Annotated in this window: 78 protein-coding genes and 3 pseudogenes (1 of these 81 cut by a window edge); 26 read left to right on the top strand and 55 right to left on the bottom strand. The window is 69.0% G+C overall.

Features of this window, described 5'->3' with window-relative positions; translation table 11 throughout:
- From FEK34_RS31125 to FEK34_RS09900, 3 genes are all read left to right on the top strand, one after another.
- Positions 1–979 (top strand): RHS repeat-associated core domain-containing protein (locus FEK34_RS31125; RefSeq protein ID WP_138447489.1); only part of this gene is annotated, 979 nt, incomplete at its 5' end.
- Complete coding sequence (locus FEK34_RS09905; RefSeq protein ID WP_138447488.1) at positions 980–1,453, top strand: hypothetical protein; 474 nt, start codon at positions 980–982, stop codon at positions 1,451–1,453.
- Positions 1,454–1,518: 65 nt separating this feature from the next.
- Positions 1,519–1,908, top strand: coding sequence for an ADP-ribosylation/crystallin J1 (locus FEK34_RS09900; RefSeq protein WP_138447487.1), 390 nt, complete (start codon positions 1,519–1,521; stop codon positions 1,906–1,908).
- Between the two features lie 188 nt (positions 1,909–2,096).
- Here FEK34_RS09900 and FEK34_RS09895 read toward each other — a convergent pair whose 3' ends face one another.
- Positions 2,097–3,323, bottom strand: coding sequence for an FAD-dependent oxidoreductase (locus tag FEK34_RS09895; protein WP_138447486.1), 1,227 nt, complete (start codon positions 3,321–3,323; stop codon positions 2,097–2,099).
- A 62-nt stretch (positions 3,324–3,385) separates the two neighbouring features.
- Here FEK34_RS09895 and FEK34_RS09890 point away from each other — a divergent pair, with 62 nt between their 5' ends.
- Positions 3,386–4,003 (top strand): TetR/AcrR family transcriptional regulator, encoded by a 618-nt coding sequence (locus FEK34_RS09890; RefSeq protein WP_138447485.1) that lies wholly within the window; start codon positions 3,386–3,388, stop codon positions 4,001–4,003.
- A gap of 125 nt (positions 4,004–4,128) precedes the next feature.
- On the opposite strand, the gene FEK34_RS09885 is transcribed toward FEK34_RS09890, so the two are convergent.
- Complete coding sequence (locus FEK34_RS09885) at positions 4,129–4,797, bottom strand: molybdopterin-dependent oxidoreductase (protein ID WP_138447484.1); 669 nt, start codon at positions 4,795–4,797, stop codon at positions 4,129–4,131.
- Between the two features lie 90 nt (positions 4,798–4,887).
- A complete protein-coding gene (locus tag FEK34_RS09880; protein ID WP_138447483.1) occupies positions 4,888–5,493 on the bottom strand; it encodes a TetR/AcrR family transcriptional regulator in 606 nt (201 codons plus the stop codon).
- 60 nt (positions 5,494–5,553) lie between these two features.
- Here FEK34_RS09880 and FEK34_RS09875 point away from each other — a divergent pair, with 60 nt between their 5' ends.
- Positions 5,554–6,378, top strand: a complete 825-nt coding sequence (locus FEK34_RS09875) for a class I SAM-dependent methyltransferase (RefSeq protein ID WP_138447482.1) — start codon at positions 5,554–5,556, stop codon at positions 6,376–6,378.
- A gap of 33 nt (positions 6,379–6,411) precedes the next feature.
- Here the strand turns inward: FEK34_RS09875 and FEK34_RS09870 are convergent, their stop codons facing one another.
- Complete coding sequence (locus FEK34_RS09870) at positions 6,412–7,392, bottom strand: alpha/beta fold hydrolase (RefSeq protein ID WP_138447481.1); 981 nt, start codon at positions 7,390–7,392, stop codon at positions 6,412–6,414.
- 76 nt (positions 7,393–7,468) lie between these two features.
- Between FEK34_RS09870 and FEK34_RS09865 the strand changes: the two genes are divergently transcribed.
- Positions 7,469–8,317 carry an SDR family NAD(P)-dependent oxidoreductase gene (locus tag FEK34_RS09865; protein WP_138447480.1) on the top strand — a complete coding sequence of 283 codons (849 nt, stop codon included), beginning with the start codon at positions 7,469–7,471 and terminating at the stop codon, positions 8,315–8,317.
- Between the two features lie 12 nt (positions 8,318–8,329).
- Here FEK34_RS09865 and FEK34_RS09860 read toward each other — a convergent pair whose 3' ends face one another.
- Positions 8,330–9,157, bottom strand: a complete 828-nt coding sequence (locus FEK34_RS09860) for a LysR family transcriptional regulator (protein ID WP_138447479.1) — start codon at positions 9,155–9,157, stop codon at positions 8,330–8,332.
- A 70-nt stretch (positions 9,158–9,227) separates the two neighbouring features.
- Between FEK34_RS09860 and FEK34_RS09855 the strand changes: the two genes are divergently transcribed.
- Positions 9,228–10,388 (top strand): YbfB/YjiJ family MFS transporter, encoded by a 1,161-nt coding sequence (locus FEK34_RS09855; protein ID WP_349292420.1) that lies wholly within the window; start codon positions 9,228–9,230, stop codon positions 10,386–10,388.
- A gap of 97 nt (positions 10,389–10,485) precedes the next feature.
- Here FEK34_RS09855 and secG read toward each other — a convergent pair whose 3' ends face one another.
- The 3 genes from secG to FEK34_RS09840 all read right to left on the bottom strand — a co-directional run bounded on the left by secG (position 10,486) and on the right by FEK34_RS09840 (position 13,351).
- The gene (gene secG, locus FEK34_RS09850; RefSeq protein ID WP_036537777.1) at positions 10,486–10,719 is read right to left on the bottom strand and encodes a preprotein translocase subunit SecG; all 234 of its coding nucleotides are present in this window, start codon (positions 10,717–10,719) and stop codon (positions 10,486–10,488) included.
- A gap of 43 nt (positions 10,720–10,762) precedes the next feature.
- Entirely contained in the window at positions 10,763–12,361 is a 1,599-nt protein-coding gene (locus FEK34_RS09845) for an MFS transporter (RefSeq protein ID WP_138447478.1), read from the bottom strand.
- 396 nt (positions 12,362–12,757) lie between these two features.
- On the bottom strand, positions 12,758–13,351 hold the full coding sequence (locus FEK34_RS09840; protein WP_138447477.1) for a DUF3841 domain-containing protein: 594 nt from the start codon (positions 13,349–13,351) through the stop codon (positions 12,758–12,760).
- Positions 13,352–13,889: 538 nt separating this feature from the next.
- Here FEK34_RS09840 and FEK34_RS09835 point away from each other — a divergent pair.
- Positions 13,890–14,687, top strand: a complete 798-nt coding sequence (locus FEK34_RS09835; protein WP_138447476.1) for an META domain-containing protein — start codon at positions 13,890–13,892, stop codon at positions 14,685–14,687.
- Positions 14,688–14,771: 84 nt separating this feature from the next.
- Here FEK34_RS09835 and tpiA read toward each other — a convergent pair whose 3' ends face one another.
- The 7 genes from tpiA to uvrC form a co-directional block, all read right to left on the bottom strand.
- Positions 14,772–15,557, bottom strand: coding sequence for a triose-phosphate isomerase (tpiA, locus tag FEK34_RS09830; RefSeq protein ID WP_138447475.1), 786 nt, complete (start codon positions 15,555–15,557; stop codon positions 14,772–14,774).
- Positions 15,557–16,777 carry a phosphoglycerate kinase gene (locus FEK34_RS09825; protein WP_138447474.1) on the bottom strand — a complete coding sequence of 407 codons (1,221 nt, stop codon included), beginning with the start codon at positions 16,775–16,777 and terminating at the stop codon, positions 15,557–15,559. The genes tpiA and FEK34_RS09825 overlap by 1 nt, the downstream gene beginning before the upstream one ends.
- Positions 16,778–16,782: 5 nt before the next feature.
- A complete protein-coding gene (gene gap, locus FEK34_RS09820) occupies positions 16,783–17,799 on the bottom strand; it encodes a type I glyceraldehyde-3-phosphate dehydrogenase (protein WP_138447473.1) in 1,017 nt (338 codons plus the stop codon).
- Between the two features lie 154 nt (positions 17,800–17,953).
- Positions 17,954–18,937, bottom strand: coding sequence for a DNA-binding protein WhiA (whiA, locus tag FEK34_RS09815; RefSeq protein WP_138447472.1), 984 nt, complete (start codon positions 18,935–18,937; stop codon positions 17,954–17,956).
- Positions 18,928–19,974, bottom strand: a complete 1,047-nt coding sequence (locus FEK34_RS09810) for a gluconeogenesis factor YvcK family protein (RefSeq protein WP_138447471.1) — start codon at positions 19,972–19,974, stop codon at positions 18,928–18,930. The genes whiA and FEK34_RS09810 overlap by 10 nt, the downstream gene beginning before the upstream one ends.
- Positions 19,971–20,924, bottom strand: coding sequence for an RNase adapter RapZ (gene rapZ, locus FEK34_RS09805; protein WP_036537792.1), 954 nt, complete (start codon positions 20,922–20,924; stop codon positions 19,971–19,973). Before rapZ ends, FEK34_RS09810 begins: the two co-directional genes overlap by 4 nt.
- Positions 20,925–21,013: 89 nt before the next feature.
- Positions 21,014–23,038, bottom strand: coding sequence for an excinuclease ABC subunit UvrC (gene uvrC / locus FEK34_RS09800; protein ID WP_138447470.1), 2,025 nt, complete (start codon positions 23,036–23,038; stop codon positions 21,014–21,016).
- Positions 23,039–23,280: 242 nt separating this feature from the next.
- On the opposite strand from uvrC, the gene FEK34_RS09795 reads away from it, so the two are divergent.
- Positions 23,281–25,230 carry a gamma-glutamyltransferase family protein gene (locus FEK34_RS09795; protein ID WP_138447469.1) on the top strand — a complete coding sequence of 650 codons (1,950 nt, stop codon included), beginning with the start codon at positions 23,281–23,283 and terminating at the stop codon, positions 25,228–25,230.
- A gap of 273 nt (positions 25,231–25,503) precedes the next feature.
- Here FEK34_RS09795 and FEK34_RS09790 read toward each other — a convergent pair whose 3' ends face one another.
- From FEK34_RS09790 to FEK34_RS09775, 4 genes are all read right to left on the bottom strand, one after another.
- The gene (locus FEK34_RS09790) at positions 25,504–26,013 is read right to left on the bottom strand and encodes a PH domain-containing protein (RefSeq protein WP_249358912.1); all 510 of its coding nucleotides are present in this window, start codon (positions 26,011–26,013) and stop codon (positions 25,504–25,506) included.
- Between the two features lie 3 nt (positions 26,014–26,016).
- Positions 26,017–26,496, bottom strand: coding sequence for a 6,7-dimethyl-8-ribityllumazine synthase (gene ribH, locus FEK34_RS09785; RefSeq protein WP_014351705.1), 480 nt, complete (start codon positions 26,494–26,496; stop codon positions 26,017–26,019).
- Positions 26,497–26,524: 28 nt separating this feature from the next.
- Complete coding sequence (locus FEK34_RS09780) at positions 26,525–27,769, bottom strand: bifunctional 3,4-dihydroxy-2-butanone-4-phosphate synthase/GTP cyclohydrolase II (protein ID WP_130917023.1); 1,245 nt, start codon at positions 27,767–27,769, stop codon at positions 26,525–26,527.
- 95 nt (positions 27,770–27,864) lie between these two features.
- Positions 27,865–28,488, bottom strand: a complete 624-nt coding sequence (locus FEK34_RS09775; RefSeq protein ID WP_138447468.1) for a riboflavin synthase — start codon at positions 28,486–28,488, stop codon at positions 27,865–27,867.
- Positions 28,489–29,339: 851 nt separating this feature from the next.
- On the opposite strand from FEK34_RS09775, the gene FEK34_RS09770 reads away from it, so the two are divergent.
- Positions 29,340–29,810: a hypothetical protein gene (locus tag FEK34_RS09770; protein WP_138447467.1), complete on the top strand. Its 471-nt coding sequence runs from the start codon at positions 29,340–29,342 to the stop codon at positions 29,808–29,810.
- A gap of 12 nt (positions 29,811–29,822) precedes the next feature.
- Here FEK34_RS09770 and rpe read toward each other — a convergent pair whose 3' ends face one another.
- On the bottom strand, positions 29,823–30,479 hold the full coding sequence (gene rpe, locus FEK34_RS09765) for a ribulose-phosphate 3-epimerase (protein ID WP_138447591.1): 657 nt from the start codon (positions 30,477–30,479) through the stop codon (positions 29,823–29,825).
- A gap of 128 nt (positions 30,480–30,607) precedes the next feature.
- On the opposite strand from rpe, the gene FEK34_RS09760 reads away from it, so the two are divergent.
- Together FEK34_RS09760 and FEK34_RS09755 are read left to right on the top strand one after the other, a co-directional pair.
- Positions 30,608–31,030: an ATP-binding protein gene (locus FEK34_RS09760; RefSeq protein WP_138447466.1), complete on the top strand. Its 423-nt coding sequence runs from the start codon at positions 30,608–30,610 to the stop codon at positions 31,028–31,030.
- Complete coding sequence (locus FEK34_RS09755; protein ID WP_138447465.1) at positions 31,030–31,941, top strand: RNA polymerase sigma factor SigF; 912 nt, start codon at positions 31,030–31,032, stop codon at positions 31,939–31,941. Before FEK34_RS09760 ends, FEK34_RS09755 begins: the two co-directional genes overlap by 1 nt.
- Before the next feature lie 7 nt (positions 31,942–31,948).
- Here FEK34_RS09755 and FEK34_RS09750 read toward each other — a convergent pair whose 3' ends face one another.
- The 7 genes from FEK34_RS09750 to FEK34_RS09720 all read right to left on the bottom strand — a co-directional run bounded on the left by FEK34_RS09750 (position 31,949) and on the right by FEK34_RS09720 (position 38,775).
- On the bottom strand, positions 31,949–32,296 hold the full coding sequence (locus FEK34_RS09750) for an MmcQ/YjbR family DNA-binding protein (protein WP_138447464.1): 348 nt from the start codon (positions 32,294–32,296) through the stop codon (positions 31,949–31,951).
- A gap of 113 nt (positions 32,297–32,409) precedes the next feature.
- Positions 32,410–33,816, bottom strand: coding sequence for an RsmB/NOP family class I SAM-dependent RNA methyltransferase (locus FEK34_RS09745; RefSeq protein WP_138447590.1), 1,407 nt, complete (start codon positions 33,814–33,816; stop codon positions 32,410–32,412).
- An 863-nt stretch (positions 33,817–34,679) separates the two neighbouring features.
- On the bottom strand, positions 34,680–35,603 hold the full coding sequence (fmt, locus tag FEK34_RS09740; protein WP_138447463.1) for a methionyl-tRNA formyltransferase: 924 nt from the start codon (positions 35,601–35,603) through the stop codon (positions 34,680–34,682).
- On the bottom strand, positions 35,603–36,145 hold the full coding sequence (def, locus tag FEK34_RS09735) for a peptide deformylase (protein WP_138447462.1): 543 nt from the start codon (positions 36,143–36,145) through the stop codon (positions 35,603–35,605). The genes fmt and def overlap by 1 nt, the downstream gene beginning before the upstream one ends.
- 157 nt (positions 36,146–36,302) lie before the next feature.
- Positions 36,303–37,295, bottom strand: a complete 993-nt coding sequence (locus FEK34_RS09730; protein ID WP_138447461.1) for an esterase/lipase family protein — start codon at positions 37,293–37,295, stop codon at positions 36,303–36,305.
- 95 nt (positions 37,296–37,390) lie between these two features.
- Complete coding sequence (locus FEK34_RS09725; protein WP_138447460.1) at positions 37,391–38,050, bottom strand: PadR family transcriptional regulator; 660 nt, start codon at positions 38,048–38,050, stop codon at positions 37,391–37,393.
- Between the two features lie 146 nt (positions 38,051–38,196).
- A complete protein-coding gene (locus FEK34_RS09720) occupies positions 38,197–38,775 on the bottom strand; it encodes a TetR/AcrR family transcriptional regulator (RefSeq protein ID WP_138447459.1) in 579 nt (192 codons plus the stop codon).
- A gap of 71 nt (positions 38,776–38,846) precedes the next feature.
- Here FEK34_RS09720 and FEK34_RS09715 point away from each other — a divergent pair, with 71 nt between their 5' ends.
- Positions 38,847–39,695 (top strand): NAD(P)H-binding protein, encoded by an 849-nt coding sequence (locus tag FEK34_RS09715; RefSeq protein WP_249358910.1) that lies wholly within the window; start codon positions 38,847–38,849, stop codon positions 39,693–39,695.
- A gap of 352 nt (positions 39,696–40,047) precedes the next feature.
- On the opposite strand, the gene FEK34_RS30710 is transcribed toward FEK34_RS09715, so the two are convergent.
- The 14 genes from FEK34_RS30710 to cycA form a co-directional block, all read right to left on the bottom strand.
- Positions 40,048–42,678, bottom strand: a complete 2,631-nt coding sequence (locus FEK34_RS30710; RefSeq protein WP_432760941.1) for a hypothetical protein — start codon at positions 42,676–42,678, stop codon at positions 40,048–40,050.
- Positions 42,679–42,751: 73 nt separating this feature from the next.
- Positions 42,752–43,963 (bottom strand): methionine adenosyltransferase, encoded by a 1,212-nt coding sequence (gene metK / locus FEK34_RS09700; protein WP_138447458.1) that lies wholly within the window; start codon positions 43,961–43,963, stop codon positions 42,752–42,754.
- A 328-nt stretch (positions 43,964–44,291) separates the two neighbouring features.
- Positions 44,292–45,515 carry a bifunctional phosphopantothenoylcysteine decarboxylase/phosphopantothenate--cysteine ligase CoaBC gene (gene coaBC, locus FEK34_RS09695; RefSeq protein ID WP_138447457.1) on the bottom strand — a complete coding sequence of 408 codons (1,224 nt, stop codon included), beginning with the start codon at positions 45,513–45,515 and terminating at the stop codon, positions 44,292–44,294.
- An 84-nt stretch (positions 45,516–45,599) separates the two neighbouring features.
- On the bottom strand, positions 45,600–45,881 hold the full coding sequence (rpoZ, locus tag FEK34_RS09690) for a DNA-directed RNA polymerase subunit omega (RefSeq protein WP_036537817.1): 282 nt from the start codon (positions 45,879–45,881) through the stop codon (positions 45,600–45,602).
- Between the two features lie 47 nt (positions 45,882–45,928).
- Complete coding sequence (gmk, locus tag FEK34_RS09685) at positions 45,929–46,501, bottom strand: guanylate kinase (protein WP_171048114.1); 573 nt, start codon at positions 46,499–46,501, stop codon at positions 45,929–45,931.
- A gap of 21 nt (positions 46,502–46,522) precedes the next feature.
- Positions 46,523–46,843: an integration host factor, actinobacterial type gene (mihF, locus tag FEK34_RS09680; RefSeq protein ID WP_014351725.1), complete on the bottom strand. Its 321-nt coding sequence runs from the start codon at positions 46,841–46,843 to the stop codon at positions 46,523–46,525.
- Between the two features lie 864 nt (positions 46,844–47,707).
- The gene (gene pyrF, locus FEK34_RS09675; RefSeq protein WP_138447588.1) at positions 47,708–48,532 is read right to left on the bottom strand and encodes an orotidine-5'-phosphate decarboxylase; all 825 of its coding nucleotides are present in this window, start codon (positions 48,530–48,532) and stop codon (positions 47,708–47,710) included.
- A 29-nt stretch (positions 48,533–48,561) separates the two neighbouring features.
- The gene (carB, locus tag FEK34_RS09670; RefSeq protein WP_138447455.1) at positions 48,562–51,903 is read right to left on the bottom strand and encodes a carbamoyl-phosphate synthase large subunit; all 3,342 of its coding nucleotides are present in this window, start codon (positions 51,901–51,903) and stop codon (positions 48,562–48,564) included.
- Positions 51,903–53,024 carry a glutamine-hydrolyzing carbamoyl-phosphate synthase small subunit gene (carA, locus tag FEK34_RS09665; RefSeq protein ID WP_138447454.1) on the bottom strand — a complete coding sequence of 374 codons (1,122 nt, stop codon included), beginning with the start codon at positions 53,022–53,024 and terminating at the stop codon, positions 51,903–51,905. Before carA ends, carB begins: the two co-directional genes overlap by 1 nt.
- A complete protein-coding gene (locus tag FEK34_RS09660) occupies positions 53,021–53,515 on the bottom strand; it encodes a transporter (RefSeq protein ID WP_138447453.1) in 495 nt (164 codons plus the stop codon). The genes carA and FEK34_RS09660 overlap by 4 nt, the downstream gene beginning before the upstream one ends.
- Complete coding sequence (locus FEK34_RS09655) at positions 53,515–54,837, bottom strand: dihydroorotase (protein WP_138447452.1); 1,323 nt, start codon at positions 54,835–54,837, stop codon at positions 53,515–53,517. The genes FEK34_RS09660 and FEK34_RS09655 overlap by 1 nt, the downstream gene beginning before the upstream one ends.
- Entirely contained in the window at positions 54,834–55,790 is a 957-nt protein-coding gene (locus FEK34_RS09650; protein ID WP_138447451.1) for an aspartate carbamoyltransferase catalytic subunit, read from the bottom strand. Before FEK34_RS09650 ends, FEK34_RS09655 begins: the two co-directional genes overlap by 4 nt.
- A complete protein-coding gene (pyrR, locus tag FEK34_RS09645; RefSeq protein WP_138447450.1) occupies positions 55,787–56,461 on the bottom strand; it encodes a bifunctional pyr operon transcriptional regulator/uracil phosphoribosyltransferase PyrR in 675 nt (224 codons plus the stop codon). The genes FEK34_RS09650 and pyrR overlap by 4 nt, the downstream gene beginning before the upstream one ends.
- Before the next feature lie 342 nt (positions 56,462–56,803).
- Complete coding sequence (cycA, locus tag FEK34_RS09640; protein WP_171048113.1) at positions 56,804–58,282, bottom strand: D-serine/D-alanine/glycine transporter; 1,479 nt, start codon at positions 58,280–58,282, stop codon at positions 56,804–56,806.
- Positions 58,283–58,407: 125 nt separating this feature from the next.
- Between cycA and FEK34_RS09635 the strand changes: the two genes are divergently transcribed.
- Together FEK34_RS09635 and FEK34_RS09630 are read left to right on the top strand one after the other, a co-directional pair.
- Positions 58,408–59,034 (top strand): alpha-ketoglutarate-dependent dioxygenase AlkB, encoded by a 627-nt coding sequence (locus FEK34_RS09635; protein WP_138447449.1) that lies wholly within the window; start codon positions 58,408–58,410, stop codon positions 59,032–59,034.
- Between the two features lie 106 nt (positions 59,035–59,140).
- Entirely contained in the window at positions 59,141–59,854 is a 714-nt protein-coding gene (locus FEK34_RS09630) for an HD domain-containing protein (protein WP_138447448.1), read from the top strand.
- 198 nt (positions 59,855–60,052) lie between these two features.
- On the opposite strand, the gene FEK34_RS09625 is transcribed toward FEK34_RS09630, so the two are convergent.
- Entirely contained in the window at positions 60,053–60,628 is a 576-nt protein-coding gene (locus FEK34_RS09625; RefSeq protein ID WP_138447447.1) for a TetR/AcrR family transcriptional regulator, read from the bottom strand.
- An 83-nt stretch (positions 60,629–60,711) separates the two neighbouring features.
- On the opposite strand from FEK34_RS09625, the gene FEK34_RS09620 reads away from it, so the two are divergent.
- Entirely contained in the window at positions 60,712–61,686 is a 975-nt protein-coding gene (locus tag FEK34_RS09620; protein WP_249358909.1) for a quinone oxidoreductase family protein, read from the top strand.
- A gap of 129 nt (positions 61,687–61,815) precedes the next feature.
- On the opposite strand, the gene FEK34_RS09615 is transcribed toward FEK34_RS09620, so the two are convergent.
- Positions 61,816–62,346 carry a DUF4334 domain-containing protein gene (locus FEK34_RS09615; protein WP_138447446.1) on the bottom strand — a complete coding sequence of 177 codons (531 nt, stop codon included), beginning with the start codon at positions 62,344–62,346 and terminating at the stop codon, positions 61,816–61,818.
- 456 nt (positions 62,347–62,802) lie between these two features.
- Here FEK34_RS09615 and FEK34_RS09610 point away from each other — a divergent pair, with 456 nt between their 5' ends.
- Complete coding sequence (locus FEK34_RS09610; RefSeq protein ID WP_138447445.1) at positions 62,803–64,314, top strand: serpin family protein; 1,512 nt, start codon at positions 62,803–62,805, stop codon at positions 64,312–64,314.
- A gap of 276 nt (positions 64,315–64,590) precedes the next feature.
- On the opposite strand, the gene FEK34_RS09605 is transcribed toward FEK34_RS09610, so the two are convergent.
- From FEK34_RS09605 to FEK34_RS09590, 4 genes are read right to left on the bottom strand one after another with little or no spacing between them, the layout of a single operon-like run.
- Positions 64,591–64,848 carry a YciI family protein gene (locus tag FEK34_RS09605; RefSeq protein WP_138447444.1) on the bottom strand — a complete coding sequence of 86 codons (258 nt, stop codon included), beginning with the start codon at positions 64,846–64,848 and terminating at the stop codon, positions 64,591–64,593.
- Positions 64,848–65,357: a transcription antitermination factor NusB gene (gene nusB, locus FEK34_RS09600; RefSeq protein ID WP_130917049.1), complete on the bottom strand. Its 510-nt coding sequence runs from the start codon at positions 65,355–65,357 to the stop codon at positions 64,848–64,850. Before nusB ends, FEK34_RS09605 begins: the two co-directional genes overlap by 1 nt.
- A 6-nt stretch (positions 65,358–65,363) precedes the next feature.
- Positions 65,364–65,927: an elongation factor P gene (gene efp, locus FEK34_RS09595; RefSeq protein WP_138447443.1), complete on the bottom strand. Its 564-nt coding sequence runs from the start codon at positions 65,925–65,927 to the stop codon at positions 65,364–65,366.
- 35 nt (positions 65,928–65,962) lie between these two features.
- The gene (locus FEK34_RS09590; protein WP_171048112.1) at positions 65,963–67,090 is read right to left on the bottom strand and encodes a M24 family metallopeptidase; all 1,128 of its coding nucleotides are present in this window, start codon (positions 67,088–67,090) and stop codon (positions 65,963–65,965) included.
- Between the two features lie 100 nt (positions 67,091–67,190).
- On the opposite strand from FEK34_RS09590, the gene FEK34_RS09585 reads away from it, so the two are divergent.
- The 3 genes and pseudogenes from FEK34_RS09585 to FEK34_RS31260 form a co-directional block, all read left to right on the top strand.
- Complete coding sequence (locus tag FEK34_RS09585; protein ID WP_138447442.1) at positions 67,191–69,422, top strand: MMPL family transporter; 2,232 nt, start codon at positions 67,191–67,193, stop codon at positions 69,420–69,422.
- Between the two features lie 21 nt (positions 69,423–69,443).
- Entirely contained in the window at positions 69,444–70,124 is a 681-nt protein-coding gene (locus tag FEK34_RS09580; RefSeq protein ID WP_138447441.1) for a TetR family transcriptional regulator, read from the top strand.
- 3 nt (positions 70,125–70,127) lie between these two features.
- Positions 70,128–70,508: pseudogene (locus FEK34_RS31260) on the top strand (prepilin peptidase); the annotation flags it as partial.
- 45 nt (positions 70,509–70,553) lie between these two features.
- Here FEK34_RS31260 and FEK34_RS31370 read toward each other — a convergent pair.
- Positions 70,554–70,694: pseudogene (locus FEK34_RS31370) on the bottom strand (ATP phosphoribosyltransferase); the annotation flags it as partial.
- 285 nt (positions 70,695–70,979) lie between these two features.
- Between FEK34_RS31370 and aroC the strand changes: the two are divergent.
- The 3 genes and pseudogenes from aroC to aroB all read left to right on the top strand — a co-directional run bounded on the left by aroC (position 70,980) and on the right by aroB (position 74,169).
- Positions 70,980–72,197: a chorismate synthase gene (aroC, locus tag FEK34_RS09560; protein ID WP_138447584.1), complete on the top strand. Its 1,218-nt coding sequence runs from the start codon at positions 70,980–70,982 to the stop codon at positions 72,195–72,197.
- Positions 72,194–72,715: pseudogene (locus FEK34_RS31365) on the top strand (shikimate kinase); the annotation flags it as partial. The gene aroC and the pseudogene FEK34_RS31365, both read left to right, overlap by 4 nt.
- Before the next feature lie 329 nt (positions 72,716–73,044).
- Positions 73,045–74,169, top strand: coding sequence for a 3-dehydroquinate synthase (gene aroB, locus FEK34_RS09550; protein WP_138447439.1), 1,125 nt, complete (start codon positions 73,045–73,047; stop codon positions 74,167–74,169).
- 42 nt (positions 74,170–74,211) lie between these two features.
- Here aroB and FEK34_RS09545 read toward each other — a convergent pair whose 3' ends face one another.
- A complete protein-coding gene (locus FEK34_RS09545) occupies positions 74,212–74,679 on the bottom strand; it encodes a B-4DMT family transporter (RefSeq protein WP_249358484.1) in 468 nt (155 codons plus the stop codon).
- 180 nt (positions 74,680–74,859) lie between these two features.
- Here FEK34_RS09545 and trpB point away from each other — a divergent pair, with 180 nt between their 5' ends.
- Positions 74,860–76,095 (top strand): tryptophan synthase subunit beta, encoded by a 1,236-nt coding sequence (gene trpB / locus FEK34_RS09540; RefSeq protein ID WP_138447437.1) that lies wholly within the window; start codon positions 74,860–74,862, stop codon positions 76,093–76,095.
- Between the two features lie 7 nt (positions 76,096–76,102).
- Here trpB and FEK34_RS09535 read toward each other — a convergent pair whose 3' ends face one another.
- The 5 genes from FEK34_RS09535 to FEK34_RS09515 form a co-directional block, all read right to left on the bottom strand.
- Positions 76,103–76,936: a shikimate dehydrogenase gene (locus tag FEK34_RS09535; RefSeq protein WP_138447436.1), complete on the bottom strand. Its 834-nt coding sequence runs from the start codon at positions 76,934–76,936 to the stop codon at positions 76,103–76,105.
- Positions 76,926–78,446 carry an endolytic transglycosylase MltG gene (locus FEK34_RS09530; RefSeq protein WP_138447435.1) on the bottom strand — a complete coding sequence of 507 codons (1,521 nt, stop codon included), beginning with the start codon at positions 78,444–78,446 and terminating at the stop codon, positions 76,926–76,928. Before FEK34_RS09530 ends, FEK34_RS09535 begins: the two co-directional genes overlap by 11 nt.
- On the bottom strand, positions 78,443–79,000 hold the full coding sequence (gene ruvX / locus FEK34_RS09525) for a Holliday junction resolvase RuvX (RefSeq protein WP_138447434.1): 558 nt from the start codon (positions 78,998–79,000) through the stop codon (positions 78,443–78,445). Before ruvX ends, FEK34_RS09530 begins: the two co-directional genes overlap by 4 nt.
- Entirely contained in the window at positions 79,000–81,666 is a 2,667-nt protein-coding gene (gene alaS, locus FEK34_RS09520) for an alanine--tRNA ligase (RefSeq protein WP_138447433.1), read from the bottom strand. The genes ruvX and alaS overlap by 1 nt, the downstream gene beginning before the upstream one ends.
- A 78-nt stretch (positions 81,667–81,744) precedes the next feature.
- The gene (locus FEK34_RS09515) at positions 81,745–83,091 is read right to left on the bottom strand and encodes a replication-associated recombination protein A (protein WP_138447432.1); all 1,347 of its coding nucleotides are present in this window, start codon (positions 83,089–83,091) and stop codon (positions 81,745–81,747) included.
- A 172-nt stretch (positions 83,092–83,263) separates the two neighbouring features.
- On the opposite strand from FEK34_RS09515, the gene FEK34_RS09510 reads away from it, so the two are divergent.
- The gene (locus tag FEK34_RS09510) at positions 83,264–84,925 is read left to right on the top strand and encodes an alkaline phosphatase D family protein (RefSeq protein ID WP_138447431.1); all 1,662 of its coding nucleotides are present in this window, start codon (positions 83,264–83,266) and stop codon (positions 84,923–84,925) included.
- 155 nt (positions 84,926–85,080) lie between these two features.
- On the opposite strand, the gene FEK34_RS09505 is transcribed toward FEK34_RS09510, so the two are convergent.
- Positions 85,081–86,250, bottom strand: a complete 1,170-nt coding sequence (locus tag FEK34_RS09505; protein WP_138447430.1) for a phosphotransferase family protein — start codon at positions 86,248–86,250, stop codon at positions 85,081–85,083.
- A gap of 192 nt (positions 86,251–86,442) precedes the next feature.
- Here FEK34_RS09505 and FEK34_RS09500 point away from each other — a divergent pair, with 192 nt between their 5' ends.
- On the top strand, positions 86,443–86,943 hold the 5' portion of the coding sequence (locus FEK34_RS09500; protein ID WP_138447429.1) for a hypothetical protein. The gene runs 435 nt beyond the window's last position; the window shows 501 of its 936 coding nt (coding positions 1–501); the start codon lies at positions 86,443–86,445; its stop codon lies beyond the right edge, outside the window.

Below are 86,943 nucleotides of genomic sequence, written 5' to 3'. Positions count from 1 at the left end.
CCGCCTCATCCGCAAGACCACCACACGGATCTCGCGTAAACCCGACGTCTGGCACTACCGATACAACGCCTTCGACCAACTCACCGACGTATACACGCCCGACGGGCAGTGGTGGCACTACACCTACGACTCCCTCGGCCGCCGAACAACCAAGCAACGTCTGTCGAATGGTCGGAGAGTCCTCGGAAGAACCGAATACACCTGGGACGAGTCCCGGCTCATCGAGCAAAGCGACTCATCAACCAGAACTCGATGGCAGTATCATCCCGGTACTTTTGTTCCGATCACCCAGTCTTCGTTGGAGCCGGGCGCAAATCAGGAAACCCAGGCCGTACTGACAGATTTAATCGGCACCCCCACTCAGCTTGTCGATCCCATTTCGACGACGACATTGGCGATATCCTCGAGCGATCTCTGGGGCCAAGTAGTCTGGCGTGGTAGCATAAGCATCCCTCTTCGATTCCCAGGCCAGTACTACGATTATGAGTCCGGCCTTGCTTACAACCACTACCGCACGTACGAGCCTTCCACAGGAAGGTACCTCACCCAAGACCCCTTAGGTCTCGCGCCCGCCTCGAATCCGAACGTCTACCCACACAATCCACTTACCTGGATGGATCCGCTTGGACTTCAGTGCCTGAAAGACAATGAGGTCTATCTGTACCGAGCGGTCCAGCAGCGAGAACTCGAACAGATTCTCGAAAACCGCGCGTTCACGAACCCGGCCGGAATTGAAACAAAATACTTTGCCTTCACCGAGGCCGCGGCCAATTCCTACGCAAGAGAAGCGTACAGAAACTGGCCCGATGAGGGTCCATACACCATTGTGCGAACAACAATAGACAGAAGCCTCATTCCTGATATCAGCCGGGTAGACTTGGCCGACAGAGGCGTCGGCGAAGCCGTCGCACTGCCAACCGAGTTGCTTTCCAGACTTGGTAGACCGAGGATCCTCCCGCATTGCATGATGGAAAGTTGAATGAACCTGACACTAGTGATCGCAGCACCATCGGATTCAGCGATATCGGCATGGCGCACGGCACTCGATGGAATCCCGGACGTACGCTTTCGAATCGGCAAGATGCCTGCGATCGCCGACGGCTGCGACGCCGCGATAGTTCCCGCCTACCTGGCGCTCGATCGGTACGGCGGAACGCCGAGTCGAGAGGCAAGAGTTGCAGAGAATCGGCGCAATGACGGCCTGCCGAGCCGCATCGTGGTTACCCCGGGCTACGGCCCCGTTGCCGAAAAGGTCGAAAGCAGCAATCTCAGTGGACCCATACAGAGCATGTTCACGTCGTGCCTGAGAGCGGTAGAAGAATTCAATCACCTCGCGGTAGCCCAACCGATCCGGACGCTCCTTATCCATGTTGTCGCCATCGGATTTCCAGCGGTCGATGACATCGTGATCGCCTCCGCATTTCGAAATGCCTATATCGAGACGCAGGTATGAACTAGCAAAATTGCAATTTGCCAGTTCCAGAGCGTCCAGTATTGACTCGTTCATGGAGATATCACTTGAACTCGAAACCGAATCCAAGAACAACGACTCTCTGGCGCCCTACGGGTCCAGAAGAGCTGGAGCTGGTCGCTGGCTCCGGCTGGCGTGAATGGCCGCCACGCCTTCCTGATCAGCCGATCTTCTATCCGGTGCTGACTGAGGAATATGCAATACTTATCGCCAGAGATTGGAATGTCGCCGCCTCCGGCGCTGGTTACGTTACGAGGTTTTCCGTTGAGAGCGAGTTCCTAGCCAGATACCCGGTCCAGCAAGTCGGAGGTCGCGAAATTCTCGAATACTGGATCCCAGCAGAGGATCTGCCGGAGTTCAATCGTCATATCGTCGGCAAGATCCGAGTAGTCCACCGGTTTCCGCCTGATGCAGTAATTCCAGCGGCATCGGAGTAATCAAAGATGGCCGGCGGCGCCGCCAGGACAGGTCGGCGATATCGATGCCGCCGTGGCCGAATTCGAGACCCTCCACGCGCTGAGGCTTCGGCTCCTCAGCCCGAACCAACCGGATACCCGTCGGGCCGAGCGTGGCCTCATATTCTGGCAGGCCGCAGTACCTACCCGCATAACCGGGAATTCGACGCTCAGCGCCGCGCGAACACAGGTGCACGTTCGGGTCGGATACCGATCCCTCCGATGTAGGCGGACAACCCGCGCAATGCCGGGGATTTCCGCAACGCACGCACGGGAGCCGGGAGACGGTGTTCGTCCAGCGTGCCCGCGAGCGCGGGGCCCAGGAGCATGTCGTGTTCGCCGCGCTGAGACCGTTGCGCGACCACTGTGGGTAGCAAGCGACGCCGTTGGACCCGAGCCAAGTCGCGCCTGGTGACCTGCCCACGCAATAGCGGTTCGGCGAGGATCCGCGCGGCGGCGACCGCGTCCTGAATCGCGAGGTTGACGCCCATCCCGCCCACCGGCGACATGGTGTGGGCAGCGTCGCCGAGGCAGAGCACGCCGTCGCCGTACCAGCGGCGCAGCCGGTTCATATCGGTCCGCAGCAGTTTCACATCATCCCAGCAACGCACGGAGGCCACCTGCTCCTGCGACCAGCCGAACATGCTGGCGAGCCGTGCGCGGAAGGCTGCGACGTCCTCCGCGCGCATGCTCTCGTCCGAACCCTTCGCGATCAGGTAGGAAGTCTGAAAATAGTCCCCGCGGTCCATGGTGACCGCGACCTGTCGATCGCCGAACCAGCCGAAGACTTCGCCGTCACGACTGTTGTCGCCTTTGGGGATTCGCACCTGCCAGACGTCCATCGGAACGTCGAAGTCTATGGCGCGTAGCCCGGCTTCGCGGCGAACCATCGACCGGCGACCGTCGCAGCCGACGGTCAGCGCGGCCGAAAGCTGGTGCACACCGCCGTCGGCGTCACGGTATTCGACGCCGACGACACGCCCGCTGTCATCCCGGAGCAATCCGGTGACCGCGCAGTTCATGCGCAGTGTGAATGCCGGCTCTTCGGCCGCGGCTGCGGCGAGCAGGTCGAGAAAATCCCATTGGGGAACCATCGCGATGTACTTGTGCCGGCCCGGGATTCGGCGGAAGTCCGCCATCACCACCGTGCTGGCACCGATCTGAATGCGCATCTGTTCGAGCCTGCCGGCGGGCAGCTGCGCGAAACGCTCACCCAGCCCGAGCTCGTCGAGTAGTCGCAAGGTCGATGGATGGACGGTGTCGCCCCGGAAGTCGCGCAGGAAATCACGATGCTTCTCGAGCACCGTGACCTGAACGCCCGCGCGGGCCAGCAATAAGCCGAGCATCATCCCGGCCGGTCCACCGCCGACGACTACACACTGCGCTCGTTCGATCATGCCGCCACGCTAGCAGAAACTTAGATAGTGTCTAACTTTAGAGTGTGTGCAACAATCGCTGCGTGGTCGAGAGCCTCGGATTGCGCGAACAGAAGAAACGCCGCACCAAGCAGGCGTTGATCGAAGCCGCCCTACGGCTGTTCAGCGAGAAGGGCTACGACCACACGACGGTCGCCGAGATCGCCTCCGCGGCGCAGGTGTCGTACGCGACCTTCTTCAACTACTTCGCCGCCAAGGACGAGGTGGTCTTCGCCGACGACGACCTGTACGAGGAATTGCTGCACCAGGCGTTCGACAGCCGAGAACCCGGTGAACGTCCCGCCGATCTCCTCCTCAGGGCGATCCGGCACCTGAGCACGGCGACGTCGTGGAGTTTCCCGCTGGACCACGAACTCACCACCGTGCGAGCCCGTTTGATCACAGAAGTACCCGCGTTGCGCGCAGGCGCACTGCTTCGGAACGCGGCATTGCAACAGCGGATGGCCGAGGCGCTACTCACCACGTATGCGGATGAGATCGACGTCGTCCACGCCGCGGCGCTGACCGGGGCGCTCGTCGGCGCCGTCGATGCCGTCGCGAACTCGAGCGCGGGACACGAGGCATCGCCGGAAGCGATTCCGGCGCTGATCGATACGGCCGCCAGGATCGCGCTCGCCGGTCATCTGTCGACGGCAGAGTAGTCCACAGCCCGCGGCGTGGAACGTCGAATACAGGGCTGATCAGCGCCGCAGTTCACCGGCATAGTTTTCATCAGATCGGCACGGTCTGGTATCGACGACGGAATCGGCCGTGACCATGGCGACGATCACCGCGGTACGCGACTCCCCCGCGCACTGAGCCTGCGGATCGGCCCGATCAGCGATCGGTACACGGGCCGCACGAGACGTCCGGACAGATGCCGGTGGCGCTCCTCTTCCCACACTCGCGCACGCGGGTGCGAGGCGAGGGGTGACCAGCGGTCCGGGATCGGCGGTTCGGAGGTGTGGAATGTGATGTGGCACAGGTGCTTTGTGTTGATGAAGCCATACTGGCGCGGACTGACCAGCCGCACCGGGGCGCCGTGGTCGCTGTTGAGCGGTTGCCCGTCGAGATGGTCGGCGATGAGGACATCGTCAGCGAGGACGTCGCCGAGCTGCACGATCGACTCGAAACCGTCCAGACCACGGAAGACCACGTGGGTGATCGATGCGCCCGGCTCGAGGAGCGGCACGACCTTCGTGCGGTAGAGAGTCTCGAACGGCACACCCTCCCAGAGCAGATCGGTGGCGGACCAGCCGGCCACGCAATGGAAATCGGCGCGCTGCTCGCGGCGCGGCATCGTCGCCAGATCGGCGACAGGCACCGTGACGGTCCCAGTGAGCGGTCCGGCGATCTCGATGGCGGGGTCGGCGGGAATGGGTGGCGGTGGGTGATGCAAGTGGGTGCCGAAGCGCGGGAAACCGTCGACGGCGCGCTGGCCGGGTGGGAGTGCCATACCGATCCTCCATCTATACGGTTGCGTATAGATGGCAGCGTATCGCGCAGGAAGCCCGGCGTCGAGAGTCGGCATCGCCACCGCACCCGGCTACCGCTGGGGACGCCGTTGCACAGCGTCGGCGAGCACAGTCGCGACGAGATTGCCGATCGCCGCATCGCCGGGCGCGCCGGCATCGCGGTCGGCGAAGACGAGATGCCCGCCGCCGACCAGCGACAGGGTGAGCGAATCAATATCGGCGTCGGCGGCGATCCGGCCGAGGGCACGCTCCTCGGCGAGATACGCCGCGACCGCCTGCGTCATCTCACCGAGAATCGCCATCCCACCACCCGGCCGTGCCGTGCGCAGCCTGGCGCGGAGTTCGTCGCGGAAGGTGATGAGGGGAATGATGGCCACCGGGACCGGGCCGAACAGGGCGGTGAGCGCGTGTGCGAGATTGTCGACGACGCTGCCGCTACCTGCCGATTCACGCAGTAGGTCGGCCTGCGCCGCGAGCTGCGTCGCGCGATCGAGGACCAACTCGGCCAGGAACGCGTCGAAATCGGCGAAGTGCCGATGCAGGACACCCTTGGCACAACCGGCCTCGTCCGTGACGGCCCGACTCGTCAGTCCACTCGGACCATCCCGCAGCAGCACCCGTTCGGCCGCGTCGAACAGTTGCTGCCGGGCGTCTTGCAGATGCACACCGGTCGGCACGCAGCGCTCCTTTCGCACGATTCCATTGCCAGGTGGGCAAGCGCCCATTAATGTGGGCGCATGCCCACTTTATCGCAGCAACCGGAGCCGCCGGCGCGGCAGCCACATCGAGCACGCACCATCGCCGAGTCATTCGGCGTCGACGCACAAGGCTACGACCGGGCCCGGCCGCGCTACCCCGACGCACTGATCGCCCGCATCGTCGCGAGCAGCCCCGGGCCCGAGGTGCTCGACGTCGGCTGCGGCACCGGCATCGCCGGGCGGCAATTGCAGGCCGCCGGCTGCCGGGTCCTCGGCATCGAACCGGATGTCAGAATGGCCGAATTCGCCGGTGCCCGTGGACTTCCAGTCGAGGTCGCGACCTTCGAGGCGTGGGCGCCGCGAGGGCGTAGCTTCGATGCCGTCGTCGCCGCACAGTCCTGGCATTGGGTGGATCCCGCGGCGGGTTCGGCCAAGGCGGCGCGGGTCCTGCGCCCACGCGGGCGGATCGCCATTTTCGGGCACGTCTTCGAACCGCCGGCCGAGGTGGCCGAACCGTTCGCCGACGCCTACCGCCGCGCGGCGCCGGACTCCCCGTTCGCCGAACAACCGGCCCGCCGGCCGCTGGAGCTGTACGAGGCGACCTACACCAAAGTCGGCGAATCATTCACCGCGACCGACGCTTTCACCAGCCCAGAACTATGGCGCTACGACTGGGACCGGACCTACACGCGCGAGGAATGGCTGACCCTTCTGCCCACCACCGGCGGCCTCACCTCCCTCACTCCCGGCCAACAGGCCGAGATCACAGAGGCGGTCGGTTCCGCCATAGACGATCTGGGTGGCAGATTCACCATGCACTACACCACCCTGGCGATCTCCGCAGTTCGCGACTCGTCCGCCTGAACCACCAGTCGCACCAACCGCGACGATCAGTCGCTAACCGGCCCCTCCGCGTGTCGCCGCTTCTTCGGGCGCGCTCACCAGATCACCCAGACTCCTGATGAGGAAGGCGTTCACCGCATCGGACTGTTCGAGTTGAACCAGATGGCCTGCACCGGGCACCTTTTCGGTCGCGCGCAGGTCGGAGACATGAGCGCGCATGGTGTCGAGGGGGTCGCGGCCGCTGAAACCCTCCATATCGGGGTCGTTCTCGCCGTAGACGAAATACACCGGGACGCGCACCGAGGCGCCTGCGTAGTCGGCGGTCAGTTCCCAGTTGCGGTCGATGGCGCGGTACCAGCTGAGGCCGCCGGTGAACCCGGTGCGCTCGAAATCAGCTGCGAGAGTCTCGAATTCTTCAGATGAGAGCCACTTCCATGGCAATGACGGTGCTTGTGGGAGGGCCTCGAGGTAGCTGATGCCGGGTGGGTTCTGCCAGGTGTCGAGGTAGTGGTAGTCGCCGCTGAGGGCGTAGTACACGCGGGACAGGAACTCGCGCGGCGCCGCGGCCAGCGCGGCGTCGGCGACGCCGGGTTCGCGGAAGTACTCGAGATGCAGGAAGTGTTTCTCGGCCATCTTCGACCAGTAGCTCGACGGTACCCGCGGGGCGCGCGGAGTGAACGGATTGTTCAGCACCACCAGGCCGCGCACGCGCTCGGGCGCACGCAACGCCAGCTCCCACAGCAACGCCGCACCGAAATCCAGGCCGACGAAGACGGCCTGTTCGGCGCCGATGTCGTCGAGCAGAGCGAGCAGGTCCCCGATGACAGCCTCGTTGGTGTAGGCGTCCACGCCGTCGGGGATGTCGCTGCGGCCGTATCCGCGCATGTCAGGGGCGATGGCGCGGAAACCCGCGGCGGCCACCGCAGCCATCTGGCGATGCCAGACGAACCAGGTGTGCGGGAAGCCGTGGCAGAACACCACCGGATAGCCCGCACCCTGCTCCGCCACGTGCAACCGCACGCCATTGCCCGTCACAAACCGATGAGCTACTTCCACGACAACCTCCCGAACACTAGAACGCGTTTCAGTTTCACGGTAATGTCCCCGGACCGTGAGCGGAATACCTGCACAACTGAGCGGCCGGGTCGCGGTGGTCACCGGGGCCAGCCGCGGCATCGGCAAGGGCATCGCCCTCGAGCTGGGCGCGGCCGGCGCGACGGTCTACGTCACCGGACGGTCGACCACACCGGGGCGGCTGCCCGGCACCGTGAACGAAACCGCCAGCGAGATCGACGCCTTCGGCGGCACCGGTATCCCCTACATCTGCGATCACCGTGACGACGACGCGGTGCAGCGGCTGTTCGAGATGGTCCGCGGCGAGCAGGGCCGTCTCGACGTGCTGGTGAACAACGTCTACAACTCCCCCGCCGCGGCACGCTGGCTGGGCAAACCGTTCTGGGAGGTGCCGCCCACGGCCTGGGACGAGACCTTCGACGTCGGTGTGCGCTCGCATTACGCGGCCGCCTTCTATGCGGCGCCACTGCTGCGTGAATCGGGCGGGTTGATCGTCAACATCTCCTCCCCCGGCGCGGAACGGCATATGCACAATGCCGTCTACGGCGTCGCCAAGACCGCCCTGGACCGGCTCACCGCCGATATGGCACATGAGCTGGCCGCGGACGGCGTCACCGTGGTGTCGCTGTGGCCGGGCATCGTGAATACCGAACTGTTGCAGATGATTCCGCGTGACGCCGAGGGCAAGCGGCAGGTGACGCTGCCCGGTGAGGGCAGTTTCGACCTGGATGCCGCGGAAACACCGCGGTTCCCGGGCCGTGCCGTCACCGCCCTGGCCGCGGACCCGGACCGGCTGCGCCGCTCCGGCCGCGCCTTCCGTGTGGCTGATCTCGCCGAGGAATACGGGTTCACCGACGTCGACGGGCGCATACCGCGCGCGGACTGAGGGCTGCGGCCCTCAGGCGACCTCGAGGAACCGCCGCACCGCCCGAGACGGCTCGGCCCGCCACGCCAACCGCACCCGTGACGGCGGCGCGTCCGGCAGGTCGCGGTACACCACGCCCGGATGCGGCGCGCGCACCCGGGCCAGTTCGGGCACGACACCGATGCCGCGACCGGCGGCCACCAGTTCGATCCACTCGTCGAAGTTGGTGCAGGTGATCACCGGCCGGTCGGGGTCGGGCGGATCCCAGGACGCGGCGGTGGTGGTGCCGGAGATGGTGTTCACCACCAGCGGCTCGTGATCGAGGTCGGCCCAGCGCACTCCGGTGGCGGTGGCCAGCGGCGAGCCGGCGGCGACCGCGAGGACCCGGCGTTCGGTGGCGATGGGGCGCGAGCGGAGGTGGCGGGGCAGGCCGTCGCCGGTGCGGTAGAGGGCGATATCGATGGTGCGGTCGGTGAGGGCGGCCAGTGGGTCGTCGATGCGGCGCAACGCGATGCGTCCACCGAGTTCCTCGAAGCGGGTGCGGGTTTCGGCGAACCATTCGTCTGGCAGCAACCAGGAGAAGCCGAGTTCGACGGCCGCGCGGCTGCGCAGGTCGGCGCAGACCCCGTCGACATCGGCCAGGATGCCGCGCCCGCGATCCAGCAGCTCACGCCCCTCGCCGGTCAGGGCGAAGTGCCGCGAGCTGCGCTCGATCAACCGGCATTCGAGCAGCCGCTCCAGCTGCTGGATGGTCCGGGTCAAGGCGGGCTGGCTCAGGTGCAGGCGGGCGGCGGCACGGGTGTAGTTGGCTTCCTCGCACAAGGCGACGAAGGCCCGCAGGTGACGCAGCTCGACGTCCATGCGTCCAGCGTATACATCGTGCACAGGAAGCATTTCACACCGGTGCGGCGCGGCTCTAGCGTCGAGTCACATGACCGTGAACACCGCCGCCGACCTGGACGCCCCCGCCGCGCGCATCCCCGACGAGCACCGGCACATGGCGCAAGCCTTGGCTGCCTGTGCCGGTCTGGCGGCGGCCATGGGCGTGGGTCGTTTCGCCTACACGCCGTTGCTGCCGGTGATGATCGACGCGCAACGCCTCGACGCACACGCCGGTGCCGTCGTCGCGGCCGCCAATTACGCGGGATATCTGGTCGGCGCGGTCCTGCTCGCGCGGGTGCCGAAGCTGCACGGGCCGGGCTTGTTCCGTGTGTCGGCGGTGGCACTGGTCGCGAGTGAGGCGCTGATGGCTGTGCCGATCCCGAGTGCGGTGGCGGCGGTGTCTCGGCTGGTGGCGGGGGTGGCCAGTGCCGTGATCTTCGTCGGTTGTGCGCGCGCCGTCGCGGCAGTCGGTGGCAGGCACGGTGCGGGGATCGCGTTCGCCGGGGTGGGCGTGGGTATCGCGATCACCGGGATCCTGGCGCTGGCGGCGCGGCCGGTGGTGTCGTGGCAGGGCATGTGGGTCGGGGCCGCCGTGCTCACCGCACTGCTGGTCGCGCCTGCGTTGCGGTTACCGATTCCCGGTGGAGCGTCAGACGGCCCGGCGGTCCGGCGGGCGGGTGGGCGCGCGTGGCGGCTGCTGTTGGGCGCGTATTTCCTGGAGGGGCTCGGCTACATCATCATCGGGACGTTCCTGGTCGCGGCGGTCGGCGGATCCGGTGACGCGGCACTCGCCCCGGCGAGCTGGGTCGTCGTCGGAGTGGCGGCCGCACCGGCGACAGTGGTGTGGGGTGCGCTGGCCCGGCGCCGGTCCGCGGCAGCAGTGCTGCCCGTGGCGTTGTTCGCGCAGTTCCTGTCGGCGGTGCTACTCGCGGTCTCGGCCGGAACCTGGCAAGTACTGGTGGCGGCGGCATTGTTCGGCGCGACGTTCATGGGCATCACGCTGCTGGCGATGGAGGTCGGCGGCGAGCTGCGTGGCGCGGCCGCGGCGGCTTCGTTGACGGCGGTGTACGGCGCCGGCCAGCTGCTGGGACCGTTGGTGGTGGCGCCGCTGCTGAGCGGGGGTTACGGCACCGCGTTCGGTGTGGCGGCGGTGGTGCTGATGGCGGGGACTGCGCTGGCAGTCACGGTTGCGTGGGCGGTCGAGCGGTGAGCCACACAGGTCCGCTCCCGCGGTGACATCACATCGCAGCGGGAGCGGAATGACGTTCGCCGGTGTTCCTGGTCGCACACCCGGCGATCCGGGCGGATCAGGAGAACTTGATCTCCAGGCCGATGCCGAGGATGGCGATCAACCAGATGAGGCCGGTGAAGATGGTGACGCGGTCGAGGTTCTTCTCCACGACGGTCGAACCGGACAGGCTGGATTGCACACCGCCGCCGAACAGGCTGGACAGACCTCCACCCTTGGCGCGGTGCAGCAGCACCAGCAGCACCAGCAGCACGCTGGTGATGATCAGGAGGATATCCAGGAACATCCGCATGGCCGACAGTCTATGCGGACGCGGCGGCCGGAAACGAATCAGGTCAGCGCGGGGCCACCGCGACCAGGTGGGTGATCGTGGACTCGTCGCCGCTGGCGAATCGTGCTACGGCGCTTTCCCTGATCTGATCCTGCGCGGTCAGCCGCACCTGATGCTGTTGCATATGCTCCGACCAGGAGCGCACCACGAACGCCTCGACATAGCGGTCCACCACACCGACGTCGCGGTAGAGCCGCCACTCCATCGCACCGGTGCGCTGGCGGGACCGGCCGACGAACACCATCGCCGCCAGGAACTCGTCGACGTCCTCGGGCGGCACGTCATAGGAACGCAGCACCATGACCGGTCCGTCGGCCGGTGAGGGCTCCTCCACCAGTTGCGGTTCCGGCCAGAACGCCGACGGCGTGAGATCGAGCGCGTCGGCGTCGTGGCGGATCGGCAGCCACAGGGTGCTCAGCGCGCAGCAGCCGAGCAGGGCCGCCGCGGCCAGCAGCGCCGTCACCACGCCGAACGCGCCCGCGACCAGGCCCCACACCAGCGAGCCGATGGCTTGGCCGCCCATGAACACCAGCATGTACACCGACAGCCCGCGCGCCCGCACCCATCCGGGCAGCAGCAGCTGCATCGTCGCGTTCATTGTGGACAGCGCCAGCAGCCAGGCGAAACCCGCGCACACCAGCAGCAGCAGCACCGGGATCAGGGCGTGCAGCAGCGCCGCGCCGACCGTCGCGACACCGAACATCACCGCCGCGACCGCCAGCTGCCTCGTCGGGGTGAGCACCGCCCGAACCCGTGACAGTGCGAGCGCACCGAGGACGGCACCGACGCCGAGCGCACCCAGCATCACGCCGTAACCGGAGGAGCCCAGATGCAGCCCGTCGCGGGCGACCACCGGCAGCAGCGCCCACAGCGCACTACCCGGCCCGACGAACAGGATCGACCGCAACAGCACCCGCCGGATCGCCGGCGCGGCCCTGATGAACCGGGTCCCCGCCTGCAAAGCCGCCAACGGACGCTCACTGGGCAGCGACCGCTCGGCCGACGGCCGCCGCCACAGGATCAACGCGGCGACGATGGCGCCGAAGGACAGCGCGTTGAGCGTGAACACCAGCGTCGGACCCGACAGTGACACCAGCACACCCGCGATCGCGGGCCCCACCGCCCGCCCGATGTTCATGCTCATGCTGCCGAGCGCCGCGACCGACGGAATCTGTTCGCGCGGCACCAGTTCGGGCTGGATTGCCTGCCAGGCGGGTGCGGTCAACGCCTGGCCGCAGCCGAGCAGGAACAGCAACGTCAGCAGGACCGCCGGTGTGATGTGCCCGGTGGCCGAGGTGACGGCCAGCGTGGCCGCCAGCAACGCCATCGTCGTCTGCGCACCCAGCAGCAGCCTGCGCCTGTCCACCAGGTCGGCGATCACACCGGACGGGATCGACAGCAACATCACCGGCAACGTGGTCGCGGTCTGCACGAAGGCCACCAGCGTCGCGGCGTTCGGCTGGTCCACCAGGATCCACTGGGCGCCGACGGTCTGCATCCAGGTGCCCAGATTCGACACCAGCTGCGCGATCCACAACGTCCGATACACCCGGATGCGCAGCGGCGCCCAAGTGGACGGCGGTGTCGTTGCCGGAGTGGTCACTCCGGTCAGCCTAGTCGCGGCAGTCCCTGGTTCCTGGCCACCGGCGGGACAGTAAGTCACGACCGCAAGCTCGCGCCGACAGATCGTGGCAGACGGTCCGCACGCGAGACTCGATCGACCCGACTCCTGCTGCCTACCTTCCTGGACGTTGTGGCACAACCAGGTCGTCGCGGCCGGCCGAGGGCAGATCGCGCGCTGCAACGAACCGGCTGGGGCGGGTGCGCTCCCGCGCTCGACACCACAGTCCCGAGCGAGCGGGCACCGCTCGAGCACCAGCTTCCGCACCGGCTTGCCGGGATCACGGCGATCGACGAACGGATGTCGCGCTCTGCACCATTGCGGTCCGAGACCGGGCCCGGCGCGGCGCCGGATCGTGGGCCGGTTCGCCAGGCGGATTCAGGATGCCGGCGATAGCGGTGACGACCCGTCAGCGAGCGATGGGTTCAGATCGGGGTCGGCGGCGATGCGGGCGGCGGTTTCGGCGTCCGGTGGGTAGTAGCGGCTGCGGACGACCCACTCGCGGCGGATTTCGGGGATGACGACCTGGATATTGTCCCACTCGTTCTCGAGGGTGTGGCTCCAGTCCATGGGTGCTTCCTCGGGCGGGAAGGCGGGGCCGTCGGTGCGGTCGGCGGCGCGCAGCAGCTCCATCGTCACGCCGAGGTAGTCGTTCCAGCGGGCGTAGGAGGTGGACATGGTGAGGGCGGTGGGGACGTCGAGTTTCATCAGATGCACTCCGCGCGCCCATTCGTGGAGGCCGAGCAGCAGGTTCGCGGTCTCGCGGGTCGCCCGTGGACGCAGCGCCCGGCCCGGCCAGCACCACACCGGTGCGGCACCGTGGCAGGCAATGCCCCGGCGCTCCATCTCGGCGACCATCGCACGGTAGGCGGGCCGCCAATTCACGATCGCGTATTGCCACTCCGCCCGGTAGACGCCGTTGTCACGGACAGCGTCGACGACCTCCGCAGCCTGCAAGGTCCACAATCGCACCAGCGAACCCACCCCACCGGAACACTGACCCCCGAATCCAGCAACGCTTGCTCCCTCCCCTGTCCCCGTATCAGACCGGACACACCATACGGCTGAGAACCGCAGGCGTCACGTGGTTTTCGCCGGGCAAGCCGACGGTCCAGGGCTCACCGGCGCCATCGGCACGCGAGTCGGGACGGGACGCCAATTCAGGGAGTCGAGTGCGCAGCGGCGAGCATGTGAAGACGACGGTCAGCGATACAGCGCGGACACCGGCCACTTGCGAGCCCCCAGTGCCGGACCGAAGTGTGTCGCCCACCTTCGAGCGACAACTCGCGTCGGTTGTCGCTCAAAGGTGGGCGAACTCGCCCCCTGACCTGTCCCGACGTCTTGGCGCCGATCGTCCCGTTCTGGGTGCTGGACGGCCGGCACCCTGGGAAGTGATTGAGCGCAGCGATGCGCATCGTCGGGGCCATCCGCCGCAGCAGGCCAACGGCTCCCTAGCGCTACCGCCCCGCGAATCCCGAGCCGCCGCATCCCCCGCCGGTAGGATCGCGACATGTCGGCACACCTGATCCGGTTCGGAGCGGCGTTGCTGCTCACCCTCGCGGCCGCCACGGCCTGCGCGAACGATGACGACGCCGAGCCGACGGGGCCCGCGCCGACGCCGATGGGCCACACCTACATCTCGACCGAGGTCGAAGGCCCGCCGATTCCCGGTGGCGGCCCGCTGACGCTCACCTTCGCCGAGGGCCGGGTCTCCGCGTCGGCGGGCTGCAACACCCACAGCGGCGCGGTCGAACTCGATGGCAACACTGTCACGGTGTCGGGCCTGGCCAGCACGCTGATGGCCTGTCCGGGCGAGAAGATGGGCGCCGACGAATGGCTCAGCGACCTGCTCAATGCCTCCCCCAGCTGGCGGCTCGACGACGCCCGGCTCACCCTCGAAGGCAACAACACCACCGTCGTCATGATGGACAAGAAGGTCCTGCTCCCCGACCGACCGCTGCGCGGCACCCCCTGGGTCGTCACCGCCCTGCTCACCCCCGACGCCGAGATCCACTCGCAGAAGATCGACGAACTGCGGCCCACCTTCACCATCGCCGAGGACGGCTCCCTCACCGGTTTCGCCGGCTGCAACCGGATGACCGGCTCGGCCACCATCACCGACACTCCCGAAGCCGCCGACATCGCGTTCCAGGTGGCGACCACCAAAATGATGTGCGACCCCGAAACCATGGAGGTCGAACAGGCGGTCCTCACCGCCCTCGACGGCACCGCACAGGCCACCGTCGACGCCGACGTCCTCACCCTGCGCAACCCGAACGGGCACGGGCTGACGCTGCGGGCGCAGTAACGACGCGACGGCTCCGCGGCTCCGAAAACGACTGAGGCCCACCGGAATCAGTATCCGGTGGGCCTCAATACGTATCAGCGCCGATCAGGGCAGCGGACCGCCCGCGGCAATAGCCGACAGGGTGGCGAACTCGTCGCCCTTGAGCGAGGCACCGCCGACCAGAGCGCCGTCGATATCGGTCTGGGAGACCAATTCGCCGACGTTCTTGGCGTTGACCGAACCGCCGTAGAGCACCCGCACCGACGCCGCCACCTCGGGCGAAGCCAGTTCGGCGAGCTCGCCGCGAATCGCGCCGCACACTTCCTGCGCGTCGGCGGGAGTGGCGACCTTACCGGTGCCGATTGCCCACACCGGCTCGTAGGCGATGACGATCTTCGAGATCTCCTCGGCCGTCAGGCCTTTGAGCGAACCGCGCAGCTGCTCGAGGTTGTACTCGACGTGGGTTTTGGCCTCGCGGACGTTGAGACCCTCACCGATGCACACGATCGGGGTGATCGCGTGCTCGAGCGCCTGCTTGGCCTTGGCGAGCACGATGGCGTCGTCCTCGTTGTGGTACTGGCGGCGCTCCGAATGCCCGACCACCACGAAGCTGCACCCCAGCTTGGCCAGCATGGACGCGCTGATCTCGCCGGTGTAGGCGCCTTCGTCGTGCACCGACACATCCTGCGCACCGAAGGTGATGCGCAGCTTGTCGCCCTCGATCAGGGTCTGCACGCTGCGGATATCGGTGAACGGCGGGATGACGGTGACGTCGACCTTGTCGAAATACTTGTCCGGCAGGGCGAACGCGATCTTCTGCACCAGGGCGATGGCCTCGAGATGATTGAGGTTCATCTTCCAGTTGCCCGCGATGAGCGGCTTACGTGCCATTACGCGTCCTCCTCCAGCACGCTGATGCCGGGAAGTTCCTTGCCCTCGAGGTACTCCAGCGACGCACCGCCACCGGTCGAGATGTGCGAGAAACCGTCCTCCGGCAGACCGAGGGTGCGCACGGCCGCGGCCGAGTCGCCACCACCGACGACGGTGAACGCGCCCTTACCGGTCGCGGTCACGATCGCCTCGGCGACCCCACGGGTGCCCGCGGCGAAGTTGTCGAACTCGAACACACCCATCGGGCCGTTCCAGAACACCGTCTTCGCCTCGGTCAGCAGCGCCGCGAACCGGTCCACCGACTCGGGGCCGATGTCCAGGCCCATCCAGCCGTCCGGGATCTCGTGGGCCGGAACGACCTTCGAATCCGCGTCGGCGGCGAACTTGTCGGCGGCGACGATGTCACGCGGCAGGTGGATGACGTCGGCGAAGCGCTCGAGCAGCTGCTTGCAGGTGTCGATCATCTCCTCCTGCAACAGCGAGGAACCGACCGAAAGCCCTTGGGCAGCAAGGAAGGTGAAGCACATGCCACCACCGATGACGAGGGTGTCGACCTTGGGGGCCAGCGCCTCGATCACCGCGAGCTTGTCCGAAACCTTCGACCCGCCGAGCACAACGGCGTACGGGCGCTCCGGGTTCTCCGTCAGCTTGGCCAGCACCTCGACCTCGGCGGCGACCAGCGTGCCCGCGTAATGCGGCAGCTGCTTCGCCACGTCGTAGACCGAGGCCTGCTTGCGGTGCACCACACCGAAGCCGTCGGAGACGAACGCGCCGTCCTCGCCGACCAGCTCGACCAGCGCGGCGGCCAGCTTGGCCCGCTGCGCGTCGTCCTTGCTGGTTTCGCGCGGATCGAAACGGATGTTCTCGAGCATGAGCACGTCACCGTCGGTGAGGCCCTCCGAACGCGCGAGCGCGTCCTGGCCGACCACGTCACCGGCGAGCTGGACATTGCGGCCCAGTTCCTCGGCCAGCCGCGCGGCGACCGGCGCCAGCGACAGCTTCGGATCCGGCTCGCCCTTCGGGCGGCCCAGATGCGCGGTGACGACGACCTTAGCGCCGGCCTCGACCAGCGCCTTCAGCGTGGGCACCGAAGCCAGAATGCGGCCGGGGTCGGTGATGGTGCCGTTGTCGTCGAGGGGGACGTTGAGGTCGGAGCGCACCAGCACGCCCCGGCCCTCGACACCCTCGGCCAGCAGATCTGCGAGTGTCTTGACTGCCATCTGCGTCAGAGGGACTTGCCGACGACGTCGATGAGGTCAGCGAGGCGGTTGGAGTAGCCCCACTCGTTGTCGTACCAGGACACGACCTTCACCTGGTTGTCGATGACCTTGGTCAGCGGCGCGTCGTAGATCGACGAATGCGGATCGGTGACGATGTCGCTGGACACGATCGGGTCCACGTTGTACTTCAGGATGCCCTTCAGCGGCCCCTCGGCGGCGGCCTTGAACGCGGCGTTGATCTCGTCGATGGTGGCGGGCTTGGCCAGGGTGGCGGTCAGGTCGGTGACCGAGCCGGTGGGCACCGGGACGCGCAGCGCGTAACCGTCGAGCTTGCCCTGCAGCTCGGGCAGCACCAGGCCGATGGCCTTGGCGGCGCCGGTGCCGGTGGGCACGATGTTGAGGGCGGCGGCGCGGGCGCGACGCAGGTCCTTGTGCGGCGCGTCCTGCAGGTTCTGGTCCTGGGTGTAGGCGTGGATGGTGGTCATCAGGCCCTGGACGATGCCGAACTCGTCGTTGAGGACCTTGGCCAGCGGGCCCAGGCAGTTGGTGGTGCACGAGGCGTTGGAGATGATGTTCTGGCTGCCGTCGTACTTGTCGTCGTTGACGCCCATCACGATGGTGATGTCCTCACCGGAGGCAGGCGCGGAGATGATGACCTTCTTGGCGCCGGCGGCCAGGTGACCCTTGGCCTTGGCGGCGTCGGTGAAGATGCCGGTGGATTCCACGACGATGTCGACACCCAGGTCGCCCCACGGCAGGGCCGACGGGCCCTCCTTGATGGCGAGCGCCTTGATCCGCTGGTCGCCGACCACGATGGTGTCGCCGTCGACGGACACATCCTGGGGCAGACGGCCCAGGATCGAGTCGTACTTCAGCAGCGTCGCCAGGGTGTTGATGTCGGTGAGGTCGTTGACCGCGACGATCTCGATGTCGGTGGTGCCGAGCGCCTTCTGCGCCTCGACCGCCCTGAAGAAGTTACGGCCGATACGACCGAAGCCGTTGATGCCTACCCGGACAGTCACGTTATCGCTCCTCAGCTTTTCAGCGGATTCATTCCGTCGCTACCTACAGTAGTGCCCGGCCGTGACCCCGCGGACATGCACCTCACGATTGCGAATCGGGCGAGGTGCGGTCGGCGGACGGCCGGACGCGGGCCGGTGGAACCGGCCCATTTACTCAGGCTTCGTCGAGCAGTTCGGCGGTCACCGCCGATTCGGTATCGGGCACGCCGATCTCCTTCGCGCGGCGGTCGGCCATCGACAGCAGCCGCCGGATACGCCCGGCCACAGCGTCTTTCGTCATCGGCGGATCGGCGAGCTGGCCGAGTTCCTCGAGCGAGGCCTGGCGATGCTGCACCCGCAACTTGCCCGCCGCGGCCAGATGGTCGGGCACCTCCTCACCGAGGATTTCCAGCGCCCGCTCCACCCGCGCGGCGGCGGCGACCGCGGCGCGCGCGGAGCGGCGCAGGTTGGCGTCGTCGAAGTTGGCCAGCCGGTTGGCGGTGGCCCGCACCTCCCGGCGCATCCGGCGTTCTTCCCAGGTCAGGCGGGTGTCCTGGGCGCCCATCCTGGTGAGCAGCGCGCCGATGGCCTCGCCGTCGCGCACCACCACCCGGTCGGTGCCGCGCACCTCGCGCGCCTTGGCCGAGATGCCGAGCCTGCGCGCCGCGCCCACCAGCGCCAGCGCCGCCTCCGGACCGGGGCAGCTGACCTCGAGCGCCGAGGAGCGTCCCGGTTCGGTGAGCGAGCCGTGCGCGAGAAACGCACCGCGCCAAGCGGCTTCGGCGTCACCGACACTGCCGCCGACCACCTGGGCGGGCAGCCCGCGCACCGGACGGCCGCGCACGTCGAGCAGGCCGGTCTGACGGGCCAGCGCCTCGCCCTCCTTCGACACCCGCACCACATAGCGCGAGGTCTTGCGCAGCCCGCCGGCACCGAGAACGTGCACGTCGGAGCCGTAACCGTAGAGCTCGAAGATTTCGCGTCGTAGCCTGCGGGCGATCGAGCCCATATCCACCTCGGCCTCGACGATCACCCGCCCGCCGACGATGTGTAGCCCACCGGCGAAGCGCAGCAGGGCGGACAGTTCCGCCTTGCGCGAACTCACCTGGGACACCGCGAGCCTGCTCAGCTCGTCCTTCACTTCGGCTGTCATCGCCACGAGACGCGCTCCTTTCCACCCAACCCGGACCGCACATCCTGACCCATGTGCCGTCCCTCGACTCGAAGCCCTGACATGGTCGGCCGAGGTTCCCGGATCAAACGATCCAGTGCGGCGGCAAGCTTTCCGGGATGGTGCCGGTCTGTTCCCGCGTCGGCGACATCGGAAAAGACTACCCGCGCTCGCAACTGTTCGGCCGCTCTTGCGACATGTTCACGCTCTCTGCCCTCGGGCACGCAGCCGGAATCGACCAGCACATCATCGACCGCGAAATCCGGTGCGTGCTGGGACAATACATGCAGATGGCGTTCGGCGGAGAATCCCGCGGTCTCCCCCGGCTCGGCGGCCAGATTCAGCACCAGCACCTTGCGCGCCCTGGTGTAGACCAGCGCGTCGCGCAGCTCGGGGACCAGCACATGCGGGATCACACTGGTGAACCAGGAGCCGGGGCCGAGCACCACCACATCGGCGTGTTCGATGGCCGAGGTGGCCTCCGGGCTCGCGGGCGGATCGGAGGGGATCAGCCGCACCCGCCGGACCTTGCCCGGCGTGGTCGCCACCGCCACCTGTCCGCGGATACACCTGCTCACACGCGGGTCGGCCTCCAGGCCGGACACGTCGGCCTCGATATCGAGGGCGATGGGCGACATCGGCAGCACCCGCCCGGTCACCCCGAGCAGCGCCGCGACCTGGTCGAGCGCCGCCACCGGATCCCCGAGCACCTCGGTGAGCCCGGCCAGGATCAGGTTGCCGACCGAATGCCCGGCCAGCGCGCCGGTGCCGCCGAAGCGATGCTGCACCGTGCGCGTCCACACGCCGTCGGCGTCGGCGGCCAGTGCCGCCAGCGCCATCCGCAGGTCACCCGGCGGAGGCACGCCCAGCTCGGCGCGTAATCGGCCGGAGGATCCGCCGTCGTCGGCCACGGTCACCACCGCGCTGATGCGGGCGGTCAGCCGCCGCACGGCGGTCAGCGTCGCGTACAAACCGTGCCCGCCACCGAGAGCGACGATGGCGGGGTTGGCATCCCATCCCGTCATTCGCGCCCCAGATCCCGGTGGACCACGCGCACCACGTCGACGACCCCGTCGGAGTCGGTGCGCAACGATTCGCCCAGCGCCTCGGCGATCGCCACGCTGCGGTGCCTGCCGCCGGTGCACCCCACTGCCACCGTCATGTATCGCTTCCCCTCTTGGCGGTAACCGTTCGTGACCAGGTCGAGCAGGTGATGGCAGGTACGCAGATAATCGTCCGCGCCGGGACGCGACAGCACGTACTCGCTGACCACCGACTCCTGTCCAGAATGTTCCCGCAGTTCCGGTATCCAGTGTGGATTGGGCAGAAAACGCACATCCAACACCATGTCGGCGTCCAGCGGTACCCCGTACTTGAAACCGAAGGACTGCACCGTCAGCTGCAAGGCGGCCGAGGCGCCGCCGCCATAGGCCTCCTCGAGCTTGCGGTGCAGCTGATGAATGGACAGCTCGGTGGTGTCGATGACGACGTCGGCGGCGGCCTTGACCGCCGAGAGCCGGATCCGCTCGGCCGCGATACCGGCCGACAGCGTGCCGTCGGCACTCTCGCTCTGCAACGGATGGCGGCGCCGGGCAAAACCGAACCGGCGGATCAGCACATCGTCGGAAGCTTCCAGGAACAACACCCTGGTCTTCACCCCGCGCTCACGCAGCTGCTCGGTGACCACCGACAGATCGCCGGTGAAGAACCGGCTGCGCACGTCCATGACCAGGGCCAATCGTCGGATCGGCGGATCGGCGGCGGCGCCGAGCTCGACCATGCGCCCGATCAGTTCGGGCGGCAGATTATCGGTGACGTACCAGCCGAGATCCTCGAGCACCTTGGCCGCGGTACCGCGACCCGCTCCGGACAAACCGGTCACCAGAACGACCTCTACCTGCGCACCGGCGGGCCCGCCGCGCGCTGCGGCGGGCCCGGGGGCATGGCCGCTGCTGTTCGATTCGACGCGTGTCATGTACCACCGGATCTGTTGTCTGGGTGCCTCTCGATCATCTCGCACCGAATTCGGTATCCGGTGCAGTTACACAACGTACGCGACCGGGGCTAATCTCCGCGCAAGGCGGCCAGCACCGCCTGCGCCGTGGCGACCCCGATACCGGGTACTTCGGTGATCTCCTCCACCGTTGCCTCCTTCAACTTGGCGACCGATCCGAAGTGCGTGACCAGCGCGGTTCGCCGGGCAGCGCCCAATCCGCGCACCGAATCCAGCGCCGAGGCCGTCATCCGGCGCGAGCGCTTGCTGCGGTGGAAGGTGATGGCGAAGCGGTGGGCCTCGTCACGCACCCGTTGCAGCAGGTAGAGCGCCTCGCTGGTGCGGGGCATGATCACCGGGTCCGGTTCGTTCGGCACCCACACCTCTTCCAGGCGTTTGGCCAGGCCGATCACCGCGACGTCGGTGATGCCGAGTTCATCGAGCACCTCGGCGGCGGCCGCGACCTGCGGTGCGCCGCCGTCGACGACGTAGAGGTTGGGCGGGTAGGCGAACTTGCGCGGTTTGCCGGTCGCGGGGTCGATCCCGGGGAGCGAGGTGGGCGCGTCGTCGATGTCGTCGGGCGGGGTGCCTTCGGGGGCGGTGGGGGTGTCGAGCTCGACCCGTTCGGCGGCGTCGCGTTCGCGGCGCAGCCGGCCGAAGCGGCGCCTGGTGACCTCGGCGATGCTGCCGACGTCATCGGATCGGCCCTCACCGGCGGCTTCCTTGATGGTGTAGTGCCGGTACTCGGATTTCCGGGGCAGGCCGTCCTCGAACACGACCAGCGAGGCGACCACATCGGTGCCCTGCACATGGCTGATGTCGACGCATTCGATGCGCAGCGGCGCGGTGTCCAGATCCAGGGCGTCCTGAATGTCTTGCAGCGCGGCCGATCTGGAGGTGAGATCGCCGGCGCGGCGCAGTTTGTGCTGGGCCAGGGCCTCCTGCGCGTTGCGCTGCACCGTCTCGGCCAGCGCCTTCTTGTCGCCGCGGCGCGGCACCCGCACCTGCACCGCAGAACCACGCAGCTGCGACAGCCACTGCTGCACCTGCTCCACATCGGCGGGAAGTTCGGGCACCAGCACCTCGCGCGGCACCACCGTCGGCTGTTCTTCGGCACCCTGGGCGGCGACGGCGGCCTGCTCACCGTAGAACTGGGTGAGGAACTGCTCCACCAGCGCCGCCATCTCGCCGCCGGCCTCGGGCACGTCGACGGCGTCGCCGGATTTGTCGACCACCCAGCCGCGCTGACCGCGGACCCGGCCGTCGCGCACGTGGAAGATCTGCACCGCCACCTCGAGCTCATCGGTGGCGAAGGCGATGACGTCGGCGTCGGTGCCGGTGCCGAGCACCACGGCCTGCTTCTCCAGCGCCCGGCGCAGCGCCTGCACGTCGTCGCGCAGGCGGGCGGCGGTCTCGAAGTCGAGGTCGTCGGCGGCGGCGTGCATGCGTCGTTCGAGGTCGCGGACCATGCGGTCGGTGCGCCCGGCCAGGAAGTCGCAGAAGTCCTCGACAATGCGGCGATGCTCGTCGGCGCTGACCCGGCCGATGCACGGCGCCGAGCATTTATCGATGTAGCCGAGCAGGCAGGGCCGTCCGATCTGGCTGTGCCGCTTGAACACTCCGTTGGAACAGGTGCGCGCGGGGAACACCCGCAGCAGCAGATCGAGGGTTTCCCGGATCGCCCAGGCGTGGGCGTAGGGCCCGAAGTAGCGGACCCCCTTCTTCCGCGCCCCGCGGTAGACGAACAACCGCGGGTATTCCTCGTTCAAGGTGACCGCCAGCACCGGGTACGACTTGTCGTCGCGGTAGCGGACGTTGAAGCGCGGATCGAACTCCTTGATCCAGTTGTATTCCAGCTGCAACGCCTCGACCTCGGTGGACACCACCGTCCACTCGACGCTCGCGGCGGTGGTGACCATCTGCCTGGTACGCGGGTGCAGCGAGGCGACGTCGGCGAAGTAGGAGTTCAGCCGCGAGCGCAGGCTCTTGGCCTTGCCGACATAGATGACGCGCCCGTAGGAATCCCGGAACTTGTACACACCGGGTTCGACGGGAATCGTGCCCGGCTTCGGCCGGTACGTCGCGGGATCTGCCACCCACCCAGCCTATCGACGCCCTCCGACAAACTCCGCCGTGGGAGCGTCACGCCGCCGGTCCGGCCGGCTGCCGGACTTCCCGTGTCGTCCGGCGGCCGTGACCGCCGCACTCAACCATTGTCGAGGTCAACGGCGGAGTCCGGAGGCAGGTCGATCGGGTCGGCCCGGCTTCCGGCGGGCGAATTCTCGGGGCTGGGATCGATCGCGGCACGTTCGCCCGCGGCAGCGGTTAAGGTCCGTTCATGACGCGCGCGCGACAGATTCGGACGGGAGCGGCCGTGGTTGCGGCGCTCGTGATCTCGCTGGCGGCCGGGTGTTCGGAGGAATCCGAGGGCACCGCGGCCTGCACGACGACGCCCAATGGGACTCCGCTCACCGCCGCACCCGCCACGCCCGGCGGTGCGACGACGACGCAGAACCTGAGCACCAATCCCGAGATCGCGTCCGGCTATCGCAGCGATATGACACCGGTGCGCACCTCGACCTACGCGGTGTCGACGGCGAATCCGCTGGCCACCCAGGCCGCCTGCGAGGTGCTGCGCGACGGCGGCACCGCGGCCGACGCGCTGATCACCGCGCAGACCGTGCTCGGGCTGGTCGAACCGCAGGCCTCCGGTATCGGCGGTGGCGCATTCCTGGTCTATTACGACGCCGCGAGCAAATCCGTGGAAGCCTATGACGGCCGCGAGACCTCGCCCGCCGCCGCGACCGAGAACTATCTGCGCTGGATCAGCGACACCGACCGCACCGAACCGAAACCGGATGCCCGCGCCAGCGGCCGCTCCATCGGCGTCCCGGGTGTGCTGCGCATGCTCGAACTCACCCATCGCGAACACGGCAAGACGCCGTGGGCGGACCTGTTCGACCCGGCGGTGTCGCTGGCCGACCGCGGCTTCGAGATCAGCCCGCGCCTGGCCGGCCAGATCGCCGAATCCGCGCCGAATCTCGCGGTGGACGAGGCCGCCAAGGCCTACTTCCTCAACCCCGACGGCTCCCCCAAACCGGCAGGTGAGGTCCTCACCAATCCGGCGATGTCGAAGACGTTGAACGCCATCGCCACCGACGGCGCCGACGCCTTCTACACCGGCGCCATCGCCCAGGACGTGGTCGAGGCCGCCACCTCCGGCTCCGGCGGCCGGACCCCCAGCCTCATCACCGCCGAGGACTTGGCGAACTACCAGCCGAAGAAGCGCACCGCGCTGTGCACCGACTACCGCGAGCACGAGATCTGCGGTATGCCCGCGCCGTCGTCGGGTGGGATCACCGTCGCCGCCACGCTCGGCATCCTGGCCAACTTCGATCTGGCCGCGATCGGTCCGGACAACGTCGACCGCAATGGTGGTAAGCCGAAAGCCGAAGCGGTGCACCTGATCTCCGAGGCCGAGCGACTGGCCTACGCCGACCGCAACAAGTACGTCGCCGACACCGATTTCGTGCCTCTGCCGGGCAATTCGCCCGAGACGCTGGTGAACCCCGAATACCTGAAGGGCCGGGCCGCGCTGATCGATCCCGGCCGCAGCATGGGGACCGCGCAACCCGGCGATTTCGGTCCGGTGCCGGTCGGTGTGGGCCCGCAGCCGCCCGAACACGGCACCAGCCAGATCTCCATCGTCGACTCCTACGGCAATGCCGCCGCCATGACCACCACCGTGGAATCGGCCTTCGGCTCGTTCCACATGGTCGACGGATTCATCCTCAACAACCAGCTCACCGACTTCTCCGCCGAACCCGTGGGCGAGGACGGGATGCCGCTGGCCAACCGGGTCGAGCCCGGTAAGCGCCCGCGCAGTTCGATGAGCCCGACGCTGGTCTTCGCCGATGCCGCCGACGGTTCACGCGGCGAGCTCACTCATGTCGCCGGCTCGCCCGGCGGGTCGGTGATCATCCAGTTCGTGGTGAAAACGCTGGTCGGCATGCTGGATTGGGGCCTGGACCCGCAGCAGGCGATTTCGGCGGTGTCGTTCGGGTCGGCGAATACGCCGGTCACCGGGGTCGGCGGCGAGCATCCGGCGATCGACGCGAGCGATGACGGCGCGCACGATCCGCTGGTGGTGCGCCTTCGCGAACTCGGGCATCAGGTGTCGGTGGCGCCGCAAACGAGCGGTCTGAGCGTGGTCCGCCGCGACGGCGACGGCTGGATCGGTGGCGCGGACCCGCGTCGGGAGGGTGAAGTTCTCGGCGACACCCGCTGATTCGGCCGGATGCCGCGTCGATCGCCGTTGACTTTCGCGCCCGGCGATCGGCGCGGCGGTCCGTGCGAACCTCGCTTGTCCGGCTGACCTGCCGGCGCCCGATCGTGCGGGCCGACCGACCGCGGCGTCGTCGCGCACCCGGCTGAGTTCCGCGCCGACACAGCGCCGGCGGGGGCACTTTCGGTCGTATCGCTCTTCGATGCCGTGAAGCCACGGCCTATCCACCCCGCCCCGCAGGACCTGGCTGAGCCAGGCTGCGACCACGGGCGCTCGTCAGTCGGTGGAACCGCTGTACTTCGCCCCTAGTTCGCGCAGCCGCTCGAGCGCGTCGGCGGCGTACTCCTTGTCATTGGAACGAATGGCGAGCATCGGGACGTAATCGTCGTCGACCAGTTCCAGCCGCGCCCAGGATTTCCGGTCCGGGAACGAAACCCCGCGGATGTATTTCCACGGAAACTCGTTGTCGCCGAGCACATTGCGGACCACCACACCCTTGGGCCCGACTCGCACGCGTGGACGGGTCAGCAGCAGCACCGCGCACGCGCCGAGCACACCGATCCCCGCCATGGCGAACTGATCGAGCACCCGGAAATGCACGCCGGTCGACCCCACCCGCAGGAAAACCCCGGCGGCGGTGAACGCGATCACCAGCAGCACCGCGACGATCACCGCGGTACGCCGAGCCCGGCGCGGGCGCACCTCGAGATCCCAGACCGGCTGCTCGGTGGCCGATCCGGCCGGTGCCGGGCCCGCGTTCCTGCGCCAGATCCGAACGACGGGCATCGGCTAGTTCGACCCGCGCAGCGACCGCAGGGTCAGCGCGGCGTCCAGGGCGGCGGCGCAGGCCTGCTCACCCTTGTCCTCCGCGGAACCGGGCAGCCCGGCCCGGTCCAGCGCCTGCTTCTCGTTGTTGGTGGTGAGCACACCGTTGGCGACCGGGGTGCTCTCGTCGAGCGAGACCCGGGTCAGACCGGCGGTGACCGCGTCGCAGACGTACTCGAAATGCGGTGTGTCGCCACGGATCACCACACCGAGCGCGACCACGGCATCATGGGTGCGGGCGAGCTCCTGGGCCACCACCGGCAGCTCCATCGCGCCGGCGCAGCGCACCACCGTCACCTCGCGCACACCGGCCTCCTTGGCCACGCGTTCGGCATTGGCGACCAGGGTGTCGCAGATCTGGGTGTGCCAGCGCGAGGCGACGATGCCGAGCTTCAGCTCTTTGGCATCCTCGAGCGCGAAAGTGGGTACGCCGGTACCGCTCATCGGTTCTCGCCTTTCCGTCCGGCCGGATTCACTGTGCGGTCTCTCCCAGATCCAGATCGTCAAGGCCGATCAGGTCGTGACCCATGCGGTCGCGCTTGGTGCGCAGGTACCGCAGGTTCTCGGCATTGGCGCGCACCGGCATCGGCACCCGCTCGGTGATCCGCAGCCCGTAACCGTCGAGGCCGACACGCTTGGCCGGATTGTTGGTCAGCAGCCGCATCGAACGGATGCCGAGATCGACCAGGATCTGCGCGCCGGTGCCGTAGTCACGGGCGTCGGCGGGCAGGCCGAGCTCGATGTTCGCGTCGACGGTGTCGTGGCCGGAATCCTGGAGCTGGTAGGCCTGCAATTTGTGCATCAGGCCGATGCCGCGGCCTTCGTGCCCGCGCATGTAGAGGACGACGCCGCGACCCTCGGCCGCCACCATCTCCAGCGCGGCGTCCAGCTGCGGACCGCAATCACAGCGCAGCGAACCGAACACGTCACCGGTCAGGCATTCCGAATGCACCCGCACCAGCACGTCGTCTCCGTCGAGGATGTCGCCACGGACCAGCGCCACATGCTCGACCTCGTCGTAGATGCTCTGGTAGCCGACCGCGGTGAACTCGCCGTGCACCGTGGGGATGCGGGCCTCGGCCACGCGCACCACGTGCTTTTCGTGCTTGCGCCGCCAGGCGATCATGTCGGCGATGGAGATCAGCGCGAGCTCGTGCTCGTCGGCGAAGACGCGCAACTCCTCGGTGCGGGCCATATGCCCGTCGTCCTTCTGGCTGACGATCTCGCAGATCACACCGGCCGGACGCAGCCCGGCCATCCGCGCCAGATCGACCGCGGCCTCGGTGTGGCCGGGCCTGCGCAGCACGCCGCCGTCCTTGGCGCGCAACGGCACCACGTGGCCGGGCCGGGTGAAATCGTCGGCCTTGGCGTCGGCGTCGGCGAGCAGCCGGATGGTGGTGGCGCGGTCGGCGCCGGAGATGCCGGTGCTGACGCCTTCCTTGGCGTCGACCGACACCGTGTAGGCGGTGCCGTGCTTGTCCTGGTTCAGCGCGTACATCGGCGGCAGGCCGAGGCGGTCGCAGTCCTCACCGGTGAGGGGCACACAGATGTAGCCCGACGTGTAGCGGATCATGAACGCCATCAGCTCCGGGGTGGCCTTCTCGGCCGCGAAGATGAGGTCGCCCTCGTTCTCCCGGTCCTCGTCGTCGACGACGACAACCGCCTTACCGGCGGCGATATCGGCGACTGCGCGCTCGATGCTGTCGAACCTGGTCACGTCTGTTGTGCTCCATCTCGAATAAGGTGCCACCCCACACTACTGGGTCGGAAGTGTCACTCCGGAGGCAGTGGTCCGCCTGGTGGACGGTGTGGTCAGCCGCGTTGCTGGAGGCGTTCGACGTACTTGGCGATGACGTCGACCTCCAGGTTGACCAGGGTGCCGGGCGCGGCGGTGCCGAGGTTGGTCATCGACAGGGTGGTCGGGATGAGCGAGACCTCGAACCAGTCGCGGTTGCCGTCGGCGGCGGGGGTGTCGGAGACGCCGAGTCCGGAGACCGTCAGCGAGATGCCGTCGACGGTGATGGAGCCCTTCTCCACGACGTACTTCGCGATGGCGTCCGGCAGCGAGATGCGCACGACCTCCCAGTTCTCCGACGGGGTCCGCGCGAGCACGGTGCCGGTGCCGTCGACGTGGCCCTGCACCAGGTGCCCGCCGAGGCGGCTGTTCAGCGCGGCGGCCCGTTCCAGATTCACCTTGTCGCCCGCACTGAGCCCGCCGATGCTGGAGCGGTTGAGGGTTTCGGCCATCACGTCCACGGTGAAGGAATCGCCGTCGATCACGTCGACGACGGTCAGGCACACACCGTTGACGGCGATGGAGTCGCCGTGGCCGGCATCGGAGGTCACCAGCTTGCCCCGGATCGTCAACCGCGCGGCGTCGGCCAGCTGCTCGGTGGCGACGATCTCGCCCAGCTCCTCGACGATGCCTGTGAACATGCCTGACTCCCTGTCGCGTGTGGTCTTCCGGTTGCGGAACGGTCGTGACCGGGATCGGTATTCCCGATGGCCGTGCCGTGCTCGTGATCGAAGCCTAATGAGCGGGGTCGGGCGCGGTGAGCTCGGCCGCGCCGGTCGCGGGTCGGTCCTCGGGTGCGGCGGCCGGTGTCGCATCGACTCGCCGACCGATGCCACGCCGGACGACGAGCCCGTGACACGCCGTCGAATCCGACCGCCGGGCCGTGTCATCGCTGCTCTGCGGGCACCGATTATTTTCTCACGCCATATTGTCTATCGGTATTCAGAAAAATACCGTTCGTTCGGTCCGTAGCCTTTGTTGCACCGCATTTTCCGAAACGCACAGAAGAATGTCATCCGGCGCCCGTAGGGTCGGTGCCCGGCCGAGACATCGCCGAAACATGAATTTCCGCAATCGCTTGCACGAGGGCCGAGATTGTCGCAAAATTGTTATGTAGCCGACTCCGACCGTTCAACAGCACCGGCTTATCCGTACGGCAGAGTGACAACGGACGGCAGAGTCCTACACGGCAGTTCGATCTCGGCACGCCACACGTGACACCTCACCACCGACCAGCGCACCCGCCCACCGGACACATGGATACCGCACACGATAAACCGTTGCGCAACAATCCATTCCGGTATTCGGCAGCATGCGCCCGGCCGACGACGCCACGAGGCCGATCGCGCGGCGGCGCCACCACACAACAAGGCATATCCACCACTCGAGGAAGCCGAAAGATCACCGTGGACAGAATCGAGATCGACGCGGACACCGAACCCGTCGATCAGCACACATCCACCAGCGAAAACCACACCACCGGGGGTGCGGCGTGACCACGCTCGTCGATTTCACACTGGAAAACCGCTGCGTCAGCTATCGGCGCGAATTCCAGTTCCCAGCCGTCATCGACCCCACCTCACGACGCATACTCCTGAAAATGGGCGCCCGCTACGGCGCCATCACCATGCCCGCCGAACTCGGCGAACAAGTACAGCAACGGCTGCGCCTGGCAGGCATCGCGGGCCCCGTCGTCGCCCACCCACGCGCCCGACGCTGGACCTTCCTCACCGGACCCACCCGGCCCGACAGCCTCAGCGCCGCCGAATCAGCCGAACTCTTCCGCCTCTACGCCACCGTCGCCAGCGCGGGCAGCCACATCGTGCTGCCCTCCCCCGACGACGAACGCACCGGCTACCGCAGCTGGGTGCAGGCCCCCGAAAGCGGCACCGACCGGCCACCGCAAAGCGCCGTCATCGAAGCCACCCGGGCACTCGGCACCCGCACCATCAGCCGGGGATAAACAGCAACCCGTTCAGCGCGCCCACACCGTGGCGGCCTGCCTGCGCAGCGTCTCCACGGTGGCGCCGGGATCAGCGGTGTTGTAGACCGCCGAACCCGCGACGAAACAATCGATACCCGCCGCGGCGGCCTGCTCGATGGTGTCGGCATTGATACCGCCATCGATCTCCACCACCAGCCGCAACTCACCCGAATCCACCAGACGGCGCACCGTGCGGGCCTTGTCCAGCACATGCGGAATGAACGACTGCCCGCCGAAACCGGGCTCCACGCTCATCACCAGCAGCGTGTCGAAATCACGCAGGATCTCCAGATACGGCTCGATCGGGGTATTCGGCTTCACCGACAGCCCCGCCTTCGCCCCCGCCGCCCGGATATCGCGCGCCACCGCCACCGGATCATCGGTGGCCTCCGCGTGGAAGGTCACGTTGTACGCGCCCGCCTCGGCATACGGCGGCGCCCACCGGCCCGGATCCTCGATCATCAGATGGCAGTCCAGCGGAATGTCGGTGGCCTTCAACAGGCTCTCCACCACCGGCAACCCCAGGGTCAGATTCGGCACGAAATGCGCATCCATCACATCGACATGCAACCAATCGGCAGTGGACACGGCATTCGCCTCGTCCGCGAGATGAGCGAAATCGGCGGACAGGATCGACGGAGCGATCATCGGGGACTCGGGGCGGGAGAACGTCGGCGTGGACACAAGGCGGGAGTTTAACCGGCGGGCGCCGCGACTGCGGGGCGGGTCACAGCCGCGGTTGGGTTGCCGCGGCCCGGAGTGGGTAGCCTCATGGCGTGATCAACATTTCGGCGGAACAGGGGCTCTACAGCACCCCGGTGGAGATTCGGGTCGCTGCATCGGTCAGTCAGTTGCCGATCGTGCGCGGGCTCGCCGAAACACTGGTCCTGCTCAGTGATTTCACCCTGGACGAAGTGGCCGACATCCGGCTGGCCGTGGACGAGGTGTGCTCGACCCTGATCGCGGTCGCCGCACCCGAGAGCAGCCTGCACTGCCGATTCACCGTGGGCGACCTCGAACTGCAGGTGCGGGTCTCCGGTGTCGCCGCCGAAGAAGGCCTGCCCGACCAGCGCAGCTTCGGCTGGCATGTGCTGCGCACCCTCACCGATTCGGTGGAAGCCACCCAGGAGCCCTTCGATCCGGCCGTCTCCGGGTACCCCACGACGGTCGAATTCCGTCGCGTCCGGGGGAAGGCGTAGTGCGCGACGAGGACACCGTGCTCGACCCCGCAGACAACGACGGTGCTCCCGAGACGACCGACCAGCCCGAACCCACCGGCACCACCGACCAGACCCCCGACGACGCCGAGCAGCCCACCGACGACGCCGAGGAAACGATCGAAACTGCGAGCCAGGTATCCGGCTACGACGACGTCGCGGCGCTGTTCACCCGGTTGGCCGCCACCGAATCCGGTACCGACGCCTACACCACGCTGCGCGACGAACTGATCAACCGGTGCATCCCGCTCGCCGACCACATCGCCCGCAAGTTCAGCGGACGCGGTGAACCGTTCGACGACCTCACCCAGGTCGCGCGCGTCGGGCTGGTGCACGCCGTCGACCGGTTCGACGTCGAACGCGGCTCGAACTTCCTGTCCTTCGCCGTGCCCACCATCATGGGCGAGGTCCGCCGCTACTTCCGCGACAACACCTGGGCGATGCGGGTGCCGCGACGGGTCAAGGAAACCCACCTGCGCATCGGCGCCGCGGTCGACTCGCTCTCCCAGACGCTGGGCCGCTCCCCCACCGCCAAGGAGATCGCCGCCGAACTCGACGTCGACCCCGACGAGGTCACCCAGGCCGTCATCGCGGGCAACGCCTACCAGCCCACCTCCATCGACGCCGCCTCGGCCGGACGCGATACCGACGCCTCGCTGCTCGACACCCTCGGCGAAGAGGAATCCCAGTTCGACCGGGTGGAGGAATACGTCGCCATCCGCCCGCTGCTGGACGGGCTGCCCGAACGCGAGCGCCGCATCCTCACCATGCGGTTCTTCGAATCCATGACCCAGACCCAGATCGCGCAGCAGATGGGGATCTCGCAGATGCACGTCTCGCGCATCCTGGCGAAAACCCTTGCCCGGCTGCGCGAGCAGTCCTCGCGGGAATAGGTGCCGGTCAGCCGGTGCGTTGGCGTTCCTTGCGCATCTTCGCCGGCGCCGACAGCCACCAGGCCGCGTCCAGCAGTTCCCGCAGCTGATCGAGGTCGACGCGGTCGAGGTCGATAAGGATGTAGGGATAGCCGTCGTAATGCGGGGTGGTGTAGTACGCGGGATCACCCGAGGCCAGCAAGGCTTCCTTCTCCTCGGGATGACACAACAGCACCAGCCCGCCCTCGGCTTCCACCCGCAACCGCGCGAAACTCTTCTTACCCACCTTCAACGCGGGCCCACGCCACCAGGTCGACTCCTCGACCCCCGGTAGCTGCGTCGCCAACGCCACCACACCCGCCCAATCGATCGCCATACCGTTCAGTGTGCGCCCGGGGTGGTCGTGCGGCTTGGACGAATGTCGCACGCAGCGGCGGGTGGCGCTGTCCTCGCCGACGGCGCCCACCCGAGCCCGGGTGCGAACCCCTCCTACCGCGGTTTCTGGAGCGCCGCCAGGAACATCGCGTCGGTGCCGTGGCGGTGCGGCCAGAGTTGGGCGCCGGGGCCGGGGCCGAGGTCGGGGACGCCGGGGACCAGTTCGCGGGTGTCGAGCTGGATGGCGCCGGTGCGGCGGACGGCGTCGGCCACCACCGCCACGGTTTCCGGCAGGTGCGGTGAGCAAGTCGAATAGACCACCACACCGCCGGGGCGCAGCAGCTCCCAGGCGGCGGCCAGCAGTTCGCGTTGCAGGACGACCAGTTCGGCGACGTCGGCGGGGGTGCGGCGCCAGCGCGCTTCCGGGCGGCGGCGCAGGGCACCCAGGCCGGTGCAGGGCGCGTCGACCAGGATGCGGTCGTATCCCGGAGTCAGCCCGCTGTCGCGGCCGTCGGCCACGTGCACCCGAACCGGGAGGTCGGCGGTGGCCTTGCGGACGAGTTCGGCGCGGTGTTCGGCCGGCTCCACCGCGTCCACCTGGAATCCGTCGATGGCGGCGAGAGCGCCGAGCAGTGCCGCTTTACCGCCGGGGCCCGCGCACAGGTCGAGCCAGCGGCCGTTGTCGGGACCGTCGAGCGCGGCGCGGGTGAGGGCGAGCGCGACCAGCTGGCTGCCCTCGTCCTGCACGGCGGCCATGCCTTCGCGCACCGGCTCCAGCTTGCCGGGATCACCGCCCTCCAGGTACACCGCGTATGGCGACCAGCGGCCCTCCTCCCCGCCGGTGACCAGGGCCAGTTCCTCGGCGGTGATATCGCCGGGCCTGGCCACCAGATGCACTGCGGGGCGGGCGTCGTCCGCGGCGAGGGCGTCACCGAGTTCGGCCGCGGCGGCGCCGAGCGCGTCGGCGAAGGCCTGCGCGATCCACGTCGGATGCGCGTATTCGAACGCCAGATGGCCGATCGGGTCGCGCGGGGCGAGCAGCTCGATCCATGCGGCGGTGTCCCGCTCCCCTGCTCGTCGCAGCACCGCATTGACGAAACCGGCTTTGCCCGCGCCGAATTCGGCTCGCGCCAGCGCCACCGAGGTATCCACCGCGGCGTGTGCGCCGATGCGGGTGCGCAGCAACTGGTAGACGCCGAGCCGCAGGATGTCGAGCAGCGGACCGTCGATATCGGCCACCTCGCGTCCCGCGCATTCGGCGATCACCGCATCCAGCACACCCTGCGCACGGCACGCGCCGTACCCGAGTTCGGTAGCCAGCGCCGCATCCCGGCCCTCGAGCCTGCGTTCGCGCAACAGCCCGGGCAGTACAAGGTTCGCGTAGGCGTCGCGTTCCCGCACCGCACGCAAGGTCTCCAGCGCGACCTCCCGCGCCGGATCGACCGACGGCCGCCGTCCACCGCGATCCTGCGTGCGTCCACCAGTCGAGCCCCGCGAGCCACCACCGCTTCGGCGGTCGATCGAACCGGCCTGCGGTGCACCGCGCCCGCGACCAGAGCTGCCGGAAGCGCGGCGGTCACCGGACCGCTCACCCGCCCCCGACCCACTACCGGACCCACCTGGTGCACCACCACGACCCGGACCGCCCGGTCCACGGTGCACACCGGCCTGCGATCCTCCACTCGACCCACGAGAACCACGGTCGCCGAAACGTTCCCCGCCCCGCGACGGACCCCGCTCGCCACCCGAGCCGCCCGAACCACGGCGGTCACCCGCCTGCGATCCGCGCCCACCCTCACCGGAACCACGCCGATCACCGGTACGCTCGCCCGCTTGCGACCCTCCACGAGAACCACGGTCACCGAAACGTTCCGCCGCCTGCGATGAACCGCGCTCGCCGCCCGAACCACTCCGGTCACCCGGACGACCGCCCGCCGGCGATCCTCCACTCGGTCCGCGAGTACCACGTTCACCGAAAGGTTCTCTGGCCCGCGAGGCGCTCCGCTCGCCACCCGTGCCCCCCGAACCACGCCGGTCACCTGAGCGGTCCCCGGATCGCGATGCGCCGCGGCCCTGACTCGAGCTGTCGTCACCTCGGTACTCGCCGGAACGGTCACGCGCCGGCGACGCGCCCCGACCGGAGCCCGGGCTCCCCGGGCCCCTGCGGTCAGGGAATCGCTCACCGGACTGTGGCGCTCCACGTCCACCACGGCTCGACGCACCCCGGTTCCCCGTCGCCGGCCGCGCTTCACCGTTGCGGCGCTCGGCCGAACCCCGAGCGGAATCCCAAGGCTTCGCTGGCCGTTCGTCCCGGCCTCCGCGACGTCCTGCCGGCTTGTCGCGGCGACGCTCGTCGCCGCCGGAACGGTCGCGATCGTTGTCGTTCATTCGACCACCGCGCCCGGCTCGAGGCGGGCGCCGCGCGCCCAGTCGAGGGCTGCCATCATGCGTTTGCCTTGTGGCTGAACCTGATTCAGGCGGACCGCGGTCGTCGCGGTGCCGACGTAGACGCCGGTTTTGCGGATCTCGATGTGCCGCTCCGGCAGTTCGTCTTCCACCAATTCGACCGGGCCGAGCTTGAGCCGGTTGCCGGCGACAACAGTCCAGGCGCCGGGGGCGGGGGTGACGGCGCGGATGCGGCGGCTGATGGCGAGGGCGGGCTGATCCCAGCGGACCCGCGCCGCCTCCACCGATAGTTTCGGCGCGTAGGACACTCCCTCGGTGGGCTGCGGAACCGCTTGCAGGGTCCCATCTTCCACGCCGTCGAGAGTCTTCTCCAACAGGACCGCACCGCTGTCGGCGAGCCGGTCCAGCAGCTCGCCCGCGGTGTCGGTGACGGCGATGCGTTCGGTCACCACGCCGAAGACCGGCCCGGTGTCGAGTCCGGCCTCGATCTGGAAGGTGGAGGCGCCGGTGAATTCGTCGCCCGCGTCGATGGCCGCCTGCACCGGCGCCGCACCCCGCCAGGCGGGCAGCAGCGAGAAGTGCAGGTTGATCCAGCCGAAGCGCGGAATGTCGAGCACCTGCTGCGGTAGCAGCGCGCCGTAAGCGACCACCGGGCAGCAGTCGGGCGCCAATTCGGTGAGCTGAGCGACGAATTCGGGATCGGAAGGGCGCGCGGGGGTCAGCACCGGGATGCCGTGTTCGTCGGCCAGCTTGCCGACCGGCGACCGGGTGACCTTGCGGCCGCGGCCGGCGACGGCGTCAGGGCGGGTGATCACCGCGACCACCTCATGACGTGGAGAGTCGATGAACTGCCGCAGCGACGGCACCGCGGGTTCGGGTGTGCCCGCGAACACGATCCGCATCAGCGACTCCGCTCGGCGACCGACCGGCTGGGGCGCACGGTGATTCCGGCGGCGAACCAGTCCGATTCCCGGATCGAGCGCATCGCGTCCTTGCGGTCGGCGGGCTCGAGCCGGTCGATGAACAGCACGCCGTCGAGGTGATCGGTCTCATGCTGCACACAGCGCGCAAGCAGCCCCTCGGCGTCGAACTCGACCGGCGCGCCGGTCATATCCACGCCGGTGGCCCGTACTCGCAGCGCCCGGCGAGTGTCGTAGCGCAGGCCGGGGATCGACAGGCAGCCTTCCGGCCCGATCTGCTCGTCGTCGCCGAGCACCGTCCAGCTGGGATTGACCAGGTGACCGGCGGCGTCGCCGGTGTCGTAGACGAAGACCCGCAACCCGACCCCGATCTGCGGGGCGGCCATGCCGACTCCGCCGTCGTCGTGCATGGTCTCGGTCAGGTCGGTGACCAGCTGCCGCAGCTCACGATCGAATTCGGTGACCTCCGCCGCGCGGGCTCGCAGGATGGGGTCGCCGAACAGGCGAACGGGCTGAATGGTCACGGCGGCTCCCGGGAGTACGGAGGAAAGTCGGTCGCCCCATTCTAGAGAGCACGCCGGACCGGCCGGAGATCCCGGATCCCGCGACCGATTGCTGGTACAAATCCGGTGCGGTCCGGGCGGGGTGTCGAGCCCTCCGTCCGGCCGTCCCCGGCTCGGCTCAGATATTGCCCCCGATGACGACCTGCGGGATGCCGGTGCCCAGCTGCACCGGTTCGCACACCGGGGTGGGCGCCGTGGCCGGATCGAGAGCTTCCAGCAACAGCTGCATCACGAACGGGTCGTACACCATGTGGAAATGTCCGGTCAGATTGGCCGGGCAGCGATCCTGGATCACGACGTTCTCCGCGCCGGGACCGTGCAGCGCGATGTTCTCGAACGGCTGGATCATCTCGTCGACGCGGCTGCCGATGGTCACATAGTGCACGCCGGGCACGGTGTCGCCGCCGGCGTTCAGTTCCAGCATGACCGGCGAACCCTGCGCCTGCTGCACCGCGGCCAGCGAGGTGACCTGCGCGAATGCCTCCAGCACGCCGGGGATGGCTTGCGCGATCGGCACCAGCCCGTACATCACCCCGCCGTAGCTGGGCGAGGCCAGCCCGACCCAGCGACCGACATTCGGGGCTCCGCCGAGCTTGTTGATGTAGTAGCGGGTGACGTTGGCACCCTGCGAAAAACCGACCAGATCGACCTTCTCGGCGCCGGTCGCGGCGAGCACCTGATCGACGAAGCCACCGATCTGGTGCGCGCTCAGCCGCAGGTCCTCGGTGCCGAAGCTCACCGCCCCCGGCTTGCCGCCGTAGTTGAGCGCGAAGACGCAGTACCCTTCGGATGCCAGCAGCGGCGCGATGGCCGACCAGTCGGAGTACGCGCTGGCGTCGGTACCGTGGGCCAGGATGACCGGGCGCGGATGGGCGGCCGACGGGGTGCAGCCGAAATCATTGGTCCCCTCCGGCACGGCGTCCGGATGCGATTTCATGTACAGCGCGGCGGCCAGATGGTCCGGTTGCGGCGGCGCCGACGCGGTCGGTACCAGCGGCGGTCGATATCCGGGCGGCTGGGCCCCTGCCGACCCGGACAGCGCCGTTGCCGAACCGATGAGCACGACGGCCGCCGCGAGGCCCGCGAGCGCGGCGCGACCCCGTTGTGACATTCCCCGACCCCACAAACCGCATGTTTGTTCCATATCACAATGATCTACCCGATCCGCGCGAAAAGCGCGCCCTGGCCGGGGTATTCACCACCCCGTTACTTTTCGGGGCTCTCGTCGTCGGCCAGGATGCGATAGAGCGACCGGCGGGCTTCGGTGAGCACCTCGGCGGCCTTGGCCGCCTGCTCCGGCGTACCGGCCGCGGCCACCTGGGCGACCGCGCCCATGAGCTGGCCGACGAGCGCGCGCAGGTCGATCGCCTGCGCTCCCACGTCCTGTTTGACGTCGGCCCACGGGTCGCCGAGCTCCTCGCGATGCTCCTCGACGTAGGTGGTGCCGGATTCGGTCAGCTTCGCGGTCTTGCGACCGGCGACCTTCTCGATGAGCACCAGACCTTCGTCTTCCAGCTGCGCCAGCGCGGGGTAGATGGATCCCGGGCTCGGCCGCCACAGATCGTCGCTGCGTTCGCGGATCTGCTGGATGAGTTCGTAACCGTGCATGGGGCGTTCGGTCAGCAGCAGCAGGATGGCGGCGCGGACGTCACCGCGCCTGCCGCGGCCGCCGCGACCACGTCCGCGGCCGAAACCAGGGCCGAAGCCCGGCCCGAAACCGGGGCCGAAGCCCGGGCCGAATTCCGGACCCCAGCCGTGCCGTCCGCCGCGACGGAACTGTCCGCGGTGCGGCCCGCACTCATCGAATCCGGGTCGTTGCCTGCCGCCGTGACGGCCATGCCCGCGGTGCTTTTCTGCGTTTTCCATGTCGAGCCTCCTCAGACTCCGATGTTGTTGAACACTATCAACGATATATCGGCAATCTATTTGCGACAACCCTCGATCTGCGATCCGCCGCACACCGCCGGCCTGCCACCCCGCGGCCGGATGGCAGGCCAGCGCTCGATCAGGGGTCAGGCGGCCAGCGAATCGATCCAGCGCCCCAGCCGCTCCCCCTCCGCCTCCATCAGGCTCGGATCACGAAAGGTGTTGGTGAGCAACGAAATACCCTGATACGCGGCAATCAACGCGACGCCGAGTTCGGCCGCATCCGCGCGACCCATCTCCTCGAACTGCCTGCGCGCCCAGTCCACCAGCACTCGCATGGTGTCGGCGACCTCCGCGTCCAGCACCTCGGGCCGCTTATCCATTTCGGAGGCGAGCGTGCCGAACGGGCAGCCGAACTGCGCCGCCTGATCGCGCAGGTCGACCCAGCCCGCGATCAGCGCGCGCAGCCGCTCGCGCGGCGTGCCGAGGCCATCGAGCTCCTCGAGCAGGTGCCCCAACCTGCGCCGATGCGCCTCGACCGCGGCCTCGATCAACTGATCCTTGGTCTTGAAGTAGTAGTAGACATTGCCGACCGGCACTTCGGCCGTCTTGGCGATATCGGCGATGGTGGTCTTTTCCACGCCACGTTCGTAGAAGACCTGAACGGCGGCGTCCACCAAACGCTCCCGTTTTCCTGCCTTCACCGCAGCCTGTGAGTCAGTCATACAACTAACTGTAGACAAGCGTGGGGCACATCGGCTACGTTGACTTAGTCAGCCAACTAACTAAGGACTTCATGATGATCGTGGTAACCGGTGCAACCGGAAATGTCGGCACCCCGCTGGTCGGCGCCCTGGCGGCAGCCGGCGCGAACGTGACGGCCGTATCGCGCACAATCGAGCCCGGCAGGGTGCTGCAGGGAGTGCGCGCCCAGCAGGCGGACGTCACCGATCCGGAGAGCCTGCGACCGATCCTCGATGGCGCCGAGGCCCTGTTCCTGCACGACACCGGCATGAGCGCGCACCTGATGCGCCCGGCGGACATCCTCGATGTGGCCAAGGCCGGCGGTGTCCGTCGCGTGGTGCTGCTGTCGTCGCAGGGTGTGGTCACCCGGCCGGACTCGGTGTCGCACGGCAGCACCGCACGCGCATTCGACGCGGCCGTGCGGCAATCGGGACTCGACTGGACCATCCTGCGGCCGGGCGCTTTCCACTCGAACGCTTTCGCCTGGGTGCCCTCGGTACGCGAGGCCCGGACGGTGGCAGCGCCGTTCGGTGATGTCGGGCTGCCGATCGTCGACCCCCGCGATATCGCCGGCGTCGCCGCGGCCGCCCTTCGGTCCGACGGGCACGCCGGCCAGGTCTACACCCTCACCGGACCCGAGCTGAGCACGCCGCGACAGCGGGCCGAAGCGCTGGGTTCGGCCCTCGGCGAGCCGGTCCGGTTCGTCGAACAGACGCGGGCGCAGGCGCGGGAGCAGATGCTGGCCTTCATGCCCGAACCGGTGGTCGAGACCACCCTCGACATCCTCGGCGCGCCGACCGAGGAGGAGCGCCGGATCAGCACCGACGTGGAAACGGTGCTCGGGCGTCCGGCCCGGCCGTTCGCGGACTGGGCGCGAGCACATATCGCCGCGTTCCACTGAGCAAGGCCGCCTCGGAGGTCGGGTTCAGGCCGGGCTACGTCGTCAACGATCGGCCCATGGCATCCGATGCCGAAGGTGCCGGTCCGGCGTCCGGCGAAACGGCCCTCGCCGGCACGGACACGGTGCAGGTGGCACAGCCTGCCACGTCCGGCGATCGCTCGATGCCGCCGCCGGCGTCCTGCACATCCAGCGAGCTGTCCGCGAATTGCGGCCTCGGCGCAGGACACACAGCCTGCACCGCGACGCAGAGGATCACCCGATGGCGACACAGCGGTCTGCACCGCCAGCGAGCGGTAGGCCACGTGCGCCCTCGGTGCACGATGGCCGACCTACCGCAGCCCTGCGGCGAGCGTCATCCGATGTCGACGGGGTCGATCTGCACGCGCAGCGGGGCGTCGGAACGCTGCGCGCTGCGGACTGCTTGGGCTGCGGTGAGGGCTCGCGACAACGCGGTGGCCTCCCGGCGGGGCGTGCGCAGCAGGATGCGTTCGACCTCGGCGGGGGAATCGCCGGTGAAAGGCTTGCGCGCGAAGGGGGGCAGCGGCACCGGGCCGAGTAGGTCGGCCGATTCGGGAAGCGTTGCGGCGGCGAGGAGTTCGGTGATGGCCTCGGAGGTGCCGTCGACGGCGGCCATGCGGACCGCGGGCGGGAAGCCGACCTCGGCGCGGCTGTCGACCTCGGCGCGAGCATGGCCGATCGGATCCCAGCGGATGAGAGCCTGCACCGTCGGGATGGACGGTTCGGCCATCACGAGCACCTGGCCGTGGGCGCGGACCAGGGCGGCGGCGCACATCCAGCGGCGCAGGGCGTCCTCGGCCGCACGCAGGTCGGCACGGCCGAGCAGCGCCCACCCGTCGAGCAGCAGGGCGACACCGTAGCCGCCGGGCAACACGGGTTCGGCGCCGACGGTGGCGACCACCACCTGCGGCCCGGGTTCCACGGTGTCGAGGACGGCGCCGCCGCCGGAACCGCGGATCGGGACGCCCGGGAATGCCCGCCCTAGCTCTTCCGCGGTGCGGGTCGCTCCGATCACCACGGCCCGGAGCGCCCGCGAACCGCAAGCCGCGCAACGGAAACCGGCTTCGGTGCGGCCGCACCAGCGGCAGGCGGGACTGTGCGCCACCTCCGCCGATTCCGGGCCCGCTTGCCCGCGCTCGGGCAACGCGAGCGGCCCATTGCAGTGCCGGCAACGCGCGGGCGTTCGGCATTTCCCGCACGCCAGGGCAGGGACGTAGCCCCGGCGCGGCACCTGGACCAGGACCCCGGCGCCTTCCTTCAGCGCGGACCTGGCCGCCGCGAAGGCAGCCCCCGGAATTCGCACCGCCCGCGCGACGGGGTCGCGTTCCAGGGCGAGATCGGTGTCGCCCGGCGCACTGATCCGTGGCATGGCCGAACGCAGCGTCGCCCGGTCGGCAACCAGATCGTGGGCCCAGCCGGAGTCGACCACCGCCTGGATCTCGGCGGTCCGCGCGAACCCGCCCGCCACGAAGGCCGCACCCGTCTCGTGGGCGCGCAGCATCGCCACTTCCCTGGCATGCGGGTAGGGCGCGCGCGGCTCGGCGTAGGTGTCGTCGCCGTCATCCCACAGGGCGATCAGGCCGAGGTCCTGGGCGGGGGCGAACACCGCCGCGCGGGTACCGACGACCACCCGCGCCGTGCCGCGCAGCACCGCCAGCCAGCGCCGATACCGCGCCGCGGGCCCGAGCCCCGCCGACAACCCCACCGCCTTGTCCCCCACCAACCGCTGGCATTCGGCCAGCACCCGATCCAGATCCCGCTGATCGGGCACCATCAGCACCGCACTGCGCCCACCGGCAACCACGACCGCCGCGAGCTCGGCCAACCGCACCGCCCACTGCTCCCCCGGCAACGCCTGCCACGCCGCCCGCACGCCCCGGCCGTCCGCCAGTGCCTCGAGGAAGCTCGCACCGTGCAGGTATCTGTTCCAGGACACGAGATCGACACCGGCGCGGTCCAGCAGCTCGGCGGGGGTAGCCACCGCTTGCGACGCTGTCGCTTCGGCGGGCCGGCCACTCGGGCTCTTCGACGCGTCGGGGTTGGTGGGCTCGTGTGGAGCGCGCGGCCGGCGAGACCCGGGCACCGCATCCGAGGCATCCTGCTCACTCGAACCGGGCAGCACACCTGCCCCCTGCGACGCGTCGGAGTTGGGGGGCTCGTGTGGAGCGCGCGACCGGCGAGACCCGGGCACCGCATCGGGGACATCCTGCTCACTCGAACCGGAAGGCTCACCTGGCCCTCGCGACACATCGAGATCATCCGGCACATTCGAACCGTGCGACCGGCCGCGATCTGCATGGTGCGCGGCCGCCACTGGAATCGCCTCGGTCTCCGAGGTTTTCGAAGTTGTCGAGCTACCGGGGGCACTGTGCGTCGGATGCTGCGCTGCCACGGCCCGATCGCCGCGGAGGTCATGCTGCCGTTCACCGCCGTCGTCGGTGCCCGATGTCGCCGAACGGATGTCGTCATCGGTCCGAGAGTCGCCCGCAGGTGGCGCGATATCCGGTGCGGTGGCGGACGTATCGTCTTCGCCCGCAGCGCTATTCGTGACCGGGGCTGCCTTGACCGGCTTGGACTGTGCCGTCCCCCCGTTCTCGGTGCGCGCGTGCCGAGGCGGAATCGCCAGGCGCAGCACGTCGGCGCGGCTGCCGGCGTACCGGGCGGCCACCGAGGTGACCAGGCGCAGGATTTCCGGGGTGAGGACGCGTTCGGCGGACACCACGCGATCCAGCGGCACCAGTTTGCCGGTGTGGTCGCTGGCGGCGAGCCGGTCGAGGAGATAACCGTCGACCAGGCGCCCGGCGAACCGGACCCGCACCCGCACGCCCGGCTGTGCGATCTCGTCGAATTCGGGCGGAACGAGATAGTCGAAATCGCGGTCCAGATGCGCCGGGGTCAGCAGCGGGAGCACCCGCGCGATCGGCAGCGCGAGGCCCGGTTCGGACGGTGTGGACAGCCCCGACACAGCCGACACCCCCGGCGACGGTTCGTCGCCGGGGGTGTGGTCGGCCGCGAGTTCGTCCACCCGGGCGCGGAAACTACAGGCCGGCGGCGGCGCGCAGCTTGTCGGCGCGGTCGGTGTGCTCCCAGGGCAGGTCGACGTCGGTGCGGCCGAAGTGGCCGTACGCGGCGGTCGGCGCGTAGATCGGGCGCAGCAGGTCCAGGTCGCGGATGATCGCGCCAGGACGCAGGTCGAACACCTCGGTGATGGCGCCGGCGATGCGCGCCGGATCCACCTTCTCGGTGCCGAAGGTCTCCACGAACAACCCGACCGGAGCGGCCTTGCCGATGGCGTAGGCGACCTGCACCTCCACCCGGTCCGACAGCCCGGCTGCGACGACGTTCTTGGCGACCCAGCGCATCGCGTAGGCGGCCGAGCGGTCGACCTTGGACGGGTCCTTACCGGAGAACGCGCCACCACCGTGGCGGGCCATGCCGCCGTAGGTGTCGACGATGATCTTGCGGCCGGTCAGGCCCGCGTCACCCATCGGGCCGCCGAGCACGAACTTGCCGGTGGGGTTGACCAGCAGCCGCACATCGGACACGTCGAGGCTGGGCAGCGCCAGATCGGCCAGCACCGCGTCGACGACCTTCTCGCGGATATCGGGGGCGAGCAGGTTGTCCAGGTCGATATCGGCGGCGTGCTGAGTGGAGATGACGACGGTATCCAGCCGAACGGGCCGGTCACCGTCGTATTCGATGGTGACCTGGGTCTTGCCGTCGGGCCGCAGGTAGGGCAGCACACCCGACTTGCGGACCTCGGTGAGCTTGCGCGAGAGCCGGTGCGCCAGCGCGATCGGCAGCGGCATCAGCTCGGGGGTGTCGGTGGTGGCGTAGCCGAACATCAGGCCCTGATCACCGGCGCCCTGCTGTTCGATCTCGTCGTCGGAGCCGCCGACGCGCGCCTCGTGCGAGGTGTCCACGCCCTGCGCGATGTCCGGCGACTGCGCGCCGATCGCGATGTTGACACCGCAGGAGTTTCCGTCGAAACCCTTTGCCGAGGAGTCGTATCCGATCTCGAGCACCTTCTCCCGGACGATGCGCGGAATGTCCGCGTACGCCTCGGTGGTGACCTCACCGGCGACATGCACCTGGCCGGTGGTGACCAGGGTTTCCACCGCCACCCGGCTGCGCGGGTCCTCCGCCAGCAACGCGTCGAGGATGGAATCGCTGATGGCGTCACAGATCTTGTCCGGATGACCCTCGGTCACGGACTCACTGGTGAATAGCCGACTGCCGGTCGTGCGCACAGTTGTTCCCTCTCCCTCAACGGGTTGCTCTTCTCGGTTTGCGACCCTAGCGCCGCATTGCCGCTGGTGCGATGCCTACGGTCGGCGACATCGCTCGTCGCGGCGGCAACGGTGCCACGCCGGGCGCGAACCCTGATCCCAGACTATTCCAAACCACCGACGCGCCGGTCCGCCGTCCCGGACCGCGGTCCCGGCTCGCGATGGCATCGTTCGATTTCCCGTTCCCATTAGACGCTGCCGCCGGGCTGTCGCGCATGCAGTTGGCACGATTACCTCGCTCCCGCAATGCATCTCGCAGCACCCCATGGTCGGCGGCCGGGCGGGCCGCTCAGCTCAGCAGCGGCCCGAGCGCATCGAGCACCCGGCTGGCCAGCAGCGCCTTGGATCCGTGGTCGAGTGCCTGCTCGGTGCCGTCGGCGCCGAGCAGCCAGCCGTCGTTGGTGTCGACTTCGAACGCCTTGCCTTCACCGACCGCGTTCACGACGAGCAGATCGCACCCCTTGCGGGCCAGTTTGGCGCGCGCGTGGGTGAGCACGTCGCCGTGTTCGTCACCGGTTTCGGCGGCGAATCCGACGATCGCGGTCCCAGGTAGCTGTCCGTCGGCGCGGGCCTGGACCAGACCGGCGAGAATGTCGTCGTTCTTGGTCAGGGCGATGGTGTCGGGTTCGCCGGCACCCTTCTTGATCTTGGCCGCGGCCACGTTGGTGGGCCGGAAATCGGCCACCGCCGCCGCCATGATCACCGCGTCCGCACCGGCCGCGTGCTTGTCCACCGCGGTCTTGAGCTGTTCGGCGGTGGTGATGTGCACCAGTTCGACGGCCGCGGGTGCCGCCATCTCGATGGTGTTGCCCGCGATGAGCGTGACGTGCGCGCCGCGCTGGGCCGCGACCCGGGCCAGGGCGTAACCCTGCTTACCGGAGCTGCGGTTACCCAGGAAACGCACCGGGTCCAGCGGTTCCCTGGTGCCACCAGCGGTGATGACCACCCGGCGGCCCTCGAGGTCACGCGGAATGGCGTCGGCGCGCTCGAGCAGCAGCGAGGCCAGTCCGAAGATCTCCTCGGGTTCGGGCAGACGTCCCGGACCGGTGTCGGTGCCGGTGAGCCGGCCCGAGGCCGGTTCCATCACATTGGCGCCGTGCGCGCGCAGGGTGGCGACGTTGGCGACGGTGGCCGGATGCTCCCACATCTCGGTGTGCATCGCGGGCGCGAACAGGATGGGACATCGCGCGGTGAGCAGAGTGGCGGTGAGCAGATCGTCGGCGCGGCCGGTGGCGGCACGCGCCATCAGATCGGCGGTCGCGGGCGCGATGACGACGAGGTCGGCTTCCTGGCCGAGGCGCACATGCGGCACTTCGGGCACGTCGGAGAAGACCCCGGTGTTCACGGGATTGCCGGTGAGCGCCTCGAAGGTGGCCTTGCCGACGAACTGCAGGGCGGACTCGGTGGGAATGACCCGGACCTCGTGCCCGGTTTCGGTGAAGCGGCGCACCAGCGCGCACGCCTTGTAGGCGGCGATGCCCCCGCCGACCCCGACAACGACCCGTGTGGTCATTGCGCCTCCTGTGTTGTGCGGGACACCAGCGCCCGATGTGCCCGGCGAGCCGCGGTGCCGTGCACCGGTCTCACCGGGACGTGGTCACTCGCCTTCGGTGTGCTCGAGCAGGTCGGCGTGGATCTCACGCATGGCCACCGACAGCGGCTTCTCCTGCGCGATGGGCTCGACCAGCGGGCCGACGTATTCGAGGATGCCGTCGCCGAGCTGGTTGTAGTAATCGTTGATCTGACGTGCCCGCTTGGCGGCGTAGATGACCAGGGCGTACTTGGACGAGGTGCGCTCGAGCAGCTCGTCGATCGGCGGGTTGGTGAGGCCGATCGGAGTGTCGTAGGCGGGCGCGGAGATGGTGTCCGTACTGCTCACTAGGGGGGCTCCTGCGGGTTGTTGACCGATGTTGTCGCGGACGGGTGTCACGAACTCGAATTTGTGCTAACGAACAACGATACCAACTGCTCGCAGGCGCTGGTCACCTCGTCGTTCACGATCACGATGTCGAACTCGTCACAGGCGGCCAGTTCGGTGCGTGCGGTCTCCAGCCTGCGCTCGATGACCTCCGGCGATTCGGTGCCACGCGAACGCAGCCGCGATACCAGCTCGTCCCAGCTGGGCGGGGCCAAGAACACCAGCAGCGCTTCCGGCATCGCCTTGCGGACCGAGCGGGCGCCTTCCAGATCGACCTCGATCAGCACCGGCAGGCCTTCGGCCAGCGCCGCGCGGACCGGGGCGGCCGGGGTGCCCGAGCGCTGGAGTCCGCCGTGGATATCGGCCCATTCGAGCAGATCCCCGGCCTCGATCATCGCGTCGAACTCTTCGCGGCTGACGAACCGGTAGTCACGGCCGTCGACCTCCCCGGGCCGGGGGGCCCGGGTTGTGGCCGACACGCTGAACACCAGGTGCGGTAGGCGTTCGCGAACGCAGCGCACCACGGTGGACTTGCCCACGGCCGAGGGGCCGACCAGAACGACCAGCCGACCCTTCGTCATGTGTTCGACCACCGGCGGTTGTCAGGCGCCGAGGTCGAACTTGGCCAGCAGGGCCTTGCGCTGCCGATCGCCCAGACCGCGCAGACGGCGGGTGGGAGCGATCTCCAGCTCGGTCATGATCTCGGCCGCCTTGACCTTGCCGACCTTGGGCAGGGCCTCGAGCAGGGCCGACACCTTCATCTTGCCGATGATCTCATTGGTCTCGGCGTCGTTGAGGACGCTCTTCAGGTCGGTGCCGCCACGCTTCAAGCGATCCTTGAGCTCCGCCCGAGTGCGGCGAGCGGCCGCCGCCTTCTCCAAAGCAGCGGCGCGCTGCTCGTCAGTCAGCTGGGGAAGGGCCACGGTTCCTCCGTCTCATCGTTCATTGCATCAACTACTGCCCAATTACCCGGCAGTGACAGCGACCGTACCCACGACCGCGGCCGATTGCGAACCCACCCCCCAGGTCAGCGCATGATTCGACGATGCCGTAGGGGACGCCGGACGCAATGCCGAACCCGGCTCGCCCACCCTTCCGAACACTGGTTCGAATCCACGAAACAGCCTGCACGCAGGGCGTTTTCGTACACGGGACGAATTAGCGGGGCGGTTGCCACGGCGCCGTCACCGCCGCCGGCAAACCCACAACCCCACGACCAGGAACTTTCTGGAAAATTTCTGCGTGTCGCTGCGGAAATGATGTGCGTGTCGCGTGCCGGGCATCCTGTGCGCGAACATCGGACCGCATGCGTGGAGCGCGCAGACCCCGCCATCGGGCCCATGGGCGACGGCCCACGGCGCGCCGCGGCGACGCGATGTGCACGGGACAGGCGCGCCGAACAGGGCCGTAGCGGCAGGCAGACGCGTCTATGGGCACTGACAACGCCGCGCCGGGTGCCCGGGCCGCCAACTGACCACATAGCGTTTCAGCGGGCCGTCAGGACACCAGCAAACGCACCTCATGCACTGGCGCATCACACACCGGCGCCGGACATGGATCAGGCCCGGCCCGAGGGGTGGGCGGGCCGGACCTGATGTCCCCCGCAAGCGCGAGGTGCTGTGATGGAAAACCGCCGACTATTGCCCCGCCGGAGATCCCCCGATCAACCTCAACAGCATCTCACCGCCGCGACGCCAATACCAGCACCCCGGCCGTTGCGTCGTGGATGAGACACCCGTGCCGAAACGGCCGCCGGGTACGCGATGATCGTGTACCGCGGGCGCTGACTAGGCCTGGAGGAAACCGAATTCTTCCTGAAGGGCCGCCACGCGCGCACGCAGCGCGGGCACCGACGGCCCCTCGCGCAACACCTCACGGGAGGCGTTGGGCACCACACCGCGCAGCAGGTGCCGCGGGACCAGGCCGCGAATCGACTCCGCTCCCCCGCCCTGCGCGCCGACCCCCGGCATGAGGATCGGCCCGTTGAGCGCGCCCAGATCCGGCGCCTCGGTGAGGGTGGCGCCGACCACGACACCGACCGAGCCGAAGCCGTCGCCGGCGTTGCGAGCCGCGGCGGCGTCGACGACCGTCTGGGCGATGGTGCGCCCGTCGCCGGCGGTGATCCGTTGCAGTTGCGCGCCTTCGGGGTTGGAGGTCGCGGCGAGCACGAACACCCCGCGGTGGTTGGCCTGCGCCAACTCCAGGGCCGGATCGAGCGAGCCGAAGCCGAGATACGGCGACACCGTCACCGCGTCCGAGCTCAGCGGGCCGTCGCCGAGCCAGGCGCGGGCGTAGGCGTCCATGGTCGAGCCGATATCGCCGCGTTTGGCGTCGGCCAGCACCAGCGTGCCGGAATCGCGCAACACCTCGATGGTGCGCTCGAGCACCCCGATCCCGCCCGCGCCGTACACCTCGAAGAACGCCACCTGCGGTTTGACCAGGGCGACGCAGCCGTCGAAGGCCTCCACGCAGATCTCGGCGAAGGCCTCCAGACCGTCCACGTCGTCGGTCAGGCCCCACTGGGCCAGCAGGGCCGGATGCGGATCGATGCCGACGCACAGCGGCCCGAACTGCCGCATCGCGTGCTGTAGCCGGTCGCCGAAGGTCTGCACCGATCCCGCTCCGCTCTCCTGGTCGTGGCTCACCCGCGCAGTACCGCGTGCAGTTCCTGCAGCGAACGCACCCCGATGCCGCCGTTGATGGTGGCCTCGATGCCCTGCACGGCCGCGGCCGCACCCTGCACTGTGGTGATGCAGGGGATGTTCACACCCACTGCGGCACTGCGGATCTCGTAGCCGTCCACGCGGGGGCCGGAGTTGCCGTACGGGGTGTTGAACACCATGTCGACCTCGCCGTCGCGGATCTGCTCGACAATGGTCGGCTCGTCGGCCGGACCGTCCTCGGAGTGTTTGCGCACCCGCTCGCACGGAATGCCGTTGCGGCGCAACATCTCCGCGGTGCCCTCGGTGGCCAGGATGCGGAAGCCCAGATCGTTGAGCCGCTTCACCGGGAACACCATGGCGCGCTTGTCGCGGTTGGCGATGGAGACGAACACCGTGCCCTCGGTCGGCAGCGAACCGTAGGCCGCGGCCTGGCTCTTGGCGAAGGCCGTACCGAAATCGGCGTCGATGCCCATGACCTCACCGGTCGACTTCATCTCCGGCGACAGCAGCGAGTCCACGCCGGAGCCGTCGGCCTTACGGAACCGGTGGAACGGCAGCACGGCCTCCTTCACCGCGACCGGGGCGTCCAGCGGGACGTGCCCGCCGTCGCCCTCGCCGGGCAGCATGCCTTCCTTGCGCAGCTCGGCGATGGTGGCGCCGAGCATGATCCGCGCGGCCGCCTTGGCCAGCGGCACCGCGGTGGCCTTGGAGACGAACGGCACGGTGCGGCTGGCACGCGGGTTGGCCTCGAGCACGTAGAGCACGTCGTCCTTGAGCGCGTACTGCACATTGAGCAGGCCCTTGACACCGATGCCCTTGGCCAGCGCCACCGTGGAGCGGCGCACGGCCTCGATATCGCTGCGGCCGAGGGTGATCGGCGGGAGCGCGCACGCCGAGTCGCCGGAGTGGATGCCGGCCTCCTCGATGTGTTCCATCACACCGCCCAGGTACACCTCATCGCCGTCGCAGAGCGCGTCGACGTCGATCTCGATGGCGTCTTCGAGGAAACGGTCGACCAGCACCGGATGCTCCGGGTTGAGTTCGGTGGCGCGGGAGATGTAGCCCTCGAGCGAAGTCTCGTCGTAGACGATCTCCATGCCGCGACCACCCAGCACATAGGACGGGCGCACGAGCACCGGGTAGCCGATCTCGGCCGCGATCTTCTTGGCCTGCTCGACGGTGGTGGCGGTGCCGTACTTCGGCGCGGGCAGACCCGCCGCGACCAGCACGTCACCGAATTCGCCCCGGTCCTCGGCCAGGTCGATGGCGGCGGCACTGGTGCCGACCACGGGCACACCGGCGTCGGTGAGCCGCTGCGCCAGACCGAGCGGGGTCTGGCCGCCCAGCTGCACGATGACGCCGGCGACGGTGCCGGATTCGGTCTCGGAGTGGTAGACCTCGAGCACGTCTTCGAAGGTCAGCGGCTCGAAGTAGAGGCGATCGGCGGTGTCGTAGTCGGTGGAGACGGTCTCCGGGTTGCAGTTGACCATCACCGTCTCGTAGCCGGCCTGCGACAGCGTCTGCGCCGCGTGCACGCACGAGTAGTCGAACTCGATGCCCTGACCGATCCGGTTCGGGCCCGAACCGAGGATGATCACCTTCTCGCGTTCACGCTGCGGCGCGACCTCCGATTCGGCGGCGGGATCGAGCTCGTACGCGGAGTAGTGGTATGGCGTCTTGGCCTCGAACTCGGCGGCGCAGGTGTCGACGGTCTTGAACACCGGGCGCACCCCGAGCCGGTGGCGCAGCGCGCGCACCCCGCTCTCGCCGGCCAGTTCCGGCCGCAGCGCGGCGATCTGGCGGTCGGACAGGCCGTAGTGCTTGGCCTGACGCAGCAGCGACTCATCCAGCACCGGCGCGTCGAGCAGTTCCTGACGCAGCTCGACCAGGCCGGCGACCTCGGCGACGAACCACGGGTCGATGCCGGAGGCGGCGGCGACGTCATCGATGCTCGCGCCAAGGCGCAGCGCCCGCTCGACCTGGTAGATGCGGCCTTCGGTGGGCACCCGCAGGTCGTCGAGGATGGCGGTGATCGCGGCCTGGACGTCGGCGGGAGCATCTGAGGCCGGAGCCCACTGTCCGTCGTCGGTGGTCCAGAATCCGGCGGACTTGGTCTCCAGCGAACGCAGCACCTTGCCCAGCGCCTCGGCGAAGTTGCGGCCCAGCGACATCGCCTCGCCCACCGACTTCATGGTGGTCGTCAGCGTGCCGTCGGCGCCGGGGAACTTCTCGAACGCGAACCGCGGCGCCTTGACCACGACGTAGTCCAGCGTCGGCTCGAAGCAGGCCGGGGTTTCCTTGGTGATGTCGTTGACGATCTCGTCGAGGGTGTAGCCGATGGCCAGCTTGGCGGCGATCTTGGCGATCGGGAAGCCGGTGGCCTTGGAGGCCAGCGCCGAGGACCGCGACACGCGCGGGTTCATCTCGATGACGATCAGCCGGCCGTCGGCCGGGTTCACCGCGAACTGGATATTGCAGCCGCCGGTGTCCACGCCGACCTCGCGCAGGATCGCGATGCCGAGATCGCGCATCTTCTGGTATTCGCGGTCGGTCAGCGTCATGGCCGGGGCCACGGTCATCGAGTCGCCGGTGTGCACGCCCATCGGGTCGACGTTCTCGATGGAGCAGACGATCACGACGTTGTCGCGGCCGTCGCGCATGAGCTCGAGCTCGTATTCCTTCCAGCCGAGGATGGACTCCTCGATCAGGACGTTCGCGGTCGGCGAAGCGGCCAGGCCGCCGCCGGCGATGCGGTCGAGGTCCTCGTCGTTGTAGGCCATGCCGGAACCGAGGCCGCCCATGGTGAACGAGGGCCGCACGACCACCGGGAAGCCGAGTTCGGCGACGGTGTCGCGCACTTCGTCCATGGTGAAGCAGACCCGCGAGCGGGCGCTCTCGCCGCCGACCTTCGCGACGATGTCCTTGAACTTCTGCCGGTCCTCACCGCGCTGGATGGCGTCGAAGTCGGCGCCGATCAGCTCGACGCCGTACTTCTCCAGCACGCCACGCTCGTGCAGCGCGACGGCGGTGTTGAGCGCGGTCTGCCCGCCGAGGGTGGCCAGGATGGCGTCGGGGCGTTCCTTGGCGATCACCTTCTCGACGAACTCGGGAGTGATCGGCTCGACGTAGGTGGAGTCGGCGAACTCCGGGTCGGTCATGATCGTGGCCGGGTTGGAGTTGACCAGCGAGACCCGCAGGCCCTCCGAACGCAGCACCCGGCAGGCCTGGGTGCCGGAGTAATCGAACTCGCAGGCCTGACCGATGACGATCGGGCCCGAGCCGATCACCAGGATGTGGTTCAGATCGGTGCGGCGAGGCATCAGGCTCCTTCCATCAGACCGGCGAAACGGTCGAACAAGTACGCGGCGTCATGGGGGCCGGCGGCGGCTTCGGGGTGGTACTGCACGGAGAACGCGCGACCGTCGACCAGGCGCACGCCCTCGACGGTGCCGTCGTTGGCGCAGACGTGGCTGACCTCGGCCTTGCCGAACGGGGTGTCGAACTGCTCACCCTGCTCGCCTTCGAGGGCGAAGCCGTGGTTCTGCGCGGTGATCGAGATGCGGCCGGTCTCGTGCTCGACGACCGGGATGTTGATGCCGCGGTGGCCGAACTTCATCTTGTAGGTGCCACGGCCGAGCGCCCGGCCCAGGATCTGGTTGCCGAAGCAGATGCCGAACAGCGGCAGGCCGGCACCGAGGATCTGGCGGGTGAGCTCGACCGCGCCGTCCTGGGTGGCCGGGTCGCCCGGACCGTTGGACAGGAACACGCCGTTCGGCTTCAGCTCCTGGATCTGGTCGAACGAGGTACCCGACGGCACCACATGCACGCGGATGCCGCGTTCGGCGAACATGCGCGGGGTGTTGGTCTTGATGCCGAGGTCGACGGCGACCACGGTGAAGCGATGCTCGCCGGTGGGCTCGATGGTGTAGAGGCCGTCGGTGCTGACCTCCTCGGCCAGATCCGCGCCGAGCATGGACGGCTGGCCGTTGACCCTGGCCACCAGTTCGTCGACGGAGGCGGCGACGGCGTCACCGCTGAAGATGCCCGCCTTCATCGAACCGCGGGTGCGCAGATGCCGCACCACCGCACGGGTGTCGATGCCCGCGATGCCGACGACGTCCTGCCGTCGCAGCTCCTCGGGCAGTGTGCGGGTGGCGCGCCAGTTCGAGGCGCGGCGCGCGGGGTCGCGCACGGCGTAGCCGGCGACCCAGATCTTGCTGGACTCGTCGTCCTCGTCGTTCCAGCCCGTGTTGCCGATCTGCGGGGCCGTGGCCACCACGATCTGGCGGTGATAGCTGGGGTCGGTGAGAGTTTCCTGATAACCGGTCATCGCGGTGCAGAACACCGCCTCACCCAAGGTCTCGCCGACGGCGCCGTAGGAGGTGCCACGGAAAACCCGGCCATCCTCCAGCACCAAGGCCGCTTCGTTCTTTCCGCTCATCCCTCGTCTCCCGTCGTCATCTGTGCCCACGCCGGATACACCGTCTTGTCGTCTCCTCGGAATCCGGTGTCGATCTCGGTCCCGGTCGGCAGCTTCCAGCGAATCACCAGCACACCATCTTCTGTCATCACCTTGCCCGCGTGCCCGCGTTCGGTGCGCACCGCGGTGATCGATTCCTGCGGGATCCAGATCACCGACGCGCCATCGCGCTCGAGCAGGATGCCTTTCTCGAACCGGGTGAGTTCGGCATTGGCCCGGAAGCCCAGGTCGCCGACCGCGATCCGGTCCTGCCAGCTCGGCGCCATGGTGCTGCCGAGATAGAGGCCGGTGGTCGGTTCGAGCAGCTGAGCGCCCAGTTCCTGCGGCACCGGCGGCAGTTCGCCGATGCGCTCGGCCTGCCGGGCGGCCCGGTTCTGCCAGCCCCGGTACATCAGGTAGATCAGCACGGCCCACAGCAGCGCCAGCCCGACCACCCACAATGTGCGTTCCATTACGACTGCCCTCCGCTGCGCGCCGGCGACGCCGCCACACCGTCGCGGGCGGTGATCCGGCCGCGCAGCAGGGTGGTGGTGACCCGAGCGGGCAGCGTCATGTCCTGGTACGGGGTGTTGTCGGAGATGCTGGCGAGTTCCTTCGCCCGCACCGTCCAGCTGGCGTCCGGGTCGACCAGCACCAGGTTCGCCGGTTCACCGACCGCGATGGGCCTGCCGTGCTCATCGAGCCCGACGATCTCGGCGGGCCGCTCACTCATCACCTTCGCTACCCCGCGCCAATCCAGCAGACCCGGGCGGACCATGGTCTCCACCACGATCGACAGCGCCGTCTCGAGCCCGAGCATGCCGGGGCGGGCGGCAGCGAATTCGCAGCACTTGTCCTGTTCGGCGTGCGGGGCGTGGTCGGTGGCGACGCAGTCGACGATGCCTTCCGCCAGCGCCTGCCGCAGCGCGACGGCATCGGAGGCCTCGCGCAGCGGCGGATTCACCTTGTTGACCGCGTCGTAGGTTTCCAGCCGCGAATCGTCGAGCAGCAGATGATGCGGGGTGACCTCGGCGGTGATCGCGATGCCCTGCGACTTGGCCCATTTGACCAACTCCACGGTGCCGGCGGTGGAGGCGTGGCAGATGTGGACGCGGGCGCCGGCGTCACGGGCCAGCAGCGCGTCGCGGGCGACGATGGATTCCTCCGCGGCGCGCGGCCAGCCGGCCAGGCCCAGGCGGGCGGCGGTCGGGCCCTCGTGCGCGACGGCGCCGACGGTGAGCCGCGGCTCCTCGGCATGCTGGGCGATCAGCACCCCGAGCGAGTTCGCGTACTCCAGGGCGCGCCGCATGATCAGCGGGTCGTAGACGCAGTGACCGTCGTCGGAGAACATGCGCACCGCGCCGATTCCGGCGGCCATGGTGCCCATCTCGGCGAGCTGCTTGCCTTCCAGGCCGACGGTGACGGCGCCGACCGGGTAGACGTCGACCAGGCCGACCTCCTGCCCGCGCCGCCACACATGGTCGGTGACCACATGCGAATCGGCCACCGGGTTGGTGTTGGCCATCGCGAAGACCGCGGTGTAGCCGCCGAGTGCGGCGGCGGCGGAACCGGACTCGATGGTCTCGGTGTCCTCGCGGCCGGGTTCGCGCAGGTGGGTGTGCAGGTCGACGAAGCCGGGCAGCAGGACCTGGCCCGTGCCGTCGATGATCTCGGCGCCGTCGATGACACCCAGATCGGTGGCGATATCGCGGATCTCACCGTCGGCGACGAGCACGTCCACCGGCTCGCCCTCGCCGTAGACGAGCACGCCCTTCAGCAAAACGGAGTCGCTCACGCCACGGCCTCCTGAGTCCCCACCAGCAGCCGGAACAGCACCGCCATTCGCATATGCACTCCGTTCGTCACCTGTTGCAGCACCGCGGCCCTGGGCGAATCCGCCACCGACGACGCGATTTCCATACCGCGCAGCATCGGGCCCGGGTGCAGCACCACCGCGTGCTCGTCCAGCAGCGCCAGCCTGCGTTCGGACAGGCCGTAATTCACCGCGTACTCGCGGGCCGACGGGAAGAACCCGCCGTTCATCCGTTCGGCCTGCACCCGCAGCATCAGCACCGCGTCGGCGCCGGGCAGTTCGGCGTCGAGGCTGTGCGAGACCCGCACCGGCCAGCCCTCCACACCGGTCGGCAGCAGAGTGCGCGGCGCGACCAGCACCACTTCCGCGCCGAGCGTGGACAGCAGGAAGGCGTTGGAGCGGGCGACCCGGCTGTGCAGGATGTCGCCGACGATCACCACGCGCCTGCCCTCGATGGTGCCGAGTCGCTGGCGCAGCGTGAGCGCGTCCAGCAGGGCCTGGGTGGGGTGCTGGTGGGTGCCGTCGCCGGCGTTGATGACCGCGGGGACCGATCCGCCGGTGGTGAGCGCCCAGTCCTCGAACCAGCGCGCGATCTGATGCGCCGCACCCGAGGCCGGATGGCGCACGATCAGCGCGTCGGCGCCGGCGGCGTGCAGGGTCAGCGCGGTATCGCGTAGCGATTCGCCCTTGGCGACCGAGGAGCTGCTGGCGCTGACGTTGATGACGTCGGCGCTCATCCACTTGCCCGCGACCTCGAACGAGACGCGGGTGCGGGTGGAGTTCTCGAAGAACACCGTCATCACGGTGCGCCCGCGCAGGGTGGGCAGCTTGTGCACCTCGCGACCGAGCAGCGCCTGTTCGAAACGTTCGGCCTCGTCCAGCAATTCGGTGGCGACGTCGCGACTCAGGTCGGCGACCGTCAGTAGATGCCTCACGCTTCCTCCTGGTGCAGGTACACACCGTCGCGGCCGTCGTGTTCGGTGAGCAGCACCGAGATGTCCTCGGTGCGGGCGGTCGGCACGTTCTTGCCGACGAAGTCGGCGCGGATCGGCAGTTCGCGGTGACCGCGGTCGACGAGCACCGCGAGCTGCACGGCGCGGGGACGGCCGAGGTCGCGCAGGCCGTCGAGGGCCGAGCGCACGGTGCGGCCGGAGAACAGCACGTCGTCGACGAGGACGACGAGCGCGTCCTCGATGCCGCCCTCGGGCACCGAGGTGCGTTCCAGCGGACGATGCGGGCGACTGCGCAGGTCGTCGCGGTAGAGGGTGATGTCGAGCGAGCCGAGCGCGGGGCGGACGCCGGAGAATTCCTCGATCTTGTCCGCGAGCCGGGCCGCCAGGGTGGTGCCGCGGGTCGGGATGCCGATCAGCACCACGCGGGGCGCGGCGGGGTCGCCCGAATCCAGGGCGGTCTTCTCGATGATCTGATGCGCGATGCGCGCGATGGTGCGGCCGACGTCGGAGGGAGACAACAGTTCCCGTCCCGCCGCTACCCATGCCGGAGTGTGACGCTCCGAGGGGCCGGTTGCCCCGGCGGCGTCGCCGCTGCCCGCCGACGTCGCTTCGGCAGCGCCGGACGCGGCTGCCCGTTCTTCGGGCACAGCCATCCCGACCTCCTTCCCCGCCTCACCGGACGGTCCGTTAAAGGATGTCTTACGCCGAGCAGCCTATCAGCCCGCCGCGGCGGCTTTTCACCAGGTGAGGGGTGGATAAGCGGATGTGAGCGGGGACACCGAGTACCGGCTCGGCCCGTGGTGTGAGCCCGATAACGCATGGCCGAGCCGGTGTGGACATCGCGCGCGGCGACGGACAGGGGACCTTGCCTCAGCGACGCGGAAACCGGACCGCGACAGCGCCGGTCGCACACCCGCCGACACGAGTGTGGGGTCGCACCAGGGTCCCGACCCCACACTCGAGGGATTGCCGCGCCGATGACGGCGAGCCGCCGATCAGCCCAGTGCCGAGGTTTCGGCGAGGACCTTGTCGCGATGCTGATCGCGCAGGGCCTTGTGGTGCGGACTGCGCCGGACAACCAGGTACGCCAGGCCCAGTACCGCGAACCAGATCGGCGTCACCAGCAGGGCCTGCAAGGTGTCGGATTCCTGGGTGAGTGCCCAGATCAGGAACACGAAGAAGGCGAGCACCGCCCAGACCATCGGGATACCGCCGGGCATCTTGAAGTTCGATGCCTCGTGCAGGTGCGGGCGACGGCGGCGGAAGGCGAGGTAGCTGGCCAGGATCATGGTCCACACGAACATGAAGCACAGCGACGAGATCGTGGTCACCACGGTGAACGCCTCCACGATCGACTGGCCCGCATACAGCAGCACCACGCCGATCATCAGGAACGCGCACGAGAAACGCAGCGCGTTGGCCGGCACTCGGCGCGGCGAGAGCTTGCCGAAGATGGCGGGGGCGTCGCCGTCACCGGCGAGGCCGTAGACCATGCGCGAGGTGGAGTAGATACCCGAGTTCGCACTCGAGGTGGCGCTGGTGAGCACGACGAAGTTCACCACGCTCGCCGCGATCCCGAGCCCGGCCAGGCTGAACATCGCCACGAACGGGCTCTCGTCGGCCGAGACCTCCCGCCACGGCGTCACCGCGCAGATGACGATCAGCGCGCCCACATAGAACAGCAGCACGCGCACCGGAATGGAGTTCACCGCGCGCGGCAGGGTCCGCTCCGGGTCCTTGGCCTCGGCCGCGGTGGTGCCGACCAGCTCGATGCCGACGAAGGCGAAGACCGCGATCTGGAAGCCCGCGACGAATCCCATCGGGCCCATCGGGAAGAAGCCGCCGTCGTTCCACAGGTTCGCGATCGATGCGGTGCTGCCGCTGTCGCCGGTGAAGCCGGTCAGCACCATCACCAGACCGGTGACGATCAGCGCGCCGATGGCGATCACCTTGATCAACGCGAACCAGAACTCGGTCTCGCCGAACGCGCGCACGGTGGGCAGGTTCAGCACCAGCAGCACCGCGATGCAGACCAGCGCGGGAATCCACAGCGGCAGGTCCGGCCACCAGTAGGCGACGTAGCCGGCGATCGCGACCACGTCGGCGATACCGGTGACGACCCAGCAGAACCAGTAGGTCCATCCGGTGAAGAACCCCGCCCACGGGCCGAGCAGATCACCGGCGAAATCGCTGAACGATTTGTACTCGGAGTTCGACAGCAGCAGTTCGCCCATCGCCCGCATGACGAAGAACAGGAAGAACCCGATGATCATGTAGACGAGGATCACCGACGGCCCGGCCAGCGAAATCGTCTTACCCGAGCCCATGAACAGGCCGGTGCCGATGGCGCCGCCGATCGCGATCAGCTGAATGTGCCGGTTGGCCAGTTGGCGACTCAGATGCCCGGGCCCCTCCGTTCCCCCTGCCGGATTCCCGTTGTCCCCCGAACCCCCGTCGCTCTGTAGCACGGCCATGGAACTCCCTCCGGATCAAGCACGAAGAGCCCATTCGACCATCCGGCGACGGACGCGGGCCCGGCGGATAGGGTATGCACCCAGGTCGCTAGCACATATGTTCGAATGGCGTTAGGCTCTGTCGCATGACCATGCCGTTGCAGGGATCGCTGCTCGACGGGCTCGGCGGGAGCGGATTGGCGCCGCTGTCGGGGGTGCGCCGCACCCCGCTGTCCGCGGGAGCCTGGGTGGACCAGCTGCCGGGCTGGCTCCGCGGGGCCGACGAGCTGTTCGAGCAGCTGGCGTCCTCGGTGCCGTGGCAGGCCGAGCGGCGGCCGATGTACGACCGGGTGGTCGATGTGCCGCGGCTGCTGTGCTTCTACGACGAAGCCGAGGCGCTGCCGGACCCGCTACTCGATCAGGCCCGCGAAGCCCTCACCGAGCATTACCGGGCCGAGCTGGGCGAGCCTTTCCGCACGGCCGGGTTGTGCTTCTACCGCGACGGGCGCGACAGCGTCGCCTGGCACGGCGACACCATCGGACGCGGAGCCCGCCACGACACCATGGTCGCCATCGTGTCGCTGGGCGCGCCGCGCCCATTGCTGTTGCGCCCCAAGGGCGGCGGTGCGAGTCTGCGCTTCCATCCAGGCCATGGCGATCTGTTCGTTATGGGCGGATCCTGTCAGCGCACCTGGGAGCACGCGGTCCCGAAGACGCGCAAACCCGTCGGACCCCGCATCAGCATTCAGTTCCGTCCGCGCAACGTGCGCTGAGGTCGCGCCGCCGAGCTCACCCGGCGGGGCGTACTCACCGAGTTCGGCAACCGAAACGTGGCGGCGGCCACAGCACAGTGTCGTACCCTGCCGCTACATTTGCTCCATGAATGATCCTGGGGCGGGGGTGCTGGCGGTGATGCCGCTGCACACGATCAGCGATGTGTACGGTGAGGACGGCCTGCGCGGCCGATTCGCGTTGGAGACGGCGGAACTACCCGGCGCCGAGCAGCTCACGACCGCACTCGACTTGGCCACCGAACTGCACCGCGACGACCGATACGGGCGCGAGCCGTACATAAATCACCTACTGCGCGTGGCGATTCGGATCGCCAGCCACTACGAGGTGCGCGATACCGAGGTGGTGATCGCCGGGCTGCTGCACGACTCGGTCGAAGACCACCCCGCCGAACTGGCAGGCCCGGGATCGGCGTCGCCGACATCGGCCGCGCTGGCCGTGCTCGCCGACCGATTCGGTCCACGGGTCTCCGACATCGTTGCCGCGGTGACCAATCCGGCCCCCGACCCCACCCGCGACCGCCATGAGCAGTACCGCGAGCACGTCACCGATTCACTCGGGCGTGCGCCGTGGGCGCGGGTCGTGAAGCTGTCGGACTTCACCGACAACGGCGTGGGCATCCTGTACGCCACCGGCCCGGTGCTGCACAAACTCGCCACGAAATACCGGCCGCTCACCGACGTCTACCGGGACCTGGTATTGCGGGCGGACACCCCGCTCGCCGAGCACGTCAAGGTGCATATCCTCGAACAGCTCGACCTGGCCGATCAACGCTTCGACGCCATCCTGGCGCCACACTGAGTCCGCGGCGCCGCATCGGCCCGCCGGACCTCCGCCGCCGCGCCGAGCAGCCGAACCCGTTGACCGCAGCACTCGCGGCGCCGTCCAGCGCCGGGCCTGCGGCACGCCCGCAGCGCCGGAAAACTCACAGCGCGGCGCGGATCACGGGCGTCGGCACCCAATCCGGCGCAGCACCGAAGCGCGCGGGTCCGCGAATTGTCACGGCCCCCGTAAGACCGATTCGGTCAGCGCACGCACCGCGGCGAGCACACGATCGGTCTCTCCCGAGCGCACCAGATCGGGCACGGTCGGCCCGGCCAGGCTGTCCAGCAGCAGCCGGCCGACGATTTCGGCGTCCAGGTCGGGGCACGCCGCACGCAGCAGCGCGGTGATGTGGTCGAACCAGAACCGGTGGAACTCTGCGGTCCTCGGATGCGGGGGCTCGTTGCGGTAGACGGTCATCAGCTCGAGGTTGTCGATCACCAGCCGTGCCATCGCGTCGAAGAAGGCGATGAGCCGCTCCCCCGCCGGTGCGCCGGGCCCCAGCGGCGGTGGACCCTCCTTGACCGCATCCATCAGCGTCAACGCACTCTCGGCGACCATCTCGTGCAGCAGCCCGGCCCGGTTGCCGAAACGATGGAAGATGGTCCCCTTCCCGACGCCCGCCGCCGCGGCGACCCGATCCATCGTGATCGCCTCGGCGCCGTGCTCGGCGAGCAGCGCCCTGGTGGCGTCGAGGATCGCGCGCCGGTTGCGCGCGGCATCCGCGCGTTCGGCGGGACGGCGGTCGGTCATCGCACCACTTTCGTTGACAAGTTGACCGGCGGTCCATATCGTCGGCGAGGTAAGTGGACTGTCGGTCAAATTATGGAGTTTCAATGCAGGCAATCGTAATGACGGGAACCGGTGGACCCGAGGTTCTGGTCGCGCGCGAAGTTCCCGTGCCGCATCCAGGGGCGGGCGAAGTACTGATTCGCACCGAGGCGATCCCGGTCCTCTACCCCGAAACCCTCTTACGCTCCGGTGTTTTCCCGATGGCCGTCGACCTTCCCGCCGTCTTCGGATTCCAGGCGGCGGGCGAGGTGGTCGAGATCGGCGCCGGGGCGGATCCGAGTCTGCTCGGGCGCCGCGTGGTGGTGGAGACGGCAGGGGCGGGCTCCTACGCCGAGTTCGTTCGCGCAGCGGCCCATGCCGCGACCCCCATCCCCGAGGGAGTGTCGGCCGATGATGCCGCGGCGGCGGTGATGAGCGGATCGGTGGCGATCGCGCTGCTGAAGGCCGCCCGGCTCACCGGCACCGAGACGGTGCTCGTAGAAGCGGGCGCGACCGGCGTCGGCAGCTATCTGGTGCAGCTGGCCGGGCAGTTCGGGGCGGCGCGGGTGATCGCCACCGCGGGCGATACGGCCAAGCGGGAACGGGCCGGCGAACTCGGCGCCGCCGAGGTACTCGATCATCGGGACGAGCACTGGACCGACACCCTGCGCACCGTGCTCGGTGACGCCACCATCGACGTCGTCTTCGATTCTCTCGGCGGCTCGTCCGCCGCGCGCCTGCTCGACGCCATGACCCCGGGCAGCGGCCGCATGCTCAGCTACGGCTGGCTGTCGGGCACACCGGCGCAGGTCTCGGCGAGCGATCTGCTCACCTGCGGGCTCACCCTCATCGGCTGCGCGGGGCCGGCCTGGCTGGCGGGACTGGCACCCCATCGAGCCGAGATCCTCGAGCGGGTCCACGCACTAGCTCCGGCCGTCGAGACGACGCTTCCGCTCGAAGACGCGGCCAAGGCGCATGAGCTGGTCGAATCACGCGCCCCGCTCGGCAAGATCATTCTGCGGCCCGGTGCGAACCGGTAGCGGCCGGACCGCCCGGCGCGGCGTCGCCATCAGCACCACCGGACGGGAATTCCGCAGTGCGTGCCCCCGCCCCGTCGACGGATCCCTACGAGATCAGCGCCATGCACTCGCCGACGATCGGCTCGTGCGTCAGCGTTCGAGCAGGAAGAAATACGGCTCGGCCAGCCCACGCATGTCCATCACGCCGAGCAGCGCGTCCTCGTCGAGTCGCCGGAAATGGTCGATGATCGGCAGATGGTCGTAGACCATGGCCGCGCTGACGACGCCGCGGTATTCGATATCTCGTAACCGGGCCGTCGGCTTCTTGGTGCGCAGTGCGGGCGCGAGGAAGCGCAGGTTGTTGCGCACCGGGCGCAACCAGGTGGCGGGGAATCGACCGGCCAGTCCCAGCGGAGCACGGCGCGGGTCCACGGCGAAGATCGAACCGTTCTCGTCGGAGAACAGCAGTGGATGCACCTCGTCGGGGCTGTCGAATTGCTTGCCGTACCAGCCGGATTCCACGAGCACACCGGCCCACGGATGCCCGGTGTCCACTTCGCTGCCACGCCAGCGTCCGGTGGTCACCTCGGCGACGCGGGCGGCGGGCAGATCATCGAACACCGCCCAGGCCTGCTCCGGCGTGCAGCGTCCACGCAATACCGTGCGCTGATCTTCGGTCATCGCCCGACTCCTCACCGTCGCAATGTTGCGAAGAAAAGTCTATCGGTCTCTCATTCCGGTGCTTCAGCCGGAACCGGTTTGACCTCGAGTGCGGTTGAGGAAGCAAGATCGATGCCGAGAGCGGGGGTCCGGCTTCCCGGCCGAGCTCCGCACTCGATTCGAGCCGTTCGCGGCTTGCCGCTCGCGCTCCCGCCGGGGTCCTGTACACCCACCCGGCGGGAGCGCGGACATGGTTCGGCGCCTCGAGACTTCGTTCGTCGTGATTCGACCGCCACACCGCACTGGTGATGTTCGCTGGTCCTGTCACGACGTTCGGTGACGCCGACCCGCGGCCGCCGCTTCGCTCGCCGGGACGAAACCGGCTGCCCGGCAATACTTCACGCGGGCCCGTTCGATCACACCAGCCGAACGGCCACCGGACCACGCCACCGCCGCACCACCGATAGGGTGAACCTCATGCGGACCGTGCTCGAACCCCACGTCGACGCCGCCAATCGACTCACCCGCCGGTGGTGCGACGTGGCCGCCGACGGAGATTTCGTCATCTCCGGCGCCGGGCTGTGGCCGTTGCTCGCGCTGATGGCCTCGGCGGCGGGCGGACCCGCGCGGGCCGAGCTCGAGGCGGCGATCGGAATGCCCGGCACCGCAGCGCATTCGGCGGCTCTGCGGCTGCTGGAGACGATGGATGATGCCGTCGATCTCTCGGCGGCGCTTGGCGCCTGGGTCAATCGCGGACTGGCACTGAACGACGAGTGGCTGAGCAGCCTGCCCGCCGGCACCGTCGATCTACTCACCGACCAGGCAGCCCTCGACGCTTGGGCCGATCAGCACACCCGAGGGCTGATCAAGAAGTTCCCGCTCCGGATCGACCACTCGACCCAGCTCGTGCTGGCGACCGCGCTGGTGGCTCGCACCACGTGGCGGGAAAAGTTCCGCGAGACTGCGATGGCACCGGAATCCGGTCCATGGCAGGGATCTCCGGTGGCCGCCTTGTCACGCACCACCAGTCGGCTGGGCGACGCTGCGATTCTCGACGGGCCGCATCCGGTGACCCGCGTCGTCGTGCAGGGCACTGCCGACGTCGATATCCATCTGCTGCAAGGGCCCGCAACTCCTGCCGGAGTGCTCGCTACCGGACTGGACGCGCTGGCCGGGGCGGTCGACGTGCGGACGGAGCTCCCTGTCGGCACCGAGGGCCCCGGACTCACAGTGCGCGAAGAGATTTCACTGCGGAACTCTCCCCAGCTCCGGCTGCAACTCCCGCCCTTCGACGTGCGCTCCACGCATAATCTCTGCGACACGCCCCTTGGCTCACTGTTCGGCTTGAACAGCGCTCAGACATCAGGGCATCACTTCCCCGGAATCTCGACGTCGCCGTTGATGATCAGCCAGGGCGCCCAGGAGGTGCTGGCCCGCTTCACCCGTGACGGATTCGAGGCCGCGGCAGTCACCGCTTTCAGCATGCGCGCAGGCAGTAAGCCGCCACCGCCGACCGAATACCGCGTCACCGTCTGCACCGCGACCTTCGACCGCCCCTTCGGTTTCCTCGCCGTGCACCGCCCCACCGGCCTCGTCATCGTGGCCGGCTGGATCGCCTCCCGTCCCGCGGAGCACCGGCCGACTCAGCGCGAACAGAGCAGTGCGACGGGTTCCGCCGGGCCCGCATGGCAACGTCACCACCCGAAACCGGCGACTCCGCAACCACATCCGGCCCCGTTGCAACCACATCCGGCCCCGCCGCAGCCGCTTCCACCCCCGCCGCATCCGGCCCCACCGCAGTCACCATTCGGCCCGGCCCTGGCTCCTCCCGCTCCTCCCACCCCGACCCGGCGACCTCGCCCGGAGCCCACCCCGCAGCCACCTCGGCCACCCGCGCCGCCGTGGCCACCTGCCTCGGATTCACCGACGACCCCGCTGCGCCGCCCGCCTTCGCCCCCACGTCCACCGTGGCCGCCGTACGCACCGTGACGCGCCGCTCCTGTCCGACTCACCGGCGACCTGGTTGCTACCTGTTCGGCCGGTCCGACGATGCCTCCGCCGTCGCGGGGCACATTGGTCCCGCCTCGGCGGTAGTCGGTCCTGGATCACTCGCGGCCGGCCTCCAGGATCGCGGTCATTACCGGAACAGTTACCGCGGTGCGGGCGAGACATCGGGGCCGACCGGCCTCGGCCGCGAAAACTACTCGGTCCCGGCGGAACCTGGAAAGGTTCACGACCGGGACCGATTCAGCACTTCGCTCGGCGTCAGCCGGTGATCTCCCACTCGTACACCGTGACCTCCGAGGCCCCGGTCGTATGCACCGGATCGGTGTGGACGATCTCGCGGGCCTGGTCGAGTGAGTCGGCCAGCACGATGTAGGCGCCGCCGGTGCCGTCGGTGAAGCGGCCGGTTTCCTGCAGCATGCCCTTGGCCCGCAATTCGGCGAGGAACTGCTTGTGCGGTTCCACGACCGCCGGATCGAACCGGGGCGTGCGCATGACCATGACCAGGTACTTGTGCATCACTGCTCCGGTTCGGGACGCGGTGCGCGGGTGGCCGCGGCGGCGGCGCGGACCTGCGGCGCCACCAGCACCACCTGACCGAGCACACCGTTGACGAATGACGGCGAATCGTCGGTGGACAGCTCCTTGGCCAGTTCCACGGCCTCGTCGACGGCCACCACCGGCGGCACGTCGTTGGCGTGGAACAACTCCCATACCGCGATCCGCAGGATGGCGCGGTCCACGGCGGGCAGCCGCGACAGCGTCCAGTCCTGTAGGTACGACTCGATGGTGCCGTCGACCCGGTCCAGATCGTCGGCGACGCCTTCGACCAGGGTGCGGGTGTAGGCGTGCACCGGGGCGACCGCCTGATCGGTGACCGCGAGTTCGACCCGCTCGTCGATCAGGTCAGCGGGGTCGATATCGCGGGCTTCGGCTTCGAACAGCAGATCCACCGCGCGGCGCCTGGCCTTGTGGCGTGCGCCGAGTTTCTTGAATGCGGGTTTCTTCTCCGCGGGCTGGTCCGCCATGCGGCGTCAGGAGTTGACGCGGCTGATGTAGCTGCCGTCGCGGGTGTCGATCTTCAGCTTGTCGCCCACGTTGATGAACAGCGGGACCTGCACCTCGGCGCCGGTCTCGATGGTGGCGGGCTTGGTGCCGGCGCTGGAGCGATCGCCCTGCAGGCCGGGCTCGGTGTGGGTGACCTCGACCTCGATGGAGACCGGCAGTTCGATGAACAGCGCCTCGCCCTCGTGCATGGCGATCTGCACGCCCATGTTCTCCAGCAGGAAGCCACCGGCCTTGCCGACGATGCTCTCGCCCAGGTGGATCTGGTCGTAGGTCTCGCCGTCCATGAAGATGTAGTCGGAGCCGTCGTGGTACAGGTAGGTCATATCGCGACGGTCGACGGTCGCGGTCTCGACCTTCACACCAGCGTTGAACGTCTTGTCGACGACCTTGCCGGAGACCACGTTCTTCAGCTTGGTCCGCACGAAGGCGGGGCCCTTGCCCGGCTTCACGTGCTGGAACTCGACGATCTGCTGGAGCTGATTGTCGATCTTCAGCACGAGGCCGTTCTTGAAGTCGCTGGTGTCCGCCACTGTCTTCGGATCTCCTCGGTTCTCGGCGACCGGCGTCACTCGACGACGGTCAGGTCTTTGCTGGTGCGGGTGAGCAGTTCCGGGCCCCCTTCGCGCACCACGAGCGTGTCCTCGATCCGGACCCCGCCGCGGCCGGGAAAGTACACACCTGGTTCGACGGTCACCGCCACGCCAGACAGCAGTGTACCCGTGCCCGCTTTCGCGATTCCGGGCGCTTCATGGATACGCAGTCCGACCCCGTGTCCGAGTCCGTGCACGAACAGCGCGCCGTGGCCCGCGGCGTCGATGACGGCGCGCGCGGCGCCGTCCACATCGGCGACCGGCACGCCCGGTCGCAGGGCCTCGCGGCCGGCCCGCTGTGCCTCGCGCACCAGGTCGTAGACCTCGCGCTGCCAGTCGGCCGGTTGGCCGAGCACCAGCGTGCGGGTCATGTCGGAGTGGTAGCCGCCGACGACCGCGCCGAAGTCGAGTTTCACGAAGTCACCCGTCCGCAGCACGGCGTCGGTCGGACGGTGGTGCGGGACAGCCGAATTCGCTCCCGCGGCGACGATGGTCTCGAAGGCGACGGCTTCACCGCCGTGCTCGAACATCGCCCATTCCAGGTCGCGGGCCACCTGTCGTTCGGTGCGGCCGGGCCGCAACCCTCCGCGCTCGAGCAGGGTCGCCAGCGCGGCATCGCCGACCGCGCACGCCGCGCGCAGCCGGTCCACCTCGTAAGCGTCCTTGACCATGCGCAATTGCTCGACGAGCCCGGGCGTGGCGACCAGTTCCAGGCCGGTGCTCAGCTCCTCGAAGCCGCGGTGCTCGTCGACGGTGACCACGTGACTCTCGTAGCCGACGCGGCCGAGCTGCCATTCCCCGGCCAGTTCCACCACGCGGCGCGCACACGCGCGCACGATGTCGGCATGCAGGTCGGGCACCTGTTCGGCGACCTGGGTGCGATAGCGGCCGTCGGTACTGATGACGGTGCGGTCTTCAGCGCCATGCGCATCCCAGGAGGACACGAGCAGCGCGGCGTTCGAGCCGGTGAATCCGGTCAGGTACCTGATGTTGACCAGGTCGGTGACCAGGAGCCCGTCGATTTCGTTCTCCACCAGCAGACTGCGCAGCGCGCTTCGGCGCGCCGCGTAGTCGGGCCGCAGCCCCGCAGCATCAGCAGACATGGATCAAAGCTACCGCCGTCCTCCGCGGGCTCGACACCCCAACGCGTTTTGGGAGTACACTCCGATTTACTAGTTCACTCTCAAATAGGTGGTGTCTCCTATGTCAGTGCTGCTCTATCGGCTGGGAATCGGAAGTTTCCGGCGCCGCGGCCTGGTCGTGGTGGTGTGGCTCGCGGTGATCGCGGGAGCGATCGGGGCAGCGGCGGCGCTGTCCGGGCCTACGTCGGACACGTTCACGGTGCCCGGCACCGAATCGCAGCGGGCCATCGATGTGATGGCGCAGCGGTTCCCCGGCGCCGCCGCGAACGGCGCCGCGGCGCGGGTCGTGCTTGTGGCCCCGGAGGGCACGCGCCTCGAGGACGCGCGGCCGACGGTCGACCGCGTCCGCGATCGGCTGGAGACCGGCCCGAACGTCGCGCGGGTCGGTGAACTCGGCCCCGACGCCATCGCCGCGGACGGGCGAACGGGCCTGATCGAGGTGTCCTATCGGGTGCCCCGGGAAGAACTGGCCGACGCCGATCGCGACGCCGTCGCCGAAGCACTCACCGTCGCCCGCGAGGCCGGGTTGACCGCCGAGGCCGGGGGCGACGCGGCCGCCGCACCCGACGAGGGCGCCGGAGAAGGCATCGGCGTGCTGGTCGCGGCGGTGGTGCTGTTGATCACCCTCGGCTCACTGCTGGCGGCCGGGTTGCCGCTACTGGTGGCGGCCGCCGGGCTCACGGTCGGGCTGGCCGCGATCACCGCGGCGAGCGGCTTCGCCGACCTGAACACCGACACCTCGGCGCTGGCACTGATGCTCGGCATCGCGGTCGCGATCGACTACTCGCTGTTCATCATCCTGCGGTACCGCCAGCTCGCGGCCGCGGGCTATACGCTGCCCGAAGCCGCGGGTCAGGCCGTCGGACGGGCCGGCTCGGCGGTGCTGTTCGCCGGGCTCACGGTCATCATCGCGCTGGCCGGGCTGACCGTGGTGGGAATCCCGGCACTCACGCAGGTGGGTCTGGCGGCGGCGTTCACCGTCGCGATGGCGGTGATCGCGGCATTGACGCTGCTGCCCGCCTTGCTGGGCTGGGGCGGTGCACGGCTGGTGCGGGCACGCAGCCCACGCCGCGGCACCGGGCCCGCGCGGATGACGATGGGCAGGCGGTGGGCCGCCACCGTGGTGGCGCATCGGATGCCGGTCATGCTCGGTGCCACAGCGATTCTGCTGCTCGCCGCTGTGCCCGCGCTGGATCTGCGGCTCGGCTTCCCCGATGACGGCACCGCGCCGGCCGACACCACCCAGCGCAAGGCCTACGACCTGATCGCCGACGGGTTCGGTCCCGGGGTCAACGGCCCGCTCACGGTGGTCGTCGACGCGGGCGCCGACGGTGCCGCATCCACCGCGGCAGCCCGGGTGCGCACCATCATCGACGGCATCGGCGGGGTAGCCGCCGTCGCGCCGCCGGTGTTCGACGCCACCGGCACCACCGCGCTGCTGGCGGTGATACCGGAACACGGCCCGGCCGACCCCGCCACCGCGGACACCCTCGCCGCCATCCGCGCCGAAACCGGCGGCGCCGTGCCGGGTGCGGCCCGGGTGATGGTCACCGGCCAGGCCGCCCTCGATATCGATTCGTCGGCGAAATTGCGGGCCGCGCTGCTGCCCTACCTCGCGTTGGTGGGCGGCCTGGCGTTCGTACTGCTGATCCTTGTCTTCCGGTCCGTGCTGGTCCCATTGGTGGCGGCGGCCGGTTTCCTGCTCAGCGTGGCGGCCACCTTCGGTGTGGTGGTGGCGGTGTTCCAGTGGGGCTGGTTCAACGATGCGCTGGGCGTGCAGTCCTCGGGCATCATCGTCAATCTGTTGCCTGTGATGCTGGTCGGGATGGTGTTCGGGCTGGCGATGGATTACCAGGTGTTCCTGGTGACCCGGATGCGGGAGGAACATCTGCGCGGGCGCAGCACCGATGCCGCGATCGTCGACGGTTTCGCCGCCGGAGCCAGGGTGGTCACGGCCGCGGCGATCATCATGATCAGCGTGTTCGCCGGATTCCTGTTCTCGGCAACGCCGATGGTGCAGTCCTTCGGCTTTGCGCTCGCGGCCGCGGTGCTCTTCGATGCCTTCCTGGTCCGGATGACGGTGGTACCGGCCGTGATGTCGCTGCTGGGCCGGCACGGCTGGTGGCTGCCGAGGTGGCTGGATCGGCTACTGCCCGAGATCGACGTCGAGGGCCGCATGCTCGATGATCTCGGCACGGCCGCTCCCGATGCCGTGGGGCCGTCCACGCGCGAGGCGCGGACGGTGGACGCGGCCGCTGTTGCAGAATCGAGTCAGCCGCCGTCGCGGGATTGAGCACAGGGAGTGGGGTACACGGTGAGGTCGTCGGTCGGAGATCAGCAATCCGCAGCTGCCGGAAAGCAACCCTCCCGGCCGGCGGCCGGCCGGTCCACGGCGTCGTCGGGTGCGGCCAAGCCCACCCGGGGGCTGCGTGAGCTCAAGAAGGCCAGGACCGCGGCCGCCATCCAGCGCCATGCCATGACCCTGTTCGAGGCCAATGGGTATGACGCGACGCCGGTGGAAGCGGTCGCGGCGGCGGCCGAAGTCGCCCCGAGCACCGTGTACCGCTACTTCCCCACCAAAGAAGACCTCGTCATCTCCGACGAGTACGACAACCTCATGTTCGAGAAGCTCGCCCAGCAGCCCGCCGAGGCGAGCGTGGTGGAATCGCTGCGCGGCGCCTTTCACGAGGTCACCGCGGAGATGTCGGAGGCAGATATCGAACTCGGCCGGCGCCGGACGCGGCTGATGCTGCAGGAACCGGGCCTGCGCGGAGCCACGCTGACCAACCTGCTCGCCATGGAACGGGCGATCGCCGACCTGGTCGCCCAACGCACCGGACGCGACGGCGATGATCCGGAGATCGCCTGGTTCACCGGCGCCGTCATCGGTATCGCGCTCGGGTTCATGCGCCGCTGGGCGGAAAATCCCGACCTCGACGTGGTGACGGTGTTCGACGACGCGCTCGACCGGCTCGCCACCGGGCTCACCTTCTGACACATGCGAATCGGGCGGTATTCACAGCCGCCGCGGTTATCCACAATCAGCCCTTGGCGCCTCCCGCGCAGCCAGCAGGCCTGCCACTGTCGACGGATGGAGATCTTCGCGCTCATCACGCTCGGCGCCTGGTGTATGGCGTTGAGTGTCAGCGATATTCGAACCAGGCGGCTGCCCGATCTGCTCACTGGGCCCGGCGCCGTCGTCGTGCTCGGGTACGCGGCAGCCACCGGCAGAATCGCCGCGGCCCTCGTCGGGGCCGTGCTGCTATCGGTGCCGTATCTCGTGGTGCATCTGGTGACACCGGCCGCGTTCGGGGCCGGCGATGTCAAGCTCGCGGTCGGGCTCGGGGCGGCGGCCGGGATGTGCGGCGGTCAGGCGTGGGCGTGGGCCGCCGTCGGTGCGCCGGTACTGACGGCCGTCGCGGGGATCGCGGCACTCGTGCTGCCTCGACGAACCCGCCCGCTCGATCAGCACACCCTCCGAACCACACAGCGAGGCGCCGAGGGCGACCAGGTGGTGCCGGCGCAGGGTACGCCCGGAGCCGACGACGACGGGCGCCGCCGGCGCAGGGCGGACACCGATCCGATCGCCTCGTCGACCGGATCGGTCCTGGACTCGCGGCGGCCGCGCTGGAGACGCAGCCTGCGCCGGCCCCGCACCCGCGCGCCCGCGACGGCATCGGCCGCCGGTCCGGTCACCGTGCCGCACGGTCCGTCGATGTGCGTGGCGACGCTGCTGGCGGTGGGGTTCGGGTGACCGCGCGACAACCATTCGGCGCAGGCGGGAAGGGTGCCGCTGATCACGGTGGACCGGTTTCCCGGCCGGGAGCGTCCACATGGAAAGATGGACGGCGTGCTGCGCTGGATAACTGCTGGAGAATCCCATGGTCCCGCTCTCGTCGCCATCCTCGAGGGGATGGTGGCCGGGGTCGAGGTGACGTCGGACGAGATCTCCGCACAATTGGCGCGCCGTCGGCTCGGCTACGGGCGCGGCGCCCGAATGAAGTTCGAGGCCGACAAGGTCACCATCGTCGGCGGTGTCCGGCACGGTCGCACCATGGGTGGCCCGGTCGCCATCGAGGTCGCCAACTCCGAATGGCCGAAGTGGACCACCGTCATGTCCGCCGACCCAGTGGACCCGGCCGAACTGGCCGACCTGGCACGCAATGCCCCGTTGACCCGTCCCCGCCCGGGCCACGCCGACTACTCGGGCATGCTCAAGTACGGCTTCGACGATGCCCGCCCGGTGCTCGAACGGGCCAGCGCCCGCGAGACCGCGGCCCGCGTCGCCGCGGGCACGGTGGCACGGGCGTTCCTGCGCCAGGCGTTCGGGGTGGAGGTCGTCTCGCATGTGATCTCGATCGGCACCGCCGCCAACACCACCGGCCATGTCCCGACCGCATCCGATCTGGACGCGATCGACGCCAGCCCGGTGCGCGCCTTCGATGCCGAGGCCGAAGCGGCGATGATCGCCGAGATCGAGGCCGCGAAGAAGGATGGCGACACCCTCGGCGGTGTGGTCGAGGTCGTGGTGGAGGGACTCCCGGTCGGGCTCGGCTCGTTCACCAGCGGAGAGAATCGCCTCGACTCGCGGCTGGCCGCCGCGCTCATGGGCATTCAGGCCATCAAGGGCGTCGAGGTGGGCGATGGTTTCGAGACCGCGCGCCGGCGCGGCAGCCAGGCCCACGACGAGATGAAGCCCGGCCCCGACGGCGTGCTGCGCTCGACCAACCGGGCCGGTGGCCTGGAAGGCGGCATGACCAATGGCGAAGCCCTGCGGGTGCGTGCGGCGATGAAGCCGATCTCCACGGTTCCGCGCGCGCTGTCGACGGTCGATATGAGCAGCGGCGAGGAAGCCGTCGCGATTCACCAGCGTTCGGATGTGTGCGCGGTGCCCGCGGCCGGCGTGGTGGCCGAATCGATGGTGGCGCTGGTGCTCGCGCAGGCGGCGCTGGAGAAGTTCGGCGGTGATTCGCTCGCCGAGACCTCCGACAACATCACCAGCTACGTCAAGCGCATCAGCACCCGTCCGCATGTGGCGCCGACCGACGCGGACAGTCGGGCGCGATGACCTCCCAGGCCGACCCGCGCGCCCCGCGCGTGGTGCTGGTCGGGCCACCCGGGGCCGGTAAGTCGACGATCGGCCGCAAGCTCGCCCGCGAACTCGGCGTGCAGCTCTACGACACCGACGTCGGGATCGAACAGGAAACCGGGCGCAGCATCGCCGATATCTTCGCCACCGACGGCGAGGCGGAGTTCCGCAGGATCGAAGAGCAGGTGGTGCGCCGCGCCATCCTCGACGAGCCCGGCGTGGTCTCCCTCGGCGGCGGCGCGGTGCTCTCGGAGAACACCAGGGCGTTGCTGCGCGAGCACACCGTGGTGTACCTGGAAATCAGTGTGGCCGAAGGACTTCGCCGCACCGGCACCAGCAATGCCCGCCCGCTGCTCAACGGCGCCGACCCCGGCGCCAAGTACCGCGAGCTGATGCGGCGGCGGCGACCGCTGTACCGGGAGGTCGCGACGGTGCGGGTCCGCACCGACGGACGCAGCCCGGGCCGGGTGGTGAAGATGATCCTCGGCAAGCTGTCGCTGGAGTCGGTGCGACCGGCCGCGGGCGAGGCCATCGAACAGCAGAACCGGCCTCGCACCACCAACCCGCAGGGCAGCAGCCGGTCCAGGGCCCGCCGCAGGTCCAGGGCCAGGGCGGCCGCCCGCAAGGCGGCGCAGGCCGCGGCGAACGGACAGACCGGAACCACCGACCAGACCGCGACGACCGCCACCGGACAATCCGGTACCGCCGCGGGCCCGAACGCCGCGGCGAGCACCTCGTCCACCGGACGGTCCCGCCGCGCCAGGGCCCGCCGGGCTCGCGCTCGCGCACGCACCCAACAAGAACGCACAGAATCGGAGCAGAGCACGTGACAGAGCCGAGTCGCATCGAGGTCCGCACCGCCGACCCGTATCCGGTGATCATCGGCCGTGGCTTGCTCGGCGAGCTCGTCGAGTCGGTCACCGGCAGCGGTTCCGGCGTGCGCACGGTCGCGATCTTCCATCAGCCGCCGCTGGCCCAAACAGCCGAGGTAGTCCGTAAGGCATTGGCCGACACCGGGATCGACGCCCATCGCATCGAGATCCCCGACGCCGAGGCCGGTAAGGATCTGGCCGTGGCCGGTTTCTGCTGGGAAGTACTCGGCCGCATCGGGCTGACCCGCAACGACGTCATCGTCAGCCTCGGCGGCGGCGCGGCCACCGACCTCGCCGGATTCGTGGCCGCCACGTGGATGCGCGGAGTGAAGATCGTGCACGTGCCCACCACTTTGCTGGCCATGGTTGACGCGGCCGTCGGCGGCAAGACCGGCATCAATACCGAGGCCGGGAAGAACCTGGTGGGCTGCTTCCACGAACCCGCCGCGGTGCTGGTCGATCTCGCGACGCTGGAAACGGTGCCGCACAACGAGATCGTCGCGGGGATGGCCGAGATCATCAAGGCCGGTTTCATCGCCGATCCGGTGATCCTGGAGCTGATCGAGGCCGATCCGAAGGCCGCGCTCGACCCCACCGGCGACGTGCTGCCGGAGCTGATCCGCCGTGCCATCGCGGTCAAGGCCGAGGTGGTGGCGGCCGATCTCAAGGAGGCCGCGCTGCGCGAGATCCTCAACTACGGCCACACTCTCGGCCACGCGATCGAACGCCGGGAACGCTACCGCTGGCGCCACGGTGCCGCGGTCTCGGTGGGCCTGGTGTTCGCCGCCGAACTCGGCCGGCTGGCCGGTCGCCTCGACGACGCCACCGCCGACCGGCACCGCACCGTGCTGGAGAGCGTCGGCCTGCCGACCACCTACGATGCCGATGCGCTGCCACAGCTGCTGGAGTCGATGCAGACCGACAAGAAGACCCGTTCGGGTGTCTTGCGTTTCGTGGTCCTGGACGGCCTGGCCAAGCCCGGCCGGCTCGAAGGTCCCGATCCGACACTGCTCGCGGCCGCGTATTCGGCGATCGCGCGTGATCCCCAGCCCGGTGCGGGCAGCGCGGTCCTGCTCTAGGACGCCGATGATCCCCCGGAGCCGCCCCGGGGGATCATCGAATCAGGATGCGGCCGCGACCGGCTGGTGAGTGCCGGTCGCGGCGGAGCCGTTCTTGGCGCCGAACCTGCGCCCGAGCGCGATTCCGGCCAGGGCCGGGATGAAGATCAGCAGCACGATGAACGACGCACCCGCGGTCATTTCGAACAGCAGGCCGTTGTCGCCGAGCGCGAAGCCGGGCAGCATATCCAGAATCCAGGACACCGCACCGCTGGCGAGGCCACCGGCCACCGCGGCCTTCAGCCACGGAATCGTCAGGTCGGCGCCACCGTCGCCCTCCGGATGCGCGGCCCGGTCGCGACGGCCGTCGAGGAAGCCCCATCCGATGCCCGCGGCGATGATCACCACCAGGCACAGCAACCGCATCCACGCGCCCTGCGTCGGCCAGTTCACCATGCCGAACCCCAGCAGGACCCGCAAGCCGACGACCAGCGCACCGAGCACTGTGGCCCGCAACACCCAAGCTGTCATGCCGACCACCATAACCCCAGCCCCCTCCGCACAAAACTAGAACCCGTTACAGAGTTGGCCGTGTCGGCGCCCGATCCGATAACCGCCAGTTCACTGCGGCGTTTCCCAACCATGGTGAAGCGGTCGCGGCACTGGTAGAGACTTCCTGGTCGGTTCTCGACGGTGGAGGCGAAGGCGCGGATGGTTCTCGATCTCGGTGTGCAGCCGGCATATCGGCACGGTGTGTATCCGGACGAGAACGGCAGATTCGGCGCGTTCGGCGGCCGCTACGTTCCCGAAGGCCTGATGCCCGCGCTGCTAGACCTCGAGCACGCCTATCGGCTGGCCCGCACCGATCCGGACTTCGGCGAACAACTCACCGCCCTGCTGCGCGATCGGGTGGGACGCCCGACCCGGTTGCATCAGGTACCCCGTTTCGCCGCGACGCTGGGTGTGCCGGGCCTGAAGGTCTACCTCAAACGCGAGGACATGGCGCACACCGGCTCGCACAAGATCAACAACGCCCTCGGTCAGGCGCTGCTGGCGCAGCGCATGGGCAAGACGAGGATCGTGGCCGAAACCGGCGCGGGCCAGCACGGCGGCGCGGTCGCCGCCGTCTGCGCGATGCTCGGCCTGGAGTGCGTGATCTACATGGGCGGCGACGATATGCGGCGCCAGCCGAGCACCGTGGCACGGATGCGGTTGCTCGGTGCCGAGGTGCGGCCGGTCGAGACCGGCACGCGGCGGGTCAAGGAGGCGATCAGCGCCTCGGTCCGTGACTGGGTGGAGAATCTGGCGCACACCCATCTCCTGCTCGGCACGGTGGTCGGGCCAGCGCCGTATCCGCGGATGGTGCGCGATTTCCAGACGGTGATCGGCCGCGAGGCGCGGGCGGATATCCTGCGCGCCGAAGGCAGGCTTCCCGATCTCGTGCTGGCCTGCGTGGGCGGCGGCAGCAATGCGCTCGGACTGTTTCACCCCTTCGCCGCCGACGCCGAGGTGGAGCTGGTCGCGGTCGAGGCCGCGGGCCGTGGCGGGGCCGAAGGCGAGCACGCCGCCACCCTGACCGCGGGAAGCCCCGGCGAGGTGGATGGCACGTTCAGCTACCTGCTCCAGGATGCCGACGGCCAGATCATCCGCACCCACAGCATCGCCGCCGGGCTCGACTACCCGGGCGTCGGCCCGGAACTCAGCTATCTGCGCGACAGCGGCCGGATGAGCGCACGGACCGCCACCGACGCCGTCGCCTTGCGTGGCCTGCGAGCGCTCAGCCGCACCGAGGGTGTGCTCGCCGGCCTCGAATCCGCGCATGCGGTGGGGCATCTGATGGAGCGGGCCGAGCGCGGTGAGCTGGCACCGCACACAGTGGTGGTGCTGTGCCTGTCCGGTGGCGGCGACAAAGACCTCGCCATTGCCTCCGAACGGATCGAACCCTGAACGAGCCTCAGCGCACGCTGTCGAGTGCGGCGGCCATCGCTGCGCGTGGCGCCGGACGTCCGGTGAACTGCTCGACCTGCCCGTACGCCTGGTTGATCAGCATGTCGAGACCGCTGACCACGGTGTGTCCGGCACGGACCACCGCCTCGGCCAGCGGAGTGGGCCACGGGTTGTAGATCGCGTCGAGCACCACCGGTGCCGCGGCGACCGCATCGGCGACCACAGCCGCGGCGGCGGGCGGGACGGTGCTCACCGCGGCGCCGGAGCGGCGGGCGGCAGCGCCCACCACAGCCGGGTCGAAACCGATCACGGTGGCGGTGAGCCCGAGCCGGTGCGCGAGTTCGACCGCGCTCGCGGCCCGTCCGGCATCGCGGGCCACGATCGTCACCGCCGTGGCACCGAGTTCGGCCAGGGCCAGCAGCGCCGGACGGGCGGTACCGCCGGCACCGAGCACCATCGCCTCCGACAGCGTGTCGACCCCGCCGCCACACAGCGCGCCGAGCACACCGTCGACGTCGGTGCAGTCCGCGCGCCAGCCGCCGTCGATCCGCACCAGGGTGTTGGCCGAGCCGACCAGCTCCGCGCGCTCGGTGCGTTCGGTGGCGTAGGCCAGCGCGGCTTCCTTGCCCGGCATGGTCACCGACAGGCCGACCCATTCGGGACCGAGCCCGTCCACCAGTTCAGGCAACTGTTCGGCGGTGCATTCGATGCGCTCATAGGTCCACGGCAGGCCGAGCGCACGGTAGGCCGCCAGATGCAGTTGCGGCGACCGCGAATGCGCGATGGGGCTGCCGAGCACCGCCGCCTTGCGGACCTCGGCGCCGGAGAACTCAGCGGCCACTGTCGAGGATCCCGCTCTCCATGGCACGGTCGATATTGCGCAGATGCTCGGTGTAGCTCTGGGTGAACAACGTGGTGCCCTGCTTATCGATGGTGACGAAGTACAGCCACGGCCCCGGCTCGGGTTGCTCCACCGCCCGCAGCGCCGCCGCCGACGGCGCCGCGATGGGCGTGGCGGGCAGACCGGCCATGGCGTAGGTGTTCCATGGCGTCACCCGCGCGCGGTCGGCGTCGGTGGTGGCGACCTCGGTGGTGTCGAGGGCGTAGTTCACCGTCGAGTCGAATTGCAGCGGCTGGTCGACCTTCAGCCGGTTCACGATCACCCGCGCGACCTTGCCCATGTCCTGCGGCAGCGCTTCGCGTTCGACCAGTGAGGCGGCGATCAGCGATTCGTAGGGCGTCAGACCGGTCTCCCCGCCCGATTGCAGCAGGCCGGTGGATTCGTAGAGCGCGGCACTGGCGCTGACCAGTTCCTTCAGGATCTGCTCCGGTGTGCCGCTCGGATCGAAATCCCAGCTGCCCGCGGCGATCAGCCCTTCCAGCTGACGCGCCCGATCGGGGACCTGGCGCACCGATTCCATCGCCCATTGGGGCACACCGAGCGCTGCCAGATCCATGCCCGCGCCCGCGGCTTCCAGCTCCTGATAAGTGACGCAGTCGGTACCGATGCAGCTGGCGGCGGCGATCTTGGTGTAGATGCCTTCCTTGCGCGCGCCGGTGTTCACATCGTGCTGGTCGTGCAGCTGCCTGCCCTCGGAGATGACCAGATTGCCCACCCGCGACTCGGGTTTCACCAGCGCCGCCACCGCGTCGGCGGCCGGGCTGTGACTCGGGATCGCGTAATACCCGGGCTGCACCGAGTTCATATTCGAATTGCGCACGGCGGCTTCGTAGAAGGCGGCGCTACTGGCGACCACGCCCTTGTCGGCCATCGTGTCGGCGATCTCGGTCGCGGTCTCGCCCGGATGCACCCGCACCACCACCGGCGGTCCGGCCGGCCCGGCGAAATCCTCGGCGGGGGCGTAATCGTCCATCAGCTTCATGCCCGCGAATCCGGCCGCGCCGACGAACAGCACGGCGAAGACCGCCGCGACGGCCAGCATGGTGCGCCTGCGCCGTTTGCGCTCGGCCGCCTTCCGGGAGGCCACCCTCGACTTCTTCTTGGAACGCGCACCCGGGCGTTGCCGTGCGCCGCGCCGGGCCGCAGCCGTTTCCACCCGTGGTCGCGACCGCGCCGCGCTCTTGGTGCGGGTGGCGCTCCGCCGGACCGGTTCCGGCTCGGGCTCCGGCTCCGGCTCGGGCTCGGGCTCGATCAGGTCATCGTCGTCGGTGTACCGGGGGATGACGGTGGTGTCGTCGTCGTCGAGATAGTTCCACTCGTCCTCGGCGTCCCCCGCCACATCCGCTTCCGCGCGACTGTCCCGCCCCCACGCTTGATCGTCGCGGCGGTAGCGCCGGTCGGCTTCCCGCTGACGGTAGCGTTCTTCGGCCCGCGCCCACCGATCCGTCATGCATCGTCTCCGGACGACGCGCGGCGTACCGCTTCTTCGACCGACTTCAACACCGAACTCCGTTCGTCCAACCATCCCTGCAGGATCGACACGGCAGCCGCTTGATCGATCACCTGCCGCTGGCCGCGTGCGCGAACTCCGCTGTCCCGCAATGCACGTGCAGCTGACACCGTAGTCAAACGTTCGTCGGAAAGCCGTACCGGCACCGGCGCGACCACCGACCGCAAACGATCGGCGAATGCGATTGCCAGCGTAGCGGCAGTGCCCTTTTCCCCGCGTAAGGTGCGCGGCAAGCCGACGATGATTTCGACGGCCTCGTATTCCCGCACAATATCGGCAATTCTGGCGATGTCGGGTCCGGGACCCGCCGCGCGCGGGTTCGGTTTGGCGCGCGGCACGGTTTCCACCGGGGTGGCGAGGATGCCGTCGGGGTCGCTGGAGGCGACCCCGATGCGCACGCTGCCCACATCGATGGCGATGCGCCTGCCCCGTCCCGGGTCGGTGGCCGGATCCGGCCGATCGCCCCGGTGTTCGGTGCGTGCGGGTTCACCCATCAGCCGGCGAGTTCGGCCACCCGGGCACGGACCGCGGCCAGTCCGGCCGCGATACCCGACGGATCCGAGCCCGCACCCTGGGCCATTTCCGGCTTACCACCGCCACGGCCGGAGATGGCCGGGCCGAAGCTGGCGACGAGATCACCGGCCTTGACGCCGAGTTCCTGGGCCGGTTTGTTCACCGCGACCACGAACGGCACCTTGCCGTCGGTGTTGCCGAGCAGCACCACGATGGCCGGGTTGCTGCCGAGCCGCCCGCGCACATCGGTGGCGAGCGTGCGCAGATCGCCCGCGGCCACGCCCTCGGGCGCGGCGGCGGCGACCAGCAGCAGGTCACCGAGACGTTCGGCGCCGTCGGCCAGCGTGCCCGCGGACGCGAGCACCGCGGCGATCTTGGTGCGCTCGAGTTCCTTCTCGGCCACCTTCAGCCGCTCGACCAGCTGCTCCACCCGGGCGGGGACCTCGTCGGAGGGCACCTTCAGCGCGGAGGCGACACCGGCCAGCAGCGCGCGCTCCTTGGCCAGGTACTTGTAGGAGTCCAGGCCGACGAAGGCTTCCACGCGCCGCACACCGGAGCCGACCGAGGACTCACCGAGCAGGGTGATCGGGCCGATCTGCGAGGAGTGCTGCACATGCGTGCCACCGCACAGCTCCATCGAGAACGGGCCGCCGATCTCCACCACGCGCACCTGGTCGCCGTAGTTCTCGCCGAAGAGCGCGAGCGCGCCCATCTGCTTGGCCTTGGGCAGATCGGTGATGAAGGTGTTGACCGGGTAGTCGGCGCCGACGCCGTCGTTGGAGACGGCCTCGATATCGGCCTTCTGCTGTTCGGAGAGCTGGCCCTGCCAGTTGAAGTCGAAGCGCAGATAGCCCGGCTTGTTCAGCGAACCGGCCTGCACGGCGTTGGGTCCGAGCACCTGACGCAGCGCGGCGTGCACCATGTGGGTACCGGAGTGGCCCTGGGTCGCGCCGCGCCGCCACGCCGGATCGGCCTGGGCGAGCACCACGTCACCCTCGGTGATCTGGCCCTGCTCCACGGTGCACTTGTGTACCCACACCTTCTTGGCGATCTTCTGCACGTCGTTGACGCGCAGTTTCAGCCCGGAGGCGGTGATGGAGCCGCGGTCGGCGATCTGACCGCCGGACTCGGCGTAGAGCGGGCTGCGGTCGAGGATCACCTCGACATCGTGGCCCGCGGTGGCCGCCGGCACCCGGACACCGTCGGCGATCAGCGCCAGCACGTGCGCCTCGGAGGTCAGCTCGTCGAAGCCGGTGAACTCGGTGGCGCCACGGTCGACGAGCTCCTTGTACACCGACAGGTCGGCGTGCGCGTGCTTGCGGGCCTGGGCGTCTTCCTTGGCGCGACGGCGCTGCTCGGCCATCAGCGAGCGGAAGCCCTCTTCGTCGACCGAGAGCCCGGCCTCGGCGGCCATCTCCAGGGTGAGGTCGATGGGGAAGCCGTAGGTGTCGTGCAGGGTGAACGCGTCCGACCCGGCGATCGTCTTACCGCCGGCGGCCTTGACCTGCTCGGCGGTGTCGTCGAACAGCTTGGAGCCGGTGTTGAGCGTCTTGAGGAACGCCGACTCCTCGCCCACCGCGACGGTCTCGATGCGGCTGTAGTCGGTGGCCAGTTCCGGGTACGACGGCGACATCAGCTCGCTGACGACCTTCATGAACTCGCCCATCACCGGCTTCTCGGCGCCGAGCAGCCGCGCCGAGCGCACGATGCGGCGCAGCAGCCGGCGCAGCACATAGCCGCGGCCGTCGTTGCCGGGGTTGACGCCGTCGGCGATCAGCATGGCGGCGGTGCGGGCATGGTCGGCGATGACGCGGAAGCGCACGTCGTCGGCGTGCTCGACACCGTAGGAGCGCCCGGTCAGGGCCTCGGCCTTGTCGATGATCGGGCGCAGCAGGTCGGTCTCGTAGACGTTGTCGACGCCCTGCAGCAGCAGCGCGATGCGCTCGATGCCCATGCCGGTGTCGATGTTCTTCTTCGGCAGCACCCCGACCGGCGGATGGCCGAGCTTGGGGCTCAGCTCACCGCGGATGTCCTGCATGAAGACCAGGTTCCAGATCTCGAGGTAGCGGTCCTCGTCGGCGACCGGGCCGCCGTCCTTGCCGTATTCGGGGCCGCGGTCGTAGTAGATCTCCGAGCAGGGGCCACCGGGACCGGGCACGCCCATGTCCCAGTAGTTGTCCTTGCCGTCGCGGAACTGGATGCGCTCTTCGGGGATCCCGGCGACGCGGCGCCAGATCTCGGCGGCCTCCGGATCGGATTCGTAGGCGGTGACCCAGATCCGTTCGGGGTCGAATCCGTAGCCGCCGTCCTCCTGCGACTTGGTGATCAGCTCCCAGGCGAAGGCGATCGCGCCCTCCTTGAAGTAATCACCGAAGGAGAAGTTGCCCGCCATCTGGAAGAAGGTGTTGTGCCGGGTGGTGATGCCCACTTCTTCGATATCCCCGGTGCGCACGCATTTCTGCACGCTCGTCGCCCGCGGGAACGGCGGGGTCTCCTGGCCGAGGAAATACGGCTTGAACTGGACCATGCCCGCATTGACGAACAGCAGGTTCGGGTCGTCGAGGATCAACGAGGCGCTGGGCACCTCGGTATGCCCGGCGCGCACGAAATGGTCCAGGAATCGCCGTCGGATCTCGTGGGTCTGCACAAATATCCAGCCTACCGGTGCGGTGCACCCGGTTTTTCATCGAGTCGGCCGAGCAGCTCACACCCGCTGCCCGGTGGCTCACTCGCCGCGAACGATGCGGCGCAACTTCTCCACGCGGGGACCGACCGCGCGCTCGTGACCGTGATCGGTCGGGTGGTAGTAGTCGACGCCGACGAGTTCGTCGGGTGGGTACTGCTGGGCCAGCACGCCGCCGGGATCGTTGTGCGGATAGCGGTAGCCCACGGCGTTGCCGAGCTGCTCCGCGCCCGCGTAGTGGCCGTCGCGCAGATGCGGCGGGACCGCACCGGCCTTGCCCGCCGAGACGTCGGCCATGGCGGCCCCGATGGCCGCCACCACGGCGCCGGATTTGGGTGCGGTGGCCAGGTGGATGGTGGCCTGGGCCAGGGCGAGCCGGCATTCGGGCAATCCGACCAGTTGCACGACCTGCGCCGCCGCCGTTGCGGTCTGCAATGCCGTCGGATCGGCCATGCCGATGTCCTCACTGGCATGGATCATCAGCCTGCGCGCGATGAACCGCGGGTCCTCCCCCGCACTCAGCATCCTGGCCAGGTAGTGCAGCGCGGCGTCGACATCGGATCCGCGAATGGATTTGATGAACGCGCTGATCACGTCGTAGTGCTGGTCACCGGCGCGGTCGTAGCGCACGGCGGCCTTGTCGACGCTGGCCTCCACCAGATCCACGTCGACGGTGCCGTCCAGCGAGGATTCCGCCGACGCCTCCAGCGCGGTGAGCGCCCGGCGGGCATCGCCTCCGGCGATGCGCACGATGTGGTCGAGGGCGGCGTCGGTGACGGTGTACTGCCCGTCCAGGCCGCGCGCATCGTCGATCGCGCGCCGCAGGACCGCGCGGATATCGTCGTCGGTCAGCGAGCGCAGTTGCAGCACCAGCGATCGCGACAGCAGCGGCGAGACCACGGAGAACGAGGGGTTCTCCGTGGTCGCGCCGACCAGCAGCACGATCCGGTTCTCCACCGCGGCCAGCAGCGCGTCCTGCTGGGTCTTGGAGAAGCGGTGCACCTCGTCGATGAACAGCACCGTCTGCTCGCCCGCGGTCAGCCGCCTGCGCGCGAGGTCGATGACCGCGCGCACCTCTTTGACACCGGCCGACAGCGCCGACAGGGCCTCGAAACGTCGGCCGGTGGCCTGGGAGATCAGCGAGGCCAGCGTGGTCTTTCCGGTGCCGGGCGGGCCGTAGAGCAGCACCGACGCCGCCCCGGAGCCCTCGATCAGCCTGCGCAGCGGAGACCCGGGGCCGAGCAGATGCTGCTGGCCGAGGACCTCCTCCAGCGTGGCCGGGCGCATCCGAACGGCCAGTGGAGCCGCCGCGCCGGGTCCGCGGAAGGTGAGGTCGGTATCGGGGGTGCCCGGCGCCGCGCCGGGGACCTCGAACAGCCCGTCGCTCATGACGCACCCCCGTCGGCGCCGGGCCGCGCCGTGAGCGCCCGATCGGCCGCGTTCATAGTTGGCTCGCTCATCGTCGATGACGCTACCGGCCGGGTCCGACACACCCGGCGCGCGGATCGAACCGCGACGCGGCGCTTCGATTTGCGAGTGCCCGGCCGATGGGTTGTGATCAATGATCGTGGCTGAAAACGTGGTCGTTTCAGATACTGCGGTGGTGCGGCGACGCACGGTCTTGGCAGGCGGCGCGGTCGCCGCGGCCGGGGCGGGCCTCGCGCTCGCCGCACCCGCCCGGGCGAGTGCGCCGGTCTTCCGCCATGGTGTCGCCTCCGGTGATCCGCTGCCCGACGCGGTGATCATCTGGACGCGGGTCACCGTCGCCGAGGACGCCGTCCCCGGCTCGGGTACGGGCTCTGCCGCGACCGTGCGCTGGGAAGTCGCCGCCGACGAGAACTTCGCCTCGATCACCGCCTCCGGGTCGGCTACGGCGACCGCCGACAGCGACCACACGGTGAAGGTGGACGTCACCGGATTGGCTCCTGGCTGCGTCTACTTCTACCGGTTCAGCGCCCTCGGCCAGCGCTCACCGGTCGGGCGCACCCGCACCGCCCCCGCCCTCGGCGCGACCCCCGACCGGCTGCGGTTCGGTGTGGTGTCGTGCGCGAATTGGGAGGCCGGCTTCTTCTCCGCCTACCGTCATCTGGCCGACCGCACCGATCTCGACGCCCTCGTGCACCTGGGCGACTACCTCTACGAATACGGTCGCGGCGAGTACGGTGGCCGCACCGGAGCGGTCCGTGCGCACGATCCGGCCAACGAGATCGTCTCCCTGGCCGACTACCGCATCCGCCACGCCCAGTACAAAACCGATCCCGACCTGCAACGCCTGCACGCGCTGCTGCCGTTCATCTGCACCTGGGACGACCACGAATCCGCCGACAACTCCTGGTCCGGCGGTTCCGGCAAGCACGATCCGGCGGTACAGGGTTCCTGGGCCGACCGTAAGGCGGCCTCGGCGCGGGCCTATCTGGAGTGGATGCCGGTGCGGGCGTCGCGTTCGGGTTCGGCTGTGCAGATCTATCGCCGGTTGCGGTTCGGCACGCTGGCCGAGCTGTCGATGCTGGATCTGCGCAGCTACCGCGATCAGGAAGTGAAGCCGGGCGCGGGCTGGCGTGAGGTGGACGATCCCGAGCGCACCATCACCGGACGAGCCCAGATGGACTGGCTGACCGCCGGGCTGGCGTCATCGACGGCGCGGTGGAAGCTGGTGGGCAATTCGGTGATGATCGCGCCGCTGGTGTTCCCGCCGCTGGATCCGGCGACGACCGCCGCCTTCACTCAGGCGTTGGGTATCCCGCAGTCAGGGCTGCCCGTCAATGCCGATCAGTGGGACGGCTACACCGCCGACCGGGCTCGCCTGTACCGGGCGATCACCGAGCACGGGGTGTCGGACGTGGTGTTCCTGACCGGCGATATCCACTCCTCGTGGGCGGCGGATCTGCCGGTGAACGCGGCCGATCCGGCCGGTCCCAGCGCCGGCGCCGAGTTCGTGGTGCCGTCGGTGACCTCGTCCAGTATGGGTGAGGTGATGCAGGCGCCGCCGCGGACGGCCGCGGTGCCGGTGGAGGAGGCGATCAAGGGCGTCAACCGGCATCTGCGCTACGTCGAGTTGGATTCGCACGGATTCGGCGTGCTCGAGGTGACCACCGCGCAGGCGCAGATGGATTGGTTCTACGTGTTCGATGTCGCCGACCCGGCCACGGGCGTGCGTCACGGCGCCTCGTTCGCCGTACCTGCGGGCGGCCGAATGGAGCCGAGGACGGCACCCGCGAGCTGAATGGTCGCCGAGCGCTCAATGCGCTCGGTGTCCCGATGACGAGGTGCGGAGCCAGCGCGCCGGTCGGCGCACACCGACGCGATCAGCGGCCGGAGCCTGACCTTAATCGCGGCGGCTGAGCGGGGGCCGGGCCCCGACGCCCGGCGCGCCCGGCGTTATTCGGCCCAGCGCTCCACGAGCACCGCCGTCATCGCCTCGGCGAAATCACCGATGACGTCGTCGCCGGTGACGCGGGCGTCCTCGGCGAGGGCGGCCCAGCGGTTGATCAGCGCCTCCGAGCGCGGCACCGACAGCCCGTGTTCGCGGGCGGCGGCGATGCGGCCGTGGTCGGCGGGCAGGAACCAGTAGGTGGACAGCCACACCCAGATCAGGCGCGCTTCCAGGATCTTCTCGGCGAGCAGGCTGTCCTCGGCGAGGGCGGGCCAGACGCCGACGACCTCGGCGCGCCAGGCCTCGACCATGTGGGCGGCGCGCTCGCGCGACAGTTCCACATCGCACAGGCAGCCGGGGAACGAGACCAGCGCGTAGGCGATGTCGAGGGTGGCGTCGCGGAAACCGCCCCACTCGTAGTCGAGGATGCGGGCGCCCTCGTCGTTGAGGATGACGTTGTCCGGGCACAGATCCGACGGGCTGAAGGCGCGGAACCGGCCGCCGGAGAACAGCCGGGATCCGTGGGTGATCTTGGTGGCCAGCTCGTCGGGCACCTCGATGCCGAGTTCACGCAGCAGCAGGGCGGGTACCTCGGCGACCGCCGACTCGGCCTGCTGGGCGATGCCGTCGATGCGGTGGGCCACATCCACCCGGCGCAGCAGCGCCACGAAATCGGCCTCGCGCCCCACGGTCGCCGCGTGCATCCGGCCCAGCGCCTGCGCGAAGGCCATCATGGCGTTCTGGGTGGCCGGTTCGGCGCCCGAGCGCAGCACGGTGGTGAGCGAGGTGTTCTCCCCCAGGTCGCTGAGCACGAGCAACCGGTCGGGCAAGCTGTGCGCGATGAGGTAGGCGCCGGGACGCTGTTCGCGGCTGAGTGCGGTGGTGAACTGGTAGGACACGGCTTCGCGCAGGAACGCGGAGTCGATGCTGGCGACACCGGGTGTGATGCTCACGTTGCGTGGCACCGGCGCGGCGCCGCGCACCTGCTTGAGGATCAGGGTGCGCGGTAGCGAGAAAGCGTTCTCGGCTACCCGTACACGTAGGACCGTCGTCCTACCACTACCGCTGAGTTCGATCGGATCGCTCAGCTTCACCGGAGCACCCATGCGCTTTGTGAGCAACTGTTGTGCTGCGGACACGACTTCGGTGGCGCGTTCGGCCAATAGTGCGGTCATCACTGATCAAAGTACTCGCATCGGGTCACTTCTAGCGAGCGGTTGAGCAACCTTTCCGTGTCGCTCGGCGTGTCCGCGCGCCGCTCTGGTAGTGGGCGACGATCACTTGAGACGATGGCAGCCGTGCTGTTTCCTGGTCGTCAACTACCGTGCGCCACACCGCAAACCAGCTGACCCGAAAGGTCGACCACCGTGACCGACACACCATCCGCCACGCCGCAACCGTCCGGCGACAAGCCCGCGCCGGGCGGCGGCACCGGGCAGGTCCCCGGCGGCGACCCGTCCACGCCCTACCCGTCCGGCCACGGCCGCCACGAAATGCCGGGCGCCGCAGGATACCCGCAGTTCGAGGGCCCGGGCGCGGCCCAGTACGGCAACGAACCGGTCGAACCACCGCCGCCGCTGGATCAGTCGCCCGCGCAGCCGACCTACGGCCCGCCGGGCACCGGACCCGACCCGCAGGCACCGACCTACGGGTATCTGCATCAGACCGGCACCGGCGTGCCCGCCCCGCTCGACGTGGGGCACGCACTCAGTTACGGCTGGGAGAAATTCCGGCGAAATCCTGGTCCCTGGCTGGCGGTGAGCGCGCTCGGCCTGGTGATCTATCTGCTGTTCGTGGTGGTCGTGCAGCTGCTCGCACCACGCTCGGTGCTGACGGTGCTGTTCATCTTCCTCGCGGTCATGGTGGGG

The organism is Nocardia cyriacigeorgica, assembly GCF_005863245.1.
GTDB classification, from domain to species: Bacteria; Actinomycetota; Actinomycetes; order Mycobacteriales; family Mycobacteriaceae; genus Nocardia; species Nocardia cyriacigeorgica_C.
Note: the sequence above shows the minus strand (reverse complement) of the source record. Positions and strands in the feature narration are given on the sequence as shown.

Bases quoted from the DNA above. Each gene is read 5' to 3' on its own strand.
- FEK34_RS09905 (WP_138447488.1), top strand. From the start codon at position 980: ATGAACCTGACACTAGTGATCGCAGCACCATCGGATTCAGCGATATCG.
- FEK34_RS09895 (WP_138447486.1), bottom strand. From the start codon at position 3,323: ATGATCGAACGAGCGCAGTGTGTAGTCGTCGGCGGTGGACCGGCCGGG.
- FEK34_RS09885 (WP_138447484.1), bottom strand. From the start codon at position 4,797: ATGGCACTCCCACCCGGCCAGCGCGCCGTCGACGGTTTCCCGCGCTTC.
- FEK34_RS09875 (WP_138447482.1), top strand. From the start codon at position 5,554: ATGCCCACTTTATCGCAGCAACCGGAGCCGCCGGCGCGGCAGCCACAT.
- FEK34_RS09860 (WP_138447479.1), bottom strand. From the start codon at position 9,157: ATGGACGTCGAGCTGCGTCACCTGCGGGCCTTCGTCGCCTTGTGCGAG.
- FEK34_RS09855 (WP_349292420.1), top strand. From the start codon at position 9,228: ATGACCGTGAACACCGCCGCCGACCTGGACGCCCCCGCCGCGCGCATC.
- secG (WP_036537777.1), bottom strand. From the start codon at position 10,719: ATGCGGATGTTCCTGGATATCCTCCTGATCATCACCAGCGTGCTGCTG.
- FEK34_RS09835 (WP_138447476.1), top strand. From the start codon at position 13,890: ATGTCGGCACACCTGATCCGGTTCGGAGCGGCGTTGCTGCTCACCCTC.
- tpiA (WP_138447475.1), bottom strand. From the start codon at position 15,557: ATGGCACGTAAGCCGCTCATCGCGGGCAACTGGAAGATGAACCTCAAT.
- FEK34_RS09825 (WP_138447474.1), bottom strand. From the start codon at position 16,777: ATGGCAGTCAAGACACTCGCAGATCTGCTGGCCGAGGGTGTCGAGGGC.
- FEK34_RS09810 (WP_138447471.1), bottom strand. From the start codon at position 19,974: ATGACGGGATGGGATGCCAACCCCGCCATCGTCGCTCTCGGTGGCGGG.
- rapZ (WP_036537792.1), bottom strand. From the start codon at position 20,924: ATGACACGCGTCGAATCGAACAGCAGCGGCCATGCCCCCGGGCCCGCC.
- FEK34_RS09795 (WP_138447469.1), top strand. From the start codon at position 23,281: ATGACGCGCGCGCGACAGATTCGGACGGGAGCGGCCGTGGTTGCGGCG.
- FEK34_RS09790 (WP_249358912.1), bottom strand. From the start codon at position 26,013: ATGCCCGTCGTTCGGATCTGGCGCAGGAACGCGGGCCCGGCACCGGCC.
- ribH (WP_014351705.1), bottom strand. From the start codon at position 26,496: ATGAGCGGTACCGGCGTACCCACTTTCGCGCTCGAGGATGCCAAAGAG.
- FEK34_RS09775 (WP_138447468.1), bottom strand. From the start codon at position 28,488: ATGTTCACAGGCATCGTCGAGGAGCTGGGCGAGATCGTCGCCACCGAG.
- rpe (WP_138447591.1), bottom strand. From the start codon at position 30,479: ATGATCGCTCCGTCGATCCTGTCCGCCGATTTCGCTCATCTCGCGGAC.
- FEK34_RS09750 (WP_138447464.1), bottom strand. From the start codon at position 32,296: ATGGCGATCGATTGGGCGGGTGTGGTGGCGTTGGCGACGCAGCTACCG.
- fmt (WP_138447463.1), bottom strand. From the start codon at position 35,603: ATGCGGATCGTGTTCGCGGGCACACCCGAACCCGCGGTGCCGTCGCTG.
- FEK34_RS09730 (WP_138447461.1), bottom strand. From the start codon at position 37,295: ATGTCACAACGGGGTCGCGCCGCGCTCGCGGGCCTCGCGGCGGCCGTC.
- FEK34_RS09725 (WP_138447460.1), bottom strand. From the start codon at position 38,050: ATGGAAAACGCAGAAAAGCACCGCGGGCATGGCCGTCACGGCGGCAGG.
- FEK34_RS09720 (WP_138447459.1), bottom strand. From the start codon at position 38,775: ATGACTGACTCACAGGCTGCGGTGAAGGCAGGAAAACGGGAGCGTTTG.
- FEK34_RS09715 (WP_249358910.1), top strand. From the start codon at position 38,847: ATGATGATCGTGGTAACCGGTGCAACCGGAAATGTCGGCACCCCGCTG.
- coaBC (WP_138447457.1), bottom strand. From the start codon at position 45,515: ATGACCACACGGGTCGTTGTCGGGGTCGGCGGGGGCATCGCCGCCTAC.
- gmk (WP_171048114.1), bottom strand. From the start codon at position 46,501: ATGACGAAGGGTCGGCTGGTCGTTCTGGTCGGCCCCTCGGCCGTGGGC.
- carB (WP_138447455.1), bottom strand. From the start codon at position 51,903: ATGCCTCGCCGCACCGATCTGAACCACATCCTGGTGATCGGCTCGGGC.
- carA (WP_138447454.1), bottom strand. From the start codon at position 53,024: ATGAGCGGAAAGAACGAAGCGGCCTTGGTGCTGGAGGATGGCCGGGTT.
- FEK34_RS09660 (WP_138447453.1), bottom strand. From the start codon at position 53,515: ATGGAACGCACATTGTGGGTGGTCGGGCTGGCGCTGCTGTGGGCCGTG.
- pyrR (WP_138447450.1), bottom strand. From the start codon at position 56,461: ATGGCTGTGCCCGAAGAACGGGCAGCCGCGTCCGGCGCTGCCGAAGCG.
- cycA (WP_171048113.1), bottom strand. From the start codon at position 58,282: ATGGCCGTGCTACAGAGCGACGGGGGTTCGGGGGACAACGGGAATCCG.
- FEK34_RS09635 (WP_138447449.1), top strand. From the start codon at position 58,408: ATGACCATGCCGTTGCAGGGATCGCTGCTCGACGGGCTCGGCGGGAGC.
- FEK34_RS09630 (WP_138447448.1), top strand. From the start codon at position 59,141: ATGAATGATCCTGGGGCGGGGGTGCTGGCGGTGATGCCGCTGCACACG.
- FEK34_RS09625 (WP_138447447.1), bottom strand. From the start codon at position 60,628: ATGACCGACCGCCGTCCCGCCGAACGCGCGGATGCCGCGCGCAACCGG.
- FEK34_RS09620 (WP_249358909.1), top strand. From the start codon at position 60,712: ATGCAGGCAATCGTAATGACGGGAACCGGTGGACCCGAGGTTCTGGTC.
- FEK34_RS09615 (WP_138447446.1), bottom strand. From the start codon at position 62,346: ATGACCGAAGATCAGCGCACGGTATTGCGTGGACGCTGCACGCCGGAG.
- FEK34_RS09610 (WP_138447445.1), top strand. From the start codon at position 62,803: ATGCGGACCGTGCTCGAACCCCACGTCGACGCCGCCAATCGACTCACC.
- FEK34_RS09605 (WP_138447444.1), bottom strand. From the start codon at position 64,848: ATGCACAAGTACCTGGTCATGGTCATGCGCACGCCCCGGTTCGATCCG.
- nusB (WP_130917049.1), bottom strand. From the start codon at position 65,357: ATGGCGGACCAGCCCGCGGAGAAGAAACCCGCATTCAAGAAACTCGGC.
- FEK34_RS09590 (WP_171048112.1), bottom strand. From the start codon at position 67,090: ATGTCTGCTGATGCTGCGGGGCTGCGGCCCGACTACGCGGCGCGCCGA.
- FEK34_RS09585 (WP_138447442.1), top strand. From the start codon at position 67,191: ATGTCAGTGCTGCTCTATCGGCTGGGAATCGGAAGTTTCCGGCGCCGC.
- FEK34_RS09545 (WP_249358484.1), bottom strand. From the start codon at position 74,679: ATGACAGCTTGGGTGTTGCGGGCCACAGTGCTCGGTGCGCTGGTCGTC.
- trpB (WP_138447437.1), top strand. From the start codon at position 74,860: ATGGTTCTCGATCTCGGTGTGCAGCCGGCATATCGGCACGGTGTGTAT.
- FEK34_RS09530 (WP_138447435.1), bottom strand. From the start codon at position 78,446: ATGACGGATCGGTGGGCGCGGGCCGAAGAACGCTACCGTCAGCGGGAA.
- ruvX (WP_138447434.1), bottom strand. From the start codon at position 79,000: ATGGGTGAACCCGCACGCACCGAACACCGGGGCGATCGGCCGGATCCG.
- FEK34_RS09515 (WP_138447432.1), bottom strand. From the start codon at position 83,091: ATGAGCGACGGGCTGTTCGAGGTCCCCGGCGCGGCGCCGGGCACCCCC.
- FEK34_RS09510 (WP_138447431.1), top strand. From the start codon at position 83,264: ATGATCGTGGCTGAAAACGTGGTCGTTTCAGATACTGCGGTGGTGCGG.
- FEK34_RS09505 (WP_138447430.1), bottom strand. From the start codon at position 86,250: ATGACCGCACTATTGGCCGAACGCGCCACCGAAGTCGTGTCCGCAGCA.